This is a genomic window from Ferrimonas sediminicola (genome assembly GCF_005116715.1).
In the GTDB taxonomy this organism is placed as follows: Bacteria; Pseudomonadota; Gammaproteobacteria; order Enterobacterales; family Shewanellaceae; genus Ferrimonas; species Ferrimonas sediminicola.
Genome location: NZ_SWCI01000005.1, coordinates 172,688 through 288,030, shown reverse-complemented (window position 1 = coordinate 288,030; position 115,343 = coordinate 172,688). Strand labels below are relative to the sequence as shown.

95 protein-coding genes and 2 pseudogenes (2 of these 97 running past the window's edge) are annotated in these 115,343 nt (G+C 63.0%); 53 read left to right on the top strand and 44 right to left on the bottom strand.

The window, feature by feature from the left end; genetic code table 11:
* The 10 genes from dnaX to FCL40_RS10460 all read left to right on the top strand — a co-directional run.
* Nucleotides 1-1,367: the 3' portion of a DNA polymerase III subunit gamma/tau gene (gene dnaX / locus FCL40_RS10505; RefSeq protein ID WP_136853254.1), read on the top strand. 1,003 nt of this gene lie to the left of the window's left edge; only the last 1,367 of its 2,370 coding nucleotides appear in the window; the start codon falls outside the window, past its left edge; it ends in the stop codon at nt 1,365-1,367.
* Between the two features lie 71 nt (nt 1,368-1,438).
* The gene (locus tag FCL40_RS10500) at nt 1,439-1,768 is read left to right on the top strand and encodes a YbaB/EbfC family nucleoid-associated protein (RefSeq protein WP_136853253.1); all 330 of its coding nucleotides are present in this window, start codon (nt 1,439-1,441) and stop codon (nt 1,766-1,768) included.
* On the top strand, nt 1,768-2,367 hold the full coding sequence (gene recR / locus FCL40_RS10495) for a recombination mediator RecR (RefSeq protein WP_136853252.1): 600 nt from the start codon (nt 1,768-1,770) through the stop codon (nt 2,365-2,367). Before FCL40_RS10500 ends, recR begins: the two co-directional genes overlap by 1 nt.
* A gap of 163 nt (nt 2,368-2,530) precedes the next feature.
* Nucleotides 2,531-3,361: a hypothetical protein gene (locus FCL40_RS10490; protein WP_136853251.1), complete on the top strand. Its 831-nt coding sequence runs from the start codon at nt 2,531-2,533 to the stop codon at nt 3,359-3,361.
* Nucleotides 3,362-4,883: 1,522 nt separating this feature from the next.
* Nucleotides 4,884-6,791 (top strand): molecular chaperone HtpG, encoded by a 1,908-nt coding sequence (gene htpG, locus FCL40_RS10485; protein WP_136853250.1) that lies wholly within the window; start codon nt 4,884-4,886, stop codon nt 6,789-6,791.
* Between the two features lie 47 nt (nt 6,792-6,838).
* Nucleotides 6,839-7,693 (top strand): tetratricopeptide repeat protein, encoded by an 855-nt coding sequence (locus FCL40_RS10480; protein WP_136853249.1) that lies wholly within the window; start codon nt 6,839-6,841, stop codon nt 7,691-7,693.
* 248 nt (nt 7,694-7,941) lie between these two features.
* Nucleotides 7,942-8,586 carry an adenylate kinase gene (adk, locus tag FCL40_RS10475; RefSeq protein ID WP_136853248.1) on the top strand — a complete coding sequence of 215 codons (645 nt, stop codon included), beginning with the start codon at nt 7,942-7,944 and terminating at the stop codon, nt 8,584-8,586.
* A 149-nt stretch (nt 8,587-8,735) separates the two neighbouring features.
* The gene (gene hemH, locus FCL40_RS10470; RefSeq protein WP_136853247.1) at nt 8,736-9,722 is read left to right on the top strand and encodes a ferrochelatase; all 987 of its coding nucleotides are present in this window, start codon (nt 8,736-8,738) and stop codon (nt 9,720-9,722) included.
* Between the two features lie 146 nt (nt 9,723-9,868).
* Entirely contained in the window at nt 9,869-11,170 is a 1,302-nt protein-coding gene (locus FCL40_RS10465) for an inosine/guanosine kinase (RefSeq protein WP_136853246.1), read from the top strand.
* Between the two features lie 150 nt (nt 11,171-11,320).
* Complete coding sequence (locus tag FCL40_RS10460) at nt 11,321-11,551, top strand: hypothetical protein (RefSeq protein ID WP_136853245.1); 231 nt, start codon at nt 11,321-11,323, stop codon at nt 11,549-11,551.
* 318 nt (nt 11,552-11,869) lie between these two features.
* On the opposite strand, the gene FCL40_RS10455 is transcribed toward FCL40_RS10460, so the two are convergent.
* Together FCL40_RS10455 and FCL40_RS10450 are read right to left on the bottom strand one after the other, a co-directional pair.
* Nucleotides 11,870-13,414: a cryptochrome/photolyase family protein gene (locus FCL40_RS10455; RefSeq protein ID WP_136853244.1), complete on the bottom strand. Its 1,545-nt coding sequence runs from the start codon at nt 13,412-13,414 to the stop codon at nt 11,870-11,872.
* A complete protein-coding gene (locus FCL40_RS10450; protein ID WP_136853243.1) occupies nt 13,411-14,703 on the bottom strand; it encodes a DASH family cryptochrome in 1,293 nt (430 codons plus the stop codon). The genes FCL40_RS10455 and FCL40_RS10450 overlap by 4 nt, the downstream gene beginning before the upstream one ends.
* A gap of 549 nt (nt 14,704-15,252) precedes the next feature.
* Here FCL40_RS10450 and FCL40_RS10445 point away from each other — a divergent pair.
* The 3 genes from FCL40_RS10445 (at nt 15,253) to FCL40_RS10435 (ending at nt 19,256) form a co-directional block, all read left to right on the top strand.
* On the top strand, nt 15,253-16,632 hold the full coding sequence (locus FCL40_RS10445; RefSeq protein WP_136853242.1) for a methyl-accepting chemotaxis protein: 1,380 nt from the start codon (nt 15,253-15,255) through the stop codon (nt 16,630-16,632).
* 110 nt (nt 16,633-16,742) lie between these two features.
* Complete coding sequence (locus tag FCL40_RS10440; RefSeq protein WP_136853241.1) at nt 16,743-17,705, top strand: phospholipase A; 963 nt, start codon at nt 16,743-16,745, stop codon at nt 17,703-17,705.
* Nucleotides 17,706-17,939: 234 nt separating this feature from the next.
* Complete coding sequence (locus tag FCL40_RS10435; RefSeq protein ID WP_136853240.1) at nt 17,940-19,256, top strand: DUF3943 domain-containing protein; 1,317 nt, start codon at nt 17,940-17,942, stop codon at nt 19,254-19,256.
* Between the two features lie 46 nt (nt 19,257-19,302).
* Here FCL40_RS10435 and FCL40_RS10430 read toward each other — a convergent pair whose 3' ends face one another.
* Nucleotides 19,303-19,728, bottom strand: coding sequence for a DUF3010 family protein (locus FCL40_RS10430; protein WP_136853239.1), 426 nt, complete (start codon nt 19,726-19,728; stop codon nt 19,303-19,305).
* Between the two features lie 7 nt (nt 19,729-19,735).
* A complete protein-coding gene (locus FCL40_RS10425; RefSeq protein WP_136853238.1) occupies nt 19,736-21,322 on the bottom strand; it encodes an EAL domain-containing protein in 1,587 nt (528 codons plus the stop codon).
* A gap of 489 nt (nt 21,323-21,811) precedes the next feature.
* Between FCL40_RS10425 and FCL40_RS10420 the strand changes: the two genes are divergently transcribed.
* The 4 genes from FCL40_RS10420 (at nt 21,812) to FCL40_RS10405 (ending at nt 26,235) form a co-directional block, all read left to right on the top strand.
* Nucleotides 21,812-22,057: a chaperone NapD gene (locus FCL40_RS10420; RefSeq protein ID WP_169307076.1), complete on the top strand. Its 246-nt coding sequence runs from the start codon at nt 21,812-21,814 to the stop codon at nt 22,055-22,057.
* A gap of 17 nt (nt 22,058-22,074) precedes the next feature.
* Nucleotides 22,075-24,558 carry a nitrate reductase catalytic subunit NapA gene (gene napA, locus FCL40_RS10415; protein ID WP_136853236.1) on the top strand — a complete coding sequence of 828 codons (2,484 nt, stop codon included), beginning with the start codon at nt 22,075-22,077 and terminating at the stop codon, nt 24,556-24,558.
* 44 nt (nt 24,559-24,602) lie between these two features.
* On the top strand, nt 24,603-24,986 hold the full coding sequence (locus FCL40_RS10410) for a nitrate reductase cytochrome c-type subunit (RefSeq protein WP_169307075.1): 384 nt from the start codon (nt 24,603-24,605) through the stop codon (nt 24,984-24,986).
* A 64-nt stretch (nt 24,987-25,050) separates the two neighbouring features.
* Complete coding sequence (locus FCL40_RS10405) at nt 25,051-26,235, top strand: alginate export family protein (RefSeq protein WP_136853234.1); 1,185 nt, start codon at nt 25,051-25,053, stop codon at nt 26,233-26,235.
* 82 nt (nt 26,236-26,317) lie between these two features.
* Here the strand turns inward: FCL40_RS10405 and FCL40_RS10400 are convergent, their stop codons facing one another.
* The 7 genes from FCL40_RS10400 to purM all read right to left on the bottom strand — a co-directional run bounded on the left by FCL40_RS10400 (nt 26,318) and on the right by purM (nt 34,890).
* Nucleotides 26,318-27,838 carry an EAL domain-containing protein gene (locus FCL40_RS10400; protein ID WP_136853233.1) on the bottom strand — a complete coding sequence of 507 codons (1,521 nt, stop codon included), beginning with the start codon at nt 27,836-27,838 and terminating at the stop codon, nt 26,318-26,320.
* Between the two features lie 235 nt (nt 27,839-28,073).
* Complete coding sequence (asnB, locus tag FCL40_RS10395) at nt 28,074-29,738, bottom strand: asparagine synthase B (protein ID WP_136853232.1); 1,665 nt, start codon at nt 29,736-29,738, stop codon at nt 28,074-28,076.
* 136 nt (nt 29,739-29,874) lie between these two features.
* On the bottom strand, nt 29,875-30,615 hold the full coding sequence (locus tag FCL40_RS10390) for a sporulation protein (RefSeq protein WP_136853231.1): 741 nt from the start codon (nt 30,613-30,615) through the stop codon (nt 29,875-29,877).
* 47 nt (nt 30,616-30,662) lie between these two features.
* A complete protein-coding gene (locus FCL40_RS10385; RefSeq protein WP_136853230.1) occupies nt 30,663-32,252 on the bottom strand; it encodes a M28 family metallopeptidase in 1,590 nt (529 codons plus the stop codon).
* A 181-nt stretch (nt 32,253-32,433) separates the two neighbouring features.
* Entirely contained in the window at nt 32,434-33,192 is a 759-nt protein-coding gene (locus FCL40_RS10380; RefSeq protein ID WP_136853229.1) for an HAD-IIA family hydrolase, read from the bottom strand.
* An 8-nt stretch (nt 33,193-33,200) separates the two neighbouring features.
* Entirely contained in the window at nt 33,201-33,851 is a 651-nt protein-coding gene (purN, locus tag FCL40_RS10375) for a phosphoribosylglycinamide formyltransferase (RefSeq protein ID WP_136853228.1), read from the bottom strand.
* A gap of 1 nt (nt 33,852) precedes the next feature.
* Complete coding sequence (purM, locus tag FCL40_RS10370; RefSeq protein WP_136853227.1) at nt 33,853-34,890, bottom strand: phosphoribosylformylglycinamidine cyclo-ligase; 1,038 nt, start codon at nt 34,888-34,890, stop codon at nt 33,853-33,855.
* Nucleotides 34,891-35,149: 259 nt separating this feature from the next.
* On the opposite strand from purM, the gene upp reads away from it, so the two are divergent.
* From upp to hda, 4 genes are all read left to right on the top strand, one after another.
* Entirely contained in the window at nt 35,150-35,776 is a 627-nt protein-coding gene (upp, locus tag FCL40_RS10365) for a uracil phosphoribosyltransferase (protein ID WP_136853226.1), read from the top strand.
* Between the two features lie 134 nt (nt 35,777-35,910).
* On the top strand, nt 35,911-37,176 hold the full coding sequence (locus tag FCL40_RS10360) for a uracil-xanthine permease family protein (protein ID WP_136853225.1): 1,266 nt from the start codon (nt 35,911-35,913) through the stop codon (nt 37,174-37,176).
* Nucleotides 37,177-37,597: 421 nt separating this feature from the next.
* Nucleotides 37,598-38,608: a DUF2066 domain-containing protein gene (locus FCL40_RS10355; protein WP_169307074.1), complete on the top strand. Its 1,011-nt coding sequence runs from the start codon at nt 37,598-37,600 to the stop codon at nt 38,606-38,608.
* Between the two features lie 65 nt (nt 38,609-38,673).
* A complete protein-coding gene (gene hda / locus FCL40_RS10350; protein ID WP_136853223.1) occupies nt 38,674-39,381 on the top strand; it encodes a DnaA inactivator Hda in 708 nt (235 codons plus the stop codon).
* A gap of 47 nt (nt 39,382-39,428) precedes the next feature.
* Here hda and FCL40_RS10345 read toward each other — a convergent pair whose 3' ends face one another.
* The 4 genes from FCL40_RS10345 to bepA all read right to left on the bottom strand — a co-directional run bounded on the left by FCL40_RS10345 (nt 39,429) and on the right by bepA (nt 43,579).
* Nucleotides 39,429-41,324, bottom strand: a complete 1,896-nt coding sequence (locus tag FCL40_RS10345; RefSeq protein ID WP_136853222.1) for a PKD domain-containing protein — start codon at nt 41,322-41,324, stop codon at nt 39,429-39,431.
* 18 nt (nt 41,325-41,342) lie between these two features.
* Nucleotides 41,343-41,717: a DUF2069 domain-containing protein gene (locus tag FCL40_RS10340; protein ID WP_136853221.1), complete on the bottom strand. Its 375-nt coding sequence runs from the start codon at nt 41,715-41,717 to the stop codon at nt 41,343-41,345.
* Nucleotide 41,718: 1 nt separating this feature from the next.
* Nucleotides 41,719-42,069: an arsenate reductase (glutaredoxin) gene (gene arsC, locus FCL40_RS10335; protein WP_136853220.1), complete on the bottom strand. Its 351-nt coding sequence runs from the start codon at nt 42,067-42,069 to the stop codon at nt 41,719-41,721.
* A gap of 64 nt (nt 42,070-42,133) precedes the next feature.
* A complete protein-coding gene (gene bepA, locus FCL40_RS10330) occupies nt 42,134-43,579 on the bottom strand; it encodes a beta-barrel assembly-enhancing protease (protein ID WP_407644147.1) in 1,446 nt (481 codons plus the stop codon).
* A gap of 297 nt (nt 43,580-43,876) precedes the next feature.
* Here bepA and FCL40_RS10325 point away from each other — a divergent pair, with 297 nt between their 5' ends.
* The 3 genes from FCL40_RS10325 to queE are packed head-to-tail and all read left to right on the top strand — an operon-like array spanning nt 43,877 to nt 45,861.
* Nucleotides 43,877-44,095, top strand: coding sequence for a sulfurtransferase TusA family protein (locus FCL40_RS10325; protein WP_136853218.1), 219 nt, complete (start codon nt 43,877-43,879; stop codon nt 44,093-44,095).
* A 24-nt stretch (nt 44,096-44,119) separates the two neighbouring features.
* Nucleotides 44,120-45,190 (top strand): AI-2E family transporter, encoded by a 1,071-nt coding sequence (locus tag FCL40_RS10320; protein ID WP_136853217.1) that lies wholly within the window; start codon nt 44,120-44,122, stop codon nt 45,188-45,190.
* 59 nt (nt 45,191-45,249) lie between these two features.
* Nucleotides 45,250-45,861, top strand: a complete 612-nt coding sequence (queE, locus tag FCL40_RS10315; protein ID WP_205729126.1) for a 7-carboxy-7-deazaguanine synthase QueE — start codon at nt 45,250-45,252, stop codon at nt 45,859-45,861.
* Nucleotides 45,862-45,924: 63 nt separating this feature from the next.
* Here the strand turns inward: queE and FCL40_RS10310 are convergent, their stop codons facing one another.
* On the bottom strand, nt 45,925-47,295 hold the full coding sequence (locus FCL40_RS10310; RefSeq protein ID WP_136853215.1) for an L-serine ammonia-lyase: 1,371 nt from the start codon (nt 47,293-47,295) through the stop codon (nt 45,925-45,927).
* A 355-nt stretch (nt 47,296-47,650) separates the two neighbouring features.
* Between FCL40_RS10310 and ycfP the strand changes: the two genes are divergently transcribed.
* Together ycfP and FCL40_RS10300 are read left to right on the top strand one after the other, a co-directional pair.
* Nucleotides 47,651-48,205 carry an alpha/beta hydrolase YcfP gene (ycfP, locus tag FCL40_RS10305; protein WP_136853214.1) on the top strand — a complete coding sequence of 185 codons (555 nt, stop codon included), beginning with the start codon at nt 47,651-47,653 and terminating at the stop codon, nt 48,203-48,205.
* 83 nt (nt 48,206-48,288) lie between these two features.
* On the top strand, nt 48,289-48,561 hold the full coding sequence (locus tag FCL40_RS10300) for an acylphosphatase (protein ID WP_136853213.1): 273 nt from the start codon (nt 48,289-48,291) through the stop codon (nt 48,559-48,561).
* Here the strand turns inward: FCL40_RS10300 and FCL40_RS10295 are convergent.
* From FCL40_RS10295 to FCL40_RS10285, 3 genes are all read right to left on the bottom strand, one after another.
* The gene (locus FCL40_RS10295; protein ID WP_136853212.1) at nt 48,551-49,591 is read right to left on the bottom strand and encodes a CsiV family protein; all 1,041 of its coding nucleotides are present in this window, start codon (nt 49,589-49,591) and stop codon (nt 48,551-48,553) included. The two genes, FCL40_RS10300 and FCL40_RS10295, sit on opposite strands and share 11 nt — an antisense overlap.
* On the bottom strand, nt 49,591-53,025 hold the full coding sequence (gene mfd / locus FCL40_RS10290) for a transcription-repair coupling factor (RefSeq protein WP_136853211.1): 3,435 nt from the start codon (nt 53,023-53,025) through the stop codon (nt 49,591-49,593). The genes FCL40_RS10295 and mfd overlap by 1 nt, the downstream gene beginning before the upstream one ends.
* A 140-nt stretch (nt 53,026-53,165) precedes the next feature.
* On the bottom strand, nt 53,166-53,747 hold the full coding sequence (locus FCL40_RS10285; RefSeq protein ID WP_136853210.1) for a hypothetical protein: 582 nt from the start codon (nt 53,745-53,747) through the stop codon (nt 53,166-53,168).
* 70 nt (nt 53,748-53,817) lie between these two features.
* Between FCL40_RS10285 and FCL40_RS10280 the strand changes: the two genes are divergently transcribed.
* Genes FCL40_RS10280 through lolE form a run of 3 tightly spaced genes read left to right on the top strand, consistent with a single transcriptional unit; the run spans nt 53,818 to nt 56,952 of the window.
* Nucleotides 53,818-55,041, top strand: a complete 1,224-nt coding sequence (locus FCL40_RS10280; RefSeq protein WP_136853209.1) for a lipoprotein-releasing ABC transporter permease subunit — start codon at nt 53,818-53,820, stop codon at nt 55,039-55,041.
* Entirely contained in the window at nt 55,034-55,717 is a 684-nt protein-coding gene (gene lolD / locus FCL40_RS10275) for a lipoprotein-releasing ABC transporter ATP-binding protein LolD (protein ID WP_136853208.1), read from the top strand. The genes FCL40_RS10280 and lolD overlap by 8 nt, the downstream gene beginning before the upstream one ends.
* Nucleotides 55,714-56,952 (top strand): lipoprotein-releasing ABC transporter permease subunit LolE, encoded by a 1,239-nt coding sequence (gene lolE, locus FCL40_RS10270; RefSeq protein WP_136853207.1) that lies wholly within the window; start codon nt 55,714-55,716, stop codon nt 56,950-56,952. The genes lolD and lolE overlap by 4 nt, the downstream gene beginning before the upstream one ends.
* A 167-nt stretch (nt 56,953-57,119) precedes the next feature.
* Here lolE and FCL40_RS10265 read toward each other — a convergent pair.
* Nucleotides 57,120-57,626: pseudogene (locus FCL40_RS10265) on the bottom strand (DUF2062 domain-containing protein); the annotation flags it as partial.
* Between the two features lie 30 nt (nt 57,627-57,656).
* Here FCL40_RS10265 and FCL40_RS10260 point away from each other — a divergent pair.
* The 5 genes from FCL40_RS10260 to kdsB all read left to right on the top strand — a co-directional run bounded on the left by FCL40_RS10260 (nt 57,657) and on the right by kdsB (nt 63,604).
* The gene (locus FCL40_RS10260; protein ID WP_169307073.1) at nt 57,657-59,846 is read left to right on the top strand and encodes a DNA internalization-related competence protein ComEC/Rec2; all 2,190 of its coding nucleotides are present in this window, start codon (nt 57,657-57,659) and stop codon (nt 59,844-59,846) included.
* A gap of 92 nt (nt 59,847-59,938) precedes the next feature.
* Entirely contained in the window at nt 59,939-61,708 is a 1,770-nt protein-coding gene (msbA, locus tag FCL40_RS10255; RefSeq protein ID WP_136853204.1) for a lipid A ABC transporter ATP-binding protein/permease MsbA, read from the top strand.
* The gene (lpxK, locus tag FCL40_RS10250) at nt 61,701-62,675 is read left to right on the top strand and encodes a tetraacyldisaccharide 4'-kinase (RefSeq protein ID WP_136853203.1); all 975 of its coding nucleotides are present in this window, start codon (nt 61,701-61,703) and stop codon (nt 62,673-62,675) included. The genes msbA and lpxK overlap by 8 nt, the downstream gene beginning before the upstream one ends.
* A gap of 3 nt (nt 62,676-62,678) precedes the next feature.
* On the top strand, nt 62,679-62,855 hold the full coding sequence (locus FCL40_RS10245) for a Trm112 family protein (RefSeq protein WP_136853202.1): 177 nt from the start codon (nt 62,679-62,681) through the stop codon (nt 62,853-62,855).
* Between the two features lie 2 nt (nt 62,856-62,857).
* Nucleotides 62,858-63,604, top strand: a complete 747-nt coding sequence (gene kdsB, locus FCL40_RS10240; protein WP_136853273.1) for a 3-deoxy-manno-octulosonate cytidylyltransferase — start codon at nt 62,858-62,860, stop codon at nt 63,602-63,604.
* Between the two features lie 51 nt (nt 63,605-63,655).
* Here kdsB and FCL40_RS10235 read toward each other — a convergent pair whose 3' ends face one another.
* The 10 genes from FCL40_RS10235 to FCL40_RS10190 form a co-directional block, all read right to left on the bottom strand.
* Complete coding sequence (locus FCL40_RS10235; protein ID WP_136853201.1) at nt 63,656-64,030, bottom strand: hypothetical protein; 375 nt, start codon at nt 64,028-64,030, stop codon at nt 63,656-63,658.
* Entirely contained in the window at nt 64,023-64,874 is an 852-nt protein-coding gene (locus FCL40_RS10230; RefSeq protein WP_136853200.1) for an MBL fold metallo-hydrolase, read from the bottom strand. Before FCL40_RS10230 ends, FCL40_RS10235 begins: the two co-directional genes overlap by 8 nt.
* A gap of 187 nt (nt 64,875-65,061) precedes the next feature.
* Nucleotides 65,062-67,449, bottom strand: a complete 2,388-nt coding sequence (locus FCL40_RS10225) for a TonB-dependent receptor plug domain-containing protein (protein WP_136853199.1) — start codon at nt 67,447-67,449, stop codon at nt 65,062-65,064.
* A gap of 218 nt (nt 67,450-67,667) precedes the next feature.
* Nucleotides 67,668-70,718, bottom strand: a complete 3,051-nt coding sequence (locus tag FCL40_RS10220) for an efflux RND transporter permease subunit (RefSeq protein WP_136853198.1) — start codon at nt 70,716-70,718, stop codon at nt 67,668-67,670.
* Complete coding sequence (locus FCL40_RS10215) at nt 70,708-73,935, bottom strand: efflux RND transporter permease subunit (protein WP_136853197.1); 3,228 nt, start codon at nt 73,933-73,935, stop codon at nt 70,708-70,710. Before FCL40_RS10215 ends, FCL40_RS10220 begins: the two co-directional genes overlap by 11 nt.
* 9 nt (nt 73,936-73,944) lie before the next feature.
* Nucleotides 73,945-75,018 carry an efflux RND transporter periplasmic adaptor subunit gene (locus FCL40_RS10210; RefSeq protein ID WP_136853196.1) on the bottom strand — a complete coding sequence of 358 codons (1,074 nt, stop codon included), beginning with the start codon at nt 75,016-75,018 and terminating at the stop codon, nt 73,945-73,947.
* A gap of 135 nt (nt 75,019-75,153) precedes the next feature.
* On the bottom strand, nt 75,154-76,074 hold the full coding sequence (locus tag FCL40_RS10205) for an EamA family transporter (protein WP_136853195.1): 921 nt from the start codon (nt 76,072-76,074) through the stop codon (nt 75,154-75,156).
* Nucleotides 76,075-76,154: 80 nt separating this feature from the next.
* Entirely contained in the window at nt 76,155-77,042 is an 888-nt protein-coding gene (rarD, locus tag FCL40_RS10200) for an EamA family transporter RarD (protein ID WP_136853194.1), read from the bottom strand.
* 109 nt (nt 77,043-77,151) lie between these two features.
* Nucleotides 77,152-77,490, bottom strand: coding sequence for a DUF962 domain-containing protein (locus FCL40_RS10195; RefSeq protein ID WP_136853193.1), 339 nt, complete (start codon nt 77,488-77,490; stop codon nt 77,152-77,154).
* Nucleotides 77,491-77,540: 50 nt separating this feature from the next.
* Nucleotides 77,541-78,146 carry a Maf family protein gene (locus FCL40_RS10190; RefSeq protein ID WP_136853192.1) on the bottom strand — a complete coding sequence of 202 codons (606 nt, stop codon included), beginning with the start codon at nt 78,144-78,146 and terminating at the stop codon, nt 77,541-77,543.
* A 272-nt stretch (nt 78,147-78,418) separates the two neighbouring features.
* Here FCL40_RS10190 and yceD point away from each other — a divergent pair, with 272 nt between their 5' ends.
* From yceD to fabF, 8 genes are all read left to right on the top strand, one after another.
* Nucleotides 78,419-78,946 carry a 23S rRNA accumulation protein YceD gene (gene yceD / locus FCL40_RS10185; protein WP_136853191.1) on the top strand — a complete coding sequence of 176 codons (528 nt, stop codon included), beginning with the start codon at nt 78,419-78,421 and terminating at the stop codon, nt 78,944-78,946.
* 16 nt (nt 78,947-78,962) lie between these two features.
* A complete protein-coding gene (gene rpmF, locus FCL40_RS10180) occupies nt 78,963-79,133 on the top strand; it encodes a 50S ribosomal protein L32 (protein WP_136853190.1) in 171 nt (56 codons plus the stop codon).
* A 12-nt stretch (nt 79,134-79,145) separates the two neighbouring features.
* A complete protein-coding gene (plsX, locus tag FCL40_RS10175; protein ID WP_136853189.1) occupies nt 79,146-80,174 on the top strand; it encodes a phosphate acyltransferase PlsX in 1,029 nt (342 codons plus the stop codon).
* Between the two features lie 7 nt (nt 80,175-80,181).
* Nucleotides 80,182-81,147 carry a beta-ketoacyl-ACP synthase III gene (locus FCL40_RS10170; protein ID WP_136853188.1) on the top strand — a complete coding sequence of 322 codons (966 nt, stop codon included), beginning with the start codon at nt 80,182-80,184 and terminating at the stop codon, nt 81,145-81,147.
* Between the two features lie 14 nt (nt 81,148-81,161).
* Nucleotides 81,162-82,085, top strand: coding sequence for an ACP S-malonyltransferase (gene fabD / locus FCL40_RS10165; RefSeq protein WP_136853187.1), 924 nt, complete (start codon nt 81,162-81,164; stop codon nt 82,083-82,085).
* A gap of 16 nt (nt 82,086-82,101) precedes the next feature.
* Nucleotides 82,102-82,848 carry a 3-oxoacyl-ACP reductase FabG gene (gene fabG / locus FCL40_RS10160; RefSeq protein WP_136853186.1) on the top strand — a complete coding sequence of 249 codons (747 nt, stop codon included), beginning with the start codon at nt 82,102-82,104 and terminating at the stop codon, nt 82,846-82,848.
* Nucleotides 82,849-83,013: 165 nt separating this feature from the next.
* Nucleotides 83,014-83,247, top strand: coding sequence for an acyl carrier protein (gene acpP, locus FCL40_RS10155; RefSeq protein WP_028108150.1), 234 nt, complete (start codon nt 83,014-83,016; stop codon nt 83,245-83,247).
* 62 nt (nt 83,248-83,309) lie between these two features.
* Complete coding sequence (fabF, locus tag FCL40_RS10150) at nt 83,310-84,548, top strand: beta-ketoacyl-ACP synthase II (RefSeq protein ID WP_136853185.1); 1,239 nt, start codon at nt 83,310-83,312, stop codon at nt 84,546-84,548.
* Between the two features lie 137 nt (nt 84,549-84,685).
* Here fabF and FCL40_RS10145 read toward each other — a convergent pair whose 3' ends face one another.
* Nucleotides 84,686-85,588 carry a LysR family transcriptional regulator gene (locus FCL40_RS10145; protein WP_136853184.1) on the bottom strand — a complete coding sequence of 301 codons (903 nt, stop codon included), beginning with the start codon at nt 85,586-85,588 and terminating at the stop codon, nt 84,686-84,688.
* A gap of 502 nt (nt 85,589-86,090) precedes the next feature.
* Between FCL40_RS10145 and FCL40_RS10140 the strand changes: the two genes are divergently transcribed.
* Complete coding sequence (locus FCL40_RS10140; protein WP_136853183.1) at nt 86,091-86,957, top strand: NAD(P)-dependent oxidoreductase; 867 nt, start codon at nt 86,091-86,093, stop codon at nt 86,955-86,957.
* Between the two features lie 138 nt (nt 86,958-87,095).
* Here the strand turns inward: FCL40_RS10140 and cdd are convergent, their stop codons facing one another.
* The 7 genes from cdd to rmuC form a co-directional block, all read right to left on the bottom strand.
* A complete protein-coding gene (gene cdd / locus FCL40_RS10135) occupies nt 87,096-87,983 on the bottom strand; it encodes a cytidine deaminase (protein ID WP_136853182.1) in 888 nt (295 codons plus the stop codon).
* A 116-nt stretch (nt 87,984-88,099) separates the two neighbouring features.
* Nucleotides 88,100-89,509, bottom strand: a complete 1,410-nt coding sequence (sbcB, locus tag FCL40_RS10130; protein ID WP_136853181.1) for an exodeoxyribonuclease I — start codon at nt 89,507-89,509, stop codon at nt 88,100-88,102.
* A 94-nt stretch (nt 89,510-89,603) separates the two neighbouring features.
* Complete coding sequence (locus tag FCL40_RS10125; protein WP_136853180.1) at nt 89,604-91,559, bottom strand: transglutaminase family protein; 1,956 nt, start codon at nt 91,557-91,559, stop codon at nt 89,604-89,606.
* The gene (locus FCL40_RS10120; RefSeq protein ID WP_136853179.1) at nt 91,549-92,466 is read right to left on the bottom strand and encodes a DUF58 domain-containing protein; all 918 of its coding nucleotides are present in this window, start codon (nt 92,464-92,466) and stop codon (nt 91,549-91,551) included. Before FCL40_RS10120 ends, FCL40_RS10125 begins: the two co-directional genes overlap by 11 nt.
* Nucleotides 92,463-93,368, bottom strand: coding sequence for an AAA family ATPase (locus tag FCL40_RS10115; protein ID WP_136853178.1), 906 nt, complete (start codon nt 93,366-93,368; stop codon nt 92,463-92,465). Before FCL40_RS10115 ends, FCL40_RS10120 begins: the two co-directional genes overlap by 4 nt.
* A 72-nt stretch (nt 93,369-93,440) precedes the next feature.
* Nucleotides 93,441-95,333, bottom strand: coding sequence for a transglycosylase SLT domain-containing protein (locus tag FCL40_RS10110; protein WP_136853177.1), 1,893 nt, complete (start codon nt 95,331-95,333; stop codon nt 93,441-93,443).
* Nucleotides 95,334-95,371: 38 nt separating this feature from the next.
* Nucleotides 95,372-96,691 (bottom strand): DNA recombination protein RmuC, encoded by a 1,320-nt coding sequence (gene rmuC / locus FCL40_RS10105; protein ID WP_229360309.1) that lies wholly within the window; start codon nt 96,689-96,691, stop codon nt 95,372-95,374.
* Nucleotides 96,692-96,882: 191 nt separating this feature from the next.
* Between rmuC and msrP the strand changes: the two genes are divergently transcribed.
* From msrP to FCL40_RS10090, 3 genes are read left to right on the top strand one after another with little or no spacing between them, the layout of a single operon-like run.
* Nucleotides 96,883-97,902: a protein-methionine-sulfoxide reductase catalytic subunit MsrP gene (gene msrP / locus FCL40_RS10100; protein WP_136853175.1), complete on the top strand. Its 1,020-nt coding sequence runs from the start codon at nt 96,883-96,885 to the stop codon at nt 97,900-97,902.
* Nucleotides 97,902-98,534 carry a protein-methionine-sulfoxide reductase heme-binding subunit MsrQ gene (msrQ, locus tag FCL40_RS10095; protein ID WP_205729124.1) on the top strand — a complete coding sequence of 211 codons (633 nt, stop codon included), beginning with the start codon at nt 97,902-97,904 and terminating at the stop codon, nt 98,532-98,534. The genes msrP and msrQ overlap by 1 nt, the downstream gene beginning before the upstream one ends.
* A gap of 58 nt (nt 98,535-98,592) precedes the next feature.
* Nucleotides 98,593-100,365, top strand: a complete 1,773-nt coding sequence (locus FCL40_RS10090) for a DUF885 domain-containing protein (RefSeq protein WP_136853173.1) — start codon at nt 98,593-98,595, stop codon at nt 100,363-100,365.
* 49 nt (nt 100,366-100,414) lie between these two features.
* Here the strand turns inward: FCL40_RS10090 and FCL40_RS10085 are convergent, their stop codons facing one another.
* Nucleotides 100,415-100,828, bottom strand: a complete 414-nt coding sequence (locus FCL40_RS10085; protein WP_169307079.1) for an HU family DNA-binding protein — start codon at nt 100,826-100,828, stop codon at nt 100,415-100,417.
* A gap of 567 nt (nt 100,829-101,395) precedes the next feature.
* On the opposite strand from FCL40_RS10085, the gene FCL40_RS10080 reads away from it, so the two are divergent.
* The 5 genes and pseudogenes from FCL40_RS10080 (at nt 101,396) to FCL40_RS10060 (ending at nt 106,483) form a co-directional block, all read left to right on the top strand.
* On the top strand, nt 101,396-102,883 hold the full coding sequence (locus FCL40_RS10080) for a L,D-transpeptidase family protein (protein ID WP_136853171.1): 1,488 nt from the start codon (nt 101,396-101,398) through the stop codon (nt 102,881-102,883).
* Between the two features lie 132 nt (nt 102,884-103,015).
* A complete protein-coding gene (locus tag FCL40_RS10075) occupies nt 103,016-103,558 on the top strand; it encodes a DUF882 domain-containing protein (protein WP_136853170.1) in 543 nt (180 codons plus the stop codon).
* A gap of 116 nt (nt 103,559-103,674) precedes the next feature.
* Nucleotides 103,675-103,959 (top strand): annotated as a pseudogene (gene rplY, locus FCL40_RS10070) (50S ribosomal protein L25); the annotation flags it as partial.
* Nucleotides 103,960-104,154: 195 nt separating this feature from the next.
* Nucleotides 104,155-105,486, top strand: a complete 1,332-nt coding sequence (locus FCL40_RS10065; RefSeq protein ID WP_136853168.1) for a cation:proton antiporter — start codon at nt 104,155-104,157, stop codon at nt 105,484-105,486.
* A 91-nt stretch (nt 105,487-105,577) separates the two neighbouring features.
* Entirely contained in the window at nt 105,578-106,483 is a 906-nt protein-coding gene (locus tag FCL40_RS10060; protein ID WP_136853167.1) for a LysR family transcriptional regulator, read from the top strand.
* Between the two features lie 71 nt (nt 106,484-106,554).
* On the opposite strand, the gene FCL40_RS10055 is transcribed toward FCL40_RS10060, so the two are convergent.
* Nucleotides 106,555-107,136: a LysE family translocator gene (locus tag FCL40_RS10055; protein WP_136853166.1), complete on the bottom strand. Its 582-nt coding sequence runs from the start codon at nt 107,134-107,136 to the stop codon at nt 106,555-106,557.
* A 127-nt stretch (nt 107,137-107,263) separates the two neighbouring features.
* Between FCL40_RS10055 and FCL40_RS10050 the strand changes: the two genes are divergently transcribed.
* Nucleotides 107,264-107,704, top strand: coding sequence for an Lrp/AsnC family transcriptional regulator (locus FCL40_RS10050; RefSeq protein ID WP_136853165.1), 441 nt, complete (start codon nt 107,264-107,266; stop codon nt 107,702-107,704).
* Nucleotides 107,705-107,785: 81 nt separating this feature from the next.
* Here the strand turns inward: FCL40_RS10050 and FCL40_RS10045 are convergent, their stop codons facing one another.
* Entirely contained in the window at nt 107,786-108,427 is a 642-nt protein-coding gene (locus FCL40_RS10045; RefSeq protein WP_136853164.1) for a UPF0149 family protein, read from the bottom strand.
* Between the two features lie 159 nt (nt 108,428-108,586).
* Nucleotides 108,587-109,426: a substrate-binding domain-containing protein gene (locus tag FCL40_RS10040; RefSeq protein WP_136853163.1), complete on the bottom strand. Its 840-nt coding sequence runs from the start codon at nt 109,424-109,426 to the stop codon at nt 108,587-108,589.
* A gap of 659 nt (nt 109,427-110,085) precedes the next feature.
* Between FCL40_RS10040 and ybaK the strand changes: the two genes are divergently transcribed.
* Entirely contained in the window at nt 110,086-110,556 is a 471-nt protein-coding gene (ybaK, locus tag FCL40_RS10035) for a Cys-tRNA(Pro) deacylase (protein WP_136853162.1), read from the top strand.
* A gap of 235 nt (nt 110,557-110,791) precedes the next feature.
* Here the strand turns inward: ybaK and FCL40_RS10030 are convergent, their stop codons facing one another.
* A complete protein-coding gene (locus tag FCL40_RS10030; RefSeq protein ID WP_169307072.1) occupies nt 110,792-113,614 on the bottom strand; it encodes an FAD-binding and (Fe-S)-binding domain-containing protein in 2,823 nt (940 codons plus the stop codon).
* 1,046 nt (nt 113,615-114,660) lie between these two features.
* Nucleotides 114,661-115,343 carry the final stretch of an L-lactate permease gene (locus tag FCL40_RS10025; RefSeq protein ID WP_136853160.1) on the bottom strand. Its footprint extends 997 nt past the window's final position, so only the last 683 of its 1,680 coding nucleotides appear in the window; its start codon lies off the right edge, out of view; its stop codon occupies nt 114,661-114,663.

The following is a 115,343-nucleotide window of genomic DNA, read 5'->3' as shown; positions in this document are numbered from 1 at the left end:
GCGACCTGGTCCTGGCCCCCGATCCTCGCAGCGGCCTGGAGATGACCCTGCTGCGGGCCCTGGCGTTTTCGCCGGTGACCGAGGTACCGCCGCTGACCCCATCCCTGACCGACCAGCCTGCGGCCCTGTCCCCCATCGCTGTTGCCGGCCAGGTTCCGCCCGAGTCCCGGCCTGCCATGCCTGCTCAGGCACCGATGCCCCAGGTGGGCAGCGGTGACCCGGATGTCTTGGCGGCAGAGCAGCAGATGCTGCTGAGTCAGGCGGAGCAGCTGCGCGGGGCCCCCGTCGCGGAGGCCCGGGTTGAACCTCAGCAGCAGCCGGTCGCCCAGGAGCCGAAAGCCGAAGCGGGTTCGTCGGTCGAGCCTGCAGCCGAACCGGCCGAGCCCCCGGTCGCCGAATCCGAGCCCGCCCCTGACGCGGCACGGCCGCAGTCCGAACCGGCCGAGGCTCAGCCAGCGAGCGGCCCCATGAGCCTTATGGCGCGCGCCCTGGCCAACCGCGAGCGGCTGAGCCAGATGGGCCAGGTCGAGGAGGAGGACTCAAAAAAGCCGGCGCCCCTGGTGAGCGCGGCTCCCAGGGGAGGGAAGGCGGCTAGCGCCAAACCGCAGCAGGCAGAGCCGGCCCGCAGCGATCAGGCCGAGGCCGCCATTGAGACCAGGGACCGCCCTGAATTTGCTCAGGCGGAGCCTGCCAAAGAGGCCGCCAAGCCCGCTCCCACTCAGCAGGCGTATGCCCCGGAGTCCATCCCCCTGGAAGCCTATGGCGAGTATGCCGGCCCCTCCCAGGAGGAGACCGCGGCGCCTTACCCCGACGAGGTGCCCGCCCAGCCCGAACCCGAGCCGGCTGGCCAGCGGCCACGGCAGCCGCCGCAAGCGCCGGTGCCGCCGCCCCCGGCGAATGCCCAGGCGTCACCCCCTCAGCCGGCGGCGCCGACCAGCGCCTCTGAGGCTCGGCCAGCCGGTAGTGGCTCAGTCCCCTCTGGCAACCCGGAGGATCTGGCCTGGTATCAGGCGATCTTCGACCTGGGGGTGGCCGCCCGGGCCCGCCAGTTGGCGATCAACTCGCTGATGCAGCGGCAGCAGGACCGGGTGACCCTGCTGCTCAAACCGGAGCAGCGTCACCTGATGCACGACAGCGTGCTGGGACAGATCCGGGAGAAGATGGTGGCGCTGTGGCAGCAGCCCATCGAACTTAAGGTGGAGATTGGCGAGCTGCCCGGGCGGGAAACGCCGCTGGAGATCCGGCGCCGCCTGCATAGGGAGCGGCTGGCCCAGGCCAAGGTGACCCTGCTGGAGGATCCCAGCGTCAGCTGGCTGATGGCAGAATTTGATGCACAACTCATCGATGAATCGATCAGTTATAAATAAGCTTAGCGAACGGGAATGAATCCGTTAACATACGCCCTTTATGGCGCCAACCAGTAAAGAGAGAACCGAATATGTTTGGTAAAGGTGGTATGGGCAACCTGATGAAGCAGGCCCAGCAGATGCAAGAGAAGATGCAGCAGGCTCAGGCCGAGATCGCTGCCATGGAAGTGACCGGCGAAGCCGGCGCGGGGATGGTAAAGGTGACCATGACCGGCAGCCACAGCGTCCGTCGCGTGGAGATCGATCCCTCCCTGATGGAGGATGACGTGGAGATGCTGGAGGACCTGATCGCCGCCGCCTGCAACGATGCGGCTCGTCGCGTCGAGGAGACCTCCAAGGAGAAGATGGCTGCCCTGACCGGCGGCATGGGTTTGCCCCCAGGCTTTAAGATGCCCTTCTGATGAAATTCAGTCCCCTGGTCGATGAGCTGATCAAGAGCCTTCAGTGCCTGCCTGGGGTGGGTCCCCGTTCGGCCCAGAGGATGACGTTCCAGCTGCTGGAGCGGGACAGGGTGTCCGGTCACAAACTGGGCGAGGCCCTGACCAAGGCGATGGCGGATGTGGGTCACTGCAACCGCTGCCGCACCTTCACCGAGGAGCCGCTGTGCCCGGTGTGCGCCAACCCCAAGCGGGGGGAGTCCGGCCAGGTCTGTGTGGTGGAATCCCCGGCGGATGTGCTGGCCATCGAGACCAGCGGCCAGTATGACGGCCGCTACTTCGTGCTGATGGGTCACCTCTCCCCCCTGGACGGCCTGGGGCCCGATGAGATCGGCCTGGATAAGCTGGAGGCGCTGATCCGGGAGGAGGCCCCCAAGGAGCTGATCCTGGCCACCAACCCCACGGTCGAGGGGGAGGCCACCGCCCAGTACATCGCCGACATGTGCAAGGGCAGGGGTGTCCGGGTCAGTCGCATCGCTCATGGTGTGCCGGTGGGCGGCGAGCTGGAGTATGTGGATGGCACCACCCTGGCCCTGTCCCTCAGTGGCCGTCGCGATCTCTAGCCTCTGATGAAGTTAGAAAAAATCCCGCCCCTGTGGCGGGATTTTTTTTGGCTGTCTAAACTCAGGTGAGAATCGCACCACACTCCTACTAACACTTTATAACTATGGGCGCCCCGGCGCCCGCCCGCGCACAGTGCGTGGGAATAATATGGATTTTTGGGTTATGGACGACGATGTACTCATCGACCTAATCGAGCAGGCTTACGATTGCGCCATCGATGGCCAGTGGAACAGCCTGCTTGAGCGCATCTCTCCCGCCTTTGGCGGCTCCAAGGTACTCCTCTCCTCCGTTCGGCAGCCCGGCAACGGCTCGCACCTGGTCTGTACCACCCATGGCATGGACGATCTGCTGCACGGCTACCTGGACCAGATCCACCTCGACCCCTGTTTCCAGGTGGTGAGCCAGCGTCCCGATGAAGCGCTGTGCATGAGCCCCAGGATGAAGCAGCGGCTTGACACCAGTCCGGTGTCGCACTGGTACCGAAGGATGGAGGCGGATCATGCCATTGGCCGGATCTACCCAGGCAGCGAGTCTGCCGCCCTGTTTGCCATGAACCGCACGGCGCTGCAGAGCCAATACTCCCCGAGGGAGCAGGCGGGATTTGGCGTGCTGTCGGCCCACGTGGGCGGCGCGGTGCGCAGTGCCCTGGCCCTGGCGGACCAGGTGCACCAAAGGCTGAGTCAGTGGCAGGCGGACAGGGTCAACAATGATGCCGCCCTGGCCATCGTCCGGGCCAACGGTAGCCCGGTATTCATGAGTCAGGCGATGGAGCAGCTGCTGGAGCGCGGAGGCCCATTCCGTTGGCACAAGGGGGGCCTGAAGCTGAAGGATCCCTGGCACGACCTGATTCTGGCCCGGGCCCATCAACTGGCGGTCAACACCAAGGTCAGTTGTCGCTTCGGCAGCTCCATTCCGGTGGCTGAGCAACGGATGCAGGTGGTGCCGCTGTCCGACTCCGTCTATGAAAACGCCGCCCTGTGGCTGATCTCTTAGCACCAACGTCTCCCTGGCGAGCGCCAGGGGCCAGTGGCTTCATCCCTCAGTGCTCAGCCGGGCCATGTCAGCACAGGCACCGGCAGTGCCAGCCAAGACACTGGGCTCCGGCGTGCGCCGGAGTGACTGTGCCAGGGGAAGCCGCGTTGGCTTGAACTGACTCTGTGCGACTGTGCCAGCCTCCTTGAGCAGACCGCCCGCTGCAGACACTCCCCGGCTCACACAACAGCCGGCAACAGGGTGCGCGCCATCCCGCTACACGCCCTCGTCTCTCTGGCGAGCGCCAGGGGCCAGTGGCTTTATCCCTCGGCGCTCAGCCGGGCCATGCCGGCACAGGCACCGGCAGTGCCAGCCAAGACACTGGGCTCCGGCGTGCGCCGGAGTGACTGTGCCAGGGGAAGCCGCGTTGGCTTGAACTGACTCTGTGCGACTGTGCCAGCCTCCTTGAGCAGACCGCCCGTTGCAGACACTCCCCGGCTCACACAACAGCCGGCAACAGGGTGCGCGCCATCCCGCTACGCACCCTCGTCTCCCTGGCGAGCGCCAGGGGCCAGTGGCTTCATCCCTCAGTGCTCAGCCGGGCCATGTCAGCACAGGCACCGGCAGTGCCAGCCAAGACACTGGCCTCCGGCGTGCGCCGGAGTGACTGTGCTGGGGGGAGCCGCAGTGGAGAGAGCTGGCTCTGTACGAATCTGCCAGCCTCCTTGATCTGCCCCCCGCTGCAGGCACTCCCCCGACTCACACAACAGCCAGCAACAGGGTGCGCGCCATCCCGCTACGCACCCTCGTCTCCCTGGCGAACGCCAGGGTCCAGTGGCTTTATTCCTCGGCGCTCAGCCGGGCCATGTCGGCACAGGCACCGGCAGTGCCAGCCAAGACACTGGGCTCCGGCGTGCGCCGGAGTGACTGTGCCAGGGGAAGCCGCGTTGGCTTGAACTGACTCTGTGCGACTGTGCCAGCCTCCTTGAGCAGACCGCCCGCTGCAGACACTCCCCGGCCCACACAACAGCCGGCAACAGGGTGCTCCCCATCCCGCTACACGCCCTCGTCTCCCTGGCGAACGCCAGGGTCCAGTGGCTTTATTCCTCGGCGCTCAGCCGGGCCATGTCGGCACAGGCACCGGCAGTGCCAGCCAAGACACTGGGCTCCGGCGTGCGCCGGAGTGACCGTGCTGGGGGAAGCTACAGTGGATTGAGCGAACACCTTGCGAACCTGCAGTTACCGCTGGAACAATCAAGTAAACGTCAGCAAACACCGCGGCCAGCAACAGAGTTCTGTCAATCTCACCCGCACCATCGTCTCCCTGGCGAACGCCAGGGTCCAGTGGCTGTCATCATCCGGCTACAGAGCACTGGTACCTCGCCGCACCGCAAGCCGACGGTTTTAAGCGAGGATTGACGCAAAAATGGCCAACAAGGGGCAGTGCGCCCTAAAATTCTTGTGTGAGTGGTTGAAATCATTGGGAGCGACCCCATCTGAGAAGGAGTACAGAATTTATCTAGACTGCCAGGAGAAATAGAGCATGTCCGTGCAACAGGAAACCCATGGTTTTCAGACCGAAGTGTCCCAGCTGCTGAAGCTGATGACCCATTCTCTGTATTCCAACAAGGAAATCTTCTTGCGCGAGCTGGTGTCCAACGCCGCCGACGCTGCCGATAAGCTGCGCTACCGCGCCCTGTCCGATGCCGACCTCTACCAGGGCGATGGCGAACTGCGGGTGCGCCTGAGCGTCGATACCGACGCCGGTACCCTGACCATCAGCGATAACGGCATCGGCATGACCCGGGATGAGGTGATCGAGCACCTGGGCACCATCGCCAAGTCCGGCACCGCCGACTTCTTCTCCCAACTCTCCGGTGACGCCGCCAAGGACTCCCAGTTGATCGGCCAGTTCGGCGTAGGCTTCTACTCCGCCTTCATCGTGGCCGATAAGGTGACCGTGCGCTCCCGTGCCGCCGGCTTCGACGCCGATGCCGGTGTCCAGTGGGAGTCCGCCGGTGAGGGCGACTTCACCGTGGCCAATATCGAGAAGCCCCAGCGCGGCACCGACATCATCCTGCACCTGCGGGAGGAGGAGAAGGAGTTCCTGGATGAGTGGCGGCTGAAGTCGATCATCGGCAAATACTCCGATCACATCTCCATCCCGGTGGAGATGTGGCAGGAGGGCGAGCCCGAGCGTGAAGAGGGCGGGGAGACCATCCCGGCCACCGAGGGCCAGTGGCAGCCGGTGAACAAGGCCACCGCCCTGTGGACCCGCAACAAGTCCGACATCTCCGACGAGGAGTACCAGGAGTTCTACAAGCACGTCGCCCACGACTTCGAGGATCCCCTGGCCTGGGCCCACAACAGGGTGGAGGGCAAGCAGGAGTACACCTCGCTGCTCTACATCCCCGGCCGCGCCCCCTTCGATCTGTGGAACCGCGAGCGTCAGCAGGGCCTCAAACTGTATGTGCAGCGGGTGTTCATCATGGACGATGCCGAGCAGTTCATGCCCCAGTACCTGCGCTTCGTCAAAGGCCTGCTGGACTCCAACGACCTGCCGCTGAACGTCTCCCGCGAGATCCTCCAGGACAACAAGGTGACCCAGAGCCTGCGTACCGCCCTGACCAAGCGGGTGCTGACCATGCTGGAGCGGATGGCCGCCAACGATGCCGACAAGTACCAGAAGTTCTGGGGCGAGTTCGGCAACGTGCTCAAAGAGGGCCCGGCCGAGGATTACGCCAACAAGGAGAAGATCGCCAAGCTGCTGCGTTTCGCCTCGACCCACAGCGATTCCAGTGCCGAGACCGTCTCCCTGGAGGAGTACCTGAGCCGCGCCATCGAAGGTCAGGAGAAGATCTACTACATCGTCGCCGACAGCTATCAGGCGGCCAAGAACAGCCCGCACCTGGAGCTGCTGCGCAAGAAGGGCATCGAGGTGCTGCTGATGTCCGAGCGCATCGATGAGTGGCTGATGAGCCACCTCACCGAGTTCGACGGCAAGCAGTTTGTCTCCGTGACCCAGGGGGACCTGCAACTGCCCGAGTCCGATGAGGAGAAGGCGGAGGCCGAGAAGCAGGCCGAGGAGCACCAGGCGCTGCTGAGCCGTTTCAAGGCGTCTCTGGGTGACAAGGTGAAGGAGGTGAAGATCTCCCAGCGCCTGACCGACTCCCCCTCCTGCATCGTCACCTCAGAGCAGGACATGTCCAGCCAGATGGTGAAGATGATGAAGGCGATGGGCCAGGAGGTTCCCGAGGTGAAGCCGGTGTTCGAACTGAACCTGGAGCACCCGCTGGTGGCCAAGCTGGAGCAGGAGCAGGATGAGGCGCGCTTCGGCAAGTGGGCCGAGCTGCTGCTGTCCCAGGCGATGCTGGCGGAACGCGGCAGCCTGGAAGACCCCTCTCAGTTCGTGGCACAGATGAACAGCCTGTGGCTGGAGCTGTCCAAGTAACACCCTAACCCGGGCCGGAGCCTGCCTCCGGCCCCACAGGACCCTATATGCAACAGCAAGCACAGATCCTCGAGGCGAACGCCCAAAACATTCAGCAACTGGTGGACCAGTCCATGGACCGCCCGGTGGTGCTGAACTTCTTCTCACCCCAGGCGTCTGAGTGCCAGCCGGTGACCGCGCTGCTGACCCGCCTGGCCAGCGAGCGCGCCGGCCAGTTTGTGCTGGCCAACGTCGACTGCGACACCCAGATGGAACTGGCGGGTTACTTCCGCATCCAGGCGCTGCCTACGGTGCTGGTGCTCAGCCAGGGCCAGAGTGTCGACGGTTTCGCCGGGCCCCAGCCGGATGCCATGGTGGAGCAGATGCTGGAGAAGCACCTGCCCAAGCTGTGGCAGCTGAAGCTGGAGCAGGCCAAGGCGCTGGCGGAGCAGAAGCAGTGGGACCAGGCCCTGCCGCTGCTGCGTGACGCCCTGGCCCTGGAGGAGAACAGTGCGGTGAAGCTGGCGCTGGCGGAGGCCTACCTGCAACTGGGGCGTCCCGGCGAGGCCCAGGGGTTGCTGGACACCATCCCCATGGCGGATCAGGACAGTCAGTACCGGGTACTGATGGCCCAGTTGGAGCTGGCTCAGCAGGCGGCGGATACCCCGGAGATCCGGGCGTTGCAAACCAAGCTGGAGGCCAATCCGGATCAGCCTCAGGTGGTGGTGGAGCTGGCGGTGGCCCTCAATCAGGCCGGTCGTCAGGAGGAGTCCCTGGAGGCGCTGTTCGCCCTGCTCAGGGGCAACATGACCGCCGCCGATGGCGAGGCCCGCCGGGTGTTTATGGACATCGTCAATGCCCTGGGCCAGGGCGACCCGGTGGCCAACCAATACCGGAGAAAGTTGTACAGCCTGTTGTATTAGTGCTGCAAAAAGGTCAGTATGATCAAGCCGAGCCCATGCTCGGCTTGTTAGTGTTTTGCCCCTGTATAATAACCCTGCCACTGATTGCCGGTGTGGTAAAGGCATAAATGTTAATGAATTTTGAGCGTCAGTGCTCCCATTCGCGCTGAATTATCCAAAAGTCTATCTTAACGGCCCTTCACATCCATCCTGGGCTATGCCAAGATCGCCGGATCAGAAGTCAAGAGAAATAGTAAGAGGACTGTCGAATGCGCATTATCCTGTTGGGAGCGCCGGGCGCCGGAAAGGGAACTCAAGCCCAATTTATTATGGAGAAGTATGGTATCCCCCAAATCTCCACCGGTGACATGCTGCGAGCCGCCATCAAGGCAGGCACCCCCCTGGGTCTGGAAGCCAAGAAGGTGATGGACGCAGGTCAGCTGGTTTCCGATGAGATCATCATCGGCCTGGTGAAGGAGCGTATTGCACAGGAAGACTGTGTGAACGGCTTCCTGCTGGACGGCTTCCCCCGCACCCTGCCTCAGGCCGACGCCATGAAGGACGCCGGCATCAAGGTGGATCATGTGATCGAGTTCGACGTGGCCGACGAGGTGATCGTTGAGCGCATGAGCGGTCGTCGCGTGCACCCCGGCTCCGGCCGTGTGTACCATGTGGTGTACAACCCGCCCAAGGTCGAGGGCAAGGACGACGTCACCGGCGAAGAGCTGGTGATCCGTGCCGATGACGAAGAGGCCACCGTGCGTAAGCGCCTGGCGGTGTACCATGAGCAGACCAAGCCCCTGGTGGATTACTACAGCGCCGCGGCCGAGCAGGGCCTGAACCAGTACCACAAGCTGGATGGCACCCGGGCCGTGGCCGAGGTATCCGATCAGATTGCCGGGTTGCTCTCCTAAGAGGCGGCCGACCCAGGCACAAAATGTGATATCCCTAAAAAGCCCGCCCATCGCGGGCTTTTTTTGCTTTAAATTCAGTCAATCAGTTAAACCAATTCCGTCGCTCTAACGTATACTGGCGTCAGGCCAATTTTGGATAGGTTTCATCGATGGACAACAGCACCACCGGCGTTCTGCTGGTTAACCTGGGGACGCCGGATGCCCCCACCACGAGCGCGGTTCGCGCCTTCCTCAAGCAGTTTCTCAGTGACCCCCGTGTGGTCGATCTGCCCCGCTGGCAGTGGTGGCCGATTCTCAACGGCATCGTGCTGACCTTTCGCCCCGCCAGGGTGGCTCGCGCCTACCAGAAGGTGTGGCAAGAGCAGGGATCGCCGCTGATGGTGATCTCCCTGGAGCAGCAGCGGGCGCTGGCGGCCAGGCTTGCGCAGGATCTGGGCACCGAGGTGCCGGTGGCCCTGGGGATGACCTACGGCACCCCCTCCCTGGAGCAGGGGCTGGAGAGCCTCAAGGCCCAGGGGTGCGACAAGGTGGTGGTGCTGCCGCTGTTTCCCCAGTTCTCCTGCTCCACCACCGGGGCGGTGTTCGATGGCCTGGCGGCGGAGTTCGCCAAGCTGCGCACCATTCCCCACACCCGGCTGATCCGTGACTACCATGATCACCCCGCCTACATCGGCGCCCTGGCGGGCAGCATCCAGAAACACTGGAATCACAATGGGCGTGGTCAGAAGCTGCTGCTCTCCTTCCACGGGGTGCCCAAGCGATATGTGGATGAAGGGGACATCTACCAGCGTCAGTGCCTGCGCACCGCCGAGCTGGTGGCGGAGCACCTTGGTCTCTCCCAGGGGCAGTGGATGGCCTGTTTCCAGAGCCGTTTCGGCAAGGAGGAGTGGCTGACTCCCTACACCGACGAGACCCTGGAGGCGCTGCCCAAGCAGGGGGTGACCGCCATCGACATCGTCACCCCGGCCTTTTCCGTCGACTGCCTGGAGACCCTGGAGGAGATCGCCATCGAGGGCAAACAGGCGTTTATGGCAGCCGGCGGCAAGCAGTACCAATTCATCCCCTGCCTCAATGCCGAACCGGATCACATCCAGATGATGTCGGAGCTGGTTCAGGCCGAGATGAGGAACTGGTAATCGCCCGCCGCAGCTGCTAGAATCCCGCGCCAATCCGGGCCCGCATCGGGTCCGGCAGGGTCACCCCGCCAGGGAGCGCAGCTGCGAGAGGCGGGGTCTACACTAGCAAGGATGTTTCGCCACTTTTCTGCCATGGTTACCGCCCAATGAAATTCCCTGGCCAACGCAAGTCCAAGCACTATTTTCCTGTCGACGCCCGCGATCCGCTGACCAATGAACTGAATCCGGTCATTCGTCCCAAGAATATCCACATCACCGGCATCGACCAGACCCTGGTGGACATCGAAGCCAAGGTGGATGACGACTTTATCGCCCGTCACGGATTGCGCAAAGGCAACTCCATGCTGATCGATGACGCCGCCGCTCACGCCCTCTACGAGGAACTGAAGGCGAAGGCGCTGGTCACCAATGAGTTCGCCGGCGGCACCATCGGCAACACCCTGCACAACTACTCCACCCTGGCGGATGACCGCTCGGTACTGTTCGGGGTGATGAGCCGCAATATCCTCATTGGCAGCTATGCCTACCGCTACCTGTGCGCCACCTCCTCCCGGGTGGATCTGAATCACCTGGAGCCGGTGGACGGCCCCATCGGCCGCTGCTTTACCCTGATCAGCGAGTGTGGCGAGCGTACCTTCGCCATCTCCAAGGGGGCGATGGACAAACTGACTCCGGCCTACATCGACAAGACCCTGGTGCAGAGTGGCGCCGCCCTGGTGCTGACCGCCTACCTGATGCGGGCCGGCGACGATCCCATAACCGACGCCGCCATGACCGCCATCGGTTATGCCAAGGAGGCGGGGGTGCCGGTGGTACTGACCCTGGGAACCCGCTTCCTGATCGAGGAGGATCCCCAGTGGTGGCAGGAGTTTATCCGCGAAAATGTGGATGTGCTGGCGATGAACGAGGAGGAGGCGGAAGCCCTGACCGGCCACCGGGATATCCTGCTGGCCTGTGACCAGACCCTGGAGTGGTGTGACCTGGTGCTGTGCACCGCCGGTCCCGCCGGGCTCTACATGGCGGGCTACTGCAGTGACGAGGTGAAGCGCCCCACCAGCCACCCGCTGCTGCCTGGCTCCATTCCCGAGTTCAACCAGTTCGAGTTCTCCCGCCCCATGCGCAAGGAGGATTGCGACCAGCCGTTCAAGGTGTTCTCCCACATTGCCCCCTTCATGGGCGGTCCGGAGAAGATCCGCAACACCAACGGCGCCGGTGACGGCGCCCTGTCGGCGTTGCTGCACGACATGGCCGCCAACTTCTACCACAAGAAGAACCTGCCCACCTCCAGCAAGCACCGTTACGATGGCCTGTGCTACTCCTCCTTCGCCCAGATCTGCAAGTACGCCAACCGGGTGAGTTACGAGGTGCTGGCCCAGCACTCTCCGCGTCTCTCCCGCGGCCTGCCGGAGCGCGAGGACAGCCTGGAAGAGGCCTACTGGGAGCGTTAATTCGCCGCCTCAGTTCTTGAAGCCCGGCCTGTGCCGGGCTTTTTTGTGCCTGGCGTCCGGCTGACCCAAACCGTCTTATTTCTGCTATGGCGCTGTCACACCGGCCGACGATAATGCCTCCGTTTTCGAGCAATCACCTGGATGGCAACGATGAACGGACGGGCCTTTTTCAAGATGCTGACCCGGCGCGGCATCCCCTGCAGCGCCCTGGCTCAACAGACCCAGACCCAGCTGGCGCACCTCTACGGCCTCAAGCACTCCCCGATGGTGGCCAGCCACTACCTGCGGGCGGTGCTGGTCCACTACCGCCACCAGCTCACCATCGATGATCTGGCCCGGTTGACCGCCTCCCTGGCCGCCGACCTGCACCGCGCCGCCTGAGGACGGCCGGCGCTACTGTGAAAAGCTGGAGGAAATCGGCTGTCCGGTGCCGCCGTGGCGGTGGCGTCGCTGTCATGGTGCGACGGTTTCGGGCCACCATGGGATTAGGATGAGCGACGGCGAGATAAAGACACTGGAGATGGACTTCGGCAGGACGGTACTCAATCTGGCGGTGTATCGTATCGGCCGCTTGCTGACGGAGGGCGCGCGCCGAGGTGTGCGTTCCCACCGCATCGGCTTCAATGCCATCATTCTGGTGGTCGTCGATGCCGGCTCCGAGTTGATATTGTCGCCGTGGCTGGCACACCTCGGCTTGGGTTACAGCTGTTCCAGGCTGGCTAGGCACTGCCGGGCCCGCTCTAGCACGGCGTCCTGCTGCTTGGGGGCCAGACCAAACCAGTGGCGGTAGATCATCCCCATCCTGGGGTGGCGGGCGAAGCGGTCGCTGTGACGGTGGATAAAGTGCCAGTAGAGGCTGTTGAAGGGGCAGGCATGGTCGCCGCTCTTTTGCTTGGGGTCATAGGGGCAGCGCTGGCAGTGATTGCCCATCCTGTTCAGATAGTTGGCGCTGGCGGCGTAGGGTTTGGTGGCCAGTACACCGCCGTCGGCGTACTGGCTCATGCCCCGGGTGTTGGGCAGCTCGACCCACTGGAAGGCGTCGACATAGATCCCCAGGTACCACTGGTCCACCTCGTCGGGATCGATCCCTGCCAGCAGGCAGAAGGTGCCGGTGACCATCAGCCGCTGAATGTGGTGGGCGTAGCCATGGGTCAACGATTGGTCGATGGCCCGGGCCAGGCAGCGCATCCGGGTGTGGCCGGTCCAGAACCAGCCGGGCAGGGGGCGCCGGGCGCCGAGGGCGTTCTCCTTGGCGTATCCGGGCATCCGGCTCCAGTAGATGCCGCGGACAAACTCCCGCCAGCCGAGGATCTGACGGACAAACCCCTCCACCTGGGCCAGATCGACCCTTTCCGGGTGGTATTCGTGGGCGGCGACGGCGGCCCGGATCACCTCCATGGGGTGCAGCATCTTGGTGTTGAGGGCGAAGGAGAGCCGGGAGTGGTACAGGGTCCAGGCGTGGGGGCCGGTTTCGGTGAGGGCGTCCTGGAACTGGCCAAATCTCGGCAGCAGATGGCGGCAGAAGTGCTGCAACTGCTGCAGAGCCTGCAGCCGGGTGACCGGCCAGATCAGTTGCTCCGGGCAGTGGCCGAGGGTGTCGATACCATGGCGTCTGAGCCTGGCTAGCACCGGGCGGCAATCATTGGCGAACAGGCAGGGCTGGGGGACCGCCCGAGCTTCGTCGTCGCTGATGGGATGGCGGTTTCGGGCGTCGAAGTTCCAGCGGCCCCCGCTGGGTTTGCCCTCGTCCATCAGGATGCCCAGCTCTCTGCGCATTCTCCGGTAGAAGGTCTCCATCTTTAGCGGGTGATCGGCGGAGAAGTACTGGTTCAGCCGCGCCCTCGGCAGCAGGAAGTGTTCACTCTCCACCCCACGGATCTCGATGCCGGGCAGGCGGAGATCGGCCAGTTGCCGGGTCAGGCGATACTCATCCGGGAGTTGGTACTCCAGTCTAGCCACCTCGTGCAGGGCACAGAGGTGGGTCAGCAGCTCGGGCAGATCCGCGAAGCGGGTGGTGTCATCCAGGGGCAGGTGCACCACCTGGTGACCCTGCTCGGCCAGGTGGCGCGCAAACGCCTCCATGGCCAGGAACAGCGCCGCCACCTTCTGCAGGTGATGGCGGACGTAACCGGTCTCCTGCTTCAGCTCCGCCACCACATAGAGGCACTGCTGATCCACCCGGTCATACCAGGAGTGGTGGGGGTTGAGCTGATCCCCCAATATCAGTCTTAAGGTGGGGGTCACCCGGAACCCCCGGGCCGGTCTGTCTGCGACTCGATGCCCTCCTGGGGCGGGGATCCCTGCCAGCGCCGGGTGTAGTGGCCGCCAGGGTCAAACCGGCGAGCCTGCTGCTGCAGATCGAAGTGGCGCCCGCCTCTGGGGTCGGCGCCGACCCCGGCGATGTACTGCCAGTTGCCCCAGTTGCTGGCGACATCGTAGTCGATCAGCTGCTGCTCGAAATAGGCCGCGCCGCAGCGCCAGTCCAGCTGCAGTTCATTGACCAGGGCGCTGGCCACCAGCTGCCGTCCCCGGTTGGAGAGGTAACCGGTGGCGTTGAGTTCGTGCATGCAGGCGTTGACCAGGGGGAAGGAGGTTGAGCCCCGGCACCACCGGGTAAAGCGTCCGGGATGGAAGCGGGTCGGTGGGCGTCGGCGATGGATGCCGGTAAAGCGGAACAGGCGATGGCCCCAGCGGCAGGCGTACCATTGGAAATACTCTCTCCACAGCAGTTCCCTGCGGAGCCAGTCGGTGGAGTCGTTTCCTCCCCAGGAGCGCTCGTAGTGGCTCAGCGACCTCCAGATCCGTCGAGCGGACAGGCAACCCGCGGCGAGCCAGGGGGACCACTTGGCCGAGCTTTGCCATCCCTGTAACTGGTCCCGGGTCTCCTTGTAGTGACCCGGGGCGGGGCCGTCCAGGTAGTGAGCCAGTTGCCTCTGCCCTTGGGATTCTCCGCCGACGAAGGGCCGGTCCCGGTGGTGACGGATATGGGGCCAGGGGGTCACCTCGGGGGTTGGGCCGGGCAGGGAGGCCGGTGCCGGTTGGGGAGGGGAGACGGCCACCGCCGCGACCGCCCGGCGGAAGGCGCTGTAGCTGGCGGGAAGCTGCTGCAATGCAAAGGGCAACTGATCGAGGCCCAACAGGGTGTGGCCATCCAGGTGCTCCAACTCGACCTGGGGGTGACGCCGGCTCAGTTCCCCGCTCAGTTTTCCCTCATCGCTGGCCAGGGGACGCTGCCTGAGAATGTGGGTGATGCCGTGGTGCCTTATCAGCCTGTCCAGGGCCGACAGCAGGGGCGGGCGAATCAGTACCAGCCGTTGCCCCAGTGCCTGCAGGGCCCAGTGCAGCTCCTGTCGGCACTGATCGAGGAAGTGCTGGCGGCGTTCTCCCGTCCGCACTAGGCCATAGGGGCCGGGCTGACCGGGGAGCTCTCCCAGCGCCGCGCACAGCGTGGGTTGCGCCAGCTCGCGGGCTCTCAGGACAAGGGGATTGTCATCCAGTCTCAGGTTATGTTCAAACAGAACCAAGGTTGCCATGTCGGCTCCACTGTGTAATGACGGAGTGAATGCCTGTCTTCCTTCAGTGCCTACGGTGAGGTTAGCAAACGGCTCTCTCCTTTCCTATTGACCTCGCTGGCGCGGGGTGGTGCCTCAATGGGGCAAAAAAACGCCGGGCATGGTTGGGGCCGGCGGCGAGGCCGTCTCTTTTGGCTTGCAAGTGAATTACCTTCAGTGGTGAATTTGGGGTGGGATTGAAAAAATACAACAGGGTGGCCCTGGGCGGGCTCAGGGGGCGGCGGTGACAATGGCGCCCAAACCCAACCGGTGGACTGGTCGGTAAAGAGTCTGAAAAATAGAGTGGTTTCTATGTGCGCTCCGAGTAATACCGGTGCCATTCGGCTCGCCAGGGCAGGAGGAATTCATCAGTAAAGTAACTGAAATACAACAAAGAAATAATTTTAGATACAGGCCGGGCTTTTCTTGTAACAGCGAAAGTTTATACTGGCAGGGTTTTAGGGGATCGGTATGTACACATCTGTACCTCTTGCTGGTCTGTTTCTTACCCGAATTCTGAGAGTGGTCGGAATGAAAGAAGTTGCCTTCCGTTGGGTCGATAAATGGCTTATCCACCTGACTTTGAGAGAAAAATTTTACCTGCTGTTCCTGCTTCCCCTGATTACCCTCCTGTTTGTTGCCACTACCCTGATCCATCAAGCCGGCCAGTCACAGAAACTGGAGAGCGGGCAGCAACAGCAACTGGTTTCCAGGTTGCTGGATGTTAACTCGGTGACCGCGGACGAAGCTCGGGACCTGCTGGCCGGAAGCGGGCTGCGGATCGAAGCTCGGGGCAGCGATTACCGGGTCGTGGCCGATGCCCGGCCCAGCCTGCTCGACGCCATCGCCGGGTGGCAGTGGGGACTGTTTGGCCTGCTGATCCTGATCAGCCTGATGACCGGCTACTACGTGATGACCTTTATCGGCGGCGCCATGTTCAGTACCTACAAAGCCCTCAACAACCTGGCCGACGGAGACCTGGTTCAGCGTCTCAACTATTTCCCGGTGCGTGATGAGTTCAGCCTGCTGGCCATCACCATCGACAAGGTGACCGAGCGGGAGCAACAGCTGGTGCTGGAGATGAGAAATGCCGCGTCGCTGCTGACCCGCATCGGCAACGAACTGGCGGCCATGAGCCAGCAGTCGGAGGTGTTGGCGGAAGATCAGCAGTCACAGATCGATGGCCTGGCCGGAGCCAGCGTGGAGATGGAAGCCTCCATCCGCGAGGTGGCCGCCCACTCTGAGGACTCCTCCGCCCTGACCCAGGATGCCGCCCAGGCCTCCAGCCAGGGGCAGCAGAAGGTGGATCAGACCCGGACCGCCATTGCCGGCCTGGCACAGGAGATCGGCCAGGCACAGCAGGCAGTCAGCGCCCTGGACGCCAGCACCATCGACATTGGCAAGGTGCTGACTACCATCAATGCCATCAGTGAACAGACCAATTTGCTGGCGCTCAATGCCGCCATCGAGGCGGCCCGCGCCGGCGAGCAGGGGCGAGGCTTCGCGGTGGTGGCCGATGAGGTGCGCACCCTGGCCAGCCGCACCCAGCAGGCGACCGTGGAGATTCAGGGAATGGTCGAAGGGCTGCAAGGGCACAGCAAGGGGTTGCTGCAGGTCACCGAGAGCACCGTCAGCAACGCCCAGCACAGCCAAAGCCTGATGGCCGATGTTCACGGAGAGATCGAGCAGATCAGCGGCCTCAACGCCACCATATCCGATCGCAGCGCCGAGATCGCTGCGGCGGCCACCCAGCAGGGCAGCGTCGCCGCGGAGATTGCCGCCAGTCTCGAGCGGGTCAGGGCCCAGTCCCACGAAGTGGTGGGGATGATCCGTGACAGCGCCTCCAACGTGGAGCGCATCGCCCAACAGGCGTCGGTCATCGAGGGGCTGGTGAAGGACCTCAAGGCCTGAAGTCTCCCCCTGGGGAAAAGCCGGCCTTGCGCCGGCTTTTTCGTGCATGTCGACGGCAGGGTCATCTGCTACCATAGCCGCCAATCAACGGAATTGGTTAAGGAGCTGTCATGTTGACCCTGCTGATGCTGGCGGCGGCGCCGCAGATGACCGAGATGGACAGCTGTCTGCTCAAGGCGCTCAAACAGGCGGGGGCCGGGGTGACCGTGGCGGAGCTCAGGACCCTCTGCCAGGAGACGCTGACCCCGACGCGGGAGCTGCACGACACCGCCCTGGATCACCGCATCGCCGAGGAGCAGATCAGCCATGCCTCCGATTTCAGCCTGACCGCCCACCGCAACAACTACATGTTGCCGTTCAGCTACAATCACACCCCCAACCAGGCGCCGTTCGATCCCGATGAGCTGCCGCTGCAGCGGGCGGAGATGAAGTTTCAGTTCAGCTTCAAGCTGCCACTGACGGTGCCGCTGCTGGACGAGCGCGGCCGGCTGTTCTTCGCCTACACCAACAAGAGCTGGTGGCAGGCGTTCAATACCGACCACTCGGCTCCCTTCAGGGAAACTAACCACGAGCCGGAGCTGTTCTGGGTTCAGCGCGTCGACTGGCGGCTGGGGGAGTGGCAACTGCCGCTGTGGGCGGTGGGGATCAACCATCAGTCCAACGGCCAGAATGGTGCCAAGAGCCGTTCCTGGAACCGCATCATCGGTTCGCTGGTGCTGGAGAGGGGGGATTGGACGGTGTTGGCGCGGGCCTGGTACCGCCTGCCGGAGGAGAGCAAGCACTCTCCCGAGGATACCCAGGGCGATGACAACCCGGATATCCTTGATTACCTGGGTTACGGCGAGATGGGGGTAGTCTACAAGTACCATGAGCACACCTTCAGTGGCCTGCTGCGCAACAACCTGGACCTTGACGACAACCGCGGCGCCATGGAGCTGGGTTGGAGCTTTCCCCTGGGAAACAAGGTGCGCGGCTATGTGCAGTACTTCTACGGCTATGGCGAAAGCCTGATCGACTACGACGTTCGCAGCAACCGCATCGGTATCGGCCTGGAGATGACCCCCCTGCTGTAAGCCAAGGGCCGTAGAACCCGCCTATCTCCCTGATAGTTAGGCAGGTTGCCTATTGCAAGGGGCCTTCGGGGCGTATACTCAATGCACTATCCGGTCCTCAGTGGAGGAGGAGCCGGGTGGACCCAAGCCTAGCGCCGGTCGTCGAACGCCGGGGCGCGGAACTGGCGTGCCGTTCAGCTCGCGTACTGACAAGACCAATATAATCAGCTTCTTTTTTACCAGGGAGGGGAGGGGATGAGACTTTGCGGCGTGGCGCTGGCGCTGGCGCTGCTGCTGTCTGCCGGGGCGGTGGCTCAGGAGGAGGTGGCGCGCGCTCCCATCACCAACAGTCGCTGGGAGGAGTTGTCTGTGGACAAGGGGGGGGATGAGGATCCCTTTGCCGTCTCCCTGTTCAGCGCTCCCCATGGCGAGGACAAGACCCGGCTGTGGTCCCAGACCAAGTCGGTGATGGCTTACGGGGTCGGTGTCGCCGGGGTGATCGCCCTGATGCCTGAAGATCTCTCCAACTGGGAAACCAGCGATGACCTGCTGCTGTCGAAGTGGTGGGACAACGTCTCGGAGGGGCCGGTGTGGGACAGGGATGCCTGGCACATCAACTACATCGGCCACCCCTATTTCGGTGGCGTCTACTATCAGGTGGCACGCAAGTCCGGCTACCGCCAGTGGGATGCCTTCCTCTACTCCTTGCTGATGTCCACCTTCTACTGGGAGTATGGCCTGGAGGCCTTCGCCGAGGTGCCCTCGATCCAGGACCTGGTGGTGACCCCGGTGCTGGGGTGGGTGTACGGCGAGTGGGCCTTCCACAAGGAGCAGCAGATCTGGGCCAGGGGTGGCCGTGTCTGGGGATCCGGGACCCTGGGCAGCACCGCCCTGTTTTTCCTCGATCCGGTCGATGGCATCGGTCGCGGCATCAACAACCTGATGGGTCGGCAGGTGGTGAAAGCGGGCACCGGTTACATGACCCTGAACGAGGTCCCCATGAGCAACGGCGACAGCGACACCCAGTTACAACTTCATCTTCGTTACAGCTTCGGTGGCGGTGAGGGAGCCCGGAGGCCCCCCAGGACCGGTCAGATCCCCAGTGATGACCCGATCGATACCGGCCTGGTGGGCCTGAGCATCGGCACCAGCTGGGTGGCGCCGGACAGCAACTGGGGGGTTGAAGGCGGAGCGGCAACGGTGATGACCCTGGGGCTCTACTTTACCCCAGCTTTCTCCACCCGCCTCAGCTACATCCGTGGCGATCTGGATGAGAAGGGCAGTGGCAAGCTGCTCACCTATGAGAACTACAGCCTGGATGCCCAGTACTACTGGCTGGGGGAGGGTGATCTCAGGCCCTTTATTACCGGTGGCATAGGCGAGACCCTCAGGGACCAGGACAGGGACAGGAAAACCTTCCAGGTCAACGGCGGGGCCGGGCTGCATTGGCGCTGGCATCGCAACTGGGCGCTGCAGGGGCAGTGGCGGGCCTTCCACAGTACCCGCTTCTCCACCACAGACACCCTGGCCGAGATCCAGCTGATCTACCGCTTCGGCGGTGGTGAGCGCTAGGTGGTATCACCGAAGAGAAGAAAGCCCGGCAGTGCCGGGCTTTCCGTTACTTGGCGTTCAGGTAGGCAAAGCCGGTGGTGAAGGCGCCCTCCTGGAACTGCTTGAGTCCCACATCCTTGGGGCTGACCTCCAGGGGGGTGCGCTTCAGGCTCTCCTTGATGGCGGTGTTGGTGACCACCTCGGCACTGAAGCCTTCGATCAGCTGCATTGCCGCCTCCATCTTGAAACCGGCGGCGCTGCCGGCGAATTTGCCCTTGGTGGGGCGTTCGCGAATCACCACCTTGCTCACCTGGTAATCGTTCAGCAGCTTGGCAAACTCGCCCTGGAACGCGCTCAGTGCCTTGGCACTGTGGATGTCGGTCAGGGTCAGCTTGCGGGCCCGGCAGTCGGGTACGTTAAACAACCCGTTTTCCAGAGCCAGGATGCAGATAATGGCTTCGTTGCTCTTCAGTTCTACGGCGCAGATTCTCATCGATTCCTCAGGTATCCCCGGTGATGGTTAGATCGGCGGCCAGTATAGTGGATTCCTCGCCGCTGCGGGAGGGGGATTGGCGGCCGGTCTCCCTCTTTGGGGAAGAAATGTGCAGGGGGCCGGGGCGGGCAAACAGGAAGCCCTGCATGCGGTTGATGCCACGAGCCAGCAGGTAGTGGCGCTGCGCCTCGGTCTCCACCCCCTCGGCAATCACCTCGATCCCCAGGCGCTGGGCCAGCTGCAGGATGGAGTCCAGCACCGGCTGGGGATCCCCGCGATGGTTGATCGCCTGGATAAAGCTGCGATCCACCTTCAGGTAGTCCGGCTGGAACACCTTGAGGCTGGCCAGGCCATTGTGACCGGTGCCGAAGTCATCGATGGCCACCTTGAAGCCACGCTGGCGGATGTCATACAGGGTGCGCTGGAAGAGGCGGGAGTGGAAGTCCAGGACCTCGCGTTCGGTGATCTCCACCACCATCTGCCAGGGTTCGATGCCGATCTGCCGGCTCAGGTGCTCCAGGAAGTCGCCCAGGTTGCGCTTCTTCGACAGCAACTGCTGACCGGCCAGGTTGATGCTCAGGTATCCGTGTTCGGCGGGCTGGTATTGGCACTGGGGCGCCAGCTCATACAGCAGCCGATCCAGCTGATGGTGGGATTCCAGCATCGGGATGAACTCGTCCGGGGGGACACTGCCCAGCTGGGGGTGGTGCCAGCGGGCCAGCATCTCGTGACCCAGGATGCGGTGGTCGCGGCCATCCACTATGGGTTGGAACACCGGGTAGATCTCCCGGTTGCTGAAGGTGTCCAGCAGGTCCTCCGGGTGCAGGCCGTGGTCACTGCGCCAATAGAGCAGCAGCATGGTCACCAGCACCGAGAACACCAGGGTCAGGGGCAGCCCCAGAGAGAGATCCCGTTTTAGGGAGATCAACAGGTGCTCGGGGGCCAACGTCAGGCTGATGGAGAGTGGGCCCTGCTCGCTGTGGTAGTTTTGTGTCAGCCAACTCTGTGTTTCGTCACCCAGGGTAACAATCACCTGTTGTTTGTATTTCAGGGTGATGCGGGCATTGTCCATCAGTTCGGGCTCGGGGAACAGCAGCGCCATCATCCGCCGGCTTTTGGTAATGCCGAACAGGTAACGGCTTCCGCCCAGGTGGAGCGCCATCATCTGATAAGACTGGAGATGATGGCTGTCGTTCTTCATCCATACCGGTCCCTCCCCCTCGGTGAGCATATCGAAGGCGCTGTAGGGGGCGATGATCAGATCCTCGTCCCGGCAGAACCCCTCCTGATCACTCAGGGTGGCCAGATAATCGAAGTAATGGGAACGCTCGGCTTCCCGTTTCAACTCCAGTTCCGAGCTGGCATCGCAGACCCCCCAGGGGATACGGCTGGCCAGTTGGCGCAGTTCCGATTCACTGTGGCTGTAGTAGGCCTCGAACAGGGAGAGCCCCAGTGACAGCCTGGAGTTGATGGTGTTGCTATGGGTCATCAGGCTCAGGGAGAGGCTAAAGAGAACCCCCACCAACAGGCATAGGGAGAGGTAGCGCCACCCCAGCCTGAAAAAGCGTCCTAGCTGCCATCTGAGTTTACCCATAAAACGGTCGGCATCCCTGGTTGCCCTTGGAAGATGAGGGTCAACTTACCACAGATTTGGCCCAAAAAAATTGCTTAGATACAGTGATTTGAGCGATTTTCGAACGGCGCTGAGTGACACCTTCCCTGCGCCTTTCCCCTCCCTTTAACCCAAGGTCGCTGCAGGGGGAACTCATCGGCGAGCCCGGCCCCGGCCGGTCGACGCGCCTTCAATGCCGTCGTGGCGGGCGCTGGGCCGGCGTCGGGATGACTCGCCCCCGGCAAATGACATCGATTCTTATTAGTCGAGATGTTGGATCTTTGTCACGAAGGTGGTTCATGCTCAGGGTCGCATTTTGGCGGTCCGCCCAGCAAATAACCTTTCCCTTTGTGCTGGAATTTTCGACCTTTGCCCTATCTCAAAAGGAATACCACCTAAGGGGTATGGTGAGCATGGGGCCAAAAAAACACCATCGGCCTCAATGAAGCGCAAACGACACAGGTGAAGACCTTGAGTGACACGGTGCATATAAGCGGATTGGTGGTGAGCTGCGTGGCGGAGCTGGAGGGGGAGGTGATTCCCGCCCTGGCCCAGATCCCAGGCTGTGAGCTGCACACCAAGACCGATGACGGCAAGCTGGTGGTGACCCTGGAGAGAGAGAGTCAGCAGAGTACCAGCGACGCCATGGACGCGATAGCCGCCATCGAGGGGGTGCTCAACACCGCCTTGGCCTATCACAGGGTAGAACAACTCTAATACATCAAGAGGAAGATATGAGCTTGAACAGACGCGAGTTTATTAAAGCCAACGCCGCAGTGGCCGCCGCCACCGCCGCAGGTGCCATCTTGCCTGTGTCCACCGTCAATGCGGCCCAGGGCAAGGATGATCTGGAGTGGGGCAAGGCCCCCTGCCGTTTCTGCGGTGTGGGGTGCTCCATCATGGTCGGTACCAAGGACAACAAGGTGATCGCCACTCGCGGCAACCCGGACTCCCCGGTCAACAAGGGGATGGCCTGTGCCAAGGGCTACTACCTGTCCAAGATCATGTATGGCAAGGACCGCCTGACCACGCCTCTGTTGCGGATGAAGGGCGGCCAGTACGCCAAAGACGGCGAGTTGACCCCGGTTTCCTGGGATCGTGCCTATGAGATCATGGCCGAGAAGTGGAAGGCCTCGTTGAAGAGGAAGGGACCGAGCTCCGTCGGCATGTTCGGCTCCGGCCAGTGGACAGTCTGGGAAGGCTATGCCGCAGTCAAGATGATGAAGGCCGGCTTCCGCTCCAACAACATCGATCCCAACGCCCGCCACTGTATGGCCTCCGCCGTCGTCGGCTTCCTGCGTGCCTTCGGCATCGATGAGCCCATGGGCTGCTACGATGACATCGACCACGCCGACGACTTCGTCATGTGGGGTTCCAATGCCGCCGAGGCCCACCCCGTCCTGTGGAACCGGGTCACCGATCGCCGCCTGGGCCACCCCGGCGCCCAGATCCACGCCATCTCCACCTACCGCAACCGCTGTTTCGACATCGCCGACAACGGCCTGATCTTCAAGCCTCAGACCGACCTGATCCTGTTGAACTACATCGCCAACTACATCATTGAGAACGGTGCGGTCAACAAGGCGTTTGTCAACAAGCACACCAAGTTTGCCATGGCCACCACCGACATCGGTTACGGCCTGCGCCCGGATCACCCCCGCGAGAAGGCGGCCAAGAACCAGAAGTCCGCCAAGAAGATGACCCCCATCAGCTTCGACGAGTACGCCGAGTTCCTCAGCAGCTACACCCTGGAGTACACCGTCGAGAAGACCGGGGTGGATGCCGACGCCCTGGTGGCCATTGCCAAGGCCTACGCCGATCCCAAGCGCAAGGTGATGAGCATGTGGTGCATGGGTGCCAACCAGCACGTGCGTGGGGTGTGGGTGAACAACTCCATCTACAACATTCACCTGCTGACCGGCAAGATTTCCGAGCCCGGCAACAGTCCCTTCTCCCTGACCGGTCAGCCCTCCGCCTGCGGTACCGCCCGCGAAGTGGGCACCTTTGCCCACCGTCTGCCTGCCGACATGGTGGTGATGAAGAAGCCACACCGCGACATCACCGAGAAGCGCTGGGGCCTGCCTGAGGGCACCATCCCCGCTAAGCCCGGTTACCACGCGGTACTGCAGAGCCGCATGCTCAAGGATGGCAAGCTCAACTGTTACTGGACCCAGGTGACCAACAACCTGCAGGCCGGCCCCAACATCAATGAGGAGACGCTGCCCGGGTTCCTGAACCCGGAGAACTTCATCGTAGTGTCCGACGCCTACATGACCATCACCGCCTCCATGGCCGACCTGGTATTGCCCACCGCCATGTGGGTGGAGAAGGAGGGGGCCTACGGCAACGCCGAGCGCCGTGGCCAGTACTGGCATCAGCTGGTGAAGCCGGTGCCCGGGGCCAAGTCCGACGTGCTGCAGGTAGTGGAGTTCTCCAAGTACTTCAAGATGGAGGAGGTCTGGCCCGAGGAGCTGCTGGCGCAGAAACCGGAGTACCGCGGCAAGACCATGTTCGATGTGCTGTTTGGTAACGGTGTGGTGGACCAGTTCCCCGTCTCCGACTGCAAGGGTAAGTACAACGACGAGTCCAAAGCCCTGGGCTTCTACCTGCAGAAGGGGCTGTTCGAGGAGTACGCCGCCTTCACCCGTGGTCACAAGCACGACCTGGGCGAGTTCGACCAGTACTTTGGCGAAGGGATGCGCTGGCCGGTGATCGACGGCAAGGAGACCCTGTGGCGCTTCAAAGAGGGCCTGGATCCCCTGGTGAAACCCGGCAGCGGTTTCGAGTTCTACGGCAAGCCCGACGGCAAGGCGATGATCATCGCCAACCCCTACGAGGGGCCGGCCGAGGAGCTGACCGAGCAGTACGACCTGTGGCTGTGTACCGGCCGGGTGCTGGAGCACTGGCACACCGGCACCATGACCGGCCGCGTCGAGGAGCTGAACAAGGCCTACCCCAACGCCAAGATCTACATGAGCGACCAGGATGCGGCCAAGCGCGGTCTCAAGCGGGGCGACGAGGTGATGGTCAGCAGCCCCCGTGGCGCGGTGCGTACCCGCATCGAAACCAAGGGTCGCTACGAGATGCCGGAAGGGGTGGTGTTTATGCCCTTCTGTGACGCCCGTCAGCTGGTGAACAAGCTGCTGCTGGATGCCACCGACCCCATGTCCAAAGAGACCGACTTCAAGAAGTGTCCGGTACAGGTAGTCAAGGTTTAACCGATTAGGGAAGGGGCCGCCGAGCGGCCCCGATGGAGAGACCCATGAAAGCAAAAATTCTTATGGTAGCAGCGGCCCTGATGCTGGGCGGATGTCAGATGAACGCCGCCGAACAGGCGCAGAACAGCGCCGAGTCCCGCCGCGGCGAAGCCGCGGTCAACACCCAGGTGCCCGCCGCGCCCATCGCCAACTACCCCAAGAAGCAGGTAGTGGAGGCGGTGTTTGCCGGCCAGCCGCCGCTGATCCCCCACAAGGCGACCTACCCGATCACCCTGAAGCGCAACGGCTGCATGAGCTGCCACAAGCCCAACAAGCAGACCCTGCCAGTCAGCCATACCGACAATGGCAAGGTGAAGGGCCAGCTGTATCAGTGCCGTGCCTGCCACCTGCCTCAGGCCGATAACGTTGGCACTCTCGCCAACCAGTAACACCCAAAAATAATAAAGACGGGGCGGCCCACCGCCCCGCACCTTGTCAAAACAGGAGACGACAATGAAACTACGCTACCTGGCCACCGTAACTGCCCTGGCCCTTTCCTCTGCCGCCGTGGCCGCCGAGCCCGCCTCCATCGCCGATGCGGTTGCCGAAGGCTCCGTCAAGCTGGACGCCCGTCTGCGCTACGAAAATGTCAGCCAGGACAACAATAAGAAAGATGCCGATGCCCTGACCCTGCGCACCCGCCTGACCCTGGAGACCGCCGCCTACCAAGGCTTTTCCGCCCTGGTCGAGTTCGAAGACTCCCGCGACGCCTTCGGCATCAACGATTACAACGACAAGATTGGCAACAAGCCCGATTACTCGGTGATTGCCGATCCCAACACCACCGAGCTGGATCAGGCGTTGCTGCGCTACCAGCGCGGCATGTTCAAGGGCACCCTGGGCCGTCAGGTGGTGACCCTGGACAACCACCGTTTCGTTGGCCACGTGGGTTGGCGTCAGGACCGCCAGACCTTCGACGCGGTCAACCTGTTGCTGACCCCGGCCAAGGACCTGTCCCTGAACTACGTCTACATCAACCAGCGCAACCGCATCTTCGCCGACGAGCGCGACGTGGATTCCAAGGACCACCTGGTGAACCTGGGCTACACCACCGCCCTGGGCAAGTTGACCGCCTACGCCTACCTGCTGGAAGAAGACAACGACACCAGCAACGGCATCGACACCTACGGCGTGCGCTTCGCCGGTGGCGCCAAGCTGGCCAACACCCCAGTTAAATACCAGCTGGAGTACGCCACTCAGGAAAACAAGGCCGGCGACTTCGACGCCGACTACTACCTGATCGAGGGGGCTGCCACCTTCGGCGGCGTGACTGCCAAGCTGGGCTACGAGGTGCTGGGTTCCGACGGCGGCCAGTATGGCTTCGCCACCCCTCTGGCGACTCTGCACAAGTTCAACGGTTGGGCCGACCAGTTCCTGGGGACCCCAGATGCCGGTCTGGTTGACCTGTACGCCGGCGTATCCGGCAAGGCCCTGGGTGGCAAGTTCGCCGCCATCTACCACGACTTCAGCGCCGACGAGAGTGTCGCCGCCGATGATTTCGGCAGCGAAATCGATCTGAGCTACACCACCAAGGTGGCCAAGCACTACACCCTGGGGGTGAAGTACGCCATCTACGACGCCGGTGACATCAAGGTGGACACCGACAAGCTGTGGGTATGGGCCAGCGCCAGCTTCTAAACATCCTGTCCCTGTCATGGAGCACAAACGGAAGGAGGACTCGAATGAGTCCTCCTTTTTTTATGTTGCCCCGAGGCCGGCGTCAGGCGATGGCCGGTTGCGGCAGGGGGCAGCTGTCATGCCAGCGGGCCGGCCTGCCAAACAGGTAGCCCTGCATGCTGGTGACACCCCGATCCAGCAGGAACCGGCGCTGTGCCTCGGTCTCCACCCCTTCGGCGATCACCTCGACACCCATCTGTCTGGACAGCTGGATGATGGCCTCCAGCACCGGCCTCTGGATCGCCTCACCGTTGATCGTCTGCACGTAGCTCTTGTCGATCTTGATCACGTCCGGCGAGAAGGTGCGCAGGCAGGCGATGCCGTTGTAGCCGGTGCCGAAGTCGTCGAAGGCCAGCTTGAAACCGGTGTGGCGCAACAGGGCCAGGGTCTCCTGCAACTGCGGGCAGTCGTAATCCAGGGCCTGTCGCTCGGTGATCTCCACCATCAGCCGGTCGGCGCCGATCCGCAGACGATGGCAGATCTCCAGCAGGAAGCTGATCGGGTCGCGCAGCCCGTGGGTCAGTTGCTCGCCGGAGAGGTTGATGCTCAGGTAGGTGGCGTCGGGCAACTTGCCACGGGCCTGATCCGCCAGCGAGGTGAGCAGGCTGTCGAGCAGGCCATGGCGCTCCATGATGGGAATAAAGGTATCCGGGGTGATCTGTCCCAGGTTGGGGTGGTGCCATCGGGCCATCATCTCGAATCCCCGTACCCGGCCGCTGCCGCCATCGACGATGGGCTGAAACACCGGCGCAATCTCACCCCGCTTGAGGGCGGTGGTGAGATCGTCCACCAGCACCCCCTTGTGGCTGTGGTGGCGGATGATCAGGGCCGGCAGCACCAGTCCCAGGGCCAGGGAGAGGGGCAGGCTGTAGCTCAACCAGCGGCGCCAATGGCTGTCGCACAGGGGCAGGCCGACCACCTGGGCGCTGACCCGCTCCAGGCTGCGGGTGCGCTGCAGGCTCAGCCAGGGAACGCTGTCGAGGCGGTCCTGGGCATAGAACAGCCGGCCATCCACCCGAATGCTCATCTGGCCGATGAAGTCGCGGTCCCGGGAGGAGAGCAGCTTTTCCAGCAGGTGGGCGGACTTGGCCATCCCCACCAGGTAGTGTCCCGGGGCCATCTGCTGCACAAACAGCTGGTAGGGGGTCAGGGTGCTGTCATCGAAGGCGAGCCACAGTGGGCCGGGGTGGCGTGACATCAGCTGCCCCACCTGAATCGGGTAGAGCGGGTTGGTGGCACTGCGGCAGTAGCCCCCCTCATCGCTGAGGTAGGCGAAGTGGTCGAACACCTCGGAGTGGATGGCAGCCTCGGTCAGGCGGAACTCGGTGGTGGCGTCGCAGACGCCGGGATCCAGCGTCTGCCCCAACCGGGCCAGGGCCTCGATGCCGCTGCTGAGGTAATTCTCGGTGGTGTCGACCACGGCGTCGACCCGGTCATCCAGGCGCTGGCTCAGGGCCAGCCCCCCGGCCAGCAGGACACCGAGCAGGCAGGCGAGCTGAATCAGAATGAACCACTGCCATCCGTGGCGAAGGTAGCGTCCGAGCTGCCATCGTATTTGAATCATTATCTTCCTGGCCCTGGCACTGACGGGTGAGCCCCTGAAAAGTGACCAGAATGTAACAAAAACCGGGTTGGCTTTAAACCGCAGTGGGGCGGGCGATCGGGGCGGTTCCCCCGACTTTTAGAGCAAAGGGCTGATATTTAGATTATTAAAAATTTTGAGTTGTTCGCAGAGGGAGGGCAAAAAGCGAGCGGGATCATCAACGCTGAAAAAAAGGGGGCCGAAGCCCCCAACGTGACTAGTAAGCGTCTTTATGTACGTTGGCCACGGCCCGGCCCGAGGGATCGGCCATGGCGGAAAAGCTCTCGTCCCAGGCCAGGGCTTGTGGCGTCGAGCAGGCCACCGACTTGCCGCCGGGGACGCAGCGGGCGCAGGCTTCGCCGGGGAAGTGCTGCTCAAACAGGGTGCGGTAGAAGTAGGCTTCCTTGGTGTCCGGGGTGTTCACCGGGAAGCGGAAATGGGCGTTGGCCAGCTCCTGATCACTGACCTGGCAGTCGGCGTGCGCCTTCAGGGTGTCGATCCAGGAGTAGCCTACGCCGTCACTGAACTGCTCCTTCTGGCGCCAGGCCACCGATTCCGGCAGGTAGTGGGCAAACGCCTCCCGCAGGATCTGCTTCTCGATGCGGCCGTCGGTGATGGTCTTGGCGGCGGGGTTGAGCCGCATCGCCACATCCGCAAACTCCTTGTCCAGGAAGGGCACCCGGGCTTCGATGCCCCAGGCGGCCATCGCCTTGTTGGCCCGCAGGCAGTCAAACTGGTGCAGCTTGTGGATCTTGCGCACCAGCTCCTCGTGGAATGCCTGGGCACTGGGGGCTTTATGGAAGTAGAGATAGCCGCCGAACAGTTCGTCGGCGCCTTCGCCGGAAAGCACCATCTTGATACCCATCGCCTTGATCTTGCGAGCCATCAAATACATTGGGGTGGAGGCGCGGATGGTGGTGACGTCGTAGGTTTCCAGGTGGTAGATGACGTCGGTCAGGGCGTCGATCCCCTCCTGAATGGTGAAGGTGACCTGGTGGTGTACCGTGCCGATGTGGGCGGCCACCTCGGCGGCGGCGGCCAGATCGGGGGAGCCCTCCAGGCCGACGGCAAAGGAGTGCAGCTGGGGCCACCAGGCGGGGCTGGCCTCATCCTCCTCGATGCGTCTGGCGGCGAACTTCTTGGCCAGGGCAGAGGTGATGGAGGAGTCCAGGCCGCCGGAGAGCAGCACCCCGTAGGGTACGTCGGACATCAGCTGGCGCTTGACCGCCTCCTCCAGCCCCTGGCGCAGGGTGGCGCTGTCGGCGCCGTTGCCGGCCACCTCGGCATACTGCTGCCAATCGCGCACATAGTAGGTGACCGGCTCCCCCTGCCAGCTGGCCTGGTAGCGCCCCGGCAGGAACTCCTCGATCTGGCGGCATTGGGGCACCAGGGCCTTCATCTCCGAGGCCACGTAGAAGTTGCCGGAGGCGTCGAAACCGGTATAGAGGGGGATGATGCCGATGTGGTCACGGCCGATGAGGTAGCGCTCCCTGGCCTTGTCCCACAGGACGAAGGCGAAGATGCCGTTGAGACGGTCGAGGAACTGTTCACCGTACTTGCGGTAGAGGGCGAGGATCACCTCACAGTCGGAACCGGTGAGAAACTCATACTCACCCTCCAGCTCCTGACGCAGTTCACGGTGGTTGTAGATCTCGCCGTTGACGGCGAGCACCAGGTCACCCTCCTTGCTGTAGAGGGGCTGGGCGCCGTTGTCGATGTCGACGATGGCCAGACGCTCATGCACCAGGATCGCCTTGTCATCACAGTAGATCCCGGACCAGTCCGGGCCCCGGTGGCGCATCTTCTTCGACTGGCCGAGGGCCAGGGTACGCAGTTCGGAGGCTGGCGTTTTCAGATCCAGGATACCAAAGATACTGCACATGGTTGGTTCACTCCGTCTAAATCTTGGGGCAGATTCAGACCACATTGCCACTCTTTGGCGCGTTTGCCAACTGCATGTATAGTCGGTGTAAATGAATTGATAATCGACCGCGCCTGCCGGCGCGGCCGCAAAGGGGTTAACCGAGCGCCCGCTTCAGCTGCGCCAGCAGGGTGGGCAGGTCGGTGCCGTCATCCCAACTCAGGCTCTTGTAGCTGTCGCCGCGGAAGGCGCGGTCTACCTCGATCAGGGCGTTCATTCGCCCCCCCTGAGGCACGAAGGAAACCTCCACTTCGCGCACGCCAAACAGGCTGATGCCGGCGGGGATGAACTCCAGCTCCTGGTAGGCACCGCTTTGGGAGCTGAAACCGGCGCCGTTGAGGTGGCCACGTTCGACGTCCGCCTTGTGCAGCCGATAGCCCGCCTGCTCCATGGCCGCCACCAGGGTTTCCATTGCCGGGGTGGGGGCCACCGCCAGCATGTCGCGATCCGACGGGTCCACCGCCAGATCCACCTCCAGTCCGGTCTGCAGCCACACCTTGCTCTGGTTGCGGCGTCCGCCGAGGGTGGTGATGGGGGTCTCCGGGTGCAGTACCCCTTCGAAGGGCAGCTCATAGGTCTGGCCCGCTTCGATGGTCATGGTCTCGCTCAGGCGCCAGCTGTCCAGGGCGACGGGCTGGTAGACGGTGGCGTCATCCACCTCGGCCTTGGCTTCGGTCACCAGGGTCAGGGTCAGGCCCGAGATCGCCTGATCCACCTCGCCCCCCTGGATCACTATGGTGGCGGAGAAGGGCTGGCCGGGCATCAGCACCTCCTGATGCAGCTGGGTATCCACCTTGGCGGCGCCGATTCCGACAGACGCCAGCAGTTTCTTCAGCATGGGTTTTCCTCATCTCTAGGGGGGCCGCCACTCAGTGGCGGCCGGGGTTAACTGGCGGGGCGCAGAGAGTAGAACTCACTGCCCCGTTTAAAACCGGGCCGGTGGTCGCTGTTGGCCAGGGCGTTGCCAGCCCGGTAGAACACCTCGATGTCCTCCAGGGCACCGGACAGGTTCCAATGCTCCCGGTAGATGTCACAGGTGTTGTGGTAGCAGCCCTTCATCTCCTGGCGCATCGACTCCCGGTAGCGCGCCAGGGCGTCGCTCTTGGGGGTGGTGCCGCCGCCGGCGAACACCGCCGGTACCCCCTCCTTGACGAAGGAGAAATGGTCGGAGCGGAAGAAGCCGCCGGCCTCAGGGTGATGTTCGGAGGCCAGTACCCGCTGTTGACCGGCGGCGGCTTTGCCCAGGTAATCGTCCAGCTGGGACTGGCCCAGCCCCACCACGGTGAACTCCCTGACCGCCCCGTAGACGTTGGTGGAGTCCAGGTTGAACACCCCGACGGTGCTCGCCAGCGGCTCCGTGGGGTTGGCCACGTAGTAGCGTGAACCCAGCAGTCCCTGCTCCTCACCGGTGACGGCGATAAACTGCACGGTGCGGGCCGGTGGCTTGGGGGCGGCGGCGAACTGGCGGGCGATCTCCAGGATGCCGGCGACGCCGGTGGCGTTATCCAGGGCGCCGTTGTAGATGGCGTCGCCATCGGCACCGATGTGGTCCCAGTGGGCGGTGTAGCTGACCACCTCGCCGGGGCGGCTGGCGCCGGTGAGCTTGGCCACCACGTTGTGACTGGTGGCGTGCTCCACCCTTTGTTTGAGGCTGGCCTCGGCACGGGCGCTAAGGGGCAGGTTGCCGGGGCGGAGTGCCGCTTGGGCCATCAGTGCCTCCAGACTTTTGCCCTCCTTGGCCAGCAGAGCTTCGGCCACCTCCTTCCGCACCCACCCCTCCAGGGCGGGGTGAGGGTCGCGGCTGTCGGCCAGATCCAGTTGCGGTCCGGTCCAGCTGTTGGCCACCACCGACCAGGGGTAGGAGGCGGGTTCGGTATCGTGGATGATCAGGGCGGCGGCGGCGCCCTTGCGCCCGGCTTCGGCAAACTTGTAGTCCCAGCGGCCGTAGTAGGTCATGGTGCTGCCCTTGAAATGGTCGGGGTCGCCGCTGGCAAAGCCGGGATCGTTCACCAGGATCAGCACTGTCTTTCCGGTGACATCCAGTCCCTGGTAGTCGTTCCAGCCATACTCCGGAGCGTCGATGCCGTAGCCGACAAACACCACCTGGCTGTCGCTCAGCCGTTGCTCGGGGGCGCTGCGAAAGCTGGTGAGCACTGCCTGCTCCGGCAGGGAGAGGGACTCGCCGCCCAGGCTGAGCCGGGCTCCGGGCTCGGCGGTGTAGGTGACCATGGGCACGGGCTGCAGGTAGGAGTCGCCGTTGCCGGGCTCCAGGCCCATGGCGCGGAACTGCCGCTCCAGGTAGGCCAGGGTCAGGGTCTCCCCCTGGGTGGTGGGCAACCGCCCCAGGTAGCGGTCGGAGGAGAGCTCTTTGATGTCGGCCCTGAAGCGGGACTCGTCGATGCCGCCAGCTTGACTGGAGATCTGGCTGCAGGCGCCGAGCAGCATCAGCGCCGGTGCCAGTGGGAGTAATCTCATGGGTCGTCCTTCTTTCTGTGTTCGACTGAATCTGCCGTTCAGTTACTTGGTCGGGTTCTATCATCGCCTCAGTGGCCCGGAGCGACAAGGATGATTTGTAAGGAATTCTGTTTGGCCATTGGGAGGGGACCGGTGAAAAAAAGGGTGGCCGCCGGCCACCCTGATTAGGCTGGCGCCGCCGTCAGAGCACGTCGATCTCCGCCACGCAGGGGAAGATGTGGCTTGGGCGGAAGGGGTGTCTATCCAGTTCCTCGATGCCGGTGACTCCGGAGAGCACCAGGATGCTCTCCAGGCCCGCCTGAACCCCGGCCCTGATGTCGGTGTTCATGTTGTCACCGATGATCACCGTGTCGCCGGAGTGGCTGCCCAGGTGATCCAGGGCGCTGCGGACGATCCAGGAGGAGGGTTTCCCCACATAGAAGGGGCTCTTGCCGGTGATCCGCTCGATGGGGGCGCACAGGGCCGAGCAGGCCGGGCTGTAGGCTGGGCCATGGGTATCCGGGTTGGTGGCAATGAAGCGGGCGCCGTTGGCGACGAAGCTGGCGGCCCGGTGAATCATGTCCCAGTTGAAGGAGCGGGTCTCGCCCACCACCACGAAATCGGGATCGATGTCGGTGATGGTGAAGCCCGCCTGGTACAGTTCGTGGGTCAGAGCGCCTTCGCCGATCACATAGGCCTTGTTGCCAGACTGGTGGCGCAGGAAGTGGGCGGTGGCCATGGCGGAGGTGTAGAACGCGGAATCCGGCAGATGGATGCCGGAATTCCCCAGCCGGTTGGCCAGGTCCCTGGCGGTCTGGGCCGGGTTGTTGGTGAGCAGCACCAGCGGGTTCCCCTGCTCCTGCAGCCGCTTGATGAAGCGGTCGGCGCCGGGGATCGGCTGGTTGTCGTGCATCAGCACGCCGTCAATGTCACAGATAACGCTCTTTAACCCGGTCGCCATGGCGTGGCCTACTCCTCGTTGGCGTACCCCTGCAGGGGCAGCCGTTCTCCGTCCAGCAGGGCTGCCTGTTCGGTCATCGTCAGGCGCCCTTCGCAAAACCATTTCACCACCAAAGGATAGATGCGGTGCTCCTGGGTGTGCACCCTCTGGGTCAGGGCCTCGATGCTGTCATCGGCGAAGATGGGCACCTTGGCCTGGAGAATCACCGGTCCGCCATCGAGCTCCTCGGTGACGAAATGCACCGAGCAGCCATGCTCCCGGTCGCCCGCAGCCATCGCCCGCCGGTGGGTGTCGAGGCCGGTGTACTTGGGCAGCAGGGAGGGGTGGATATTGAGCATCCGTCCGGCAAACTTCTGCACCAGGGCGGGACTCAAGATCCGCATAAAGCCGGCCAGCACCACCAGATCCGTCTCCAGCGCGTCCAACTGGGCAGCCAGCCGGGCATCGTAGGATTCCCGGCTTTCCCCCTTTTCCGCGCTCAGGGTGATGGCGGGAATGCCGGCGTCGGCGGCGCGGGTGAGGCCGAAGGCCTCGCCCCTGTTGCTGATGACGCCGACGATACGGCCCGGGATCCCCCCGTCTGCGCAGGCGTCGATGATCGCCTGCAGGTTGCTGCCGCTGCCGGAGATGACAACGGCGATTCGGGTCTGTTGTGCCATCTTACGCGATCACCACCTGGGGCTGATCCTCGGCGCGGGCCTCGATTCGGCCCAGCAGCCAGGCGTTTTCACCCTCGGCCTTCAGCAGGGCCAGTGCCGCCTCCACCTCGGACTGGGGCAGGGCGATCACCAGGCCCACGCCGCAGTTGAAGGTGCGGTACATCTCGTGCTTGTCGATGTTGCCGACCCGCTGCAGCCAGTTGAACACTTCCGGCCACTGCCAGGAGGCGTCATCGATCACCGCCTGGGCATCCGCCGGCAGTACCCGGGGAATGTTTTCCCAGAAGCCGCCACCGGTGATGTGGGAGATGGCGTGGACGCCGTGCTGCTCCAGCAGTTTCAGCACCGGCTTGACGTAGATGCGGGTGGGGGCCAGCAGGGTCGGGATCAGCGGCTGACCGCCGATGGTCTGCTGTTCGGGGTGTTCCACCCGCTCCAGCACCTTGCGGATCAGCGAGTAGCCGTTGGAGTGGGGGCCGCTGGAGCCCAGGGCGATCAGGGCATCGCCGGGAGCCACCTTGCTGCCGTCGATCACTTGTGACTCCTCCACCACGCCGACACAGAAGCCGGCCAGGTCGTAGTCCTCACCCTCGTACATGCCGGGCATCTCGGCGGTCTCGCCGCCGATCAGGGCGCAGCCGGCCTGTTCACAGCCGTCGGCAATGCCGGACACCACCTGGGTGGCGGTGTCGACGGACAGCTTGCCGGTGGCGTAGTAATCCAGGAAGAACAGGGGCTCGGCGCCCTGGACGATCAGGTCGTTGACGCACATGGCCACCAGATCGATGCCCACGGTACCATGGCCGTTGTAGTCCATGGCCAGGCGCAGCTTGGTGCCGACGCCGTCGGTGCCGGAGACCAGCAGGGGCTTCTTATACTTCTCGGGCAGGGAGCACAGGGCGCCGAAGCCGCCCAGGCCGCCGCGCACTTCCGGGCGGTGGGTGCGCTTTACCGCAGACTTGATGTTGTCTACCAGGGCGTTACCGGCATCGATGTCGACACCGGCGTCTTTGTAGCTGAGGGAATCGGCTTTGTTCACAGAGGCCTCGTTGTTTTTGTAGGGGTTTTTATAGTGTTGATGTTCTGGCGCGCATTTTACCAGCTGCACACGGTGCACCCAAGTTTTTCTCAGCCTCTGCGTCCCGGGGCGGCAAAACGAATGAAAAACCTTCGATCGAACCCTGCGGCTGTGATCTGTCTCGCGTCGCGGCGCTTCTGGCAGCGCACTCGCTTTCAAGCGAGGGCGGTTCACGCTATGATTCCGCTGTTTACCTGTAGCCTACCATTCGGAGAATAAGATGAAAGTCACTGAGGTCAAGCACCCGCTGATTCAACATAAACTGGGCTTGATGCGTGAGGCTGATGTCAGCACTAAGCGCTTCCGTGAGCTGGCCAAAGAGGTAGCCGCTCTGTTGACCTATGAAGCGACCTCCGATTTTGAAACCGAGTCTGTGGAGATAGAGGGTTGGAACGGCCCCATCACCGTCAACCAGATCAAGGGCAAGAAAGTGACCGTGGTGCCGATCCTGCGTGCCGGCCTGGGGATGATGGATGGCGTGCTGGAGCACATCCCTGCCGCCAAGGTGTCCGTTGTGGGGATCTACCGCGACGAAGAGACCCTGGAGCCGGTTCCCTATTTCGAGAAGCTGGTATCCAACATCGATGAGCGTATCGCCCTGGTGGTGGATCCCATGCTGGCCACCGGCGGCTCCATGATCGCCACCCTGGACCTGCTGAAGAAGCGCGGCTGCACCAACATCAAGGTGCTGGTCCTGGTTGCCGCCCCCGAGGGCCTGAAGGCGCTGGAGGAGTCCCACCCCGATATCGAGCTGTTCACCGCCTCCGTGGATGAGCGTCTCAACGAAAAGGGCTACATCCTCCCGGGACTGGGTGACGCCGGAGACAAGATCTTCGGAACCAAGTGATTTCGGAAACGGCGCCATCGGCGCCGTTTTTTTGAATCCCGTGGAAGCCGGGAGGACGGGTGTCCACGCTTCCAACCCTACATCGGTCCCCAGAGGCCGATCACATAACTACGATAAATAACAATGAGGTTAACATGCAGCAGCAAGCTGTTAGCGCCGGAGCTGTACCAGTTCCGGCGACCTGGCGACAGGTGGTCGCCGGTACCCAGATGCTTTTCGTGGCCTTCGGTGCCCTGGTTCTGGTTCCCCTTCTTACCGGTCTGAACGTCAACGTGGCCCTGTTTACCGCGGGTGTCGGCACCCTGCTGTTCCAGCTGGTGACCAAGCGTCAGGTGCCGGTGTTCCTGGCCTCCTCCTTCGCTTTTATCGCCCCCATCTCCTACGGGGTGACTCAGTGGGGCATCTCCGCCACCATGGGGGGACTGATGGCCGCCGGTCTGGTGTACGTGGTGCTCTCCCAGGTGGCCCGGGCCGGAGGCATGGAAGCGATCAACCGGCTGCTGCCGCCGGTGGTAGTGGGACCGGTGATCATGGTGATCGGCCTGACCCTGGCGCCGGTGGCGGTGAACATGGCCCTGGGGATGCAGGGGGATAACCAGGCCTATGAGACCGGGTTGGCCCTCTCCATCGCCCTGCCGACCCTGATCACAGCCCTGGTGGTGGCGGTGATGGGCAAGGGGATGCTGCGCCTGCTGCCGATTCTGTCGGCGGTAGTGGTCGGTTACGGCCTCTCCTGGTTTGCCGGCATCATCGATTTCAGCGGTGTGGCCGCGGCGCCCTGGTTCGCCATCCCCGAGTTCACCACCCCCAGCTTCCACTGGGAGGCGATCCTGTTCCTGATCCCGGTGGCCATCGCCCCGGCGGTGGAGCACATCGGTGACATGCTGGCGATCAGTAACGTGACCGGCCGTAACTACGTGAAGAAGCCTGGCTTGCATCGCACCTTGCTGGGGGATGGCGTGGCCACCATGGCCGCCGCCGGCCTGGGTGGACCGCCAAACACCACCTACTCCGAGGTGACCGGGGCGGTAATGCTGACCCGTAACTACGATCCCAAGGTGATGACCTGGGCGGCGGTCAGTGCCATCCTGCTGGCCATGGTGGGTAAGTTCGGTGCCATCCTGGCCACGGTGCCCACCGTGGTGATGGGCGGCATCATGATCCTGCTGTTCGGTTCCATCGCCGCAGTGGGGATGAGCTCGATGATCAACAACAAGGTGGATGTGGCCGAGCCCCGCAACCTGGTGATCGTGGCGGTCACCCTGGTGTTCGGCATCGGCGGTATGACCATCAAGATGGGCGAGTTCACTCTGCAGGGGATCGCCCTGTGCGCGGTGGTGGCGATTCTGCTCAACCTGCTGCTGCCGAAGAACTTCGGCCACGAGGAGGATGAGGCCTAACTGGCTTCAATCCTGGGGGAAGAGAGGACTCATTGAGTCCTCTTTTTTTATGCCCTGCCTTCGGCCTTCCACTTCCTGGCGTCCGGATCCATCTCCTTGGCCTCGAGCTGTGCCAACTGCTCCTTGGCCTCCTGCAACTGTTCCTTGGGCAGCTGGAGGGGCTGCTTGATCCGGCCTTACTCCGGGGATTCCCGGGTTTCCTGGTCGTCGTTCTTCCTGGCGGGAGCGACGGCCTCCCGGGGGCGATGGCTCAGCAGCAGCGGAAAACCCGGGCCGCTCTGTTCGTCCCCGCAGGGGACCATACAATGCCGCGCCCCCTGTGATACACTCTGGCCATCACCGTTTATCGACAGGAATCCTTGTGAAACGACTCGTTTTTTTACTTTCTCTTCTGAGCTGTAGCTCCGCCTTGGCGGTGGAGGTGGATAACCTTTATCAGGCGCAGGTTCAGGTGGAAGGACGGGAGCGGGCCGAGCGGCAGAGCAAGATTCCCGACGCCCTGATGCAGACTCTGGTGCGCCTCAGTGGCGAGGCCGATATCGGCCAGGATCCGCGGATGGAGGGGATGCTCAGCAACCCCACCCGGTTCGTCTCCAGCTTCGGCTACGGCGGCGATCCGCTGACCCTGACGATCCAGTTCGATGGTGCCCTGCTGGTCCGGGCGATGCAGCAGCGCCAGCTGCCGGTCTGGGGCAAGCAGCGGCCCCTGACTCTGGGGTGGATCGCCCTGGAGGATGAACAGGGGAAGCGGCAGCTGATGTCGGAACAGCTGGATGCCGAGCATATGGGTACCTGGCGGCGGCAGGCGGCGCTGAGGGGGCTGCCTCTCTCCCTGCCGCTGATGGATCTGGAGGACGCCATGCGCGTCGGCCTCAATGACGTCTGGGGCTTCTTCGTCGAGCCGGTGGCCGAGGCCAGTGAACGCTATCAGGCCGACTTTTTCATGTTGGCCCGGGTGTGGCCCGGAGCCGATGGCTGGTATTACACCCTGTCACTCTACCCGTATCAGCCAGAGGGGCAGGGGGATCGCTACGGCTTTGGCGGAGTCCGCCGCAGCCTGATGCAGAAGAGCGGTCGTGTCGACGGGGTGGAGCAGGGGTTGTCCCGGATCCAGGAGGAGCTGGCCCGCTATTACGCCCGTCGTTATGCCACCGTGGCCAGCGAGGAGGAGTCCCACAGACAACTGGTGTTCGAGATACAGGGTAGCATGGCCGAGCTGGTCGAGGTGGAGCGCTACCTCAAGGGACTCAGTGCCGTGTCCAGCCTGCAGGTTATCGCCCTGCAGGGACGCCAGGTGAGCTTCGCGGTGGAACTGGTGGGATCGCCGGAGGCGCTGGCGCAGATGTTGGCACTGGAGCCCAGGGTGGAGCAGCTCTCCTCTGACGATGAAATGGTCACTCAGACCCGATATCGCTGGATAGGCAATCCGTAAAATTGGGCCGGGCGCAACCCCGTGCTACAATGGCGCCACCTTGCAGAACGGAACCCAAATCCCTAGTGCAATCGAATTCACCCATTCAGCTCTCTCTGCCAGTGCATCTGCCGGATGATGAGACCTTCGGTAGCTACTACCCGGCGGCCAACCAGCAGTTGCTGGAGGCGATACGCCAGGTGGCCGAGGGCAGGGGGGAGACTGTGACCTATCTGTGGGGGCAGGCCAAATCCGGCCGAACCCACCTGCTGCACGCCGCCTGCGCCCACGCCCGGGAGTTGGCCCGTCAAGCCTTCTACCTGCCCCTGGGCATCCATGCCAGCATGTCTCCCGCGGTACTGGAGGGGTTGGAGGAGCTCTCCCTGGTCTGTCTCGATGACATCGATCAACTGGCCCGCAACCCCTTCTGGGAGGAGGCGGTGTTTGATCTCTACAACAGGATCAACGAACGGGGTGACTGCAAGCTGATCGTCTCCGCCAGTTGTCCGGCCGGCCAGGCCGGGTTCCTGTTGCCGGATCTGGTGTCCCGACTCAACTGGGGGGTGCACTACCAGGTCCAGTCCCTGTCCGACGAGGAGAAGCTGACCGCGCTGCAGCGCCGCGCCAAGGCCCGGGGGCTGGAGCTGCCCGAGGATGTGGGACGCTTCCTGCTGACCCGGCTTGCCCGGGACCTTCGCACCCTGTTCGACGTGCTGGACAGGCTCGACAAGGCGTCGATGCAGGCCCAGCGTCGGCTGACCATCCCCTTCGTCAAGGAGACCCTGCACCTGTAACTCGGTGACACGGGACTGAAAAAGGCCGCTTCTGCGGCCTTTTTCAGTTACTGCTGTTCCAACTTCCAATCCGGCGTACGCCCGAGGTGGCGGAGCACTCCCTCCCGTGGGCGGGTCAGGCTGGGCCTCGCCAGCACCCTGGCTGCCGCGGCGGCGGGATCCAGGGTGAGGTTGTCCGCCCAGCTCTCCCCGGCGCGCATCGGGATCGAGGCCGGCAGGGCGGAGATCAGCCGATCGGCCTCGAGCGACGGCATCAGCTGGGTCAGCACCAGGTCCAGTCTCGGCAGCAGCGGTGCATCGGCGATGCGCCCCCGTTGTCCCCAGCTGACGCTGATGGTGGAGGCACTCACCTGGTCCGGTCGATCGGTCACGGCGACATCGCGGCGGATGCCATAGCGATGCGCCATCATTGCCTCCTCAAACAGCATGGCCAGATCCTCCCTAGGGGTGGAGTAGGCGTAGTCGTCGTTGGCCCTGTCACTGGAAAAGAATGCGGCGATGTCGCCGGGCTGGTAGCTCTTCTGCAAAGGGGTGGCGGTGGCGCCGCGGAACTGAACATCGGCCAGTGCCTTCATCTCACTGCTGTGCAGGGGCAGATCGGCAGTGAGCCGGTCCGAGATGAGTTGCTGTTGCTCGCTGCGCAGGTAGTAGGCTTGCAGCAGGGTCGGGGTATCGATGCTGTCCCAGGTGCTGCTGGGGAAAAAGTCGTTGGCGTGCGCCAGCTCATGGTAGAGCAGGCTGGCCAGCTCCGACTCCAGGGCGCCCAGGCTGCGGCTGATCTCCGCGTAGGGCGGGTAGGAGACGCTGGCATAGGCGTTGCCCTTCACATAGCGCCAGGGGGTGAGGAAATTGAGCTCACTGCCAAAGCCACTGCGGTAGTCCGGATCTTCGTTGATGGTCGCCATCTGCCAGGGCTCAAGCCACAGGTCGGAGGGATCCAGGTAGATGGCACCGGTGGCCACCCAGTAGAAGGAGGGGCGGATGTCGGCGCTGATCACCACTGCGGTGACCGCCCCCAGCAGACGGCGGAAGTCGCCGCTCGGATCCCGTTGCTGGAGAAACCCCTTGAAGGCGTCGCCCATCCAGGGGTGGGAGACCACCACCCGCTCCATCACCTGATCCACAGTGGGAACGGGGTGCTGCTGGCCCAGAAGCGGCAGGGTATCGATGCTGCACAGGGAGCTGGCGTTGAACCGGGTGGAGTAGACGCAGCGCTCCAGGGCGGCCTTCCAGGGGGAGCGGTCGTCCCAGGCCTGGACCCGGGCGACGGGGCCGTCGAACAGGGCGTCATTGGCCGGCGAGGGCTCGGCGGTCACCAGCACCAAGGCCTGGTCGCTGACCGGCCGGCCGTTGTCGCTGGCGGTGACGCTCAGGGTCAGCAGGGTGTCCCGGGTCACCACCGGCGCGGTGAAGGTGAGCAGCTCCGGATCGTCGAACGCCAGATCGCCGATTCTGGGACCGGCTTGCTGTTGCCAGCGGATCCCCTGCATCGCCTGGCTGCGATCCCCGGAGCGCCCCAGGCGCATGGAGACCCGGCCGCCGGAGGGCACCACCTGGTCACCGCGGATACGTCCGGCATCGGCCGCCGTGTCGGTGCTGTGGTCGACCACTTCGCTGATCGCATTGCCCTGGCTGTCGGTGACGGTGATGCGAAACTCATACAGGCCCGGTTCCGGGGCCTCGAAGGCGGCCATGGGCGAGCTGGGGTTGAGGATGTTGACCTGGGGCCCGGAGATCTGGCTCCAGCGGAAGTCCAGCTCTCTGCTGTCTATCCCGGTTACCGTGGCCACCAGTGCCGCACTGGGGTCCGAGGCCAGAGTGCGGCTGATGGTCAGCTCAGTAGAGGGGGGCAGGGGGCTCGGGTCGGGAGAGGAGGCCCCCCCGCCTCCGCCACAGGCGGTGAGCAGCCCCATACAGGTTACGGCAATCCAGTGCGTTTTCATTCTCTCCCTCCCTAGGGGTTAGTTTTTCTTCTTCAGCCCCAGCCCCAGTTCCCTACCGCGGTGACGGGCATAATAACTGCTGGCCAGCAGCCAACTGAGCAGCAGGACGGTTGCCAGGGCCGGCCACCAGAACTGCTCCCTGGCGGTCCACAGCTGGGTCAGACTGGCCACCAGGTAGAGGCAGGCGATAAAGCCCGACCAGGCATGGGTGTAGGGCCGGCCCTTCAGCATTCCCGGCAGGGGCAACAGCAGTGGCAGCAGCATCAACAGGTGGAATCCCAGAGAGTAGCCGTCGTGGGGGCTGAGCCGGAGTTGCCAGAGGGGAACGTAGACCAGGCAGCTGAGGTAACTGCCCAGGGCCAGGCGCCCCAGGCTTTGGCTATCGTTGATCATCTTAACCGAGGATCTCCAGCACCTGCTCCGGGGGACGGCCCAGTGCGGCCCGGTTGCCATGAACGACGATGGGTCGCTCAATCAGCTTCGGGGTGGCCATCATGGCGGCAATCAGGGCGTCATCACCGGCGTCGGCGAGGTTCTGCTCCTTGTACTCCGCTTCCTTGGTGCGCATCAGCTGGCGCGGCTTAAGCCCCAGCAGCTCAAGCACCCGGCGCAGCTCGGTTTCGCTGGGGGCCTGCTTCAGGTACTCATACACTTCTGGAGTGATGCCTCGCTCCTCCAGCAGGGCCAGGGTTTGGCGGCTCTTGGAGCAGCGGGGGTTGTGCCAGATACGGGTGGTGTCGGTCATGGTATAGCTGTTCCTGTGATCATGATCTCATTCTGGGGCCATTCTACGTGGAGCCGGCGTCAACTCAAAGGGATTTCATCTCCTGCTCCGATCTGCGCAGCTCCTTGATTCTCGCGTCGATGCGTGCCTTTTGCAGCGGATCGTCCCGGGTCTGGCGGTAGGCGTATTGCAGCTGTTCGATTGCCCGCTCATAGGCTGCGGAAAGGGCCAGCAACTCCGCCTGCACCATGTGGCGTTCGGCCACCATCCCCAGCCTGCGATACACCTGGGAGAGCAGGTCGTAGGCGACCACGCTGTCACCGTTGAGGTTGGTCTGGTGCTCCAGCAGGGCCCGGGCTTCCTGCAGCTTGCCGGTTTGCAGCAGCACGTTGGCCAGGTTGATCTCGATGACGCTGTTGTCGGGGCGAAGCTTGTGGGCCTGCCGAAGCATCGCCAGTGCCTTCTCCGGACGCTTCTGCATCAACAGAATGTCGGAGGCGGTATCCAGGTAGAAGAGGTTCTGCGGATCCTTCATCAGCAGGGCGTTGAGCGCCTCCTCGGCCTCATCCGGCCGTTCCAGATCCAGCAGGGTCAGCGCCTTGCCGTAGCGGGCGGCATCCTGGACCACCGGATCCCCGGACTTGAGCTGCCGGTCGAACAGGAACAGGGCATGGTCCCTGTCCAGCTTGGAGTAGCGCACCTGCACCCTGGCCTTGGCCAGGTGAAACAGCAGGTTTTCCGGTACCGGCCGGTAGGGATAGAGGGCGGCGCGGGCGCGGGCATCGGCCACCCGGCTCTCGGGCAGGGGGTGGGTCAGCAGCATCTGAGGCGGCTTGCTGGCGAAACGGTATTTGGCGGCCATCTTGCTGAAGAAGCTGGGCACCGCATTAGGGTCGAAACCGGCGGAGACCAGGGTCTTGATGCCGATTCGGTCGGCCTCCTTCTCGTTGCTGCGGGTGTAGTTGATCTGGGCCTGCTGGTTCAGGGCCAGGGTGGACTGCAGGGCGGCGATGCCCGCTTCGGGGGCGGCCATGGCCAGGATGATGGAACCGATCACTCCGGCCAGGGTGGCCGGCGCGGTTTTCTTCTGCGCCTCGATGGCCCGGGCCAGGTGGCGCTGAGTGACGTGGGCTATTTCATGTCCCAGTACCGAGGCCAGCTCACTCTCATTGTCCGCCTCGTCGATGATGGCGGTGTGGACCCCGACGTGGCCCCCGAAAAACGCAAAGGCGTTCAGTTCGTTGCTGTTGACCAGAAAGAAGGTGAAGGGGGTCTTGACGTTGTCGGCCCTGGCCACCAGGCGGTTGCCGAGATCGTTGAGATACTCGGTCATCACCGGGTCGTTGATGATCGGCAGCTGGCCCCGAAGCATGCGCATGTAGAAGTCACCAATCTGACTCTCCTTGTCGATGGAGAGGGTGCTGGTGGCCACGGTACCCAGTTCAGGCAGCTCGGGCTGTGCCTGGGCGGCGGTCAGCCCCAGGGTGGCACTGAGCAGGGCCGCGCCCAGGGAGAGAGTGAAACGTCTGATCACGTATGTCCTTGAGGTCCGGTGTTGATGGTGTTCTCGCCAGTGTACCCGCATCGGCCGGTGAATGACCACTGTGCAGGGAGGGCAAAAACCACTCAACAATGTAGCAATATTATGTTTTAGCTAGGGTTCTTCAGCAATTTCCCCCCGGGTTCCCTCGGCGGAGCAGGGGGGATGTCTGTTGGTTAGTCTGCCAGGAGGCTCTCTGGGTTCCAGAGACTTTACATAATCTTGCGTCACAAGTTTGTGGTTTGCCTGAGGTAAGGAGATAATGACGCCCAAAACAAGGAGGCCCGGATGCACCCTGTCGATCTCACCCGCTATCGCTGCCCCATGGCCTTCGTCCAGGCCAAGCTGGCGATGAAGCGGCTCGGCCCAGGTGAACCCCTGACGTTGATCGTCAGTGATCCTGGAATCCTCAGGGATCTGCCCCCCTATGCCCGGCGATGCGGTTTTCGAGTGAATACCGAGGCGCGTCCGGGAGCGACGGCAGTGATCCTGAGCCCGCAACCCTAAAAGACACAGAAGGTTTTATTAAGTATGTGGAATCTGCTCCGCAACTGGTACCAGGAGAAGTTTTCCGATCCGCAGGCGGTCACCCTGGCACTGATCCTGATGGTGGGCTTTGCCATCATCTATTTTTACGGCAAGCTGATCACCCCACTGTTGGTGGCGGTGGTGCTGGCCTACATGCTGGAGTGGCCGGTGGCTCAGATGGCCAACCGGGGTCTGCCCCGTTCCGTGGCCGTCTCCCTGGTGCTGTTGGTGTTTGTCGGGGCCATGATGATGTTCTGCCTCATCGCCCTGCCACAGATCTGGAACCAGGGGATCAGCCTGGCCCGCGAACTGCCGGATATGATCGCCTGGGCCCAGAGCAAGGTGCTGACCCTGCCTCAGCAATACCCCGACGTGATCAGCGAAAAGCAGATGCAGGAGTTGATGCAAAACCTCAATGCCCGCATCCTGGCCTGGGCCCAGCAGGTGTTGCAGGTGTCCCTGGGCTCTCTGATCGACCTGGTTGCCCTGGCGGTGTACGCCATCCTGGTGCCGCTGCTGCTGTTCTTCTTCCTCAAGGACAAGCGCGAACTGCTGAGCAGCTTCAGCCGCTTTGTACCCAGCAACCGCGAGCTGGCCAAGCAGGTGTGGACGGAGATGAACGGCCAGATCGTCAACTACATCCGTGGCAAGGCAATTGAGATCCTGATTATCGGAGTAGCCAGTTACCTGACCTTCCTGTTTATGGACCTGCGTTACGCCGCCCTGCTTGGGCTGGCGGTGGGCCTGTCGGTGCTGATCCCCTACATCGGGGCGACCGTGATCACCATCCCCGTCGCCCTGGTGGGCCTGTTCCAGTGGGGCCTGACGCCCCAATTTGGTTACCTGCTGCTGGCCTACGGCATCATCCAGATGCTCGATGGCAACGTACTGGTGCCCATCCTGTTCTCCGAGGCGGTGAACCTGCATCCGGTGGCGATCATCGTGTCGGTGCTGATCTTTGGTGGCCTCTGGGGGTTCTGGGGGGTGTTTTTCGCCATCCCCCTCGCCACCCTGGTGAAGGCGGTGGTCAACGCCTGGCCCAGTGTTGACCTGATGGAGGAGCAGAGTTCGTGAGCCGGCTTCCCGTCAATGAGATCTTCGAGACCATCCAGGGCGAGGGCCAGTTTACCGGCATGCCGGCGGTATTCCTTCGTCTCCAGGGCTGCCCGGTCGGCTGTCCCTGGTGCGACACCCGCCACACCTGGGAGGTGGAGCCTGAGCACCAGGTGGATCCCGAGCGGATCATCGGTGTCAGCGGCGACAGGCCCATCTGGGCATACTATGATGAAGCCCGGCTGGTGGCCCTGCTCACCGATGGCCGCTACAGTGCCCGCCACCTGGTGATCACCGGTGGCGAACCCTGCCTGTATGACCTCACCGAACTGACCCGGCTGATGCACGCCGCGGGTTGGCGCTGCCAGATTGAGACCTCCGGCTGCGTCGAGGTGCGCTGTGATGAGCAGACCTGGGTGACCGTCTCCCCCAAGATCGGGATGAAGGGGGGACTGACCGTGTTGCCCCAGGCCCTGGAGCGGGCCGATGAGATCAAGCACCCCATCGCCACCGAGCGCCATATCGAGGAGCTCGATGCGCTGCTGGCGGACCAGCCACTGCCGCGGCATCCGCAGATCTGCCTGCAGCCTATCTCCACCAAGAAGCGGGCCACCCAACTGGCCATCGACACCTGCATCAAGCGCAATTGGCGGCTGTCGGTGCAGACCCACAAGTACCTGGAGATCGACTGATTGGCCATTGGTCCTGCGACAAAAAAGACCGCCATCAGGCGGTCTTTCTGTCGCAGGGGGCGATCAGCACTCGACGATATTCACCGCCAGGCCGCCCCGGGCGGTCTCCTTGTACTTGGTGCGCATATCCTGACCGGTTTCCCACATGGTCTTGATCACCTTGTCCAGGGAGACCTTGTGCTGGCCATCGCCCCTCAGGGCCAGCCGTGAGGCATTGATCGCCTTGACTGCGCCCATGGCGTTGCGCTCGATGCAGGGCACCTGTACCAGGCCGCCGACCGGATCGCAGGTCAGGCCCAGGTTGTGCTCCATGCCGATCTCGGCGGCACACTCCACCATGGCCGGGGTGCCGCCCATGATCTCGGTCAGTGCCCCGGCGGCCATGGAGCAGGCCACCCCCACCTCGCCCTGGCAGCCGACTTCGGCGCCGGAGATGGAGGCGTTCTTCTTGTAGAGGATGCCGATGGCGGCGGCGCTGAGCAGGTAGCGGCAGGCGGTCTCCTCATCCACCGCCTGGATAAACTTGTCGTAGTAGCAGAGCACCGCCGGCAGGATGCCAGCGGCGCCGTTGGTGGGGGCGGTCACCACCCGGCCGCCGGCGGCGTTCTCCTCGTTCACCGCCAGGGCGAACAGGTCGACCCAGTCCATGGCGTTCAGGGGATCGCTGCTGTTGCACCCCTCTACGGTGAGACGGCGATAGAGGGTCGGGGCCCGGCGTCTCAGCTTGAGGCCCCCGGGCAGGATCCCCTCGTCACGACAGCCGCGCTCCACGCACTGCTTCATGGTGAGCCAGATGTTCCACAGCTGGCTGCGAATGGCCGACTCTTCGGCCACCACCTTCTCGTTGGCCATCATCAGCGAGGCGATGGAGAGCCCCTGCTCATTGCACAGCTCCAGCAACTGGGCGGCGCTCTCGAAGGGGTAGGGCAGGGTGGGGCCCTGGATGGTGCTGAGCGGCTGGGCGATCTCGCTCTTGTCCAGCACGAAGCCGCCACCGACGGAGAAGTAGGTCTGCTCATAGACCACCAGGCCGCGAACCAGGGCGCGCAGGGTCATGGCGTTGGCGTGCTGGGGCAGGGTCTTGCGTCGGTGATAGGTGAGGCCATCGGCGCGGGTAAAGCGTACCGGACGCTCGTTACCCAGCAGCAGGGCTTCATCCCCCTCCACCTGGTCCAGTTTGGCCTGGACACTGTCGGTGTCCACTTTCTCCGGCTCCTCGCCCAGCAGGCCCAGCACCACGGCCTTGCCGGTGCCATGGCCCTTGCCGGTTTGGCCCAGGGAGCCGAACAGCTCACACTGGATCTCATCGGCCTGTTCAAACTGCTGGTGCTGCTTAAGCTCGTCGATAAAGCGGTTGGCTGCCCGCATCGGTCCCACGGTGTGGGAGCTGGAGGGGCCGATGCCAATGCTGAACATATCGAACACGCTGATCATAAACTCTGTCCTGTTGTTTCGTTGCCCGCAGGCGGATGGCTGATGGTAACCCAGGTGGAGGGAAAGCAAAATCCGACCTGGCCTATACAGCATAATATCCCGACCAGGCGCTGTCCTGCCGATTTCTGAGCCAAACGCCCGCGACCTTCAGGGGAAAGTGCGCTGGCCAAAATGGGCTGGGAATGGGATTCAGGCCGAAACGGGACCATACTCAGCACAGTGCGATTTCGGCTGGGGCTGGGGCGCCGGCGTCAGTTGGCAAAATTCGATCAACCGTGATCCAGATCAGGGTTTGCCCTTTGAATGGTTTCGCCCTATGGCTATAGTGGTCTCAAGCTAATGGAATGGTTTCGTTATGATTATCTACCTGCACGGCTTCGATGCCACCAGTCCCGGAAATCACGAGAAGGTGCTTCAGCTGCAGTTTGCGGATGAAGACGTTCGTTTTATCAGTTATTCCACCCTGCATCCGCGCCACGATATGCAGCATCTGCTCAAGGAGGTGGAGAAGCAGAAGCGGTTCAGCGACGATCCCTTTCCTCTGATCGTCGGGGTGGGCCTGGGGGGATTCTGGGCGGAGCGGATAGGCTTCCTCTGCGGCATGCGTTCGGTGGTGTTTAATCCCAACCTGTGGCCGGAAGAGAACATGGAGGGGCTGATCGACCGTCCCGAGGAGTACCGTGACATCAAGGAGAAGTGCGTCACCGCCTTCCGGGAGAAGAACCAGGGACGCTGCCTGTGCGTGTTGGCCCGCAACGACGAGGTGCTGGACACCCAGCGTATTGAGCGTGAGCTGAGTCGCTACTATCCGGTGATCTGGGATGAAACCCAGACCCACAAGTTTAAAGATATCTCCAAGCAGCTCAGGGCATTGTCACAGTTCAAGCTGGACGCCCGGGACTGCGCCTGAGTCGGTGAAACGCAAGGCGGCCCAGGGGTCGCCTTTTTGTTTGCTGCTATATTGAAAACAGTTGGGTGACGGTGGGTGCTTCGATGAAACGGCTGTTGATGAGGGTGACCGGCAAGGTGCAGGGAGTCTGGTTTCGGGCGTCAGCCCAGGAAACCGCACTCCGGCTCGGGGTCACCGGCTATGTGCGCAACCTGGATGATGGCAGCGTCGAAATGCTGGCCCAGGGGGCCGACAGGGCGGTAGATGCCATGCTGGACTGGGCCCATCAGGGCCCGCCCCGTGCCGAGGTGTCCGACGTCCTGGTGTCCGACTATGACGGCAGCGACCTCTACCTGGATTTCGAAGTTACCGAGTGACGCTGCCGTCGACAGAGGAGACCGCCGTCTCGGCGGGCTGGGCTGGCGGCTCCGCCTCAAGCGGCGGCATCTTGCTGGGCTGGGTCATGCGCCGGATCTGGATCACCATCCCCATCCTGGGGTGATCGAAGTAGTGCAGTTCCCGGCTGCGCACCCGCCGGCTCTGCTCCAGGCGTATCCGGTGCAGGAAGGGCTCGGTTTCCACCGCCTCTTCCGCGGCCACCTCCATGGGCAGAGTCGCCCCCCTCTCCATTGAGCCTTGCGATGCCGAGGCGACATCCCGCTCCACGGGCGTCACCGACCGCACCCCCTCCTCCCTCAGCTGCAGCTGGGTGTCGATGTGAAGGAACTGGTTCAGGTAGATGCGTATCCAGCCATCCAGTTGCCACAGGGGCTGGCTCTGCGGCTCCGAGGGCATCAACCAGGCCAGATCAAAGGCGTTGATGCCATCGCCCTGTGGCTCTGCCGACTCCTCGGGCTTGAGCCGGCCATCGCTCTGATAACGACCGGCAAAGTTGTGGCCGCCGTACAGGCGGTAGGCCTGGCTGTTGCCCCGGCTGTACACCGGCTGCTGCCAGCCGGTGTGCAGCAGCAGCTTGACGCCGCCGCTCCTGAGTTTGGCCAGGGCCTGGTCAAACTCCAGCTTCTCCTCCGGCAACAGGTAGGGCTTGCCCAGGCGGGGATCGCCCATGTTCCTGGTGGTAACCCGCACCGGAAGGTCACTGGGCTGGGAGGGCTCCGAAGTCTCGGGGGGGCACTCGGGCTGGTCCGGTTGCCAGCCGAAGCTCTGGCAGTCGCTCAGGGCCAGCTCCAGGGCGCTGGTGTCCGGCATTACCTCGGGCCCGAGAAGGTCCAGGGGCGCAGCGGGCTTCATCGGCGCCAGCTCCTCCGGGAAGCGTTCGCTGGTCTGCTGGGGGCGTTCAAACACCACCAGTTCCACCTCGAACCAGGTGGCGTCTTCGGCGGCGGCGTGGCCGCTGCCCAGCAGGGCGGTGAGCCCAAGCAGGGCGTGGTACAGTGACTTGCTCATCAGATCCCCAGTTGGCTTAACAGCTGCTCCACCGCCTCAAGGCGGGGGGCCGGTTCCTGTAACTCCCCTTGGAAGCGCAGTTTATTGGGGCCGTCCATCTTCAGGCGGCCTGCCTGAGATTGTAACAGACCGATGAGGATTTCCGGAGTCACCTTGGTGTCGGGCCCGAATTCGATGCTGCCGCCCTTGGCGTGGGCATCGATGCGGCGGATGCCGGCGGCCATGGCCCGCAGTTTCAGGCGGGTCAGGCTCAGCAGGTTCTCGCTGGCGTCGGGCAGCCGGCCGAACCTGTCCACCAGCTCCACCCGGGCCTCGGTCAACTCGTCTGTGCTGGTGCAGGAGGCGATGCGCTTGTAGATCGCCAGCCGGGTGTTGACGTGGGGAATGTACTCCTCCGGCAGCAGCGCCGGGATCTTCAGCTCCAGCTCGGTCTGGTCCGCCAGGATCTGATCCAGGCTGGGTTCCTTGCCCGCCTTGAGGGCGGAGACGGTCTGCTCCAGCATGTCCATGTAGAGGCTGAAGCCCACCTTGGCGATGTGACCGCTCTGCTCGTCCCCCAGCAGCTCGCCGGCGCCGCGGATCTCCAGATCCTGGGTGGCCAGCATAAAGCCGGCGCCCAGGTCCTCCAGCTGCTCGATTGCCTCCAGCCGCTTCTTGGCGTCCTTGGTGAGCTTCTTGCCCTGGGTTAGCAGGTAGGCGTAGGCCTGGTGGTGGGAGCGTCCCACCCGCCCGCGGAGCTGATGCAGCTGGGCCAGGCCGAAGCGGTCGGCGCGTTCGATGACGATGGTGTTGGCGCTGGGGATGTCGATGCCGGTCTCGATGATGGTGGTGCACACCAGCACGTTGAACCGCTGGTGGTGGAAGTCGCTCATCACCCGCTCCAGCTCCCGCTCGCGCATCTGGCCGTGGGCGATGGCGAAGCGGGCTTCGGGCACCAGCTCGGCGAGCTCCTTGGCGCACTGTTCTATGGTCTCGACGCTGTTGTGCAGGAAGTAGACCTGGCCACCGCGGAGGATCTCCCGCATCAGCGCTTCGCGGATCAGGTTGCCCTCCCTGGGGCGGACGAAGGTCTTCACCGACAACCGCCGGGCGGGCGGGGTGGCGATGATGGAGAGGTCCCGCATGCCGGACATCGCCATGTTCAGTGTGCGCGGAATCGGGGTGGCGGTGAGGGTGAGGATGTCCACCTCGGCCCTCAGCGCCTTGATCTGCTCCTTCTGGCGCACGCCGAAGCGGTGCTCCTCGTCGACGATCAGCAGGCCGAGATCGGTAAACTGGATGTCGGACTGCAGCAGCTTGTGAGTGCCGATGACGATGTCCACTTTACCCTCCGCCAGTTGCCCCAACACCTGTTTCTGTTCGCCAGCGGTCTTGAACCGGGACATCACCTCGATGCGCACCGGCCAGTCGGCAAAGCGGTCGCGGAAGTTTTCGAAATGCTGCTGGGCCAGCAGGGTGGTGGGCACCAGCACCGCCACCTGTTTGCCGGCGGCCACCGCCACGAAGGCGGCGCGCATCGCCACCTCGGTTTTGCCAAAGCCCACATCGCCGCACACCAGACGGTCCATGGCGCTGGAGGTGCGCATGTCCCGCACCACCGCATCGATGGCGCTGTGCTGATCGAGGGTTTCCTCGAAGGGGAAGCCGGCAGAGAACCGCTGGTACTCCAGCTCATCCAGTTCGAAGGCGTGACCCGGCTTGCTCTCTCGGCGGGCGTAGATGTCCAGCAGCTCGGCGGCCACATCCCTCACCTTCTCGGCGGCCTTGCGCCTGGCCCTGTCCCAGGCCTCGCTGCCGAGGCGATTGAGCTGGACCTCGGACTCCTCGCCGGCGCTGTAGCGGCTGATGAGGTGCAGGGCGCTCACCGGCACATAGAGTTTGGCCTGGTCCTTGTACTCCAGCACCAGGAACTCGGTGCTCATGCCGCCGGCCTCCAGGGTCTGCAGACCCTGGTAGCTGCCGACACCGTGCTTGAGGTGCACCACCGGCTGGCCCACCTTAAGCTCCGCCAGGTTGCGGATCAGGGTGTCGGAGCTGACGGTCTTGCGCTGGCGGCGGCGCTGGCGCACCCGGCCGCCCAGCAGCTCCTCCTCACAGATGAGCGCCAGCCCCTCCTGCTCCAGCAGCACGCTCTGCTCCAGCGGGCTGACGATGATGCCGGTGGCGGCATCGGCCTCCAGGAAGCTATCCAGGTGATCAAACTGGGTCAGGGTCAGCTGCATGGGGCGCAACAGCTCCAGCAGCGCCTCGCGCCGGCCCTCGGACTCGACACTGAACAGGGTGCGCCTGGCCTCGGCCATCCGCTTGGCCAGCGCCTGGGTGGGGACCTTGAGCTGGTGGTTGACCGCCACCTCGCCGATGGCAGCCGCCTTGGCCCTGGGCTCCCTGGCGATCTCGCTGAGCGTCCGGCTGAGCTGGATGCGGCCATGGGGCTTCATCTGCGAAAACAGCTCTTCGGTATTGAGGAACAGGGTCTGAGGCGGCAGCAGCGGCCGCAGGGGATCCACCCCGTAGTTATCAAACCGCTGGCGGGCATCGGCCAGGAACTTGTCACAGGCGCCCTGGATCTCCCCGGTGGTCATCAGCTGCACCTGCTCCGGCAGGTAGTCGAACAGGGTGGCGGTGGTCTCGAAGAACAGCGGCAGATAGTTCTCCACCCCGGCTGGCATCAGTCCGCGGCTGATCTGCTGGTAGACCGACTCTGTTTCGTTGCTGATGCGGCTGAAGTGCTGACCCCAGCGGCTGCGGAACCCCTCGATCGCCTTGTCGTGGGTGGGAAACTCCCGGGCCGGCAGCAGCCGCACCCGCTCCAGGCTGCCCTGGGTGCGCTGGCTGTCCACATCGAAGGTGCGGATCGACTCCAGCTCATCGTCAAACAGGTCCAGGCGCAGCGGCTGGTCACTGCCCATGGGAAAGAGATCGATGATGGCGCCGCGGACGGCGAATTCGCCGTGCTCGTACACCTGCTCCACATGGTGGTAGCCCGCCTGGGTCAGGTTGTGGCGCAGCGCGTCGATGTCGATCCTCTGGCCGGGCTCCAGCAGCAGCACGCTGCTGCCGACGTAGTCCACCGGGGGCAGCCTCACCAGGGCGGTATTGACCGGTACGATCACCAGCCCGCTGCGGGTCTGGGGCAGGCGGTAGAGTGCTTCGAGTCGCTGGGAGACGATGTCCTGGTGGGGGGAGAAGCTGTCATAGGGCAGCACCTCGCGGTCGGGGAACAGGGTGACCGCCATCTCAGGGCACAGGTAGGAGAGCTCCTGCTCCAGGTGCAGGGCGCTGGGGGTGTCCTGGGTGATCAGTAAGCTGACCCCCTGATGCTGTCGGGCCAGACGGCTGATGGTCAGACTCAGGGCGCTGCCGGTGAGGCCGGTGAGACGGCGCTTGCAGCCGGCACCGGCGGGGGCCGGGGCCAGGGGGGAAAAACTACTCATGATTCGGGCTTACTGAAGTTAGGTGCGGCTATTGTAGGCAAGGGGGGCTGGGGCTTCCACCCCCGGTTTTTGGCGGAGGGTGGATCCCAGGTGAATCTTTGTCCGCCAGTTTGCCGAAAGCGGCCTGACTGGCCCCAGGCCTAGGGGGCCTGCTGCTCCCGCCTGGCCTGGGCGCGGGCGCGCAGCATCCGCTGCTCGACCTGCAGGCTGGCGTGGACCAGGCGCTCCTGGTCCCCCTCGATGATGCTGGTGAAATCCAGGGTCCACGAGTAGCCGGATTCCTCCCGTTCGCAGCCGGTCAGCTCGGCGACGGCAAAGACCGCCACGTTCTCCTCCGGAATCAGTATCTTGATCTCCAGTATTGCTCCAGGCTCCAGGGGGTGATCGCAACGCACCAGGGCGCCGCTGCCGCCGAAGCGCACCCCCTGGCAGCGGTAACGGGCTTCGGTGCTTTTTTCCAGTTGCATCTGCAGCACCATATCCAGCTTGAGATTCTGCAGGCTGAGGTACTCCGCCAGTTCGGCGGCCTGTTGGGACAGGCTGGCCATCAGAGGCTGGCAGCGCTGCTCCACCTCGTTGACCTGGGCCATCAGCCTGAAAGCCCTGGGCATCATCGCCAGCAGGGTGTCGGCGTCCACCAGGCGCTTGTCTCCGGGCAGGGGATCGGCGAACAGGGTGAATTCGCAGGGGACGCTGAAAAAGCTTTGTTGCGTTTCGGACATGGCCTGAACTTGTCTATTGGGGGCGAATAACTTTATTATCCGATAACTTATGTAATTGGCAAATGGTTAGATGTCACCCACTGTCTCCCTGCTTATCGGGTTGCGTTACTGGCGTGCCCGCAAGGACACCCAGTTTGTCTCCTTTATTACCCTCTTTTCCGTCGTCGGCATCGCCCTGGGCGTGGCCGCGCTGATCGTTGTCAGCTCGGTGATGAACGGCCTGGAGGGAAGGCTGAAGACCCGCCTGCTGGGGGCGGTGCCCCAGGTGCTGGTTTCCCAGGGCCGCCACATAGACGATCCGCGGCCGCTGCAACAGACGCTGTCGGCCCAGCCCGGGGTGCTGGGGGTCACGCCCCTGGTGAGCACCGAGGCGATGCTCCAGGGGGAGGGGGCCCTCGGCGGCGCTCAGGTGCTGGGGGTGGATCCCGAGCAGGAGTCTGGCCTCTCCACCGTCTCCGAACACCTGATCAGCGGCCGCTGGGAGGAGCTGCGTGCGGGGGAGTACCGGATTCTGATGGGGGCCCGGCTGGCAAGCCGGCTTAACCTGGTGCCCGGAGACCGGGTTCGGGTGATCTCCGCCACCGGCGCCGTCTATGGCCCCATGGGGCGCCTGCCCAGTCAGCGGGTCTTTACCCTGGCCGGGGTGTTTGAGCTGGGTGCCGACGTCGATGGGCACCTGGCCTATGTCCACATCGAGGATGCCGCCCGTCTGACCCGGTTGGGCAAGGGGCGGGTGGCGGCCATGCGCCTGTACCTGGATGACGCCTTCAAGGCCCCCGGCCTGGCGGCACAGCTGCAAAGCCAACTGGGGGAGAGGTTCCGGGTGCAGGATTGGCGCAGTGACTACGGCCAACTGTTCGGCGCGGTGAAGATGGAGAAGAACATGATGGCGCTGCTGCTGGCGCTGATCATCGCCATCGCTGCCTTCAATGTGGTGTCGGCCCTGGTGATGATGGTGACCGACAAGACGTCGGACATCGCCATCCTCAAGACCATGGGACTGAGCCGGGCCTCGGTGATGGGGGTGTTTTCCGTTCAGGGGATGACCAGCACCCTGCTGGGGGTGGCCATCGGTGCCCTGGCCGGACTGCTGCTGGCGTTCAACCTCCAGGGCGTGATGGCCGCGCTGGGGATCTGGCTGCTGCCTCCGGGCCAGCCCCTGCCGGTGATCCTCGATTATGGTCAGATCGGACTGATCCTGGCCGGCGCCATGGTCATCAGCTACCTGGCCACCCTCTACCCCGCTTGGCGGGCTTCCCTGATTCAACCCGCTGAGGCGTTACGTTATGAGTGATCTGTTGCTGCGTTGTGAGCAGCTGGGCAAGGAGTACCGGGAAGGCAAGTTGGCCACCCGGGTGCTGACCGATCTGAACCTGGAGGTCCGCGTCGGCGAGCTGCTGGCGGTGGTGGGCAGCTCCGGTTCGGGCAAGAGCACCCTGCTGCACATCATCGGCACCCTGGACAGTCCCAGCGAGGGACGGGTCTGGTTTAAGGGGCAGGACCTGTTCGCCCTTGGGGACGGCGCCCGCACCCAGTTGCGAAACCGGGAGCTGGGGTTCGTCTACCAGTTTCATCATCTGCTGCCGGAGTTCAGCGCCCTGGAGAACGTGATCATGCCCCTGCTGATCGCCGGCCAGACCAGGAGGGAGGCCAGGGGCCGTGGCGAGGAGCTGCTGAAACGGGTGGGACTCAGTCATCGCATGCAGCACAAGCCCTCGGAGCTGTCCGGCGGCGAGCGACAGCGGGTGGCCATCGCCCGGGCGCTGGTGAACAAGCCCGCTCTGGTGTTGGCGGACGAGCCCACCGGCAACCTGGATGAGCACACCGCCGAAGAGGTGTATGAGCTGATCCGCGAACTGGCGGCCCAGGAGGGCACCGCCTTCGTGGTGGTGACCCACGACCGCGAACTGGCGGCCCGGCTGGACAGGCAGTTGATGATGCACGGCGGTCGACTGCAGGAAGCCCAATGAAGAACCTGGCCCTGATCTGGCAACTGGGGTGGCGCTTCCTGCGCACCCGTCACAGCAACCGCTTCATCTCGGTGATCTCCCTCTCCTCCATCATCGGGGTGGCCCTGGGGGTGACCGTGCTGATCCTGGTGCTCTCCGCCATGAACGGCTTCGAGCGGGAGCTCAAGGAGCGGCTGCTGGCGGTGGTGCCCCAGGCGGAACTGATCGCCGTGGACAGCCCCATTCTCGACTGGCAGACGATGGCCGCCGACGCCCTGAGCGAGCCCGGGGTCGAGGCGGCCGCCCCCTTTACCCTGGTAGAGGGGCTGCTGCAGAAGGGAGAGAAGCTCAAGGGGGTGTCGGTGCGCGGCGTCGACCCACAGCTGGAGCGGCGGGTTTCCGACGCTCGGCGCTACATGCCCGCCGCCGCCTGGCAATCCCTGGCCGGCGAGGGGGCTCCCCTAGTGCTGGGCAAAGCCCTGGCCAGTGAGCTGGAACTCAAACTGGGTGACAGGGTCACCCTGCTGGTGCCCCGCCCCACCTCCCAGGGGCAGAGGCCTCCGAAGCGGGTGGTGTTTACCCTGACCGGATTGTTTGACCTCGGCGGTGAGATCGATCGCACCATGGCCTTTACCAGCCTGGGCAAGGCATCGCAGATCCGCGACTTTGGCCAGGGGGTGGGTGGCTTGAGGCTGAAACTGGTCGACCTGTTTGATGCGCCCGGGGTGATTCGGGCCGTCGGCTACCGTCAGACCCACTACCTCTATCTGAATGACTGGACCCGAACCCAGGGCCACCTCTACGCCGATATCCAGTTGATTCGCAGCCTGATGTACCTGGTGCTGGTGCTGATGGTGGCGGTGGCCAGCTTCAACATCATCTGCTCCCTGGTGATGGCGGTGCGGGACAAGCAGGCGGAGATCGCCATCCTGCGCACCATGGGGCTGGAGCGCCGCGCCGTGATGGGCGCCTTCCTGGTGCAGGGGGCGCTGACCGGCCTCACCGGCTGCCTGCTGGGCGCCGCCCTGGGCAGCGCCCTGGGATGGCGCCTGTCGGACCTGGTTCGGGCCCTGGAGCAGAGCCTGGGGGTGACCCTGCTGTCCGGGGAGGTCTACTTTATCGACTTCCTGCCGTCACAGCTGATCTGGAGTGATGTGGTAACGGTGACCCTGCTGGCGTTCCTGGTGACTGTGCTGGCCTCACTCTACCCGGCGTGGCAGGCCGCCAGGCAGGAGCCGGCCCAGGCGCTGCGTTGAGCGCACCACACACAAAAAAGGACGCCTAGGCGTCCTTTTTTGTTTTCTGGTTTCAGCGTCAGGGCGGATTATTTGCCATTGCCATTGCCATTGCCATTGCCATTGCCATTGCCATTGCCATTGCCATTGCCATTGCCATTGCCATTGCCATTGCCATTGCCATTGCGTTTCATTTGGCGCTTCTTCCAGTTAAACAGGATGGAGTAGCGCCATAGGCTGTTGATCACGAAGTAGGTGAACAGCGAGCTGAGAATGGCCAGCACCAGGCACCCCAGCAGGAAGGGTTCGCCGATCTGTCCCAGGCTGCTGGTCAGCCACTCCCAGGTCAGTTCGAACTGGAAATGCCCGGCTTCGAGCCCCAGCAGGGAGGCGCCCACCAGATAGGCGAAGTAGAACATGAAGGGCATGGTGACCGGGTTGGTGAACCAGACGGTGACCACCGCCAAAGGCAGGTTGACCCCGAGAACGATGGCGGCGGCCGCGGCCAGAATCATCTGGAAGGGGACCGGGATCCAGGCCATAAACATGCCGGCCGCCAGGGCACCGGCGGCAGAGCGACGATTCAGGTGCCACAGTCCGGGCTGGTGGATCACATCACCGAACAGTTTCAGGTGTTTGTGATCTTTCAGCTTGTCCGGGTTCGGCATCAGCCGTTGAATGGTCTTTTTTGGCATAGCGGTTTGTTATCGCCTAAACAGAGTCAGGTGAACAGGTTTCTTCTGGGTTGGGTTGCGGCCGTCAGCTCGGGCCTATTCTGGCCGGCACTGCTGCCTCCCTGGTTTCTGGTCGTCATCGGAGCGGCCGTCCCATGGCTTGTGCGGCCAAGGCCGCTGTGGGCCGGACTGCTGCTGGGCGTCTGCTGGTTCGCCTGGCACGGCGACCGTCATATCTCTGCGGCACAGCCCCTGAGCGAGGGGGAGCACCTGCTGGTGGCGAGGTTGATCACTTTACCAACCCGCGGCGCACTATACCAGCGAACTTTATGGCAGGTCGAGAGAATCGATGAAACGCCATTGCAGTTTCACCACCCCGATCGCATCTGGCTGAGTTATCAGGGTGAGACCAACTGGCAGGCGGGTCATCTGTACCGACTCAAGGTCACCCTGAGACCCCCGATGGGCACCTTTAATCAGTTTAGCTGGAACCAGCGGCGTCATGCCCTGGCCAATCGGGTGGTGGCCCAGGGGCGCATCCTGGCGATGACCCCGTTGGCGGAGAGAAGCCACTGGCGGGTGCCCCTGGCGCAGAGGCTGGAGCAGGCGGTGGCCGATCTGCCCAGGGGGGATCTGCTGCGGGCGCTGGCGATGGCCGATCGCCGAGGCCTCACCGATGAGCGTTGGGCCCAGCTGCGTGCCGGCGGCCTCACCCACCTGGTGGCCATCTCCGGGCTGCACCTGAGCCTGGTTGCACTGTTGCTGGTGACCACCCTGGGCTGGCTGGCACGCTGTCTGCTGCCGAGCCAGGGGGGAGCAGCCCGCCTGGCGGTGTTGCTGGTGGCGGCCTTCGGCGTGACGGGGTACGCCCTGTTGGCGGGCCTGGGGCTGGCGACCCAGCGGGCGCTGATCATGGCCCTGGCGGCGATGCTGATGCTGGCCACCGGTCGCTTTGGCCGGCCCTGGGAGCTGCTGCTTCGGGCGGCGGCGCTGCTGTTGCTGCTCGATCCCCTGGTGGTGCTGGGCCCAGGCTACTGGCTCTCCTGCTGCGCGGTGGCGGCCATCCTGCTGTTGCTGGCCCAGACACCGCAGTGGTGTCGGGGCAAGTTGGCCCGCCTGGTGTGGATCCAGTGCGGCCTGACCCTGCTGCTGGGCCTGGTGCAGTTGGGGTGGTTTGGCAGCCTCTCCCTGCACGCCCTGTGGGCCAACCTGCTGATGGTGCCCTGGGTGTCGCTGGTGGCGCTGCCGCTGACCCTGGTGGCGGCGCTGATGAGCTGGTTGTCACTGCCGGCGGCCGACCTGGCGCTGCGGCTGGCGGACGGGGCGCTGTGGCCGCTGGCGTCGGTGGCCAGGCTGGCCCACGCCCTGCCCGGTGACAACCTCGGCTGGCCCCACGGCCTGCTCTCCCTGGCGCTGGTCCCGATCGCCCTGTGGCTGATCTGGCGCCCTCCCATGGCCTACGCCAGGGGACTGGCGCCGCTGCTGCTGCTGCCGGCAGGGCTGCATCTACTGCCGGAGTCGCCGAGGTTGTGGCGACTGCATGTGCTGGACGTCAGGCAGGGGCTGAGCGTGGTGGTGGAGAAGCAGGGGCGGGCGATCCTCTACGATACCGGCGCCGCCTTTCCGTCGGGGTTCAGTTACGCCGAGCGGGTGGTGACCCCCTTTCTCCGGGGGCGGGGAATTGGCCACCTGGACTACCTGGTGCTGAGTCACAGGGACAATGACCATGCCGGCGGCGCCGGGGCGATTCATCGCCTCTGGCCCGAGGTCAACCAGATTGCCGGTGACGGCTGTACGCGAGCGCCCACTCACTGGCAGGGGCTGACCCTGGCCTGGCAGAAGTTTGACTACGCCGGCAACAACGGCTCCTGCATGCTGCGAATCTCCGATGGCCATCACAGCGTGCTGTTGCCGGGGGACATCGAGGCTACAGCCGAGGCCAGGATGCGTCCGCAGCGGGTCACGGTGCTGGTGTCGCCGCACCATGGCAGCCGCAGTTCCAGTACCGACGCCTGGGCGCGTGCCGTTGCCCCCAGCCTGGTGATCCATGCCGCTGGCTGGCGCAACCGCTGGGGATTCCCCCACCCCGAGGTGCTGGTCCGCTACCGGGCGCTGGGAGCCCGCCAGAGAACCACCGGCAGGGTGGGGCAGGTGAGCGTTCACTTCCGGCCGGATCGGGTGGAACTGCTGAGCTACAGCGAACGGCTGGCCCCCTACTGGTACAACCAAAGGGTGTGGTAATTGGCGGTTTAATCGACATTTGTCCGCCATGCGTTGGTATCCATCCGCTGTGTGGGTAGAATGGCCCCTTGAATTGAAACTCGGTTAACTCTATGAGCGCCAAACCAACTCCAATGGAGAGGGGACAGACCTGGGCAACCTTCAAACGCCTGTGGCCCTATGTCCTTCCCTACCGCGCCGCCTTCCTCGTCTCCGTCCTGGGGATGATCACCTACGGGGCGGTGGACGCCGGCATGATCTGGCTGGTTCAGCCCCTGATCGACAATGGCCTGAACGAGGGCAGGAGCGAAGTGCTGCGCATGGCCCCCTTTATCGTGGTGGGGATGTTCCTGATCCGCGGTGTGGCCAACTTTATCTCTACCTACTGCCTGGCCTGGGTCAGTCAGAAGGTGGTGCAGACCATGCGCCAGAAGGTGTTTGAGAAGTACCTCAGCCTGCCGGTGAGCTATTTCGACACCCAGAGTTCCGGTGACCTGATCAGCCGCATCACCTATGACACCGAACAGGTGGCCCGGGCCTCCAGCAGTGCCTTGGTGAGCATGGTGCGCGACGGCGCCACGGTGATTGGCCTGCTGTTTATCATGTTCTACCAGAGCTGGCAGCTGTCGCTGATCTTCTTCCTGATCGGTCCGCTGGTGGCCTGGGTGATCGCCGTGGTCAGCCGCCGCTTCCGTAAGGTCTCCAAGGCGATCCAGCAGGCGATGGGCGGGGTGACCACCGCCTCCGAGCAGATGATCAAGGGGCATAAGAACGTGATCGCCTTCGGCGGCCAGGAGATCGAAGCGGAGCGTTTCGCCCGGGTCAACAACCGCAATCGTCAACAGAACATGAAACTCTCCGCCGCCCAGGCGATCAGCCAGCCGGTGATTCAGATCATCGGTTCCGGTGCCATCGGCGTGGTGCTCTATGTGGCCAGTTTCGACTTTATCCTCAGCAGCCTGACCCCGGGGACCTTCGTCACCATCATCGGCTCGATGATGGGGCTGATGCAGCCGATGAAGCACCTGACCCGGGTTAATGCCGACTTCCAGCGGGGGATCACCGCCGCCCACACCGTGTTCGAGGTGCTGGACACCGCCGATGCGCCGGACAACGGTACCCTGGAGGTGGAGCGGGTTCAGGGCGCCATCAGCTTCCGCAACGTCACCTTCTGCTATCCCAACACCAACAAAGAGGAGCCGGCCCTGCGAGACGTGTCGCTGGAGGTGCCGCCCGGTAAAACCCTGGCCCTGGTGGGGCGCTCCGGCTCCGGCAAGAGCACCATCTCCAGCCTGTTGCCTCGCTTCTATGACGCCGGCGAAGGCCAGGTGCTGGTGGACGGGGTGGATGTCACCGAGTATCGCCTGAGCAGCCTGCGCCACCAGATCGCCATGGTGTCGCAGCAGGTGACCCTGTTCAACGACACCATCGCCAACAACATCGCCTACGCCTGTGACCACTGCAGCCGCGAGCAGGTCCAGGCCGCCGCCGAGGCCGCCTACCTGATGGAGTTCGTCAAGGATCTGCCGGATGGACTGGAAACCATGGTGGGGGAGAACGGCATCCTGCTCAGCGGCGGTCAGCGCCAGCGCATCGCCATCGCCCGGGCGATCCTAAGGGACGCGCCCATCCTGATCCTGGACGAGGCCACCTCGGCCCTGGACACCGAGTCGGAGCGCGCCATCCAGGCGGCCCTGGACAACCTGCAGCGGGGCCGCACCTCGGTGGTGATCGCCCACCGCCTCTCCACCATCGAAAACGCCGACATCATCATGGTGGTGGACAAGGGCCAGGTGGTGGAGCAGGGCAGCCACCAGCAGCTGCTCGAGCACGGCGGTATCTACAGTCAGCTGCACCAGATGCAGTTTGGTGACAATGAGTAACTGGATAGAGCGCGCCTGGCAACAGGGGAGCCCGTTGCTGTGGCTGCTGGCTCCCCTGGCCGGGCTGTTTATCCTGATCAGCGGCCTGCGACGGCTGCTGTTCCGCCTCGGGGTCCTCACCAGCATCAAGCTGCCGGTGCCGGTGATCGTGGTGGGCAACCTCAGCGCCGGCGGCAACGGCAAGACCCCGGTGGTGCTCTACCTGATTGAGCTGCTGCGGCGCCACGGTTACAAGGTGGGGGTGATCAGCCGTGGTTATGGCGGTCAGGCCGAGACCTGGCCCCAGTGGGTCGGGCCGCAGACCGACCCCGCCCTGGTGGGGGATGAACCGGCCCTGATCGTGCAACGCACCGGCGCCCCGATGGCGGTGGGGCCGGACAGGATCAAGGCGGCCGAGCTGCTGATGGAGCGGGCGGAGGTGGACGTGATCGTCGCCGATGACGGCCTGCAGCACTACCGGCTCGGGCGCGACATCGAGCTGGTGGTGGTGGACGGTGAGCGCCGCTTCGGCAATGGCCACCGGCTGCCGATGGGGCCGCTGCGGGAGCCGGTCAGCCGCCTCAAGAGCGTGGACATGGTGATCTGCAACGGCGGTCGTCCTAAGCCGGGCGAGTATGCCATGACCCTGGCCCCGGACGGGTTGACGGCGGTGGATGGCAGCGACACCCCCTTCGATGCGGACCTGGAGATCGTCGCCATGGCCGGCATCGGCAATCCCCCCAGGTTCTTCACCTCCCTGGAGGAGCAGGGGCTGTCGCCCCTGCGCTGCGTGCCCTTCGCCGACCACTACCTCTACAGTGAGGCGGAGCTGGCGGCGTTAACCCCAGACGGCGAGCTGTTACTCATGACGGAGAAAGATGCGGTCAAGTGCCGAGGTTTTGCCCGTCCCAACTGGTTTTACCTACCGGTAACTGCTAATTTACCGGAAGATTTTGACAGCGCCCTGCTGTCACGGCTGAAGGAATAAACAATGGCGTTCGATACCAAACTGCTAGAGATCATTGCCTGCCCGGTGTGTAAGGGCAAGCTGGAGTTTAACGCGGCTGAGCAGACCCTGACCTGTAAGGCCGATCGTCTGGTTTACCCCATTGATGACGGCATTCCGGTGCTGCTGGAAAACCGCGCCACCGAGTTGAAGGAAGACTGATGATGGGCTTTGTGGTGGTCATCCCCGCCCGCTACGCCTCGACCCGGCTGCCGGCCAAACCCCTGGCGGACATCGCCGGCAAGCCGATGATCCAGTGGGTCTGCGAGCAGGCCCAGGCCAGCGGCGCCGATCGGGTGGTGGTGGCAACCGATGACCAGCGGGTGTATGACGCGGTCAAGGGGTTTGGCGCCGAAGTGGTGATGACCTCGGCCCACCATCACTCCGGAACCGAGCGTCTGGCCGAGGTGGTGGAACTGCTGGGCCTGTCTGAGGAGCAGGTGGTGGTGAACGTGCAGGGGGATGAACCCCTGATTCCACCCGCCAACATCCGCCAGGTGGCGGAGAATCTGGTGACCAGCGGCCTGCCGATGGCCACCCTGGGGGTTGCCATCGAGGACGCCGAGGAGATGTTCAATCCCAATGCGGTCAAGGTAGTGTGCGGGGCGGACGGCCGCGCCCTCTACTTCTCTCGGGCGCCCATCCCCTACCACAGGGACGGCTTTGCCCACGGACCGGCGGTGAGCCCCGGCGCCCTGCGTCATGTGGGGATCTACGGTTACCGCGCCGGCTTCATCCGGCGCTACGTCGGCTGGCCGGCGAGCCCGCTGGAGGCGATCGAGTCCCTGGAGCAGCTGAGGGTGCTCTACTACGGTGAGGGGATCCATGTGGAGGAGGCGAAACAGACGCCGCCCGCCGGTGTGGATACCCCGGAGGACCTGGAGCGGGTTCGCCGGACACTCTGTCATTGAAAAGGGCGGTCTGCGGGCCGCTTTTTTACCGCCTGGGGGTAACGACGGCGCTCACTCCGGCCATACTTCAGAGCGGGCCAGGTTGAGCTGCTGTTGTAAGGTGGTGGTGAGTGACAGGCCGTTGAGATACTCGCCGGTGCCCCACTGGTAGGTAAGGCACAGCACCGTCGCCAGTATCACCCCCCGCCAGGTGCGGGTGCCGAACAGCAGGCTGAAGGCGACGGCGCCGAACAGGCCACCCGCCAGCCAGCCCCAGGGAGCACTGATCCTGTCCAGGGAGAGCTCCAGCAGCGCCAAAGAGATGCAGACCGTCAGCCCCCCCAGCAGCGGGCCCGGGGTGGGGGAGCGGATCAATACCGCCGTCCCGTAGACCGGCACCATGGCCACCAGCAGGACCAGGGTGGCGAAGATCAGCAGGTCAATCATCGAGTCTGTCCCGTTCCTGGTAGAGGGTTTCGACCCAGCGCTCGGTAGTGACAAAACGCCAGCTCCAGCTTGCCAGCTCGGTGGGGAAAGCGCTCTGCCATGAGGCCAGGGAGCCTTCTCTGTCCTGTTTCCTGGCCCACAGGATCGACGCCTCCAGCATCTGTTGGAACCTCAGCAGCTCCTGGCGACCGGCCAGTTCACCGTGTCCGGGAATCACCCTGGTGTCGGCATCCACCCACTTCAGCGCCTCGGAGACGGCCTCGAGATAGCCGGTGACGCTGCCGCCCCCCTTGAGATCCACAAAGGGAAACATGCCGTTGAAGAACAGATCCCCCATATGCACCACATTGGCCTGCTCGAAGCGCACCAGGCTGTCGCCATCGGTGTGGCCGTCGGCCAGGTGAATGACGCGGATGGTGTCACCGTTGAGGTGGAAGATCAGCCCCTCTCCGAAGGTGACCAGCGGCAGTTGGGCGGGGTTCACCCGGTCGTCGCCCGCCAGCCTCAGCCGCACATTGTGGTGGGCGAACACCGTCGCCGGCGGGGCAAACTCGGCGTTGCCGCCGGTGTGATCCCCATGGTAGTGGGTGTTCAGCACATAGTTGACCGGCCCAGGCTTGATGGCGGCCAGGGCCTGCTGGATGCGCCCGGCCAGGGGGGCGAACTGGTCGTCGATGATCAGGATGCCGTCGGCGCCGGCACTGACGCCGATATTGCCACCGCTGCCGGTGAGCATATGCACGCCCTGGGCCACCTCCTGGCTTTGGATGCGCACATCCTTGAAGCGGTCCTCGGCGTTCAATGGCATCGACAAGAGCAGGGTCATGAGAAGCAGCTTGCGCATAACAGATCGTCCTGATGGTTGTTTGTTGTTGAAAATAGCATCGATCTGTCGAGGTTGATATAGGGAATGCTGATGACTCATAAGAGGTCAAGCAGGCTGGATGACGGGGGGCGGCCACCGGGCTGAAGCGCGGTTATCCAGCCGACCATGAAAAAGGGGCGCCCATCGGCGCCCCTTCGTTTCCTGGCTAGTAGCTGTAGGTTAGATCCAGGTAGTAGTAGCCGCCGTTGAATCCGAACGGAGTGTTGGTCAGCGGGTAGAGGAAGATGCCGTTGAAGTTGTTGTCGTCGGGCCGCTTCTCCGGGTAGGTGTCGAACAGGTTCTGGGCCCCGGCGGTCAGGGTCAGGGCGTCGGTCAGGGCGTAGCTGGCACTCAGGTCCGTGGTCCATTTGGCGTCATACTCCACCTCGGAGCGGGAGTAACCCACGGTGTAGGTGCCGAAGTAGCTGAACCTCAGGTGGGTAGTGAGATCGCCCAGGCTGTGGGTGAAGCCGATATTGCCCTTGTGGTGCAGGTTGGCGTCGGTGGCGCGAACCTCCTCCCGGCGGTCAAACAGCTGCGCCTCCTGGCCACTCAGGATGGTGGGCAGGTTCACCGACTGAATCTTGGTGTCGTTATAGGCGTAGGCCAGGTTGGCTTTCAGTTCACCCCAGCCGTTCAGGTCAAACTCCTGGGTAGCCACCAGGTCCAGTCCCTGGGTACGAGTATCCAGGCCATTGATAAAGAATCGGGCGGACTCGGCATTGGTGCCTGCGAACAGGGCTTCAATTTGTGGGGAGGATTCCTTGTCCACGGAGCCGGAGAGGATGATGCGATCATCCACATCGATGCGGTAGGCATCCAGGGTGACGGTCAGGCCGCTGTCGTGGCTGTAGACCAGCCCCAGGCTGTAGGAGTGGGCGATCTCCGGCTTCAGCTCATTCACACCCAGGGCCTGGGTGATGGGTGCCAGGGTGTTGAAGGTGCCGGATTCGCGGGGCACAAACTCGCCGGTGACCGGATCCGGGTCGAAGAAGGTGGAGATGTTGGTGAAGTAGAGCTGCTGCACGCTCGGGGCGCGGAAGCCGGTGTTGGTGGTGGCACGCAGAGCCAGGGCGTCGGTGAGGTCCCAGCGACCCGCCAGCTTCCAGCTGGTGTTACTGCCGAAGTCAGAGTAGTCCTCGTAACGGGCGGCGGCGGCCCAGTAGAACTGATCGCTGTACTGGTTCTCCAGCTCCAGGTAGAGCCCCAGGTTGTGGCGCTCCTCGTCTACGGCGGACTCGGGAGTGAACCCACCAAAGCCCTGGCTACCACCGGATTTGCCCTGGTAGTCACCACGGATGTAGGAGGCCGGTTCACCCGCCTCCACCTCATAGCCGCTGTTGCGCCAACTGGCGCCCAGGGCCACCACCAGCTCGGAGTCATTAATGAAGTCGTAGTAGCGGGAGACATCCAGATTGAGGTTGAGCTCATCGGTGGTCAGCTTGCCGGCGTCGAACTCGGTGGGGCTGGTGGGGCCCAGGGAGGCGTTCAGGCTGTTTCTCACCCGGTACTCAAAGCTGTTCCGGCCATAGCCGGCGGAGGTGTCCAGGCTCCACTCACCCAGTTCGAACTCATAACCCACCAGCAACGAGGTGTCGATGATCTCGGGATTGATCTGGGGCAGGAAGCCGTCGGGGTAGATCTCCGTCAGGTTGCGGCTGTCTTTGGCGCGGCGGTAGAAGGCGCCGGAACTGGACTCACGCTCGGAGTAACCGCCGAACAGGTAGAGCTGGTCATCGCCGCTGATGGCGGTGCCGCCGTTCAGGAACAGGCCGTAGTTCTGATAGTCGCTGTCACCTACATGGTGGTTGTTGCGATCGAAGGTCTCTTCGCGGGGGTCCGGGCTGCCATCGGCCAGCTCAGGGTACTGCTGGCGAGGGTCGTTACCGGCGCGGTTGGTGGGGTTCTTGTGATGGCTCTCCAGGGAGAGGTTCAGGAAGCCCTCGTTACCAAGCTGCATGCCATGGTTCAGGCCGAGGCGCAGCTGTTCACCGTCACCCTCATAGGTCTGTCCCAGGTGGGTACTGATACTGCCCCCCTGGTCGGCGTCCTTGAGCACCACGTTGATCACCCCGGCGATCGCGTCGGAGCCGTACTGGGCGGCGGCGCCGTCACGGAGGATCTCGATGCGCTTGATGGCGGCCATGGGGATGGCGTTCAGATCCACGTTGGAGGAGCCCTTGCCGACGGTGCCGGAGAGGTGCACCAGGGCCGAGGTGTGGCGGCGTTTGCCGTTGACCAGCACCAGGGTGTGGTCCGGGGACATGCCGCGCAGGTTGGCGGGACGCACCGCATCGGTGCCGTCGGTGACCGAGGAGAAGGGGAAGCTGTAGCTGGGGGCGGCGAACTGCAGCGCCTTGGCGGTTTCCAACTGGCCGGTGGCGGCCAGGTCTTCGGCGGAGATGATGTCCACCGGGGCGGCGGAGTCGGTGGCGGTGCGCAGGGCGATGCGTGAGCCCACCACTTCGATCCGCTCGACGCCGCCCTGTTCGGCGGCCAACAGGGGGGCTGGCAGGGTTGCTGCGACAGCCAACGCAACAAGGTTTCTAAACATCCGTACTATCCAAATAACTAAAGTGAATATGAAAGTGTGAGGATGTTAACATTTCCAAAATGGCAGAATTATAACCAAATCGTCTGAATCATCGCGCTCCGGTCTAAAGAGAGCTGAAATAAGCCTTTGAATAAATTTGGCTAAACTTTTTGCTTAGCGGTGGTAATCGGCAGGCAAAAAAAGGGGAGGCCGAAGCCTCCCAAAGACCTTGGGAATCTCTACATCCAATTGGGCAACTTGGCGTCGCTCCACTGCTTGATGTGGGCGCAGCGCTGGGCATAGAAGTGGCGCATGCGGCTCAGCAACAGGTAGCAGTAGGGCACCAGGAACAGGCTGGTGACGGTGGAGAACAGCAGGCCACCGATGATCGCCAGGGCCATGGGGGTATAGGAGGGGCCGCCGCCGGCCAGGCGGGTGTCATTCAGGGCCAGAGGCACCAGCCCCAGCACCGTGGTAGCCACGGTCATCAGCACAGGTCGCAGCCGTGAGGTGGCGGCGTCGACAATGGCCAGCTTGAGGCGATCGATGTCCGGTTCGCGCTGGTTGATCTGGTCCACCAGCACGATGCCGTTGTTCACCACCACCCCCATCAGGATCAGGATGCCGATCATCCCCATGATGGACATCTCCTGTCCCAGCGCCATAAAGGTCCAGTAGACCCCGGTGATGGAGAACAGGATGGAGGTGATCACCGCCGTGGGCAGCAGCAGCGACTCAAACAGGGCGGCCATGACGATGTAGATCATGGCGATGGCCAGCAGCATGTTGATCATCATGATCTGCTCGCTGTCCTGTTGTTGGCGGAAGCCGCCGCCAAAACTGTACTCGTAGCCGGGAGGCCAGTGGATGGAATCCAGCACCTTGGTCAGATCGTCGCGCACCTCGTCCATGGATCGCTCCTCCACGTTGCCGCCGATGGTCAGTGCGGTCTGGCGGTTGAAGTGACGGATCCCCTGCAGCTGAGGCTGGGCAGCGATGCTGGCCAGCATCTCCAGGGTGTAGACCCGCTCGCCGTCGCGGACGATGGGCAGCTGCTTCAACTGCTGCAGGGAATCGCGCCACTGACGCTCCCAGGCGAGGAAGATCTGAATCTCACCGCTGGGATCGTGGCGGAAGGAGCGCAGGTTCTGGCCGCGCACCGCCAGGGCCAGGGTCTGGGCGGCATCACTCACCTCCAGTCCCAGCCGGGAGAGCAGTTGACGGTCGAACTGCACCACCAGCTCCTGCTGACCGGCACCAGCGTCGGAGCGCACATCTTCCAGTCCCTCAATGCGGTTCATCAGGGGAACCAGCTGCTCCGCCAGCTCCATCAGCACCGTGGTGGAGCGGCCGGTGAGGGTGATCCTCATGCCGCTGTCATCACCGCCGCCCCAACCGAATTCAGGCTCGGCATTGGCCAGACTGGGCATGTTGTCGCGGATGGTCTGCTTGATGGCCTCGATGGTCGCCGGCAACTCTTCGCGCATGATCAGGGTGGTGGTGGCGTTGTCGGTGGCGTAGTAGCTGTAGATGCTGTCAAACCCCAGCGCCGCCTGGTTGGCAAACAGGTACTCCTCCACTCTGTCCACCATCGCCTCGGTAACGGCCACCGGCTGACGCTCCTGCAGGTGGTAGCGCAGATAGAGGCGGGTGTTGTCATCGTCATCGTCCGCCATCTTAACCTGGCTGATGGGCAGGGCGGTGCTGGCGAGCAGTACCAGGGCGATGACCCCAGAGGTCTTGGGCCACTCCAGGCAGCGGGTCAGCCACTTTCTGTATCTGGGGTGGCAGCTGCTGCCCTTGGGGCTGGATTTCAGTCCCTTGAGGCGGGAGAGAAGCAGCGGCAGCAGGGTCTTGGCCAGCAGCAGCGACGCCAGCAGCGAGATGCAGATGGCGATGGCCACATGCTCCAGGAACATGGTCAGCTGCACCTTGGTGCCGAAGATGTTCGGCAGGAAGACGATGATGGTGGTCAGGGTGCCGGCCATCACCGCCAGGGCCACCTTGTTGACCCCAGCCAGAATCGCCTCTCTGGTGCCCTTGTACTTGCCGCTCTCCTGAGCCTGCAGCACCGACTCGGTCACCACCACCGAGTTGTCGATCAGCATTCCCACCGCCAGCAGCAGACCCATCATCGACAGGATATTGAGGCTGTAGTTCATCAGGTACATGGCCGCCAGGGTGATGGCGATGGAGATGGGCACCGACACCACCACAATCAGGGTCATGGGAATGTTGCGCAGGAACAGGAACAGCACTCCGAAGGAGAGCCCTGCGCCTATCAGACCGGCCATCAGCAGGTCGTGGAGTGAACTTTTTACCCCCTGGGCCTGGTCATCCATGGAGAACAGCTCGATCCCCTGAAACTGAGGGTTGTCGTTGGCCTGGGCGATCACCTTGGTCACCCGGTCGGCCACTTCCACCAGGTTGGCGCCGGACTCCTTGAAGATGTCCAGGCCGATGGCGTAGGCACGGTTGAGGTGACGGCCATCGATGCGCTCTGCCTGGGTGTAGCCAATCTCGGCCACATCGCCGAGACGCAGGCCGGGACGCAGCACCAGATTCTCGATTTCACTGACGCTGCGGAACTCCCCCTTGGGCGAGAGCTGCCACAGGGTCTGCTGACTGCGCAGGGTGCCGCCACTGAGGGTAAAGTTCTCTTGGTTCAGCCTTTGCTGCAGCTTGTCAGGGTTGATCCCCATGGTGGCCAGGGCATCGGCATCGACGCGAATCTCGATGCGGGGCTTGTCCACACCGTAGAGGGTGACCTGGGAGACCCCAGGCAGACGCTCCAATGGGCGTTTGAGCTGGCTCTCCAGCAGATCATAGGCGCCGCTGAGATCCCGTTTGGAGGAGATCCTCAGGGTGTAGATGGGCATGTCTGCGGTGGAGAACTGGCGCAGTAGCACCCTTTCGACGTCGGTGGGCAACAGATGACGCACCGAGTCCAGGCGCTCCCTGGCCTCCACCGTCTTGGTGGCGATGGGCACACCCCAGTCGAAGCGCATCTCGATAAAGGCGCCATTCTCGGTGGAGTGGGAGCGCATGCTCTTCACATCACTCAGGGTGGCCAGGGACTCCTCCAGCACCGTGGTAATGCCGCGCTCCACCTCCTGGGGTGAGGCACCCTGGTAGGGCACCTCCACCATGATCTGGGGGATCTCCAGACCGGGGAACATCTCCAGGGGCAGCAGCCGGCTGGAGACCAGCCCCATCAGCAGCATCGCCAGGAAGGCCATGGTGATGGTCACCGGCCTCTTCAGCGCCAGCTTGGTCAGATTAGTGGTCATGCTGCCCCTCCATGGCAAACTGCTTGTTGTCGAACAGGCTGTAGAGCACCGGCAGCACCACCAGGGTAAGCAGGGTGGAGATCATCAGCCCGGCAATTACGGTAATGGCCATGGGGGCACGCATCTCGGCGCCTTCGCCCAGGCCGATGGCCATGGGGGCCAGGCCCAGGGTGGTGGTGAGGGTGGTCATCAGGATCGGGCGCAGCCTTGAGTGGGCCGCTTCCATGATGGCCTGGCCACGCTCCACGCCCTCCTGGCGCAGCTGGTTGATGCGGTCCACCAGGACGATGGCGTTGTTCACCACGATGCCCGCCAACATGATCAGACCGATGAAGACGATCACCGAGATGTGGGTGTCGGTGAGCCACAGGCCATAGACACTGCCGGCCAGGGCCATGGGCACCGCCGCCAGGATCAGCAGGGGGTGCAGCAGGGATTCAAACTGGCTGGCCATCACCAGGTAGACCAGGAACACCGCCAGACCCAGGGCGATATAGAGGGAGTTCAGCGAGTGCTCCATCTCCTCATTCTGGCCGCCAAACTGGATGCTGGTGCCTGGGGGCAGGGAGATTGACTCCAGCAGGGCAGAGGCGGCGACCACGCCCTCCTTGAGGGAGCCGTAGGCCAGGTTGGCGGAGACGATGGCCACCCGCTGCTGGGCGATACGGTTGATGGAGGCGGGGCCAATCTCCTCCTTGATGCTGGCCACCGCATCCAGGGCGATGGGGCGCTCGGAACCCGGATTGACGATCAGGCCGGCCAGGTCCTCGTGCTGGTCCCGCTGGCTGGGCAGGGCTCGCACCAGAATGTCGATCTTGCGGTCACGCACCGTGTACCTGGAGGCCACACTGCCGCCGATCACCGAGGCGACCCGGCTGGCCACCTCCGGGGCGGTCAGTCCCAGAGACGCCAACTTGGCGTGGTCGAAGCGGATGGTCAGCTCGGGCTGGCCCTCCTTGAGGCTGTTCTGTATATCCTTGAACCGGTCAGACTGGGCCAGGGTGGCCGCCACCTGACCGCTGGCCAGACCCAGCATACCCAGGTCATAGCCGCTGATCTCCAGCTCCAGAGGGGTCTTGAAGCTGAACAGCTCCGGCGACTGGGCTGCATATTCCAGATCCGGTACGCGCGAGGCGCTGTGGCGCAGGGCGCTCATCACCCGCGGCTGCTGATTGGCGTCACTGAGCACCACCTGCAGCCGGCCCCAGTTTTCGCCGCCAATCTGGGAGGCGGAGCTCAACAGGCCACCGCTGCCCGCCTGGGAATAGACCCTGTCCACCGCGCCGTCATCCATCAGGCTGTCCGCCAGGTGGCGCAACACCTTGTCGGTGTGACTGACCTCGGTACCCGGTGGCAACTGCACCTCCAGATAGAATTCACCCTGGTTCATGGGGGGGATCAGTTCCATCCCCAGGCGCGGGGCCAGGGAGAAGGCCAGGGCGGTGACCGTCACCGCCACGCCCAGGGTCAGCAGCCGGGCATTCAGGGCCAGGTTCAGCAGCTTGGGGTAGGCCCAGGAGAGGGCGCCGTAGAGGCGGTCAAAGCCCCAGAGTACGGGGGTGAGCAGCAGGGCGAACAGTTTGCGCAGGGCGCGAATCACCACCATCACCACCCCAATCACCAGGCTGGGAATATAGGAGAACAGCAGCACCAAGGGGAAGCTGAACACCGTCGCCGCCTGGTGGCGCACCTTGCCCCAGCGGGTGGTGGGCCTGGCCTTGGGTTGGTCATTGGGATTGACCTTCAGCTCAATCCCCCTGCGCGAAGAGAGCATGGGGATGGCGGACAGGGCCACCAGCAGGGAGGCGATCAGGGCGAAGGTGACCGTCATCGCCTGGTCGGCAAACAGCTGGCCGGCGATGCCGTCGACGAAGATCAGCGGCACGAACACCGCCAGGGTGGTGAGGGTGGAGGCGACGATGGCACCGCTTACTTCCCGGGTGCCGGTCTCGGCGGCCCGGTGCAGATCATCGCCCAGGCGGCGGCGACGGTCGATGTTCTCTAGCACCACGATGGCGTTGTCTACCAGCAGGCCCACCGCCAGGGCGATGCCACCCAGAGACATGATGTTGAGGCTGATGCCGGCGAAGTACATCAGGTTGAAGGTGGCGATCACCGACACCGGGATGGAGAGGGAGATGATCATGGTGGGCTTGAGCTGGCCGAGGAACAGGAAGATCACCGCCATCGCCAGTACGGCGCCCACCAGGGCGGCGCTGGTCACCTCATCGACCGCGTTCTCAATGAAGCGGGACTGATCGTAGAGCAGGTTGATGGGGTAGGGGGTCTCCTCCTCCAGGGTTTTGAGCTTGGCCTTCAGGGCCTGGGCCACCGCGACGGTGTTGGCATCCCCCTCCTTGTAGATGGCCAGTTCCACCGCTTCCTGACCCTGGCTGCGGGCGATGTTGTCCCGCTCCTTGAAGCTGTCTTTGACCTGGGCCACCTCAAACAGGCGCACCTGGCGCTGGTTGTCGCGGTAGACCACCATCTGGCGCAGCTCCTCCAGGTTCTGGAACTGATTGAGGGTGCGGATCAGCAGCTCCTGATCCCCTTGGGTCAGCTTACCGGCGGAGAGGTTGAGGTTTTCGCTGCGGATGCGCTCGATCAACTGGGCGGCGGTGAGGTTCAGCTGGGCCAGCTTCTGTTGGTCGATGAGGATCTGCACCTCCTGCTCCAGGCCGCCAGAGGGGCGTACCGAGGCCACGCCGGGGACGGTTTCCAGGGTGCGTTTGAGCTCCTCCTCCACCCAGGTACGCATCTGCACCAGGGCAGCGTCGTTGCTGTCGCCGGTGGTGACCGCCAGGCGTACGATTGGGTCCAGGTTGGGGTTAAAGCGCAGAATAAGGGGCTTATCCACATCCAGAGGCAGTTCGATGGCATCCAGTTTCTCCCGGCTGTCCAGGGCGGCCAGATCCATGTCGGTGCCCCACTCAAACTCCAGGTGAACGTCGGAGAGTCCGGCTCTGGAGGTGGAGGAGACCTGGCGCAGTCCCTTGACCACGCCCACGGACTCCTCGATGGGCTTGCTGACCAGCTGCTCCACCTCCGCCGGGGCGGCGCCGGGGTAGAGGGTGCGCACCGTCAGGGTGGGGTAGCTCATGTCGGGCAGCAGGTTGACGCTGAGGCGGCTCAGGCCCACCAGGCCAAACATGACGATGGCCAGGATGAACATCCACACGGTCACCGGGCGTTTTACTGAGGTGTTGATGATTCCCATGGTCCGTCCTTAGCGCTGGGCCAGTTGCAGCGGGGCGATCACCTCCACACTGGCGTCGTCCTTGAGCTGGTGCTGGCCGCGGACCACCACCTGGTCGTTCAGGGCCAGTCCCTGGATGATCTCCACCCGGCCCTCATCCTCGTAACCCAGCTCCACGGCACGGCGCTTGGCCTTGCCCGCTTCCACAACGAACACCGCGTGTCCCTGGTCCTGGCGCAGCAGGGCGTTTTTGGCGATCACCAGGGTGCCTTCGTGAGCGTCATATTTGAGTCTGGCTCGGGCAAACATGCCCGCCTTGAGACTGCCCTGGCTATTGGGAACGGTCAGGGTTACCTTGAAGGTGCCAGTGTCGGCGTCGACGATGGGGCTGATGCGCAGCACGTTGGCCTGGTGCTTGCGCTCATCGCCGCTGAGAATCAACTCCGCCACCTGGCCTTTACGGACCTGGGTCAGCTCCTGCTCCGGCAGGTGGAGGATGCCGTGCAGCTCATCCTGACGAACGATGTAGAACAGCTGCTTGTACTGCTCGGCCATGTTGCCCCGCTTCACCAGGCGCTTGGCGACCACACCGTCGAAAGGCGCTTCGGCGCGGCTCTCTTTCAGTTGCAGGGCTGCCAGGTCGCGATCCGCGATAGCGGAAAGGCGGCGGAACTCAAGTTTGGCCATCGCCTCTTCGCTGACCAGTTGTTGGTTGGCGATCTTTTTCAGACGATTCAGCTCCTGGTCGATCACATCCAGTTCGGCCTGGGCCTTGTCGAGGTTGTAGCGGTAGCGCTCGGGGTCGATGCTGGCAAGTACCTGACCCTGGGTGACCATGTCCCCCTCCTCGACATTCACCTGGGTGATCACTCCGGGGACCCGGCTGACCACCATCGCCTCCTCCGGGGCCTCCAGGATGGCGGTGGAGCTGTAGTAGGACGCAACGGTGTCCTGGACCACAGGTTGGGTTTCCACCGGCAGGGTGACGACCTGCTCCTCTTTGGCGGCATCTGCTTCTTTGCTGGTGTCATCGGCGGCGGGGGCCTGGCCACAGGCGGAGAGAATCCATACCAGGGGGAGGGCGGTCAGGGAGAGGCGTTTCATGGCGCAATTCCTTTGTGTCGTTATTCGTAAGATACGCAGGAGATGCACAGCTTGTGCCAAGGCTTACAGTCTTTTTATATCAATTGCTTACGTGGTTGATCTGTGGGTGAGTAAATACAATGTTGTGGAAATTGGCTAAGAGTTGGTGAGTTTTCTTACCCCGGGACACTCCCCGAGCTTTCGTGGGCGCAGTTGGTTTCCGATAACGGCAGCCAGTCCTCCCCATATGAGCACGAACCCCATCAGCTGCTGCGGTGGGCAGGGCTCGCTGAACACCCAGACCCCCAAAAGAAACTGTAGGCTGGGATCGATGAACTGCATCAGGCCGAAGGTGGTGAAGCGGATCCTCTGAATGCCGTGGTTGAGCAGGGTGACGGCAAACAGGATCAGCGGGGCAAACCCCAACTGCAGCCAGACACTGTGGTCCGCGGACAGCAGTCCGGTTTTGCCCTGCCAGCTTTGGTAGGCCCAGTAACCCAGGGCCAGGGGCAGCACCGTCAGATGCTCCAGGGTCAGCGAGGTGTGGGTATCCACCCGGGCGCGTTTTTTGAGGAAGCCATAGAGGGCAAACAGGCTGCCGATGATCAGGGCCAGCGCGAGGGAGAAGCTGTGGTGACCGAACTGCAGCGTCAGGCCGGCCGCCGCGGTGAGCAGCGCCAGTATCTGCAGCCGGGAGAGACGCTCATTGAGCAGCAGCAGGGCCAGCATCACAGAGACAAAGGGGGAGAGGTACTGACCCAGGCTGGCGGCGAGGATCTGCTGGTTCATGAAGGCCCAGACGCTGAGCAGCCCGGCGGCGGTGACCAGGGGGGCGGAGAGGACGCAGCAGAGGGCCGAGCCCGGGTGGCGCCGCACCTGGGCGGCCATGGCGCGCCACCGGCCTCCTGTCAGGGAGAGCCCCAGCAGCAGGGCGCTGGCCAGGATGATTCTCAGGGCCACCAGCGACTCCACCCGGATTCCGGGCATCAGGCTCAGGTAGAGCGGCAGCAGCCCGAAGATGCTGAGGGCGACCAGGATTTCGAATTTGTGCAGCAAGGGACCAATCTCGGGTGACATCGCGCCCCAATGTAGCACCGGTGCGGCGTCGGGGCAGCGCCCCGGTGTCGGAAACTCGAACTGGATCGCCCCGAGGGTTCCTACAGGGCGCGCCGCCGGCTGTTCAGCAGGGCCTCTACCGAACACAGCCCCAGGCCCAGCCAGATGAGGCCGAAGCTGACCGCCTTGACCTCGTCAAATGCCTCGGCGAACACCAGGGTGGCCAGCAGGAACTGCAGGCTGGGCTCGATGTACTGCATCAGCCCCACCATGGTGAGGCTGGTGCGGTTGATGGCCAGGGTAAACAGCACCAGGGGGATCAGGGTGACCGGCCCGGAGCCGAGATAGAGCAGCAGGGTGGTGAAGCCTGAGCTGGCGGCGGTCAGTCCCTGGCTCTCATGACGCCACAGCAGGTAGGCCAGGGCTAGGGGAACCAGCAGCAGCGCCTCGACCATCACCGAGTTCAGGGCGTCGAAGCGGATGTACTTCTTCACCAGGCCATAGAGGGCGAAGAAGCCGCCCATCACCAGGGAGAGCCAGGGCAGTTCACCATACTGCCACACCTGGTAGCCGATGCCGGCGGCGGCCAGCAGCACCGCCCATCTCTGGGCCGGGCTCAGCCTGTCGCCGAGGAACAGGACCCCCAGGGCCACCGCCATCAGCGGGTTGATGAAGAACCCCAGGCTGGCGGCCAGCACCTGGCCGTGGGTGAGGGCCCAGGTAAAGCTGTACCAGGAGACGCACATCAACAGGGAGGCGACCAGGCACAGCAGCAGTGAGCGCCTGTCGGACCAGATGGCGGTCAGGGAGAGAGGCTGACGTCCCAGCAGCAGGATCAGCAGCAGCATCGCCGGCGCCGAGGTGACGATTCTCAGGGCCAGCAGCTCATCCATCTGGGCGCCGGGCAGCAGGGCATAGTAGAGGGGCAGCAGGCCATAGGCCACGAAGGAGAGGGCGGCCAGCAGGTTGCCGAGTCGGGTTGCACTCATGGATACGGGTTATCGCGGGACAGGGGACGCCATTCTACTGGTGCGGTGTAGCGGGGAACAGGGGCGAGTGGCAATTTGAGGAGAGGGTCGCGAATTCACTTCGCCGGGCTCAGCGCCGCGGCTGAGGTTGCAGTTGCTTCAGTTTGGCATCCAGTTCGCCGGTGACCGCGTCCTTGAGCATTACCCAGTCCCCCAGGAGGCTGTAAAACGGGTACTGAAAGGTGGCGGGGCGGTTCTTTTCAAAGCCGAAGTGACCAGCCCAGGCAAAGCCATAGCCGATCAGCGGCAGGGTCAGTAGCAGCAGATAGTTGCCGGATGTCACGGCGATGCCGGCCATCAGCAGTACCAGCACTGAGCCGATATAGTGCAGCAGGCGGCAGCGGCGGTTGCGGTGTTCACCAAGGTAGAAGGGGTAGAACTCGTCGAAGGAGCCGAAGTGCTTATTCATAAACCTGTTGTGACCAAAAACCAATCACAACAGGTTTATCACGCTCACACTTAGGAGGCAAGCTCAGCCTGGGCGCGCAGCACGTCGAACCCTTCCGCCTGGAGCATCTCGATCAGGCGAATCAGCGGCAGGCCCATCAGGGTATTGGGATCCCGACCGCTGAGGCGGTCGAACAGGGCGATGCCCAGCCCCTCACTCTTGAAGCTGCCGGCGCAGTTGTAGGGCTGCTCCGCCTTGAGGTAGGCGTCGATCTGCTTGTGGCTCAGGGTACGGAAGTACACCTTGAAGGTCTCCACATCCAGCTGGCTCTCGCCGGTCTGGGTGTTGAGCAGGCATAGGCTGGTGTAGAAGGTGACCTTGCGCCCGCTGGCGGCGCTCAGCTGCTCGAGCGCCTTCTCATGGCTGCCGGGCTTGCCCAGGATCTCATCGTCGATGACGGCGACCTGATCGGAGCCGATCACCCAGGCATCGCTGTGCGCCTGGCCGGCGGCGCGGGCCTTGGCTTCGGCCAGGCGCATAACCAGTTGATAGGCGGTTTCATTTTCCAGTGGGGTCTCATCTACTTCCGGTTTTTCACAACTGAAAGGAAGATTCAGTTTCTCCAGGATCTCGCGGCGAAACGGCGAGGTGGAGCCCAAAATAAGCGGCTTTTTCATGGCGTGTCTGGTAAAAAGTGAGACAAATTTTCAGGCCGCCAGCCTAGCAGATGCCGGCGCGCCGCACCATGGCCCCCCTTGATTTGAGTCAAACGTCCACCATTCTAACGGGGTTCAGTGGTCAGTTATCCTAACATGAGGGTGAAAATTGGTCGGCATGCCAGGGGGAAGCCCGGCTTGGTGCGACGGTGGTCAGCCCTTAGCCAGCCCCGGTTTTCACAGCTAAAATTTCCTTTGACTCGGCTGGAGACGATCGATAAACTGCGCGGCCTATGCAGAATGTACAAATTCCGGTTTCGCTCGACCCAAAACGAGCCGCCCAACGGAGACTGGTGTACGAAGGTATTCTTCGTGCCAAGAACCTGAAGCGATTGATTGGTGTGAGTTCCGGCGATTGCACTGATGCCGAGGTGACCGTTGAATGCGGCACTGACATCCAGGGGATAGTCTACCTCAAGGGGAAGGCTGTGACGGAGCTCACTCTGACGTGTCAGCGTTGCATGGAGCCTTTTCGGCATACTCTCGCAGTTGAATTCGCATACAGCCCTGTGACCGACGATTCACAGGTCGAAGAGCTCCCGGATGCTTACGAACCCGTCGAGTTAGATGAACACGGCGAAGTTCGACTTCATGAACTGGTGGAGGATGAGCTGCTGCTGATGGTACCGATGATGCCAATGCATGATCTGTCCGAATGCAGTCGCCCTGAGACCGAGGTTGTCGTCGGAGACCTGCCCAAAGCGCATGAAGACGAGCGTCCGAATCCCTTTGCGGTGTTACAAAAGCTTAAGAGTAAGTAATTAGGAGATTGGGGCCATGGCCGTACAACAGAATAAAGTTACCCGTTCACGTCGCGGTATGCGTCGTTCCCACGATGCGCTGACCACTTGCCAGCTGTCTGTGGACGCGACTTCCGGTGAAACTCACCGTCGCCACCACGTGACCGCTGACGGTTACTACCGTGGTAAAAAGGTAGTCAACAAGTAAGTTGATACCGCTTTGAATCATCTAACCCTCGCGTTAGATACCATGGGGGGCGATCACGGCCCCCATGTCACAGTGCCTGCAGCTTTGCAGGCATTGTCGGTTTACGCCAACCTTCATCTGATTCTTGTGGGCGATCGCCCCACCATCCTCACCATCATGCGCCAGCATCGGGCATCCGAGTCGGAACGCCTACGGATTCTGCACGCCGAGCAGGTGGTTCAGATGGGTGATAAACCGCTGCATGCCCTGCGTCGACTCAAGCACAGCTCCATGCGACTGGCCCTGGACCTGGTGGCCAATGGCCAGGCCCACGCCTGCGTCAGTGCCGGTAACACCGGTGCCCTGATGACCATGGCCAAGGTGGTGCTGAAAACCCTGCCTGGCGTCGACCGCCCCGCTTTAGTGACCGCGTTGCCCACCATGACGGGTGACCCGGTCTATCTGATGGACCTCGGTGCCAACGCCAGTTGCGACTCCCAGGCGTTGTTCCAGTTTGCCGTTATGGGCTCGGTGCTGGCCGAGCAGGTGGCGGGAAAGAGCAACCCCAGGGTGGCCCTGCTTAACATCGGTACCGAGGAGATCAAAGGAAATGATCAGGTTCAGCAGGCGGCCCGCCTGCTGCAGTCCACACCGCACATCAACTACACCGGGTATGTGGAGGGTGACCGCATCTTCTCCGGCGAGGCCGACGTGATCGTCTGCGACGGCTTTGTGGGGAACGTTACCCTGAAGACCACGGAGGGGATAGCCCGCCTGTTGATGCACCAGATTGCCCAGTCGGTAAAGCGCAACCCGCTTGCCCGCTGTCTGAGCTGGTTGCTCAAGGGAAGGCTAAAAAAGCTGTTCTTGCAAATGAACCCCGACCACTATAACGGTGCGAGTCTGTTAGGATTGCGCCATATTGTGGTGAAGAGCCACGGTAATGCCGATGAGCTGGCCTTTCTGCGCGCTGTCGAAGAAGCCATGACAGAGGTTCAAAGGCAGGTGCCTGGCAAGATTGAAGCACGACTCCAGTCGGTGTTACTAGAAAAGTCCTGTTGATATTCCTATGCATACAAAAATTTTAGGTACTGGGAGCTACCTGCCCACCCAGATCCGCACCAATGCCGATCTGGAAAAGATGGTGGATACCTCCGATGAGTGGATCCTCGAGCGTACCGGCATCCGGTCCCGTCACATCGCCAGCGGCGATGAGACCGTTTCCACCATGAGCCACCGTGCCGCGGTGAAGGCGCTGGAGATGGCCGGTATTGACGCCTCCGAGTTGGATATGATCGTCTGCGGCACCTGCAGTGCCCCCAACTCCTTCCCCTCTGCCGCCTGCGAGGTGCAGCAGATGTTGGGGATCTCCGGCATTCCCGCCTTCGATGTGGCCGCGGCCTGCAGTGGCTTCATCTACGCCCTGGCGGTGGCGGACCAGTTTGTGAAATCCGGTGCCTGCAACAAGGTGCTGGTGATTGGCGCCGACGCCCTGGCGGACATGTGCGATCCCGACGATCGTACCACCATCATCCTGTTCGGTGACGGTGCCGGCGCCGCCGTGGTGGGCGCCTCCGAGGAGCCGGGCGTGCTCTCTACCCACATCCACGCCGATGGTCGTCAGGGCCCGCTGCTGAAAGCCGTGGCCCCGGCCCGCAGCAAGACTCCCCGCGCCACTCCCAGCGAGGAGTACATGTTTATGAAGGGCAACGAGGTGTTCAAACACGCCGTGACCCGCCTGGCGGAAGTGGTGGAGGAGACGCTGGCGGCCAACCAGATGGAGCGCGATGAGATCGACTGGCTGGTTCCCCACAACGCCAACTACCGCATTCTCAAGGCAACCGCCAAGAAGCTGAACATGGGAATGGACCAGGTGGTCCTGACCCTGGCCGAGCATGGCAACACCTCTGCGGCATCCGTGCCCATCGCCCTGGATGTGGCGGTGCGTGACGGACGCATCCAGCGTGGCCAGGTGCTGCTGCTGGAGGCGTTCGGTGCCGGCTTTGCCTGGGGCTCGGCCCTGATCCGTTTTTAAAGGAACTCAAGATTATGTCCAAGTTTGCTTTCGTTTTTCCCGGTCAGGGCAGCCAGGCCGTTGGCATGCTGTCTGAGATCGCCGCCGAGAACCCGATCATCGAACAGACCTTCGCCGAAGCGTCCGAGGTGCTGGGCTACGACCTGTGGCAACTGGTCAGTCAGGGCCCGGCCGAGGAGCTGAACCAGACCCAGCGCACCCAGCCGGCGCTGCTGACCGCCAGCGTCGCCCTCTACCGCGCCTACCGGACCGCCGGTGGCCAGACTCCTGCCGCCATGGCGGGCCACAGCCTGGGTGAGTACTCCGCCCTGGTGTGCGCCGGCGTCATCGATTTCAAAGACGCGGTGAAACTGGTGGAGCTGCGTGGCCTGGCGATGCAGGAGGCGGTGCCCGCCGGCACCGGCGCCATGTACGCCATCATCGGCCTGGACGATGATGCCATTGCCGCGGCCTGTGAGCAGGCGGCCCAGGGCCAGGTGGTGTCTCCGGTGAACTTCAACAGCCCGGGTCAGGTGGTGATCGCCGGCGAAAAGGACGCGGTTGAGCGTGCCGGTGAGCTGTGCAAAGAGGCCGGCGCCAAGCGTGCCTTGCCGTTGCCGGTGAGCGTGCCCTCCCACTGCGCCCTGATGAAGCCGGCTGCAGAGAAGCTGGCCGAGGCCCTGGCGGGTCTGGCGCTGAAGGCGCCCCAGGTACCGGTGATCAACAACGTGGACGTGGCGGCTGCCGAAGAGGTCGACGCCATCCGCGACGCCCTGGTGCGACAGCTGCACAGCCCGGTTCGCTGGACCGAGACCATCAACGCCATGGCAGAGATGGGAATCGAGACTACCTTTGAATGTGGCCCCGGCAAAGTGCTCACCGGCCTGGCCAAACGAATTAACAAGACGATCGCTGCGGCGGCGCTGAATGACTCGGCGACCCTGGCGGCGGCCCTATAACAAGGAAAAGACTCCTATGAGCATTAGTATCGATCTGAGCGGCAAGATTGCCCTGGTCACCGGTGCCAGCCGTGGCATCGGACGTGCCGTGGCCGAGCAGCTGGTTGCTGCTGGCGCCAAGGTGATCGGCACCGCCACCAGTGAGCGTGGCGCCGCCGCCATCGGCGAATACCTGGGCGATAACGGCCAGGGTATGGTGCTGAATGTGACCGAACAGACTTCCATCGATGAACTTTTTGCGGCAATCAAGGCCGAACATGGTGACATCGATATCCTGGTGAACAACGCCGGTATCACCCGCGACAACCTGATGATGCGGATGAAAGAGGATGAGTGGAGTGACATCATCGACACCAACCTCACTTCCCTGTTCCGCACCTCCAAGGCGGTGCTGCGGGCGATGATGAAGAAGCGCCATGGTCGCATCATCAACATTGGTTCCGTGGTGGGCACCATGGGCAACGCCGGTCAGGCCAACTACAGTGCCGCCAAGGCGGGTCTGCTGGGCTTTACCAAGTCCCTGGCCCAGGAAGTGGCCAGTCGTGGCATCACGGTGAACGCGGTGGCCCCCGGCTTCATCCAGACCGACATGACCGATGAGCTGACCGACGACCAGAAGCAGGGCATTATGGGCCAGGTGCCCGTGGCCCGACTGGGTCAGCCTCAAGAGATTGCTGACGCCGTTGTATTTTTGGCGTCTGATCGTGCAAGCTATATCACTGGAGAAACCTTGCACGTCAACGGCGGGATGGTGATGGCCTAAAACTGGGCCGGATCGTGATCCAGCAGGTAATTTGAGTCGAATTTCGCCTAAATGATGCAAACTCCGTGGTTTGACCATTAAGACCTCGCTTGCATTGTGGCATGAATCGAATAAACTACTCGCAACTCTACGCAGATGCGTAAATTTAATAGGAAAGCGAAGACTATGAGCAACATCGAAGAACGAGTTAAGAAGATTATCGTTGAACAGCTGGGCGTGAAAGAGGAAGACGTTAAGGCTGAAGCTTCTTTCGTTGACGATCTGGGTGCTGATTCTCTGGACACCGTTGAGCTGGTAATGGCTCTGGAAGAGGAGTTCGATACCGAGATTCCTGACGAGGAAGCCGAGAAGATCACTACCGTTCAGGCTGCGATCGACTACGTTACTGCTAACCAGTAAGCAGAAGAATTTTGAAACAGGCGGCATGGGCCGCCTGTTTTTGTTTCTGACGGAGAGAGACAATGACCAAGCGCCGTATCGTAGTCACTGGCCTGGGTGCCGTGACTCCTGTCGGACACGATGTGGACACCACCTGGGCCAACCTGCTGGCCGGCAAGAGTGGCGTTAGCCCCATCACCCACTTCGACGCCAGCGAGTTTGCTGTGCGTTTCTCCGCCTCAGTCAAGGATTTTGATATCGAGGCCTATCTTTCCAAGAAAGATGCCCGCAAGATGGACCTGTTCATCCAGTATGGCATGGCCGCCTCCATTCAGGCGATGCGCGACAGCGGCATCGAGGTCACCGAGGAGAACGCCCACCGCATTGGCGCCGCCATCGGTGCCGGCATGGGGGGCTTGCAACTGATCGAGGCTAACCACGACCAGCTGCGCAAGTCCGGTCCGCGCCGGATCTCCCCCTTCTTCGTGCCCTCCACCATCATCAACATGATCGCCGGTCACCTGTCGATCATGTATGGCTTTACCGGCCCCAACATCGCCATCACCACCGCCTGTACCACCGGAGTGCACAACATCGGCCATGCGGCGCGGATGATCGCCTACGGTGATGCAGACGTGATGGTCGCCGGTGGCGCAGAGATGGCCACCACCGAGCTGGGTGTGGGTGGCTTCGCCGCCGCCAAGGCGCTCTCCACCCGCAACGACGATCCCACCAAGGCCAGCCGCCCCTGGGACAAGGACCGTGACGGCTTCGTCATCGGTGACGGCGCCGGTGTCATCGTGCTGGAGGAGTATGAGCACGCCAAGGCCCGTGGCGCCAAGATCTACGCCGAGCTGGTCGGTTTCGGCATGAGTGGTGACGCCCACCACATGACCTCGCCGCCTGAGGATGGTCGAGGTGGCGCCGCCGCCATGCGCAACGCCCTCAACGATGCCGGCGTGGCCCCCGAACTGGTGGGTTACATCAATGCCCACGGCACCTCCACGCCCGCCGGCGACATCGCCGAGGTCAATGGGGTGAAGTCGCTGTTTGGTGATCACGCCTACAAGCTGATGATGGGCTCCACCAAGTCGATGACCGGCCACCTGCTGGGTGCGGCGGGCTCTGCCGAGGCGATCTTCACCATCCTGGCGCTGCGAGATCAGAAGGTGCCGCCCACCATCAACCTGGACAACCCCGATGAGGGGTGTGACCTGGACTTCGTGGGGCCGGTGGCCCGCGAGGCGGAGCTGGAGTATGCCCTGTGCAACTCCTTTGGCTTCGGCGGCACCAACGGCTCTCTGTTGTTTAAGAAAGCCTGAGCCAGTCATTCAGAGTGAAAAACGGCGCCAATGGGCGCCGTTTTTGTTTGGCTGCATCGGTGGTCGACGGCGCGGGTTGGGGAGCTCTACGTTGAGGGCGTCGGGTCCCGGTGACTCGGCGGCCGACGGGCAGGCGATCAGCTCTGATGCGCCGGGCGTCGGCCAGCCTCCAGGGTCATCTGATTCAGCAGCCAGAGGCCGGCCTCATGGAATCGGTGGCCATTGGGCCACAGCAGGGTGGCCCGCCACTCAAACTTGGAGATGCGGTCGAAGTCGAACTGAATCCTGATCAACCTGCCGAGCGCCATATCCTGGCGAATGACAAAGTCGGGAAGGCAGGAGATGCCGATGCCTTCGCGACAGAAACTCAGCAGGGTGTTGAGATCTTCCACCTGCCACACCTGAAGCATATCGGCCATCTTGCGCATCGACGGCTCTGGCAGGTTGGTGGGCAACAGCAGCCTGGAGCGGCTCAGGTTGGTGTAGGTCAGCGGGGCGCCCAGGGCGTCCGCCAACCGGGGTGAGGCCACCCAGTGGCTGGCGATGGGAAAGGCGTCCACCCCGGTGTAGTCCACCAGGTCTGCCTTGGGGAACAGCCCCAGCACGGCGTCCAGTCGTCCATCACCCAGCTGTCGCAGAAGAGACTGGCTGTTCTGCTGAACCAGGTAGAGTTCGACTTGGGGAAATTGCCTGGAGAAGTCGGACAGGGTGGCGATCAGCCCCGGGGTGCCGACCAGGGGATCGATGCCGATCCTCAGCCTGGGCTCGGCGACCCCCTCCAGTGACCGGGCCTGTTCGGAGAAGTGCTCCACCTGCGAGAGCATCATCCGGGCATCCTTGAGCAGCCGCTGTCCCTTGTCGGTCAGCTTGGGGTATTTGCCCTGGCGGCAGAACAGGTGGAAACCCAAATCGATCTCCAGGTTCTGCACCTGCTGGCTGATGGCGGCCTGGGTCTTGTTCAATTGCCTGCCGGCGGCGGTAAAGGAGCCCTCATCCGCGGCGGCCACGAAGGCACGTACTGCTTCCAGTTGCAGTTTCATAAAATTCGTCCTGAATTAACTGTGCTGCTGTTCCAAGCAGCGTTCGAAGTGCCGATGCATCGGCGCAGATCATTGTTTGTCTTTTACCCATCGAGATCAATGCCGAGCATCATTCGGCGCGGCATTTTTCCTCTTTTGTCATTGGCAAATGTCCCCCTTTTTCCAGTTTTAATAGGTGACTCATAGAACTACATTGCCTTGTTGCCAGGTCTCGGCAGGTGTCATGGCGTTGGCTCGACGACAACGGAAAAGGGGAGGGGCGATGCAGGGGGCGGTTCTCATGCTCCTCGGCTTGGCCGGTTTCCGGGAGCGACCCACGGAGCCCTGCCGGCAGCCACTGCCGGTCGCGGCGGGGTATCCGGCGCCTGCGCAAAAGGCCTTTCTCCCGCCTGCTCAGGCCATTGAGTGGAGGCCTCGAGCGACCCTGCCCTGGTCGGGGGCTCGCAATCCTGTCGCAACTGGCACACAATGAAGCCACTTTTGGTTGTACAGAGGGAAGACAATGGCCAAGGTTGCCTTTATTGGATTGGGAGTCATGGGGTACCCCATGGCGGGTCATCTGCAACGGGCGGGACACGATGTCACCGTTTATAACCGCACCACCGCCAAGGCCCAGCGTTGGCAGGAGCAGTATGGGGGCAGCTATACCCTGACCCCCAGGGATGCCGCCCAGGGGTGCGAGTTGGTGTTTGTCTGCGTCGGCAATGATGACGATCTGCGTCAGGTGGTGGCCGCCAAACAGGGGGCCCTGATGGGCATGGAAGCCGGTTCGCTGCTGGTGGACCACACCACGGCCTCCGCCGATGTCGCCCGGGAGCTGGCCGAGGTGGCTGCCGAGCGTGGCGTGGCCTTTATCGATGCCCCGGTCTCCGGCGGCCAGGCCGGCGCCGAAAACGGGGCGCTGACGGTGATGGCCGGTGGCGAGCCCGAACAGTTTGAGCGGGTGCGTCCGGTCCTGGAGGCCTACGCCAAGTGCGCCGAGCTGATGGGGCCGGCAGGCAGTGGTCAGCTGTGCAAGATGGTCAACCAGATCTGCATTGCCGGCGTGGTCCAGGGGTTGGCCGAGGGGATGCACTTCGCCCAGAAGGCCGGCCTGGATGGTGACCGGGTACTGGGGGTGATCGGCAAGGGGGCGGCCCAGTCCTGGCAGATGGACAACCGTGGCCACACCATGCTCAGGGATGAGTATGAGTTCGGTTTTGCGGTGGACTGGATGCGCAAGGATCTGGGCATTACCCTGGATGAGGCCAGGCGCAATGGCGCCCAACTGCCGCTGACCGCCCTGGTGGACCAGTTCTACGCCGAGGTGCAGCGCCTGGGGGGCAGTCGCATGGACACCTCGTCGTTGAAGCTGCGCCTGCCCAAGTAGGGTGAAGGGGCTGAGCGTTTGCCCCGTTCGGGCAAAAAGATGAGCGCCTAGGCGCTCATCCTCCATCCGGGCTGGAGCTTCAGCCCGCGGTTGAAGACCAGGCGGCGCCGGGCCGCCTGCATCTTCTTGATCTTCTTGTTAAGCTTGCGCTTTGAAAACTTCAAGTGGCACCTGACTGACGGTGGCCAGGGCATCGCTGGCACTGTGAACAAAGCTGATCTGACCCCGGTCGCTCTCCACCAGCACGGCGCGGCGGATGCTGTCGAAGGGCAGTCCCATTCGGGCCATGCCGTTGAGGGCGATCTGCATCGCCGGCAGGCTGGGGTTGAAGGCGGCGTTCTCGGCGTAACGGCCAACGAACACCCGTCCGCTGTCGGTCTCCAGGGCGATGGCCGCCGGGGTCTTGGAGTAGGGGGCGTAGGAGGCGTTGGCTTCGCGCAGGGCGCGTTGCACCAGCGGATCGTCGTTCTCCAGCACCATCTCGTGATCGTTGCCATCGAGCAGGCCGTCCTCCATACCCAGATCCTTGGGCCCGAAGGCGTAGGGCAGGTAGTGGGTCAGTGGCTGAGGTGGCTGCTGCGGCAGGCGGATGGTCAGTCCTTCGTTGTTGTTCAGCTCGGTCATGAACTGGCGACAGTGGCCACAGGGAGAGTAGTTGACGGTGATCCCCACCAGCTTGGGTTCGCCGGCCAGCCAGGCATGGCTGATGGCGGACTGCTCGGCATGAACCGAGTGGAACAGCGCCTCTCCCACCAGCTCCATGTTGGCACCCATGTAGGCGTCGCCGGAGGCACCATGGGCAATGGCGCCAACGAAGAAGTTGGAGATGGGGGCATAGGAGAGTGTGGCGGCGATGGGCAGCAGAGCCAGGTAGAGCTCGGACCCCTCTAGGCCGGATTTCTCACTGAGTTGCTTCAGCTGTTCGGCGGAGAGGTGACCGGCAAAATGCTCGGTCAGCATGGGCGCGACGGCCTCCGCCAGGGCATCAGGCATCTGAGTCAACGCGTCTGCGAAACGGGTACTCATCCTCAATCCTCAAATTATGAAAATGGGTTACAGTTTAGGCGCTTGTGGATCATTTCGATGTGATGGGGATCACGCCCACCTCCAAATATAGGGGAAGTGGGCAACATTTCTTTAATTTACAACGATTGAAGATGATGATAGAGCGCTTTCAGCAACGCCATCTTGGTCTCATCCTGTTGATGAGCCTCGACTAACTGCTCCAGGCGCATCACATACTCCGGGTCGTTGATCCGCTCTTGGCAATGATCCTGCCAGCGTTTGAGCTCCGACTCCGACAGGGTTTGTGGGTAGTTGCGTGCCCGGTAGCGGAAGAACAGCGGCGACAGCCGCGGATCGGCAAACTGCGGGTGGAGGGCGGCCAGGTGCTCGGGCGCAGTGGTGCGCACCAGCTCCATCTGGCTGCGGTCGGCATCGGAGAAGAAGCCGCCATAGAGCTGCTGGTCGACGTCTCTGCTCTCTTCCGTGGACCACTCCTCGCTGTAGAGGGCGGTGAGCTTCTCCCGCACCTGCTGGTGATGGCGGCGAAGCAGGGTGTAGTTATCCCGGCAGCGCTGCTTATTCAGCCCCAGCCTGTCTGCCTGGGGATCCTCCAGGGTGGCCGCCGGTGCGATGAACGGACTCTTGTTGAAGTGCAGCAGCTTGACGGGGACCCGTCGCTCCCCCTCCTTCAACTCCCGTGACGGGGTGTAGAGTCGCTCCTTGAGTTGTTCGACACTCCATTCAATCAGCGGGCTGACATCCTGGTGCAGATCCACCACCACCACGGCGTTGCGGTTCTCCGGGTGCCAGGCCATCGGCATCACCAGGGTGGCGCAGCCCTGGCTGGCGGGGAAGCGGGAGGAGACATGCAGCAGCGGTTTCATCGCCAGTACGTCCACCAGCTTGGAGACCGCCTGTTTGCGCCGCAGGCCGAAGAACCAGTCGTACAGTTTGGGCTGGGTCTGCTTGACCAGCCTGGCCAGGGCGATAGTGGCGCGCACATCAGACAGCGCGTCGTGGGCGTGCCCATGATCCAGTCCGTTGGCGGCGGTCAGGTGTTCCAGCTTGAAGCTGGGGTTGCCGTCGTCCCGCCGCGGCCACTCTATGCCTTCGGGCCGCAGGGCGTAGCAGGCCCGAACCAAATCGATGATGTCCCAGCGGCTGTTGCCGTTCTGCCACTCCCGGGCGTAGGGGTCGAAGAAGTTGCGGTAGAGGGTGTAACGGGTGACTTCATCGTCGAAGCGGATGGAGTTGTAGCCGACGGTACAGGTACCGGGTCTGGCCATCTCCGCCTCCACCTTGGCGATAAACTGCGCCTCCACCTCGCCCAGACGGTTGGCTCGCTGCGGGGTGATGCCGGTGACAAACATCGCCTCCGGGGAGGGTAGGTAGTCCGCCGGCAGCTTGCAGAACAGCTCCACCGGCTCGCCGATGGGATTGAGATCCAGGTCGGTGCGGATGGCGGCGAACTGCGCCGGACGATCGGTGGCGGGGTTGGCCCCCCAGGTTTCATAGTCGTGCCACAGCAGGCTTGGGCCGTCGGTCATCGAAACTCGGTCTTTTACAGGAATTTGGGCTGAGTATACACCAGAGAGCCGCCGGCGACAGCGCCGGGCGCAGACCCGGCGCGGCGGGGGCGGCTTATCGGCGCGGGCCTGGAGCGGTCATCCGGGGCCCGTTGAGGGCCCGCCTCACTGCCAGGAACTGCCGCCACATGGCCCTCCGCAACGGGCGGCGCCGAGCCGCTTCCGGCTTGGCGTAGCGCAGGCGATAGAACAGCCGTTGCAACCGGCGTGCCGCCGGACCGGCGGCCGGGCGGCTGCGTTCGGTGAGCGCCACCAGCCGGGAGACCGACGGGGCAGGGCCGGGAGGGTGGCCGAGGCGGGTCAGCCGTGTCGCCAGCCATTGCCAGAGCAGCAGTTCAGGCAGCGGCAGCCGCGGCCGGGGCAGCATCCTGGCCAGCCTCAGGTGGAGCAGCAGCAGGGTGGTCACCAGGAGGGTCGCGAGCAGCAGCAGGCTAAGGGGGGAGCGCTGGCCGAGCAGACGGCGGAGCCACTGCTGTTGCCCGAGTCGATCGAAGCCGCTGACCTGCTGATGCCACAGGGCATTGAGGTGGTCGGTCAGCTCGCCCAGCTTGCGCACCGCTGCCCCCTCCCCGAGCCAGTCGCCGAGGCCCAACCAACTGGCCACCCGCTGTTCGCCGACCATCTGGACCCGCTCCGGGGCCACCATGGCGGTGGGGTCGCTGCGAACCCAACCCTGGGTCGGCTGCCAATACTCCACCCAGGCGTGGGCGTTGAGCTGGCGCACCTGGAGACGGTTGCTCTCTCCCAGCCAGCGCCCCCCCTGGTAGCCGCTGACCAGCCTGGCGGGGATCCCGGCGGCCCTGAGCAGGAACACCATGGCGCTGGCGTAGTGGCCGCAGAACCCGGCCCTGGTGTCAAACAGGAACCCGTCCACTTCATCCGCCCCGGTGTCCGGCGGGGCCAGGGTGTAGCGAAACGGCTGCTCCCTGAACCGCCGCAGAATCTGCCGGGCAATCTCCCCGGCCCCTTTGCCCGCCAGGCGCTGCCCCAGCTTCCGTGCCCTGGGGTTGCCCGAGGGCAGTTGCAGCGCCGGGGTCAGGGCCCGGGGTAAACTCGGGGGGGCGGCCGGTTGCCAGAAGAGGGTGATCTCGCCGGCGTGGTGACTCTGCCACAGTCCGTCCTCCAGGGGGTGCACCCCCTGGGTCAGGGCCTGGCTGACCGCCAGGGTCGGCAGATGTCCGCCAGATGGCCAGTGGCTGATTCGGTAGGTCTGTCCCGGTCCCGATCCCGCCGGCAGGGCGGCGGCCACCGGCAGCGAGCGGGCGCCGTACCAGGTGCGGCCGTCGTAGAGGTTGTGCACCCACACCCTGAAATAGAGTCGTTCCTGGGGGGGACGGGTGTCGAAACTGGCGTTGAAGGCCATCTCCGTGGATTGGGTCAGCCGGGCTATGTCCCCCAGGGCCAGGCGGTCGCTAAGGCCGGTATGCGCCCCGGGGCGTGCGCCCTGGGACCAGAGGGGGTCGATCCGGGGCACCAGCAGGTAGAGCAGCAGGGCCAGCGGCAGGCTGAACAGCGCCAGGCGCAGGGTGGCGCCCAGGTTGGCGCGGGCACTGGCACTGCTGTGCAGGCTGAGCAGCACGGTGATGTTGAGGGTCACCAGGGCCAGGGCGGAGGCCAGCTTCAGGGGAGACTGCGCCGGGATCAGGCTCAGGGAGATCAGGAAGAATCCCACCAGGGTCAGGATCAGGATGTCCCGCCGGTGGCGGACCTCCAGTGACTTAAGGCTGTAGGCCAGGGCGATCATCACCGACAGGGTGATGGCTATCCCCTGGCGCAGATAGAGGGGCACCAGGCTGAGCAGAACCAGCAGCGACAGGAGAAACAGCAGCGGCGGCGGGGGTGGGGGAAGCTTGCCGAGGAAGATCGCCAGACGCCACGCCAGGGCCAGGTTGGCGATGGCCAACGCCCAGTCGGGCAGAACGCCAATCAGGTGCACCACCATCATCTGTTGGGTGAGCAGCAGCCAGCCCAGGGTCTGCCGCAGTCCGTGGTGGGGTGAGTCAGTGAGCATGGGGGACTCCGGCCAGCCGGTCCAGCACTCGCGACAGCTGCTCCGCAGCCAGGCTGGGGGGGATCGCCGGCTTCGAGCCTCTCAGGCCGAAGGGGATCCCCGCCTGCTGGCAGTGCAGGGCGGCAGCGGCCAGCAGGCTCAGGTGCCGCTCCAACTGGGGGTGGCCCGGGTCCAGCTCGAGCCAGCATGCCTCCTGGCTTTGTTCGCTGAACTGCTTGAGCATCTTTCCCCGCTGGCGGGCCAGCTGCTTCCAGTCGACGCGGGAGAGGCTGTGTCCCGGCTGCCAGGGGCTCAGTCCCTCCAGCTCCTGCCATTGGGCGGCGCCGGCGGGCAGGGCTGGGGCCGGTTGGCCGGCGCTCTGCTCCGCCTCGGGTGCGGGCCAGACCCAGCAGGCCACCTCGGGGTGAATATGGGCCCAGACCCGGCACAGCCCCAGGGGGTAGCGGCTGCTGATCCGCACCCGGCCCGGTTGCAGCCGGCCCCGTCGGGTACCGAGGCGATTGAGCTCCAGCCTCCTGCCGGGGCTGCTCAGCAGCGACAACCGCTGCCCCGTCCCCTGTTCCAGGGTGAGGGAGAGGGCATGGCGATGGCGGTCGCTGCTCAGCTCCACCGGGAACCCCACCTGCTGACCGGCGAAATCGGCCCGTCCCGGTGCGAACCTCAGGGTGAGCCCGGACAGGTTGCGGAAGCAGAGCAGCAGGCAGGAGCTGAACAGGCTGAACATCAGCAAGGCGAGCATCAGAACCAGGTTATTCTGGTAGTTGGAGCCAAATACGAACAGCACCCCGGCGAGCCCCAAGTAGAATACGCCGAACCCGGAGGGCAGGATCAGGATGTCATTGTGCTCCAGCCGGACAGAGGGGGCCGCTTTGAGTAGAGGGGGCTGCCAGAACCTGGGGATCGTCATCGTATGGGGTTGACCCTGTCCAGCAGCCGCTGGGCGCCGGAGACCCCGCGGGCGCCGGCGGCCAGGCGGTGACCGCTGACGGCGGCAAACACCGCCTGGACATCGTCGGGCACGGCGAAGTGGCGCCCCTCCATCAGGGCCCAGGCCCGGGCCGCAGCCAACAGGGCCCGGCTGCACCTGGGCGATAGGGGCAACAGGCCGTCGCCGTTGCTGCGGCTGTGGCTGACCAGCTCCAGCAGGTAGTCCAGCACCGGTTCGGTCACGGTCACCCGGTCGGCTGCCCGCTGCATCTGGCTCAGCTCGTCGGCGGTGATCAGGGCCGGCAACTCCCGAACCCGGTCGGCCAGGTGGTCGCCCCTGAGCAGCAGCTTCTCCGAGTCGACGCTGGGGAATCCCAGGCTCAGCCGCATCATAAAGCGATCCAGCTGCGACTCCGGCAGGGGGAAGGTGCCGGACTGCTCCTGGGGGTTTTGGGTGGCGATCACGAAGAAGGGGTCGGGCAGGGTGCGGGTGACCCCGTCGCAGCTGATCTGGCGTTCGGCCATCGCCTCCAGCAGGGCACTCTGGGTCTTGGGGCTGGCGCGATTCACCTCGTCCGCCAGCACCACCTGGCTGAACAGCGGGCCTGGATGGAAGCGGAACTCCTGGGATTCGGGCGAGAAGATGGTAAAGCCGGTCAGATCGGCGGGCAGCATGTCTGCGGTGAACTGAACCCGGCGGTGACTCAGCCCCAGGGTGGTGGCCAGGGCCTGGGACAGGGTGGTCTTGCCCATTCCGGGGAGATCTTCGATCAGCAGGTGGCCTCGGGCGACGAGGCAGGCCAGGGCCAGACGGATCTCGGTGGGCTTATCCAGCACCACCTGCTGAAGCTGCCCCAGCACCGGCTCCAGGTTGTGCACCATCTCGCGCTCCTTGAGGTTGCCACAGTTTCAAGGATAGTCGAGGCCACGGTTGGCCGTGGCGGTGGCTTGGGCTCAATAGCGGCGCGTCAGTTCCTCCTCGGACAGCAGCGTCGAGGGGGTGCCGAGAAGATCGTTATAGATCAACTGGTAGCTCAGTACCGCCTTGACGTAGTCCCGGGTCTCCCTGAAGGGAATAGTCTCCACCCACTGTTCCGGGGAGAGGCCGCCGTCGGAGCGCTTCAGCCAGCGGCTGACCCGGTGGGGGCCGGCGTTGTAGGCGGCGGTGGCCAGGATGCGGTTGCCCTGGTAACGCTCCAGCAGCTGGTTGATGTAGGCGCTGCCCAGGCGGATGTTGTAGCCGGGTTCGTACAGCTGGCTGCGTCCGGTGTAGTCGGCGCCGATCCGCCGGGCGGTCTCCTTGGCGGTGGCGGGAAGCAGCTGCATCAGCCCGTAGGCGTTGGCCCCGGAGCGGGCCCTGGGGTAGAGGGCGCTCTCCCGACGGGCGATCGCCCGCAGCAGGGCAGGGTCGAGTTGCCAGCGTTTGCCCTGGGTGTTGAACTCGTCGCTGTAGGCGGCGGGGAAGCGCCAGGGGATGGCGTCCCAGCTCCTGGTGGCGATGGTGCCCTGGACGGTGAGGAAGTGCCAGTGACGGGCATTGGCCAGGGCGGTGAGGGCGTGCTGCTCCTCCCGGTTGAGCCTGAGCAGTTGCCAGCGCCACTCTTCGCGGGCGTCACTCAGACGCTCCAGGGCCATCAGTTCGGTGATGCGGGCCAGGGCCGGCAGCCGGCCCACCCGTCGGCGGGTTTCGGCTGCGGGCGAGGGCAGGGCGCTGTTGAGCCGGTAGGGCTGTCCCAGGCGCTGAGCCACCAGGAAGCCGTAGTAGCTGCGTTCGCCGGCCAGTTCGCGGTAGGCGGCCATCGCCTCCTGTTCGAGGCCCAACTCCTCCAGCGCCCGGGCCCGCCAGTAACGCCAGTCGTCCGCTTCCACCTCCTGGATGCGGGAGAGCCACAGGTTGATCTGCGCCCAGTCGCTGTTACCGATCAACTGACGGGTTCGCTGGATGATCAGGTCGTCCTCTGGGTACTGTTCCATCAGCGCAGCCAGCGCCGGGGTCCAGAGGTTGTCCGCCAGGGCGCGGCGGAGGAGGTTCCGGCGTACCTCGGCCTCCTGTTCGCCCAGTTGCCCCTGCCACCTGTGGTATTGCTTGAGGGCGTAGCCGGGGTCCTGACGGGCCAGACGCCGAAGGGCCAGCGCCGCCATCTGCGGCGCCTGCTGAGGGTGGCGCTTGATGACGCCCTGGCTGCGCACCTCTCTGGGGGCGCGGTAGAGGCGAACCAGCCGCTCCCCTCGGCGCTTCCACTCCCCCTTGAGCAGGGTGTTCAGATAGGCCAGGCGCTGCCCCTGGCCGGCGTCGAAGGTCAGCAGCATGCGTTGCCAGATCAGGTCGTTGCTCCGTCTTCCCGCTTTGCGCCAGGCGGTCAGCAGAGGGGTGCACGCTTCCGGCAGGCTCCTCGGGGTCAGCCACAGCCGGTCGGTGCCGGCCCAGGCCAGATCGGTGTTGCCCAGGGCCAGTTGGGCCCGGTAGTAGTAGCACCTGAGATCGGTGTTACGGGGAGGCTGCGGACTGATGTCCACGAAGCTTTGCCATCGCTTCCTCTTGCCCGCCTGCATCAGGAAACGGTGCTTAAAACTGTCGTAGAGAGGGGTATCGCTGAGCGAGGTGAGGATCTCCACCGCCTGCTGGGTGGTCAGCCGGTCGATCTGGGTGGTGCGGTACTCGAACTCCAGGTAGGGGGTCAGGGGGTAGCCCTTGAGCCGTTTCCGCAGCAGGTGATACTGGGCCTGGTCGCCGGACTCAATGGCATCCATCGCCTGTTCAAACGCCAGCCTCTGGCCGCTCTGAGCCCAGGCTTGGGCGCCAATCAGAGTCACAATCAGTATCAGCGAGCGGGCGCTCCAACCCATCTTTCGTCCCTCCAGTATCGCATAGGACGGAGGGCGGATCAGCGACCCGCCGTCTCATCCAGTGTCGGGTTCAGCGCCTCCTCCAGCAGCACCGCCTGGGGCTGCTTGCTGGTGGTGGCACCAAGCTGTTTCATCTGCTCCGCCTGTCGCAGCAGGTTGCCCCGACCGGTGGAGAACTTGTTCACCGCCCTCTCGTAGCTCCCCTGGGCGGTCTCCAGGGCGCGGCCCACTTTGAGCAGGTCGTCGGAGAAGCCCACCAGCTTGTCGTAGATCTTCCCCGCCTGGGCGGCGATCTCCTGGGCGTTGCGGCTCTGGTGCTCAAATCGCCACAGGTTGTTGATGGTGCGCAGGGCCACCATCAGGTTAGTGGGGCTGGTGAGCAGAATGTTCCGCTCCAGGGCAAAATTCACCAGATCCGGGTCCGCTTCGATGGCGCAGATAAAGGCGGGCTCCACCGGGATAAACATCAGCACATAGTCTAGGGTGCGGATTCCCTGAAGCTTGTGATAGTCCTTCTCCGCCAGACCCTTGATGTGGCCACGGATGCTGGCAAGGTGTTCACGCATCCCCTGGTCCCGGTCAGCCGGATCCTCGGCATTGAAGAAACGCTCATAACCGACCAGGGAGACCTTGGAGTCGATCACCACATCCTTGTCGTCGGGCAGGTGGACCACTACGTCCGGCTGATAGCGTTTGCCATCCTCCTGCTTGAGGGCGGCCTGGGTGTCGTATTCGTGCCCCTGCCGAAGGCCGCTTTGACTGAGCAGACGGGCCAGCACCACCTCGCCCCAGTTGCCCATCGCCTTGTTGTCCCCCTTCAGGGCCCGGGTCAGGTTGAGGGCGTCTTCGCTCATCCTCAGGTTGAGGGCCTTGAGATCCTCCAACTGGTGTTTCAGGGCAAAGCGCTCCCGGGTTTCGCTGGTGTAGCTCTCTTGAACCTGCTTGCGAAATCCGTCCAGCTGCTGCTGCAGCGGGGTGAGCACGGCCCCCAGCTGGCTCTGGTTGGCTTCGCTCAGGCGCCTGCTCTGGCTGTCGAAGATGCGGTTGGCCAGGTTTTCAAACTCCAGGCTCAGGCGCTTTTCGCTCTGCTGGGCCTGCTGCAGCTGCTGGCGGACGCCCTCTTCGCGGGCGCGGCTCTGGGCCAGGGCGCCATGGAGCTCATTGAGGCTGCGATCCCGTCGCGCCAGTTGCTCCTCCAGCTTGTCAATCTGCTCTCTCTGGTTGGCGGCGGTCACCTCCAGGGCGGTGGCATCCTGTTCGGCACGGCGTCGAGGCGCGCCCTGCAGTACCCAGCCCAGTATCAGGGAAAGCAGGGCGGTCAGGGCCAGAAGGCCGAGATTAAGGGGGTCAAGGGTCATGTCAGTCAGCATCTCTAGGGGAATTAGGACTAGGGTGGCACCCAGTTGTGGCGCTATCAAGGGGGAGGGACTCAAGCGGTGTAAAAGCCGCCGGTTGATGATTTTTCTGCCGAAACCGTTCAGTCGGATGAAATGAAACCGCCCTTGCCGGGGTCTTAACAGGTAACGGACAGGCCAGAGGAATGGAATGGATGAGGTATCTAGCCCGAAAAGCGTGGGATAAGCACAGAGCGAGTGAGGTCACCCCGGAGGAGGTGTTCAGGGCACGGCGGCAGATTGCCAAGGCCCTGGGTCTGGGGGCGATCAGCGCCAGTCTGCCCCTGAATGTGCAGGCCGGTCTGCTGGATTGGCTGACGCCGGATCGGGACACGGTCGAGTTGGCGCCCCGCCGTGATCTCGCTTTCGACGTCAGCCGCAACTACGGCATCGGCGACGAGCTGACTCCAGAGGAGAAGATCCTCACCCACAATAACTTCTACGAGTTCGGCACCAGCAAGACCGATCCGGTCAAAAACGCTCAGGGACTGAAGACCGCCCCCTGGACTCTGACCATTGACGGGGAGGTGAATCACCCGCTGACCCTGGATGTGGATGAGCTGATCAACGCCATGCCGCTGGAGGAGCGGGTCTACCGCCTGCGCTGCGTGGAAGCCTGGTCGATGGTCATTCCCTGGTTGGGCTTTCCCCTGGCTGAGCTGGTCAAACGAGCCGATCCCAACAGCCGGGCCAGGTACGTGGCGTTCGAGACCCTATACGATCCCAAACAGATGCCGGGTCAGGCGTCGCGGTTTGTCGGTGGCGGCATCGATTACCCCTATGTGGAGGGGCTGCGGATGGACGAGGCGATGAACCCTCTGACCCTGGTCTCGGTGGGACTCTACGGCCGAACCCTGCCGCCGCAAAACGGTGCCCCCATCCGGCTGGTGGTGCCCTGGAAATATGGTTTCAAGAGCATCAAGTCCATAGTGCGCATCAAGCTGGTGGAGAGGATGCCGCCGACCACCTGGAACCTTCTGGCCAGCCATGAGTACGGCTTCTACGCCAATGTCAACCCCGGGGTGGACCATCCCCGCTGGTCCCAGGCCAGCGAACGGCGCATCGGTGCCGGAGGCCTGCTCTCGGCCAAGCGGATCCCCACCGAGATGTTCAATGGCTACGGAGAGTTGGTGGCCCAGATGTACACCGATCTGGATCTGAGGCGCTGGTATTGATGAGACTGACCCAAGGCCGGATTCTGGCCCTTAAGACACTGTTGCATCTCGGTTTCATCCTGCCGCTGGCCTACCTGTGGCTGTCGGTGCAGAGCGGCGCCGCCGGCGGCGACCCGGTGCAATACGTGATCCACTTCCTCGGCATGGGGGCGCTCCACGGCCTGATGCTCAGCCTGCTGGTGTCGCCCCTGGCCAAGGGGCTGCAGATGGGAGGGCTGATGCGGGTGCGCCGGCTCATCGGCCTGTGGGCCTTTGTCTACGCCCTGCTGCATGTGGCGGCCTTTCTGGGGCTGGACCTGCTGGGGGACGTGGCCCTACTTCTGGGGGAGATCGTCAAGCGCCCCTACATCCTGGTGGGGATGGCGACCCTGCTGATCCTGTCCGCCATGGCGGCGACCTCCCCCGGCGCCATGCAGCGCCGCCTGGGGCGTCGCTGGCAGCAACTGCATGACTGGGTGTACCTGGCAGCGGTGCTGGCACCGGTGCACTTCTGGTGGTCGGTCAAATCCGGCTGGTATGAGCCGGCGCTCTATCTGTCATTGTGCCTGGGATTGCTGGCCTGGCGCCGCAAGCGAATTGTGTTTTACCAACAAATTGTTACCAGCTTTAACCGCGGCTTAAACCGGGGCTGACAGCGGCCCCGCTTTTCTGGTTTACTTGCCTCAACCCAAACCATCAGGGAAGTGAACCATGAAAACCCAAGTTGCCGCCCTGGCACTGCTGGCCTCACTGGGGCTGGCAGGCTGCCAGAGCCACTCCTCCGCCGAGTTGACCCCGCCCCCCTGTCTGGCCCAGTGCCAGGCTCAAAAGTTTGCTGTCGTCAGTCAGTCTTTCGTGGAGGACCTGTGGCGTCATGCCCCTACCTGGGCCCTTTACTCCGGCTTCTATGACTATGCCGACCAGTTGGTGATTCCCGATGGTGACAGCCGCAGCCGGGACGCCAAGTTTGTGGCCAGGTGGCGGTCGCGGCTGGCGCCTTTCCAGCAGGTGGAGATGACCGCCGCCGCCCGCATCGATCTGGCGCTGATCACCAATGTGCTGGACAAGATGGAGTGGGAAAACACCAGATTCAAATCCTGGCAGTGGAACCCGGCCAACTACAACGTGGCCGGCCCCTTTGCCCGGCTGATGAACGAGCCCTACGCGCCTCTGGAAACCCGTCTCAAGGCGGTGCTGGGGCGGATGGAGGGGGTGCCGGAGTATTATCGGGTCGCCCGGGAGAACATCGACAACCCCACCCTGGAGCACACCGAGCTGGCGCTGCTGCAGAATCGGGGGGCGCTGAGCGTCTTCTCCGATGCCATGCTGGACCAGGCGATGGGCTCTGGCCTGAGTGATGCCGACAAGATGCTGTTCCAGGAACGTTTCTATGTCACCAAGCAGGCAATTCAGAGCCACATCGGCTGGCTGGAGACCCTGGTGGCCCAGCTCAGGCAGGGGACGCCCCGCTCCTTCCGCATCGGCGAGACCCTGTACGAGGAGAAGTTTGCCCTGGATATCCAGGCGGGGATGACCGCCCGCCAGCTGTATGAGAAGGCGCTGGCGGACCGGGATCAGGCCCAGAAGCAGATGATCACCATCACCCAGCAGCTGTGGCCCAAGTATTTCCCCGGTCGAGGCATGCCGATGGACGATCTCGAGGCGGTGCGGGAGCTGGTGGATCATCTCTCCGCCCGCCATGTGAAGCGGCAGGAGTTTGTCTCCGAGGTGCGCAAGCAGATCCCCGAGCTGGTGCAGTTCGTCAACGAGACCCAACTGGTGACCCTGGATCCCACCAAGCCCCTGGTAGTGCGTGAAACCCCCGCCTATATGAGGGGGTTTGCCGGCGCGTCCATCTCCGCCCCCGGTCCCTACGACAAGCAAGCCAACACCTACTACAACGTGACACCCCTCGATGGCATGACCGACGAGCAGGCGGAGAGCTACCTGAGGGAGTACAACCACTGGATCTTGCAGATCCTCAATATCCACGAGGCGATCCCAGGTCACTACACTCAGCTGGTCTACTCCAACGAGTCACCCAGTCTGGTGAAGAGCCTGTTTGGCAACGGCGCCATGGTCGAGGGTTGGGCGGTGTACGCCGAGCGGGTGATGCTGGAGCAGGGCTACGGCGGATTCGAGCCCGAGCTGTGGTTGATGTACTGGAAGTGGAACCTGCGGGTGATTACCAACACCATCCTGGACTACGAGATCCAGGTGAAGGGAATCTCCCGTGAGCAGGCGCTGACCCACATGGTCGACGGTGCCTTCCAGCAGCAGGAGGAGGCAGAGCAGAAGTGGCGTCGGGCCACCCTCAGCCAGGTACAGCTGACCTCCTATTACGCCGGTTTCCGGGAGATCTATGATCTTAGGGAGGCGCAGAAGGCCAGGCTGGGGGCAGACTTTGACCTTCAGCGCTTCCATGAGACCTTCCTCAGTTACGGTTCGTCGCCGGTGAAATACATTCGCCAACTGATGCAGTAGCCGAACCGAGATCAACGCCGTCCACTGGGGCGGCGTTGTTCTTGGTGTGCTAGGGATTTAGCGCGGCTTTGAGCGGATCGCTGGGGCGGAAGGCGGCGCTAGAGCGGAAGGGGATCTCTATGGTTTCTCCGGTGACCGGATTGCGGCCGCTCTTGGGAAGGTGATGGCGTACCTCAAACACGCCGAGTTTAGGCAGGTACACCTTCTCGCCCTCATGCAGGGCACGGGCGATGCTCTCCAGCAATTGGGACAGGCTGGCTTGACACTGGGCTTGGCTCAGGCCGCTGCGGGCCGCCATGGTTTGAATCAATTGTTTCCGATTCATGGGTCTCTCAGGTTGATGCGCAGGAGCGGCTTTATACCTGAAATTGGCTGGTGAATCGATGGGGAGGGAACCAACTGATGCCCCTTTGGTCAACGGCGGGGCAAAAGAAAGCGCCACCCGGGAGGGACAGCGCAACATGACTAGCTTGGGAACATTAAGCGCTTTGAAGTGTATGAGGTTTGTTACTGCTTTGCTGTGAACTGGCTCACGGCGGCGGTGAAAAAGATGATGGATTAGAGGAGAATTTTCGTTCCCGGCCGGACTTTGGGTAACGTTATGAAAATAAAGGTTTATGCGATTAAAAGTTGCCGCCGTGAACGACGCGGATCCCACCGCGTTCCGCCAGGGTGATCTCGAGGGGAAGTCGGGGCCACAAGCTGCTTGGATTGTCATCTGGCTGCAATCTGACGGGCGTAGAGTAGCCTTCATCGCAACACGCTCTCTCGTGATTGTTTTGACCTTGAAACCCCTGGCCCCCAGAGACTCCTCTCGGGGGCATTTTTTTGCCTGGTCCCAGCCTGCTTCCGGGACCGCGGTGTGTCACGGCAACTTCATTTTTCACTCTGCATTTCATGAGATCTCCAGCGCTTGCCATACTTATCTCTACCCACTTACCGAAATGGGGGCGGCAAATATCGGCCCGGTTCTGGGGTGGGACTGAGAGGCGGATGCCGTGGGTTAGCGAGCGGCTAAGGGGAGTGGGGTTTGGTCAGGGGACTCAGTCTGCTAGCGATACTTTGCTGTCTGTGGGGGGCGGGGCTGGTCCATGCCGCCCGGCAGGAGGCCGGTGGCCAACAGCTGGCCGCCGACGAGTTGACCCGGCAGTTGGCGTTTCTCTCCGCCGCCAATCTTTCCCCCCAGCTTTCCTCCGCTCACCAGGCGCTCATCGACCCTGGACTGCCCCCCGAGCAACGGGATGAGCTGCTGTTCCTCGGATTCCAGTTGATTCGGGCCTTTAATCAGCAGCTGCGTGCACGCCCCCTGGGCGAGGATGGCCTGGGCGATGCCCCCTTCCTGTTGCAGACGGCGGAGGGGGGGGAGTACCCGCTGATCAAGGCGGCGCACCGGGGAGAGATCTGGCAACGGGTGGCGGAGCTGGCTCCCGAGGGGGTCCGCTATCTGCGGGCGCGTGACCGGGTGGACGCCTTGATGAGGCTGGAGTCGATTCCCTGGCCCGATTTCCCCTCCGACTCCCTGATTGAACCGGGACAGCGACATCCCCAGGTGATCGATGTTCGACAGGTGCTGACCTGGCTTGGCGACCATCGGGGACCGGACCGGGGTGAGGTCTATGATCCGGGCCTGGTGGACTCGGTGCGCCGATTTCAGCGCCGCCACGGCTTGGCGGCGGATGGGGTGGTTGGACCCAGGACCCAAGCCTGGCTCAGGGTAACCCCAAGGGTTAGGGCCCAGAGGCTGGCCAGAAATATTCTGCGTCAGTGGCATGATCGCATGGCGTTCGATGCCTCCTACCTGCTGGTGAACATTCCTGATTACCGGCTGCGATGGATCACCCCGCAGGGAGAGAGGTTCAGCGCCAGGGTGGTGGTGGGGCGCAACAGCAGGCGTACCCCGAGGATGGCCACAGAGGTGGTGAGCCTGGTGGTGAACCCCAGCTGGAATGTGCCTCGCTCCATCCTACGGCGAGATCTGCTGCCCAAGATACGGCGCAGCGGTGACTATGTGTCCAGGCAAGGATTTGACGCCTTCACCCTGAGTGGCGAGCCGGTGCACTTCCCTCCCGAGAAGTGGCAGCAGGTTGCACGGGGGCCGTTTCCCTACCGCCTGTCTCAGCGACCCGGTGATGGCAACGCCCTCGGCAGATTCAAGTTCCACCTGACCAACAGCCGGGCCATCTATCTTCATGATACCGCCGAGCCGGAGTTGTTTGACCGTCAGCAGCGCGCCCTGAGTTCGGGCTGTGTCCGGGTTGAGGAGGCGGAACTGCTTGCCCGCCAACTGGCCTTTGAGGGAGAGGTGGATGAGGCGGGCTTCGACCTGGCCAGGAGCCTGGGTGAGACCCGCTGGTTCAGGCTGAGGCGGCCGCTGCCGGTCTATCTGGTCTACTGGAGTGCCTGGCTTAACGACAAGGGGGTTGCCCACTATCGCCGGGACATCTATCACCAGGATGGTGATCTGGATCACAAAATGGCCATCGCCATGGCTCAGGGGAACCAAGACAAAGGAGATTGATTCTTAGGGTGATATCCGAAAATTTTATCGGGTAGCATAGAATATTGGTTCTTGCCAGTACAATTTTTAGCCGTTAGCTTTGGTGCGCCGGTCCGGGAGCCGGCACCCTGTTGATTGTACTGGAAAGAGTGAATGTCTGTTATTGATAACAACAAACGCAAGCTGATTTTGGGAATTGGCGCCCTAGCCGCATTGAGCCAGTTACCCGCCCCTGCCTATGCTGGGCGGGCCACTCCGAAGCGACTCAGCTTCTATAACCGTCATACCGGGGAAAGCACAAGCCAGACCTTCTGGGCTGAGAACCAGTATGATCAGTCCGCCCTCGACGCGTTCCGCCGGGTGCTCAGGGACCACCGTACCGGTGAGGAGATGGCCATGGACAGCGGCCTGTATGAGTTGCTCTATGATCTGACCCAAACCCTGGGTACCGATCGGCGCATCGAGATCATCTCAGGCTACCGAAGCCCAAAGACCAACGCCATGCTGGCCAGTCACTCCTCCAAAGTGGCCAAGAAGAGTTACCACATGAAGGGGATGGCTATCGACATTGCCATTCCCGGGGTGGAGCTGTCCGAGTTGCGTAGGGCGGCCCTGTCGCTGAAGCGGGGCGGAGTGGGCTTCTATCCCAAATCGGGCTTTGTTCACCTGGATACCGGTCGGGTCAGGCAGTGGTAGTCACAGGAGGCTGGTGATCCGGCGCCGGCCGTGGTAGACTCCGTCCGCTTTTTGCAAAGTGCCACTGCTGGTCGCAAGCAGTGGCATTAATTTTTCTGACATTGAAGGTATTAACTATGTCTTTCGTATTTGAAGCCGTTGTACGTACTGACCTGGGGAAAGGTGCGAGCCGCCGCCTGCGTCATGCTGACAAAATTCCCGCCATCATCTATGGCGGCAGCGAAGAAGCCGTTGCTATCGAGCTGGAGCACAATGTAATCCTGCAAGCCCAGGAGAACGAGAACTTCTACACCGACGAACTGACCATCAACATCGATGGCAAGGCGGTTAAGGTGAAGGCTCAGGACATGCAGCGTCACCCCTACAAGCCTAAAGTGACCCACATCGACTTTAAGCGCGTTTAATTAACGCCGGCTTGAAAAGGCGCCCTCAGGGGCGCTTTTTTTATGCCCGCCCGCCGACGCCCTTGTTCCACCTTCTTTACAGATGTGATCTGGCTCTCTTTTTCCAAAAGGATAAAACGGGCTGAGTTTTTGGGTACAATCCCAGCCCCTGTAATGGAAGAGATGCCTCTACCGGCAGATAAGGAGAGTCGAATGACGGTGTACGCCACCCTATGTAGCCTGGCTGCCCTGGCGATGATGATCGCCTTCATCAACAGCAAGGTGGGACGAATGCAGGTGACCATCGCCATTACCGCCGGAGCGCTGATACTGTCGCTGCTGATCGTCATCGCCGGTAAGGCGGGCTGGTTTTCGCTGAAGATCGTGGCTGCCGAGGCCATCGACCGCATCAACTTCGAGACCTTCCTCCTCAACGGCATGCTGGGTTTCCTGCTGTTTGCCGGCGGGCTGGGAATCAAGCTGCCCAACCTCAAGGCGCAGAAGTGGGAGATCGCCATCCTGGCTCTGGTCGGTACCCTGGTGTCCACGGTGTTGATCGGCGGGGTGCTGTGGCAGTTCTTCCGTCTGCTCGGTGTGGAGTTCGATCTGGTCTACTGCCTGCTGTTCGGTGCACTGATCTCGCCGACCGATCCCATCGCGGTGTTGGCCATCGTTAAGAAGATGCAGGCGCCCGAGCAGATCAGCGTGCAGATCGAGGGGGAGTCGCTGTTCAACGACGGCTTCGGCCTGGTGCTGTTCGTCACCCTGTTTGCGGTGGCCTTCGGCGGCGAGGCGCCCACCTGGGGAGGGATCAGCCGGCTGTTCATTCACGAGGCGATAGGCGGGATCCTCTACGGCCTGGCCCTTGGATTGCTGTTCCATACCCTGATCAGTTCGACCGACGACCACTCGATGGAGCTGCTGCTGACCCTGGGGATCCCCACCGGCGGTTATGTCCTGGCCAGTGTCCTGGAGGTGTCCGGCCCCCTGGCAATGGTGGTCTCCGGTATCATCATCGGCAACTGGACCCGCCATACCGGGATGTCCGATGAAACCCGCAACCATCTGGACAACTTCTGGGAGTTGGTGGATGAGTTTCTCAACGGTGTACTCTTCCTGTTGATAGGCCTGACCCTGCTCACCTTCTCCTTCCATGAGGAGGACTGGATCCTGATGGTGGTCTCCATACCCGTGGTGCTGGCCGCCCGCTATCTGAGCGTTCGCCTCTGCTACCTGGGTTTCAGCCGTTATCGGCGCTACAACCCGTTGTCGGTGGCGATCTTGACCTGGGGAGGCCTGCGAGGCGGCCTGGCGTTGGCGATGGCGATGTCGGTGCCCTCGGGGATCATCGTGGTGGCGGACAAGGGGATCGATGTCCGGGAGATCCTGCTGGTGATGACCTACTCGGTGGTGGTGTTCTCCATCCTGGTGCAGGGCTCGAGCATCGCTCCGTTGATTCAGCGGGCGAACCGTCTGGAGCAGGATGCCGTCGCGCCGGGGATGGCCGGCGGGGACACCCACGGCGTTCACTCCGGGCAAAGATAATTGCGTCGCCGCTCTTGCCATGCCAGATGGATTGAGTCCAAAATGTGAATAGAGACTTGGCTTTTATATAATTATTCTGATTCTGGCAACGATGGACCTACTTAAATCGATACGGATATTCCGGGCCGTACTGGAACAACAGAGCTTCTCCGCGGCGGCGGCCTCCCTGAACCTGGTGCCGTCGGCGGTCAGCCGCCAGGTGAGTGAACTGGAGAGGCACCTGGGGGTGCAGTTGTTGCAGCGCACCACCCGCTCGGTGCGCCTGACCGATGAGGGGCAGCGCTACCTGGCCAAGATGGAGTCCATCTGCAAAGAGGTGGATGGGCTCTATGGCAGTGCCCAGAGTGGTGAAGGGCTGGCGGGGACCATCAGGATGGTGGCTCCGGTGCTCTTTGGCCAGTCGATCTTGCCGACGGCCCTGGCGGAGTTTGGCCGGGAGAACCCCGGGGTGGCCATCGAGCTGCAGCTGCTCAATCGTCAGTGCGACCTGGTGGACGAGGGCTATGACTTTGCCATACGAACCGGCAAGCAGCCGGACAGCGGGGTGGTGGCCACCAAGCTGACCACCATGAGGATGCTGACCGGGGCGTCCCCGGGCTACCTGGCCCTCAATGGGGTGCCTCATCACCCGGCGGATCTGACCCGGCACAACTGTTTGATCAACAATGTTCACCGTACCCCACGCTCCTGGCTCTATCAGGATCAGGGCCATCGGATTCCGGTTAAGGTGGATGGGGATTTCGAGAGCAACGACAGCCTCTGCATCCGCGCCCAGGCCCAGGCGGACAGGGGAGTGGTGCAGCTGGCGGACTTCCAGTTGTGGCGCGCCTTCGATACCGGTGCCCTGCAGCCGATCCTCAGTGACTATGAACCGGCACCGGTGCCGGTCTGGTTGCTTCATCCTGCCCAGCGCTTCCTGCCCGGGGTGCAGCGGGCGCTGATGCAGTTCCTGGTGGAGTACCTGAAGCGCAACGCGCTGAAACGGATGCCCGTCTGAGTAAAGATGGCTGCCTCGTGGCAGCCACTCTTGCGGCGAGCTCCTGGATTAACCCGCTTCACTGCACGGGGTTAGACCATGGGCAGCATCGACAGCAGGAGTGATCCGGCCATGGTCAGGTTAAATCCCTTGACTCGACGTGAGGTGGTTAGCCAGCGTTGCAGTTGGGTGCCAGCAGCGGCCCATAAGCTGACCGACGGCAGGTTGAGTATCAGAAAGACCCCCGCAATTATCCCCACCTCTTGCCAATGGCCGTGGCTATAGAGGGTGACAGCAGTTAGTGCCATAGACCAGCCCTTTGGGTTAACCCATTGAAACCCTGCGGCGGCCATGAAGGTCATGGGCTGAAATTCAGTCTCCTGTTTTGAATGATCTGAGTTGGCGATCTTCAGAGCCAGATAGCAGAGGTAGGCCAGGCTCAGGCACTTGAGCAGGGTCTGTGACTGGGGCATGGCCGCCAACACGCCCATCAGGCCAGCTCCGACCAGCACCACCATCAGCGCAAAGCCCAGAGAGACCCCCAGCATATGGGGAATAGTGCGAACAAAGCCGACTTTTGCCCCGGAGCTCATCAGCATGATGTTGTTGGGGCCCGGTGTCATGGTCGAGACAAAAGCGAACAGCGCTAACGCGCCAAGGTGTTGAAATTCCATCAATCCTCTCCTGGCTAAAGGGTGAAAACAGTGTTTTGGCCGATTGAGGAAGATAATAGATAGAAACTCGGGCAATTTTGTGCTTTTATTTGCCTATCACCGGAAATGTCTGCAATAAATGGTTGTCATGGACAGGTTTGACGAAAAAATATTGCGCGAGCTGCGGCGGGAGGGAAGACTCTCCAATGTTGAGCTGTCGGAGCGGGTGGGGTTGTCCACTTCGGCAACACTGCGCCGGGTACAGGACCTGGAGCGCAGAGGGGTCATAAAGGGCTACCGAGCGGTCTTGGACAGGGGACTGATGGGGGTTGGATTTGTCGCCTATGTGTCCATCGGACTCTCATCCCATGGCAAGAAGGCACAATTGGCCTTTGAGGAGCATGTCCGCTTCCAAGGGGAGGTGGTCGAGTGTCACAACATCACCGGCGCCAATGAGTATCTTCTGCGGGTTGAAACGGCGGATCTTCAAAGTTACAAGAGGTTTCATGCAGATGTTCTGGGGGAGTGTGAGCATGTTAAGAGTATCAGCACCATGGTGGTGATGGACACCCCTAAGGATGAACGCTAAGCCCGTCTGAGCCGGCTCAGGCCCGCTTGCTTCCTGTCGACAAGAGTGAAAAAGGCTGCTTGCGCAGCCTTTTTTACCGGGTCAATGAGTTCCGCTTTGAGGATCAACCATGGCATTGACCGGGTTATTGTCTTCATCCAGCTCCATCTGGCTCCAGCCGTGCATGTAGGCCATCGCCTCCTCGACAGTGGCAATCACCTGCTCGGGCTCGGGGTTGGCGCCGTCACGCCAGGCCACGGCGTGCTCCTCGTCGCTGCCCAGGGTGGCCAGGTAGCCCATAAACTGGCAGCAGGATTCTACCTCTTCCAACTGCTCGGGCGTGCAGATCTCCTGCCACTTCGCCTTGAGTACCGCAAAGCCGGTGAGGAACCCGGCGCACCAGTGACGCAGTTCCATGGGGACCTGTCTCTGTTTCAGTTCATCCAGCAGGGGGCGACATTTGGGAGAGAGCACCTCGCCTCGTTTCACCACCTCTGTGTGCAGTTGATTGTAGAGGGCGAACAACTGCTCCATCACCCTGTTCTCGAAGGGCCACAGCTCCTGCTCCGGTTGGGTGTTGGCGATGTGGGCGCTCCAGACACCGGGATCGATGGTCTTGGGGAAGCAGTGCAGGTGAGCCAGGTAGCCGCGGCTCTGCATCAGGGTCATGCCACCATACTGGGCAGCGTCATCCAGGGTTTTCGCCAGGTGCTTCTCGTCGGATTTGGTCAGTTTTTCATTCATTTGCGTTCGAGCCCGGTGGGTAGCATCTCAGGAAGAGGGCTGATAATGCCAGTTGTTCACTGCCATTTTAATGCTCTGGCGCAAGGTTGGGGAAAATAACTTCATTTTTCCGTCCCGAAACCAGGGGGAGGATCCCCCTGGCTTCGAGCGGAGCGGGGATCAGTGCTGCGCCTTGCCCCCGATGCCGGTGTACATGGCATCGCCATAACGTTCCTGGCCATAGGTGGTGAGAATCGCCTGGCCGGTGTCCGAGCCGACAAAGTCGATGAACTGGCGCGACAGCTCCAGGGCCCGGGGGTTGCCGTCGACCGCCCGCAGGGCATGGTAGGTGTTCACCAGGATGGGGTCGCCGGAAAACAGCACCTTGAGGTTGTTCAGCTTGGCCTTCTCGGCCACCCAGGTGGAGCTGTCGGTCATAAAGTAGCCGTGTTGCTTATTGGCCTGCTGCAGGGTGGCCCGCATGAACTTTCCGGTGACCCGGTACCACTGGCCCCCGGGTTGGTGTTCGGTCAGGGCCCAGATCATCAGCTCCTTCTTGTGCGTGCCGGAGTTGTCTCCCCGCGACAGAAACAGGGCGCGGTTGTCGGCGACCCTCTGGTAGGCCTGGGCGATGGAACCGGCCTGCTCAACCTGGGCGGGATCCGCGTGGGGGCCGACCAGATAGAACTCATTGCTGCCGATGAGGCTGCGCTGGGTGGCCCAGCCCTCCTGCACTGCTCGTTTCTCTGCCGCCGGCGCGTGGACCATGGCCATCTCCACATCGCCGCTCTTGAGCAGGGCCAGCGACTTGCCCGATCCCGCCTTGACCCAGCAGAGGCGGCTGTCGTGATCCTGGTTGAATCGCTCGGCCAGCGCTTGCAGCAACCCAAGCTCACCTGGGCTGCCGGTGGCCAGGCGGAAGGTGATCCCGCCTTCGCCATAGCTGGCTTTGCACTGGGTGGCGTGGGCGGGGAGGGCGGCCAGGCCGATCAGGGTGAGGATTGAGGCTCTCAATATCATGATGGACTCCAAAATCGGGGCGCCAGGCCGCCGGCAAACGGCGGCGGCGGACGCCGGGAAACAGGTGTCCGGCATGGTTGATCTGGCGCACGGTTATCGCAACGGTTGTCGTGTCGCATTAGGAGGAAGATCAACATAAAATCCGCCTTGGGGAGAGGGATGACGAAAACTGACGGCGTTGCCTGGACAGAATGTCTCGATCTTGGGTTGCTCGGTGACAGGGGGAAAACCGGAGTGTGGCCGGCAGAGAGGTCGACAGAGCCGGCGGTGCCGACCCTGCCGACCGGAGCGGAAGGGCAGGCTCTTGAAAAAAATTGGGGCCGGACGGTTCGCCAGCAAATAGGTGTCGCGACCCCCAAGAAACTGATGGGGCCAGTCTGGCCTGATGACGGAGATCTTCAACACGAATACCAGCTATGTGTGAGCGGTGTCACGGTGTAAGTGGCTGTTAAAAATGAGATTACTTCTAATGACACTCGGGGCGGACAAAATGTCGCAACCTCAGGCCGCCACCGGCACCTCGTGCGGCCGACCGACAGCGGGGCGGACGGTCATCCGACCGGTGGCAGGGTGTTGCTGCGGCGTGGCGCGACGGATCACTGTGGTGTCCCCTTTCCTATGGCATACTGTCGGGCTCGTTGCAACCTGTGTGAGTGCCTATGACCCCTGCCGTCAATGCCGCCAAGAAGGCGAAAGTCCCATTTCAGCTCCATCAATATCAGCATGATCCCAGCGCCGCCTCCTACGGACTTGAGGCCGCCGAGGCCCTGGGACAGGACCCGGCCCGGGTATTCAAGACCCTGCTGGCAGCCGATGACGGCGGTCAGCTCTATGTGGCGGTGGTACCGGTCATCGGCCAGCTGGATCTCAAGGCGCTGGCCAAGGCGGTGAAAGCCAAGCGCCTGGCCATGGCCGATCCCAAGGTGGCGGAGAAGGCTACCGGCTACGTGGTGGGTGGCATCAGTCCGCTGGGCCAGAAGAAACGCCTCACCCTGGTGTTGGACGCCTCGGCGGAGGCGTTTGAGACCATCTGTGTCTCCGGTGGTCGTCGCGGCCTGGAGATCGAGCTGGCCCCCGCCGATCTTCTGACACTCACCGGAGGCCGTTTTGCCGCCGTGGGCAGCACCTAGGTGAGGTCTCGGGGCCGGGCGCCTCTCCTCGGGAGCGGCTGTGCGTCCCCCGGGGTCAGCAGAGGTGACAGGGCTATGGTTATGAGGAGGATCGGACGCCTCTGCTTGCCCTGGCTATGTCCGTCATAGCCAGGGCTGTGCAAAGAGGAGCCAGCCGGCAGGAGACTGAGCCGCGCCAAACACGCGCCATGAAAAAGGCCACCTTGCGGTGGCCTTGTCAGTTCAAGAAACCCGGTTAGCGCTTAGGCTGGGACGCACGGTCCAGCAGGCTGAGGATGTTCTTGTAGGGGATGCCGGAGTGAGTGGTCAGGCCGATCTCACAGGTGGCGGAGACGGAGTAACCGCTGGTGCAGCCCTTGTCCTTGGTTTCGGCCTTGAGGTTGCGCAGGCCATGCTCGTTCAACTCAGGGAAGTTCATGCCCCGGTTGCCGGCCATGCCACAGCAACCCACCTTGTCGCGGTCAGGCACCACTACCTCGGAGGCACACAGCTTGGCCAGGCCGACCAGGTCGTCCACGATGCCCATCTTGCGGCAGGTACAGGTTGGGTGAACCGCGATCTTCTCTTCGATCTTGGTGATCTCCAGGCGGTCAACCATGTACTGCATGGCGAACTCCTCTGGACCCAGCAGGTTCAGGCGCTTGTCACAGGCACGGCGCATACGCTCCAGACAGGCGGTGGTTTCCACCAGGATGGGGTGTTCACCGTTGTTGGACACCTCCAGCAGCCACTTGGACAGTTCGTCGGACTTGCGGTCCGCCTGCTCGTTGTGTCCGTAGGACTCCCAGGACTGGCCACAGCACAGACCCTGAGGCTTCTCGCCGCACAGCATCTCGATGTTGCACTTCTCGAATAGGGCCTTGATGGTGGCGGGTACCGAGCGCTGATCCGGGTTGTTCGGGGCGGTACCCAGCATACGGTTCAGACAGGCAGGGAAGTACACGGCCTTGATGTCACCGGCAGTCTTCATCTCGGGCAGGGCCTTACCACGCTTGGGCATGCCTGAGGTCCATTGGGGGATCGGCATGCTGGGCAGTACCTTACGGGCAACCTTGGTGATGCCGCTCATGCCGCCTTCGCCGATGACGGCACGGGCGATGTCAGTGGCGCCCAGGGCGAAGCGGGCTACCCCTTCCAGGTTGTCGTACTGGTTGGCGGTGAAGTTGGCGATCTTCTTGTCGGTACCGGTGGCGTACTTGGCACGCTGAACCTTGATGAACTTGCCGGTATCGATGCCCATGGGACAGCCCAGCTTACACAGGCCGTCGGCGGCACAGGTGTCCATGGCGAAGTACTTGTAGTTGGCCTGGAGATCGGCCAGGACTTCGGGCTCACGGCCGGTGGTCTCCAGGGTCTTCATTACCCGGGCGACCGCGGTACGTTGACGGGGAGACAGGGTCAGGCTGTGGGCCACACAGTGTTGTTCACAGAAACCGCACTCGATGCACTTGTCGATAAGGTCGTGCACCTGGGGCAGGGGTTTGAAGCCCTTGGAGTGGCAGTGAGGGTCGTCGTTGATGATCACGCCGGGGTTGAGGATGCCCGCAGGGTCCATCACGCTCTTGGTGCGCTTCATCAGATCGTAGATGCGGGTGCCCCACTCCTTCTCGACGAAGGCGGCCATACCGAAGCCGGTGCCGTGCTCCGCTTTCAGGGAGCCGTCGTACTTGGTAGCGACCAGCTCGACCACCGCCGCCATGAAGTTATCGAAGCGGTCCACTTCCGCCTGGGTGCTGAAGTCCTGGGAGAAGATAACGTGGTAGTTGCCCTCCAGGGCGTGACCGTAGATCACCGCATCGTTGTAGCCGTGCTCGAAGGAGAGGTTCTGCAGATCGATGGTGGCCTGAGGCAGCACTTCGATGGGGAAGGCGATATCCTCGATGATGCAGGAGGTGCCGGCAGGCCGCATGGAACCGGCCAGGGGGAAGACCGCCTTCCGGATGGCCCACATGTTGGCGATCTCGGAACCGTCCTGAGTGAACTCAACGGGGCGGTAGAGACCGTGCTTCTCCATGATGGCGGTCATCTTGGCGGTGTTGCGGTCGATCTCCTCCTGGCTCATGCCGAAGGTTTCGAACAGTACCGCAGTCACATCCTTATCGATGTTGTTCAGGAAATCGGGCGTCTGATACTTGGACGCGGCTACCGCCTTGAGGGCGAAGTTGTCCAGCAGCTCGGCGGCATTGGTTTCATCGAAGGCGTCCTTACGCAGCTCGACGATCGCCTCACAGGCGCCGCGCAGTGAGTCGAAGTACACCATGGCGGACGCGGAGTGGGTCGCCTTGGGCACGTTCTTCATGGTCATCTCGGACAGGAAGCCCAGGGTACCCTCAGAACCCACCATCAGGTGCAGGATGATGTCAAACGGATCGGAGAAGTCCACGAAGGAGTTCATGCCATAGCCGGTCACGTTCTTGATGGAGTATTTGCGCTTGATACGGTCGACCACCTCCTGGTCACCCATGATCTCGTCGCGGATTGCCTCGATGCCCTTGATCACCTCAGGGTATTTGGCGGAGAACTCCTTACGGCTGGCTTCGCTGGCGGTATCGAGGACGAAACCGTCTGCCATCACGATGCGGGCGGAGTCAATCAGCTGGTAGGAGTTTGCGTGGGTACCGCAGTTCATGCCGGAAGCGTTGTTGGCCACAATACCGGCAACCATGGCGGAGGCGATGGTGGCGGGATCGGGGCCGAACTTCCAGCCCAGCGGGTTCAGTACCTGATTGACCTTGGCGCCGATCACACCGGCCTGCAGGCGGATACGCTCTCCGCCGTCCATAACCTCATACTGGTCCCAGTCACCCCCGGCGACCATCAGGATGGAGTCGGAGATCGCCTGACCACACAGGGCGGTACCGGCGGCACGGAAGGTAACCGGAGTCTTGTTGGCATGACACTCTGCCAGTGAAGCGGAAACCTCAGCTTCGGTCTTGGGGTGGACCACAATTTGTGGACGTTTCTGATAGAAAGAGGCGTCGGTACCCCAAGCGACTCGGCGGAGGTTGTCGGTGTGGACGCGTTTAGCATCAAGAATCTGGCTAAGCTTGTTAGCCACTTCACTATAGTTAGCAGTTAGCACTTTTGTATACCCTTATATTTTGTACCAAGGGAATTAAATATTTGACCAAATATTAATTGCACCTGGTATAAGCCGCACCTGGATCACATTTATTCAACATGGATACTATGCCATAAGGGCACTCGAGCATCTTTGGACGAATGACCTAATATAGAGTCATAAAACCCCCGTGTTTTTGTGCGAATGAACATATTGGGTGAAGAAAGATCACTAATGCGCTGTGGAGACCGGGGTATGCTCATCTTTTTGGTTGATAAGTTGGTTAAAGATGACGGCAACCAATCCAAGTGTTCGATTGCAAAGCCAGCGCCCTGTGCGAGATCATTACTGGATCGAGCCGTTTCCGAATGCTTCAGCGCATCCATCTGACATAGAGCAACACCGTATAACGACTCACCACAGTGACCCGATCTACGCCACCATTGTCACCTGATCAATCGCCGTTTCGGCCGTCTATCACCAAGAAAAATTCAATTATCAGCGCCAGTTAGACTCGCAGGAGATACCAAATGAACCTTTTGGGGCTCCCCCCAAATCGAGTCGGTTGGTCGTTGCACGAGCGTGCCCTTTTCAAACTGGCGATCATGGCATCACCCCGTTCCGGGCACGGGTGTCGCCCATGGTCGGGATCACCCCTTGATGTTGCAGGTTAAGCCGCTATGGGGGCGCTGGTCCGATGACTTAACCCTGCCTACTCACCTCCCCAAAGTACACAAAATGGCATTGATGAGGCGTGCCATGCGCTGTCGGTCGACGGCCCCTGTGAGCTTTTTTGATTTGGTAGTGTGCACAAGTGTGTTGACGGTGTCGCGAAGGCCGGATGGCAGCAAAAGGAGAGGGGGGTTATTTCGATTCCTGGAGTAATGTTGAATATTATGAAATGCCAAGGGAATTCAATGTTTAATTATTCAGCTTGCATATAACGGGTTTTAGGGAAGGTCGGAAGGCGGAACTCTATTGGAATTATAGGAACTAAAAAAGCCGGACTCTCTGGTCCGGCTTTTGAGGTCTTTCACGAGGTGTTAGTACCCACCCCAGAAGAAGGCGATGGTACCGGCTACCATGGCGTAGGCCAGGGCGACGGGCATGGTCTTACGAATAATCTCAGACTCACGACCGGCCATGCCCACTACGGTGGCGGCGGCAACAACGTTCATTACACACATCATGTTACCGGCGTTGGCACCAATACCCTGCAGGCCCAGAACCAGGGCGTGGTTCATGCCCAGGTTGTCGGCTACGGAGTACTGCAGGCCGGAGAACATCATGTTGGAGAAGGTCGCGGAGCCGGACAGGAAGGCACCGAAGATACCGACGACCGGAGCGGTCCACTCCCATACGGCGCCCATGGTGCTGGCCAGCATCTCTGCCAGTGCCTTCGGCATGGACATCAGGCCAGCGTCGTTGGCGCCGGAGTTCAGGAAGATCTTCACCATGGGGACGGAAGCGCCCAGGGAGATAATGGTGGGGATCATGGACTTGCACGAGTCGGTGAACGCACCAGTGAAGGCCTTAGGCTTCATCTTGAAGATGAAGAAGCCCAGGATACACACGGCGACGAAGAAGGCGCCGGGGGCGTACAGAGTCTTGAAACCGGAACCCAGCTCGGTACCCAGCAGGCCAGGCCAGCTCAGGTTGAAGCTCAGCAGGAAGCTCTTCAGAGGCTCCACTACGCGGGACAGAACCAGCAGGGCGGCCATCACCA

Bases quoted from the DNA above. Each gene is read 5' to 3' on its own strand.
- FCL40_RS10500 (WP_136853253.1), top strand. From the start codon at position 1,439: ATGTTTGGTAAAGGTGGTATGGGCAACCTGATGAAGCAGGCCCAGCAG.
- recR (WP_136853252.1), top strand. From the start codon at position 1,768: ATGAAATTCAGTCCCCTGGTCGATGAGCTGATCAAGAGCCTTCAGTGC.
- FCL40_RS10490 (WP_136853251.1), top strand. From the start codon at position 2,531: ATGGACGACGATGTACTCATCGACCTAATCGAGCAGGCTTACGATTGC.
- htpG (WP_136853250.1), top strand. From the start codon at position 4,884: ATGTCCGTGCAACAGGAAACCCATGGTTTTCAGACCGAAGTGTCCCAG.
- FCL40_RS10480 (WP_136853249.1), top strand. From the start codon at position 6,839: ATGCAACAGCAAGCACAGATCCTCGAGGCGAACGCCCAAAACATTCAG.
- adk (WP_136853248.1), top strand. From the start codon at position 7,942: ATGCGCATTATCCTGTTGGGAGCGCCGGGCGCCGGAAAGGGAACTCAA.
- hemH (WP_136853247.1), top strand. From the start codon at position 8,736: ATGGACAACAGCACCACCGGCGTTCTGCTGGTTAACCTGGGGACGCCG.
- FCL40_RS10465 (WP_136853246.1), top strand. From the start codon at position 9,869: ATGAAATTCCCTGGCCAACGCAAGTCCAAGCACTATTTTCCTGTCGAC.
- FCL40_RS10460 (WP_136853245.1), top strand. From the start codon at position 11,321: ATGAACGGACGGGCCTTTTTCAAGATGCTGACCCGGCGCGGCATCCCC.
- FCL40_RS10450 (WP_136853243.1), bottom strand. From the start codon at position 14,703: ATGGCAACCTTGGTTCTGTTTGAACATAACCTGAGACTGGATGACAAT.
- FCL40_RS10445 (WP_136853242.1), top strand. From the start codon at position 15,253: ATGAAAGAAGTTGCCTTCCGTTGGGTCGATAAATGGCTTATCCACCTG.
- FCL40_RS10440 (WP_136853241.1), top strand. From the start codon at position 16,743: ATGTTGACCCTGCTGATGCTGGCGGCGGCGCCGCAGATGACCGAGATG.
- FCL40_RS10435 (WP_136853240.1), top strand. From the start codon at position 17,940: ATGAGACTTTGCGGCGTGGCGCTGGCGCTGGCGCTGCTGCTGTCTGCC.
- FCL40_RS10430 (WP_136853239.1), bottom strand. From the start codon at position 19,728: ATGAGAATCTGCGCCGTAGAACTGAAGAGCAACGAAGCCATTATCTGC.
- FCL40_RS10425 (WP_136853238.1), bottom strand. From the start codon at position 21,322: ATGGGTAAACTCAGATGGCAGCTAGGACGCTTTTTCAGGCTGGGGTGG.
- napA (WP_136853236.1), top strand. From the start codon at position 22,075: ATGAGCTTGAACAGACGCGAGTTTATTAAAGCCAACGCCGCAGTGGCC.
- FCL40_RS10410 (WP_169307075.1), top strand. From the start codon at position 24,603: ATGAAAGCAAAAATTCTTATGGTAGCAGCGGCCCTGATGCTGGGCGGA.
- FCL40_RS10405 (WP_136853234.1), top strand. From the start codon at position 25,051: ATGAAACTACGCTACCTGGCCACCGTAACTGCCCTGGCCCTTTCCTCT.
- FCL40_RS10400 (WP_136853233.1), bottom strand. From the start codon at position 27,838: ATGATTCAAATACGATGGCAGCTCGGACGCTACCTTCGCCACGGATGG.
- asnB (WP_136853232.1), bottom strand. From the start codon at position 29,738: ATGTGCAGTATCTTTGGTATCCTGGATCTGAAAACGCCAGCCTCCGAA.
- FCL40_RS10390 (WP_136853231.1), bottom strand. From the start codon at position 30,615: ATGCTGAAGAAACTGCTGGCGTCTGTCGGAATCGGCGCCGCCAAGGTG.
- FCL40_RS10385 (WP_136853230.1), bottom strand. From the start codon at position 32,252: ATGAGATTACTCCCACTGGCACCGGCGCTGATGCTGCTCGGCGCCTGC.
- FCL40_RS10380 (WP_136853229.1), bottom strand. From the start codon at position 33,192: ATGGCGACCGGGTTAAAGAGCGTTATCTGTGACATTGACGGCGTGCTG.
- purN (WP_136853228.1), bottom strand. From the start codon at position 33,851: ATGGCACAACAGACCCGAATCGCCGTTGTCATCTCCGGCAGCGGCAGC.
- upp (WP_136853226.1), top strand. From the start codon at position 35,150: ATGAAAGTCACTGAGGTCAAGCACCCGCTGATTCAACATAAACTGGGC.
- FCL40_RS10360 (WP_136853225.1), top strand. From the start codon at position 35,911: ATGCAGCAGCAAGCTGTTAGCGCCGGAGCTGTACCAGTTCCGGCGACC.
- FCL40_RS10345 (WP_136853222.1), bottom strand. From the start codon at position 41,324: ATGAAAACGCACTGGATTGCCGTAACCTGTATGGGGCTGCTCACCGCC.
- FCL40_RS10340 (WP_136853221.1), bottom strand. From the start codon at position 41,717: ATGATCAACGATAGCCAAAGCCTGGGGCGCCTGGCCCTGGGCAGTTAC.
- arsC (WP_136853220.1), bottom strand. From the start codon at position 42,069: ATGACCGACACCACCCGTATCTGGCACAACCCCCGCTGCTCCAAGAGC.
- FCL40_RS10325 (WP_136853218.1), top strand. From the start codon at position 43,877: ATGCACCCTGTCGATCTCACCCGCTATCGCTGCCCCATGGCCTTCGTC.
- FCL40_RS10320 (WP_136853217.1), top strand. From the start codon at position 44,120: ATGTGGAATCTGCTCCGCAACTGGTACCAGGAGAAGTTTTCCGATCCG.
- queE (WP_205729126.1), top strand. From the start codon at position 45,250: ATGCCGGCGGTATTCCTTCGTCTCCAGGGCTGCCCGGTCGGCTGTCCC.
- FCL40_RS10310 (WP_136853215.1), bottom strand. From the start codon at position 47,295: ATGATCAGCGTGTTCGATATGTTCAGCATTGGCATCGGCCCCTCCAGC.
- ycfP (WP_136853214.1), top strand. From the start codon at position 47,651: ATGATTATCTACCTGCACGGCTTCGATGCCACCAGTCCCGGAAATCAC.
- FCL40_RS10300 (WP_136853213.1), top strand. From the start codon at position 48,289: ATGAAACGGCTGTTGATGAGGGTGACCGGCAAGGTGCAGGGAGTCTGG.
- FCL40_RS10295 (WP_136853212.1), bottom strand. From the start codon at position 49,591: ATGAGCAAGTCACTGTACCACGCCCTGCTTGGGCTCACCGCCCTGCTG.
- mfd (WP_136853211.1), bottom strand. From the start codon at position 53,025: ATGAGTAGTTTTTCCCCCCTGGCCCCGGCCCCCGCCGGTGCCGGCTGC.
- FCL40_RS10285 (WP_136853210.1), bottom strand. From the start codon at position 53,747: ATGTCCGAAACGCAACAAAGCTTTTTCAGCGTCCCCTGCGAATTCACC.
- FCL40_RS10280 (WP_136853209.1), top strand. From the start codon at position 53,818: ATGTCACCCACTGTCTCCCTGCTTATCGGGTTGCGTTACTGGCGTGCC.
- lolD (WP_136853208.1), top strand. From the start codon at position 55,034: ATGAGTGATCTGTTGCTGCGTTGTGAGCAGCTGGGCAAGGAGTACCGG.
- lolE (WP_136853207.1), top strand. From the start codon at position 55,714: ATGAAGAACCTGGCCCTGATCTGGCAACTGGGGTGGCGCTTCCTGCGC.
- msbA (WP_136853204.1), top strand. From the start codon at position 59,939: ATGAGCGCCAAACCAACTCCAATGGAGAGGGGACAGACCTGGGCAACC.
- lpxK (WP_136853203.1), top strand. From the start codon at position 61,701: ATGAGTAACTGGATAGAGCGCGCCTGGCAACAGGGGAGCCCGTTGCTG.
- FCL40_RS10245 (WP_136853202.1), top strand. From the start codon at position 62,679: ATGGCGTTCGATACCAAACTGCTAGAGATCATTGCCTGCCCGGTGTGT.
- kdsB (WP_136853273.1), top strand. From the start codon at position 62,858: ATGGGCTTTGTGGTGGTCATCCCCGCCCGCTACGCCTCGACCCGGCTG.
- FCL40_RS10235 (WP_136853201.1), bottom strand. From the start codon at position 64,030: ATGATTGACCTGCTGATCTTCGCCACCCTGGTCCTGCTGGTGGCCATG.
- FCL40_RS10230 (WP_136853200.1), bottom strand. From the start codon at position 64,874: ATGCGCAAGCTGCTTCTCATGACCCTGCTCTTGTCGATGCCATTGAAC.
- FCL40_RS10225 (WP_136853199.1), bottom strand. From the start codon at position 67,449: ATGTTTAGAAACCTTGTTGCGTTGGCTGTCGCAGCAACCCTGCCAGCC.
- FCL40_RS10220 (WP_136853198.1), bottom strand. From the start codon at position 70,718: ATGACCACTAATCTGACCAAGCTGGCGCTGAAGAGGCCGGTGACCATC.
- FCL40_RS10215 (WP_136853197.1), bottom strand. From the start codon at position 73,935: ATGGGAATCATCAACACCTCAGTAAAACGCCCGGTGACCGTGTGGATG.
- FCL40_RS10210 (WP_136853196.1), bottom strand. From the start codon at position 75,018: ATGAAACGCCTCTCCCTGACCGCCCTCCCCCTGGTATGGATTCTCTCC.
- FCL40_RS10205 (WP_136853195.1), bottom strand. From the start codon at position 76,074: ATGTCACCCGAGATTGGTCCCTTGCTGCACAAATTCGAAATCCTGGTC.
- rarD (WP_136853194.1), bottom strand. From the start codon at position 77,042: ATGAGTGCAACCCGACTCGGCAACCTGCTGGCCGCCCTCTCCTTCGTG.
- FCL40_RS10195 (WP_136853193.1), bottom strand. From the start codon at position 77,490: ATGAATAAGCACTTCGGCTCCTTCGACGAGTTCTACCCCTTCTACCTT.
- FCL40_RS10190 (WP_136853192.1), bottom strand. From the start codon at position 78,146: ATGAAAAAGCCGCTTATTTTGGGCTCCACCTCGCCGTTTCGCCGCGAG.
- yceD (WP_136853191.1), top strand. From the start codon at position 78,419: ATGCAGAATGTACAAATTCCGGTTTCGCTCGACCCAAAACGAGCCGCC.
- rpmF (WP_136853190.1), top strand. From the start codon at position 78,963: ATGGCCGTACAACAGAATAAAGTTACCCGTTCACGTCGCGGTATGCGT.
- FCL40_RS10170 (WP_136853188.1), top strand. From the start codon at position 80,182: ATGCATACAAAAATTTTAGGTACTGGGAGCTACCTGCCCACCCAGATC.
- fabD (WP_136853187.1), top strand. From the start codon at position 81,162: ATGTCCAAGTTTGCTTTCGTTTTTCCCGGTCAGGGCAGCCAGGCCGTT.
- fabG (WP_136853186.1), top strand. From the start codon at position 82,102: ATGAGCATTAGTATCGATCTGAGCGGCAAGATTGCCCTGGTCACCGGT.
- acpP (WP_028108150.1), top strand. From the start codon at position 83,014: ATGAGCAACATCGAAGAACGAGTTAAGAAGATTATCGTTGAACAGCTG.
- fabF (WP_136853185.1), top strand. From the start codon at position 83,310: ATGACCAAGCGCCGTATCGTAGTCACTGGCCTGGGTGCCGTGACTCCT.
- FCL40_RS10145 (WP_136853184.1), bottom strand. From the start codon at position 85,588: ATGAAACTGCAACTGGAAGCAGTACGTGCCTTCGTGGCCGCCGCGGAT.
- FCL40_RS10140 (WP_136853183.1), top strand. From the start codon at position 86,091: ATGGCCAAGGTTGCCTTTATTGGATTGGGAGTCATGGGGTACCCCATG.
- cdd (WP_136853182.1), bottom strand. From the start codon at position 87,983: ATGAGTACCCGTTTCGCAGACGCGTTGACTCAGATGCCTGATGCCCTG.
- sbcB (WP_136853181.1), bottom strand. From the start codon at position 89,509: ATGACCGACGGCCCAAGCCTGCTGTGGCACGACTATGAAACCTGGGGG.
- FCL40_RS10125 (WP_136853180.1), bottom strand. From the start codon at position 91,559: ATGCTCACTGACTCACCCCACCACGGACTGCGGCAGACCCTGGGCTGG.
- FCL40_RS10120 (WP_136853179.1), bottom strand. From the start codon at position 92,466: ATGACGATCCCCAGGTTCTGGCAGCCCCCTCTACTCAAAGCGGCCCCC.
- FCL40_RS10115 (WP_136853178.1), bottom strand. From the start codon at position 93,368: ATGGTGCACAACCTGGAGCCGGTGCTGGGGCAGCTTCAGCAGGTGGTG.
- FCL40_RS10110 (WP_136853177.1), bottom strand. From the start codon at position 95,333: ATGGGTTGGAGCGCCCGCTCGCTGATACTGATTGTGACTCTGATTGGC.
- rmuC (WP_229360309.1), bottom strand. From the start codon at position 96,691: ATGACCCTTGACCCCCTTAATCTCGGCCTTCTGGCCCTGACCGCCCTG.
- msrP (WP_136853175.1), top strand. From the start codon at position 96,883: ATGAGGTATCTAGCCCGAAAAGCGTGGGATAAGCACAGAGCGAGTGAG.
- msrQ (WP_205729124.1), top strand. From the start codon at position 97,902: ATGAGACTGACCCAAGGCCGGATTCTGGCCCTTAAGACACTGTTGCAT.
- FCL40_RS10090 (WP_136853173.1), top strand. From the start codon at position 98,593: ATGAAAACCCAAGTTGCCGCCCTGGCACTGCTGGCCTCACTGGGGCTG.
- FCL40_RS10085 (WP_169307079.1), bottom strand. From the start codon at position 100,828: ATGTTGCGCTGTCCCTCCCGGGTGGCGCTTTCTTTTGCCCCGCCGTTG.
- FCL40_RS10075 (WP_136853170.1), top strand. From the start codon at position 103,016: ATGTCTGTTATTGATAACAACAAACGCAAGCTGATTTTGGGAATTGGC.
- FCL40_RS10065 (WP_136853168.1), top strand. From the start codon at position 104,155: ATGACGGTGTACGCCACCCTATGTAGCCTGGCTGCCCTGGCGATGATG.
- FCL40_RS10060 (WP_136853167.1), top strand. From the start codon at position 105,578: ATGGACCTACTTAAATCGATACGGATATTCCGGGCCGTACTGGAACAA.
- FCL40_RS10055 (WP_136853166.1), bottom strand. From the start codon at position 107,136: ATGGAATTTCAACACCTTGGCGCGTTAGCGCTGTTCGCTTTTGTCTCG.
- FCL40_RS10050 (WP_136853165.1), top strand. From the start codon at position 107,264: ATGGACAGGTTTGACGAAAAAATATTGCGCGAGCTGCGGCGGGAGGGA.
- FCL40_RS10045 (WP_136853164.1), bottom strand. From the start codon at position 108,427: ATGAATGAAAAACTGACCAAATCCGACGAGAAGCACCTGGCGAAAACC.
- FCL40_RS10040 (WP_136853163.1), bottom strand. From the start codon at position 109,426: ATGATATTGAGAGCCTCAATCCTCACCCTGATCGGCCTGGCCGCCCTC.
- ybaK (WP_136853162.1), top strand. From the start codon at position 110,086: ATGACCCCTGCCGTCAATGCCGCCAAGAAGGCGAAAGTCCCATTTCAG.